This is a genomic window from Nonomuraea rubra (assembly GCF_014207985.1).
Taxonomy (GTDB): Bacteria; Actinomycetota; Actinomycetes; order Streptosporangiales; family Streptosporangiaceae; genus Nonomuraea; species Nonomuraea rubra.
In genome coordinates this window covers 1,823,995-1,939,337 of record NZ_JACHMI010000001.1, presented here as the reverse complement: position 1 = coordinate 1,939,337, position 115,343 = coordinate 1,823,995, and the positions used below count along the sequence as shown (strand labels likewise).

Sequence of the window (115,343 nt, the reverse complement as noted above, 5' to 3'; positions counted from 1 at the left end):
GCGCCACCAGCTGCCGAGTGGTCGCCTTGGACGCGCAGACCGTACGGGTGCTGACCCGACACCGCGAGCGGCAAGAGAAGCTGAGCGCGACGGCGGGCACCCGCTGGCAGAACTCGGGATACGTGTTCACCACCGCGACGGGTGCGCCGCTGCGGCCGGACTACCTCACCGGCCGATTCCGCCGGCTGGTGGCGGCCTCCGGGCAACCGCCGATCCGGCTGCACGACCTGCGGCATGGCGCCGCCACGCTGGCCCTGGCCGCGCACACCGACCTGAAGGTGGTGCAGGCAATGCTGGGGCATGCCAGCATCGTGCTGACCGCCGATACCTACGTCTCGGTGCTGCCGGAGGTGGCCCACCAGGCGGCCCGGGAAACGGCCCGGCTGGTGCTGGAAGCCGCGTTCGCGCTGGGGCGGCCGCTCGGCGGCTGACTCAGGTTTGCCTCACATTTGCCTGTGCGGTGCCAAAACTCGTCCATGGCATCTGGCCTGGCCTTCTATCCTCGTCACTCGTTTTTCTACGCCTGCTGTATTTGCTGATGGTCCGGTTGTTCGGCTGGTTGACGCTACTCGCGCGGGGCGACACCTCCAAGGACGTGGAGATCTTGGTGCTGCGTCATGAGGCCGCCGTCTTGCGTCGTCAGGTCGCCCGGCCGCGACCGGACTGGGCCGACCGGGCGCTGCTGGCCGCCCTGGCTCGACTGCTGCCCACGCGGCTTCGGCGCCATCGGATCGTGACGCCGGGCACCTTGTTGTCCTGGCACCGCCGACTGGTCAGCCAACGCTGGACCTACCCGAACGCGGCCGGACGTCCACCGATTGCGGATGAGCTGCGTAATTTGGTGATCCGGCTGGCCAGAGAGAACCCACGATGGGGGCACCGGCGGATCCAGGGGGAACTGCTCGGCCTCGGCCATCAGATCGGGGAGGGCACCATCCGCCGCATCCTCACCGCGGCCGGCCTCGGCCCAGCGCCACGCCAGACCTCTCCGACCTGGCGACAGTTCCTCACCTCGCAAGCCTCCGGCATCCTGGCGTGCGACTTCATGCACGTCGACACCGTATTCCTCAGACGCCTGTACGTCCTGTTCGTCATGGAGATCGAGACACGCCGCGTGCACCTGCTGGGCCTCACCTCCAACCCGACCGGCGCGTGGACCACCCAGCAAGCCCGGAACCTGCTGATCGATCTGGGCGAGCGCGCCGCCGCCTTCAGGTTTCTCATCCGGGACCGTGACGGCAAGTTCTCCCGCTCGTTCGATGAAATGTTCACCGCCGCTGGCGTGCGGGTCATCAAGACGCCCGTCCGGTCTCCACGGGCGAACGCGTTCGCCGAACGGTTCGTGGGAACGCTACGCCGTGAGTGCCTCGATCACCTGCTCATCCATGGCGAGCGGCACCTGCGTAAGGTCCTGACCGAGTACGAACGCCATTTCAACCATCATCGCCCGCATCTGGGCCGTTCACTCCGCCCGCCATTGCACGATCCCAGCGAGGTGATCGACATGACTTCCCGGATTCACCGTCGAGGGACCGTCACAGGACTGATCAACGAGTACCGCAGAGCAGCCTGATCACCCGGCAAACGCCGAGCTCAGCAGTAGTGTCCGCGTTTTGGCACCGCACAGGTGTCGGAACCTGACAGCGTGTGACGGGGCGTGCGAGCACGCACCGAGCACGGCGAAACCCTACTTGATCAGTACATCGCTGCTCGCAGAAACGAGTCTGTGCCTCAGACCACGCTGGTGCTACACGCGACAACGGCCGCAGTGGTCGGCGCGTGCTCCAAGCCTCCACGATCCTGCGGGTGCCCCCAGACAGGCCATCCTCCAGCCTGCTTGGAGGAGCGCCATCCTCACTGGCCCGAAGTTCACCGGCTCAGATGTCGCCCGCGCGGATGACCTCGCTCAGTCGTCGGCGGCGGCGTAGCGCCGACTCGACGGGCACCACGACGGCGACCGCCACCAGGAACACGACCGCCACCAGGCCGAGCCCCCACCACGGCAGCGCCAAGGCCGGGTCGGCGCCGGTGAGCAGGCGCAGGGCGAGCGAGCCGAACGTCAGGCGGGTGAGTAGCACCCCGAGCAGCGGACCGCCCACAGCGGCGACCAACGCCGGCGGCAGCAGTTCTCCCGCGGCGACCCAGCGAGCCTCCCGGGGCCGCAGCCCGAGGGTGCGCAGCCGGGTCAGGGTCTGCCACCGCTCGGGCGCGCCAACGGCCGCGCCGAGAGCAAGTCCCAGCAAGCCCAGAATCGGCAGGATCACAGCCGAGACCCACGCCAGCCGTAGCAGCCCTAAGGACAGCGGCCCATCCGCAGTCCCGTGGCCGACAGCGGCAGTAAGGGTGAGCGCGTACGAGGCCAAGGCCACGGAGGTCACGAGCACCATCAGCGGTAGCACCCGGGCCGAGGTGGCCGACGCCCTCGCGGCCCCGAACACCGCCAGCGGCCGGCGCGATCGCAGGAGCCGTTTGAGCACGAAGCGCGTCCCGAGAGGTAGCGCTCGCGCCAGCACGAGCGCACCCGCGAGCGCGCCAAGGGCGGGCGCGCTCGCGGGCAGCATCCCGCCACCGATTCCCCTCTGGTACAGAGCGACGATGGCGCCGGACGCGGCCACCAGCACCCCGGTCTCAAGAGCGGCCCGCCGCAGCCGTACGGTGTTACGCACCCACCGCCGCGCACTCCGGTTGGCCGGGACGCGGCGATCCCTGGTGGCGCGGGCGGCGGCGAGCGTGCCGAACGCCGGTCCGGCGGCAACGGCGGTGACCACCACGGGAACCATCCACTTCCAGGAGACCCCCGGCGCGAAGGCCCGCGCCAGGCCGAGCCCGGCCGCCGCGGCCAGCAGCGTCATCACGGCGGATTCGAGCAGCAACTCGCCACCGATCACCGGCAGCGACATCCCTCTCTGCCGGGCGGCGGCCAAGGCTGGGGCGCGGCGGTGTACCAGCAGGTCGGCGGCGAGCAGCAGGACCAGGACCGCGACGGCGAGCAGGGTGACGAGCAGGACGGACGCTTGCGCGGACGCGGCATCGACCTGGGCGCTCACGTCCCGCAACACCCCGTCGAGCCGGGTCTCCCACTTCAGCGAGCCGTCCCGGGCGCCGGAGGAGCCGGAGGCCGCCTTGAGCGCGACCACCTTCGCGACGATCGACGGGACCGCGTCCCAGATGAGCCTGGACGGTTCGGGCGTGAACCAGACGGTCCGCCGCAACTCGTCCTGGCCGAAGGCGAGCCGGGCATCGGGCAGCGAGTCGCGTGACAGCAGCCCGGCGAACCGGGTGGTTCCCATGCCGCCCGCGCCGGTGACGGGAGCCAGCAGCGAGGGGAGGAGCCGCCAGGCGGGATCGGCGCTGTCCCGAGGCCGGAAGATGCCGCTGACCTGGACCTTCTTAACATTTCCCTGATCGTCGGCCAGCGGGATGCGGGCGCCGGGACGGACCTGGAGAGCGGCGGCGTCCGCCTCCGACAGGCCCACCTGCACCGGCCACGGCGGCGCGCCGTAGGGAACCTCCGCCGTCTCAGAGGCGGTGGGCCGGGGCGGGTCGCCCGCGATCCAGGTCACGTCTGGCCCGCCGTCGCGGGACAGATAGGCGAGCTGGAACGTACGCAGCACGCTGCCGTCGGTGATCTTGAGGGTGGGGCTGGTGACGGTGGTGACGGGTGGGCGCAGGGCGGCGCGCAGGCCGGGGCCGAGTTCGTCCGTCGCCCTGGCTCGGAAGTCGTCGACGTCCTCGGCGAGGCGGGGATGGCGGATGCGGCTGCCGGCCGGCCCGTCGTCGGCCTCCATGCGGGCGTGGACCTGGAGGTCGGCGCCGGTCCTGCGTACCGCGTCCCGTACGGCGGCGTCGGCGGTCGCGGACAACATCGGCGGCACCGCGCCGGCGAGCAGCGTGACGACCACCACCACGACGGCGGCCAGGAGCAACGGCCCGGCGTCCGCGCGGGCGCGGCCGACGACGCTGGGCCAGTGCGGTGCCGGGATCCTCATGACGCCACCCGCAGATACGCGGCATCGGCACGCCGGGCCTGGACGGCGACCACCGCGCTCACCGCCAGCACGCACCCGGCCAGCAGCCCGGCGAGCAGGGCGACCTCGGCGGCCCACGGCCAGACGGGCAGAACCTCGGGAACGGGAGCCGCGCCGGTATCGGAGCGGACGAGCAGAGGCGCGACGACGCGGGTGGCCAGCGCGCCGACGACCGCGCCCGCCGCGAGCAACGGCAGCAGGATGCCGACGTGCTGGCCGAGCAGCACGGTACGGATCTCGCGCCGGGTCATCCCCAGACCCCGCAGTCGCGCCACCTCGACCGCGCGGGCCCGCAGATCGAACGTCACGTGCAGCACGATCCCGGCGATCAACAACAGCACCGCGGCCGGTACGAGCAGCCGGAGCACGGTCGGCAGCCCGGCCCGCAGCGGACCGCCGGTGAGCCGGGTGGTCTCGGACGCGCGCGTGGTGACGCTGCCGAGGCGGAGATCGGCCGCATCGCCTTTGGTGGGATGGCCGACCCACCACGCGTCCACGGGCACGTCGAAGTCGCCACTGACGGCGAGGGCGCGGGAGAGGGCGTCGAAGTCGGCCAGGACGGCCGCAGCGCCCGAGGCGGACGGCACGGCCGGCAGCACCTCGGCCACGCGGACCTGTACGGGGGTGAGGCCGACGGTGAGGTCGAGCCGGGAGCCGCGCCGGGAGCCCACCTCATCGGCGAAGCGGGCGGAGACGGCGACGGGCACCGGTCCCGGGGCCGGGAAAGCGGTGGCGACCAGGTTCCTGGCGGCGTCCGGCGGGCCCTTCAGCGCGACGTTCGTGGTCATCCTCAGCTCAGTGCCCGAGGAGGTGCCGGCCAGGGCGACGGCCGGATCGCCGAGTTGCCCGGGGGCCGGCCCGGCTGAGGTGGCGGTCCAGGGCGATGCCCCAGAGGCTGTTCCCGGCACGGTGAGCGTCACGGCCACGCGACTGTCCCCCGCCGGGGACTCCGCCAGGGCATCGGAGTGGCCGGTGCCCACGTTCCCCGTCGCGATCGCGAACGGAAGGGACACCGCGACCAACCGGAGCCCTTCGGCCGACGCGCAGTCCGGCAGCGGATGCGCTTTGCCGTCGAGCGGGATGGGCTGAAAGGTGCAAGGAGTACGCAGCCCTGTCGCATCCTGAAACAGCAGCCGGGGCATCACGGTGAGCGGCGTCGTACCAGTCGCGTTCCCGACCAGGGAGAGCGCGGCTCCAGCCAGGACGGGAACACCGGCGACGCGCGTCGGCGGCGCGAGAGCGGCGCCGACAGCGTTCCAGGTGCGACCATCGTTCAGCCGCCCGCGCAGCAGCGCCTCGGCACGAGTGGTGTCCACGGCGATCAGCCGCGGCGGGTCACCGGCGCCGCCGAGCCACTGCCCGACCGCGATGCCACGATCGGTGGCCGGGCTCGCTTCTCCCCCGGTGGCCGCCCCGACCACCGGGCCCTGCCCGGCGGCGGGCGGGGCGGTGAGGGTGAGCACGAGATCGGTCCCGACGGACAGATCTGCCTGGTCCTGCTGGGAGCGCTGCCACGTGGCGTCGAACCCGATCCCGTACGTGGCCGCCGCGCAACCCAGCGAGATCAGCAGCCCCGCCGCGACCGCCTGTGGCCTGCGGGCGGCTTCGAAGGCGGCCAGCGGAATCATCAACCCGCGAGCCCGGCGAGCCAGCCGTTCCACAACGCGCAACGCGGGCCACACCAGACGCAGCGCCACCGCGGATCCGGCGATGAGCAGCAGCGCGGGAGCGAGCACCCGTACGGCGTCGACTGGAGAGCCTGAACCGGCCGGCTGATCGCGCAACTGCCACCAGCCGACGGCGGCAAGCGCCACGAGCAGCAGGTCGGTGCCGGACCGGGCGAGCAGTTCCCGCCGCCCGCGCACACCTTCGGAGGAGGTCCGCAGCGAGGGCACGACGAGCACCACCGCCAGCGCCAGCGCGCCACCGGCGACGGACAGCACCTGTACGGCGTTCACGCCGGGAGGCACGGCGAGCCCCGCCCCGGCCAAAGGCGGCAGCCGGGTCAGCCCGGCGTGCAGGGCGGACGAAGCCGGGATCGCGACCGCGGTGGCGAGCACGGCGAGCGCGCCGGCCTCGACAAGCGCGGCGGTGGCGAGTTGGCTGCGGCCGATGCCCAGCGCGGACAGCAGGGCGGTCTCGTCGCCGCGCACACCGGCGCTGAGCCGACCGGCGAGGGCGAGGGCGGTCGCGGTCAGGACGAGGCCGATGGCGGCGACGGCGAGCACGGCGGCCGTGGTGACCCGCTGCTGATCGTGGGCGGCCAGCAGGGTCGAGGGCAATTGGGAGGCGACGCGCTGGATCCGTACCCGGTCGCCGAGCGTCTGCCCCAGCCGGCGGTCGGCGCCGAGCACGGCCTGGGTGACGGTGTTGAGGTCACGACCGGCGGGGGCGGACAGGTCGGGGTGGGCGGTGATCTCCAGCCGGTCGAGGGTGGAATCGCCGCCGAGCAGGTCGGCGAGATCGACGATGAACGGCCCGTACGCGTGAACCGGCTGTGCGGAGCGGCCGTCGTGGTAGGCCAGGTCGTATCCGGCGCCGGCGAGGGGGTCACGGTCCCAGCCGGTGCCCGGCAGCGGGCGTACGACGCCGACTACGCTCACCTCGACCCCTTGGTCGGGATCGTCGGCCAACTCCATGCCGAGGCGGACCCGGCTGCCGACAGTGAGGCCGAACTGCCGCGCGGTGCTTTCCAGGACCACGGCCTGTGCCGGCACGGCACCCGCCCGCGGCAGGCGTCCGGCGGCCAGTTGGGTGCGGACCGGCAGGTCCTCCACCCCTGACAGGTACGCCACAGCCGGGACACCGGCGCCGGGGAGCGATCGCATCACGGACGACGCACGCGCGACCGTCGTTGTCGCGAACGGAGCGAGGGCCGAGGTCAGCACGCCGCGGGTGTCGTCGGCGACGGATTTCGCGTGCTCGCCGCGCACGGTGACGGTGTAGGCGGTGACGTCGATCTGATCGGAGGTGGCGCGGGAGGCGGCGGTCTCCAGCGCCTGCTCGGCGGTACGGGTGAGCAGGAGGGCGCAGGCGCCCAGCAGCGTGGGGCCGACTACGGCGACGGCCAGGAGGACTCCCAGCAACGGCCATTGCGCGCGGGCTCGCCGGGCGACCAGCCTCAGCACGGACAGCTCTTACTGATCACGAATCGCCCCGACCGTTCGAGCGCCCGCCGAGCTGCCCATCAGGCCGCGTGCCCGGGTGCTCGTCGAGATGCCCATCGTTGATGCGGATCACCCGATCCGCCAGCGCGAGCATCGTCGGATCATGCGTGGAGACCAGTGCCGTCACTCCCTCGGACTCCACCACCCCGCGCAGCAGCGCCATCACCGACAGACCGGTCTCGGCGTCCAACTGCCCGGTCGGCTCGTCCGCGATCAGCAGCCGGGGCGAGGCGGCCAGCGCCCGGGCGATCGCCACCCGCTGCTGCTGCCCGCCGGACAGCTCACCGGGAAGCTGTTCAGCATGGGCGGCCAGTCCGACCAGCTCCAGCAGCAGCGCGACCCGCCGCTCACGCTCCGCCGACGGCATGCGGGCCAGCCGCAGCGGGGCGCCCACGTTCTCCGCGGCCGACAACACCGGGATCAGGCCGAAGGTCTGGAAGACGTAGGAGACCCTCTCCCGCCTCAGCAGGGACAGGCCGTCCTCGTCGAGGGCGGTGACGTCCGTTCCGTCGACGAGGACCGTACCGGAGTCCGGGCGGTCCAGGCCGCCGATGATGTTGAGCAGCGTGGTCTTGCCGGAGCCGGACCGCCCGACGAGGGCGGTCATGGTGCCGGCCGCGAGCTCGAACGTCACGTCCCGCAACGCGTGCACGGCGGTCGCCCCGCTGCCATAGCGACGATGAACGCCACGCACACTGACCAGCGGCCCGCCGTTCATCCGGCCCCGCCGCCGTCGGGACGGATCGCGACGTGATCGGCCTCCAGCACCAGCCGAACCCGTCGCGTCAACGCCAGCGCCTCCCGGTAGTCGCGCGGAACCTGAATCCGCCCCGCCCGGTCCATCACCGCGTATTCCTCGGCAATTACCTGCGGGTCACCGTCATCTCCGGTGGCGGTACGCCGCAACACCTCGCTGCTCGTGCGCCCGTCGCGAATCGCCACCGTTCGCTCCACCTGCCCGCTGACCGCGGGGTCGTGGGTCACGATGACGACGGTGACCCCCAGCCGCCGGTTGATCTCCCGCAACAGCCCGAACACCGCGGCCGACGTGGCGCTGTCCAGTTCCCCGGTCGGCTCATCGGCCAGCAGCACCCTGGGCTCGTTGGCCAGGGCCACCGCGATGGCCACCCGCATCTGCTGCCCGCCGGACAGCTGCGCGGGTCGCCGCTCGGCGCACTCGGCGACGCCGAGCAGGTCCAGCAACTCGGCGGCACGCCTGCGACGTATCCGGCCGGGAGTGCGGGCCGCCGTCATCGGCAGGTCGACCATCTGCCGCGCGGTCAGGTACGGGATAAGGTTGGCGGCCGCCTGCTGGCGTACGAGTCCCACGGTGTGCCGCCGGTACCGGACACGATCGGCCCGCGACATGTCCAGCAGATTCCACCGATCGACCCGCACCCGCCCAGCCGTGGGAGCATCGACCCCGGCCAGGATGGACAACAACGTCGACTTCCCCGACCCGGAAGCTCCGACGACGGCCACCATCTCCCCGCTGTCCACGACCAGGTCCAGCCCCTGCAGTGCCTGCACCTCGACCGACCCGGACTGGTAGATCCGCACCAGGCTCTCGCACACGATCAGCGCGTCCCGCCCGAACTCCGGCGCCTTCGCAGGAGGCTGCGGCAGCGACAAGGGCGTGATGGACATCCCCCTCCTCAACCCCGACACCGCTCTGAGCTGTGGCCAAACTCTATAGTCCCGGCAAACCGGACCCCAAGACCCTTTCACACCTCGGATCTCCCGTGCGCTCGCCCTCGTCGAGAACTCTTCGATGCCGAGGACCCGCAGCAGCTCCAGCCGTTCACGGGTATCGGTGTCCTCCGGGGTGAGCACCAGCAGTTGAAGAGGTCTCGCAGTCCATCGTCAGCCGGCCCACCTGCGGGTGCAGCAGGGTCTTGCGGTCGGCGCGCCGTACCGCCGCGTCATGCTCGCCCAGAGCCTGCGGATGCCGACGCTCGCGGCCCGCAGCCGCTCGACGGGCGCGGCGACCGCCAGAGCCCTGGACCGGCGGCCGGCGGACGCGCAGCTCGGCCACGAGCTGACGGGCGTGATGCTCCTGCTCCTCGGGCGGATGGACGGCTCCGGTGGCGGGCGGCGGCGCCCTGTCACCCTGCGATCTCCGGTACTCCACCGCGATCGGCAACAACAGCAGCAGCAGCAGCAAGACTCCGGCGACAAGCCAAAGGCCCGTCTGGTTGAGATCCCACCTTGTCAGTGACTACCGGAGTAGCGCGATGAGATCATCCGTACGGATGATCAGCAAGCCGAGCGCGACGACAGGCTACCCCGTGATCGCCGTCACCCTGATGGCGGCCGGGTTGGTCACGTCGATGTACTCGACCTGCAGCAGAGGGGTGCCCGGCCCGGCAGACGCCGGTGCCTCATGGCGTGTTCGCATGAAGCCGTTTGTTCAGGCGAGGGCGGCCACCGGTGCCTCAACCATCGCAGAGAACGGATACTCATCAGGCAGGCGGGAGCCAGAAGTTCAGGGCGTACTGGAGCTCCGTGCCACTCAGTGCTGGTCATAATGGCCTGCGGCGATGTCCTCCAGGAGCGTGGGCCCGTTGGGCTCCCACGCCAGCAACTCGCGGGTGATGGCGCTCGAAGCGGGAAGTCGGCGGTCATGAACCGGCCGACGAACGGCATCTCGTGGGCGATCTGCTCGGCGGCGACGGACTCGGCCGGGATGCCGAGCCGGGCGGCGAGTGCGTGAAACGTGTGGGTGCCGAATATCGTGTCTCCTCATGCGACCTGCGCGTATTCGTGTAGGAGGCCGCCGAGCCGGTCTCGTCGCGAGACTTCGATGTCGGCGTCGACCGACTCCGGTAGCGCCTGCAGTGGGCTGGCCTGCTTCAAGGATCGGTGCGGACGATGCCTATTGAAGTAGGTCTCGTACTCGGCGAGGACCTTGCGCAGGTGGCGTTCGTTCATGATGAGGATCCGGTCGAGTAACTCGCGGCGTACGCTGCCCACCCATCGCTCCGTGATCGCGTTCATTCGAGGAGCTTGTGGTGCGGTGAGCAGCACGCGGATGCCCTCGGTCGTGAACACCTCATCGAACAGAGCGGTGAACTTGCTGTCACGGTCTCTGATCAGGAATCGGAAGTCGCCGATCCGATCGCCCAGGTCGAGGATCAGGTTGCGGGCTTGCTGGGCGACCCAGCCAGCGGTCGGGTTCGCCGTGACCCCCAGCACATGGACCCGCCGGCTGGCGTGCTCGACCACAGCGAAGCAGTACAAACGTGTGAGCATGACCGTCTCCACGCTGAAGAAATCGCAGGCCAAGATCCCGGACGCCTGAGTCTTGAGGAACTGAGCCCAGGTCGGACCACCGCGCCGGGGAGCTGGATCGAAGCCGGCCCTTTTCAAGATCGCCCACACGGTGGCCGGGGACACCTTCCGGCCCAGGCCGGCGATCTGCCCGGCGATACGCCGATATCCCCAGTCCGGATTCTCGGCGGCCAAGCGCAGCACCAGGGCTCGGATGGTAGGCCGGATCGGTGGCCGTCCCGGCACGTGCTTAGGGTAGGTCCAACGTCGCTTCACCAGGTCGGCACGCCAGCGCAGGAGCGTCCGCGGTGTGACGAACAAGTGACATCGACGGCGTCGAGACAGGAGTCGCGCGAGCGCGGAAATGATGGCCCGGTCCGCCCACGACGGCCGGGGAACCGCCACCTGGCGCCGGAGCACAGCCACCTGATGCCGCAACACCAAGATCTCCGCATCCTTGGACGCCTGTGATCGCGTAAGCAGCGCGATCCAGCCAAATGCCCGTAAGACGATCAAGTACAGCAGCCTCAGAGCCACCCTGCGATCCTGCCGGAGCCGAACCATCGAACACAGCAAAACCCCAGATCAAACCCTGTGACGCAATTTTCGGCACCCACAAGAGCCGATGGCCTTGCGGTGGCGGCGGATGAGGCCGGCCACGTAGTTCAGCGTTGACCGCGACAAATCGACGGCAGCACGATAGAAAAGCATCCGAGCCCCTGGTGGTGACGGTGTTGATTGTGGTGATCCACCCGTCTACCAGGGGCTCTCTACGTCCTCAGGCGAACGCCGGACTCGCGATCATGCTGTGATCAGCATCCTCCCGACTGAGGATGAAAAGAGCTCAGTCTATAATTTCGCCCAGGGTGGCGTGATCGCCAAGGGGATTACCAGCGGCGCCAACGCGGTGAAGTACACGCCGAGCGCCGACAAGCCGTGCGTCCACACCTACACAGACATCGCGGGCGCTGTCCGTGCTTCCGGATACGAGATAAGAAAGCACTAGGCGAATGGACAGCAGCAGGACGGGAACGCGACGGGTGCTCGTGGCAGCGGCTCTGGTCCTGCTGCTCCTGTCCGCATGCACCAAGTACCGAGCACCCGATTCCATGGCAGCGATTCACCGCGTTGAAGCATCTCCCGGATCCAGGACGCTGGTAGTGACAGTCTTCGGCGATGCCACGCAGGATGGAAAGCTCTGCACCGCCGTGGCCTCCGCGAAAGCTGACGAGGCACCGAACCGGGTCGACGTGAAGATCGTACTGCGTGATGTGTGCCCCGTGACACTTCCCATCTGGGAGGCGAACCGTCGCGGCTTCGGTTCGACCGCTCTTCAAGAAGTAGAGGTCGTCCTCCAGCATCCCCTGGGAGGTCGTGAGGTGTTCGACGCTCAGGGGAGCAGAATCTTCAACGTCGTCCGCGGCAAGGGTGTGGGTGCCAAATATTGTGTCTCTTCATGCGACCTGGGCGTATTCGTGGAGGAGGCCGCCGAGTCGGTCTCGTCGGGTGACCTTGATGTCGGCGTTGACTGGATCGGGTGGCGCCCACTCACGTAATTGACCAGGTCCCGGTCTGATTTCTGTTCTATCCCGTGTTCGTCTTGCTGGGGGTCACGGCGCGCCCAGGACGTTGGTTCGGGCGGTAGCTTGGCCCGTTCATGAAGACCTGGTGGCTGTTGTTGATCAACCTGTCCAGGAGCGACTCGGCGACGACGGGCTTGAGAAACAGCAGATACCAGTCCATCGGCACGCTACCGCGGACACCAAGGATGAACGCCATCTGACCTGCGTGCTCTTGGACTATCTGATCCACTACAACGGGCACCGTCCACGCCGGCCCCCGAAACAACGTCCCCGGACATCGCAACGCGACATGCCTGCGACCTCAACGACCTACGGTCCATCCACCGAAAATCCGCCGCCACAGACATGATCAACAAATACCACAACTCCGCCTTCGACCATCAATGGGACGTTCCGTATACAACTTCACAAATACCCATATCGGGCACATGATGTGAATTGAGCCATACTCCCCACATCGACAAGCTAACATGCGCACGTGAGCCGCACCCCTGCCACCCCTTCGGAGAAGGGGCAGAACTCAACCAAGATCGCTTGGATCGGACTTGCGGGAGCCCTTTTGGCTGCCCTATTAACTGCTGCCGCGACAATATTGTCGTCACAGATTCAGGCGGGAGCGGCAAAGCCAAGCGAACCGGAAAACCAGTCACCCAACGCGACCGGCGCTCACAACTCCCCCCTCCAGAGTTCGCCATTACCAAACCCTTCACAACCGGATACTTCGGTCGACAAGTCACCAGAATCCAGCGATCCACGGTCTACGATGATCAAGGATCTAGTCCCCATCGAGCAGGACATATGGGACACCCCGTGGGAGATAGTAGAGGCGCAAATAGACGGAGAGGTCTACCCTGACACCCTATGGGCAACAAACTGCTCCATAATTCAAACTGGCCGACAAGTTTATGTCATCGGCAAGGATTACACGAGATTCAAGTCGATAGCCGGCGTCGGCGACTTTTCGAAAAGAGCTTCGCCGGTATATTTCAGCATCATTGGCGATGGAGAAACTATCTACAAACGTAAGGTCCGCCCCGGAACTCCAGCATCAATCAACATACCTGTTTCTGGCGTCATCCAGCTCACATTGAAAATCGAAATAGACGATTATAATTCAGACTGCGACAAGACGCTTGCGCTGTGGGCCAAGGCGCGCCTAGAGCGATGACCTGGCGGCGACCCACCAAGCGCGTCGAGCCACTGCCCCTGCCCGCTCCCACGGTCCCCGCGCTGAACGCCTGCCGGGTACGCACCATGAAGAACGTACTGGATCGGCTGGAGCCTTCCACCAACTCACCTGCCGACGTCACCGCAGTACCGGCCGGTAGCAGTGCCGCAACGCACCGCCACGCCCGGCTGCTGCGTGATCGCGCCATCGTACACACCGTGCTGGACACCAGGTTGCGCCGCGCCGAGATCGCCGTCCTGGACCTGGCCCGGCACATGGCCCCGGAACGTGTGCGTCGGCAGTCTGGGCGGACGGCGCTGGGCGAAACCCGGCCGAGCGGGCCGCCCAGCGCTGCCGGCCGGCCTGCTCGCTGAGCGCCTTCCGATCGATCGGTGCACGGGATCTGCCGTTCTGGTTTTCGGCAAGATTGCCCAGCTACAGGCCATGAGCACTGCAGTGTCCGGCGTGTTTGTCGGCGAATGCTGCGGTTGCGCCTCATGCTCGGCAAGAGATCGGACTGTGACTGTCTGGAGCAGATTGCTGGCTCGTCCGGGGCCGAACATGAGGGGAGCGTCTGATGGCCGAGCGGGGACGTGTGCGGTGGAAGCGCTTCGGTCTGATCCTCGCTCCGGTGGCGGCGATGACGTCGCTGCTGGTGGGGGCCACGACTCAGGGGGTCATCGGCGCCACGTTCGTGGTGTCCGGCAGCGCCTTCAAATTGTTCGCCGGTGAACTGCGTGGCCAGGGCTTCACTCTGGCCACGAACGTGGACGAGACGAAGAAGGGGCGGCTGATCCCGGTCATCGTGGCCGGCGTGCGGCGGGCCGCGGTCACCGGGCTGTGTTCGAGCGCGCTGGTGAAGACGCCCGTGGGCACGGTGACACTGCGGCTCACCGGCGGCCAGGGCGGCAACGAGGTGGACATCGACGACCTGGTGATCGATGTGGTGGCCGGGCAGACGGCCGCCTCTATCCGTGACCTCGAACTGGGCCGGGACGCCAGCACCCTGGACGAGGTTCCCGCAGGCAGGGGGCCGGCCGGCACCTTCGGCGGCCAGGCCCGAGTGGTGACGCTGCGCAACGTCAGGCTGGGCGCCCGGGCCGTCACGGCGGCGACGTTCAGCCTGCCCGACCTCGGTCTCAAGATCTCGCGGGGCGCGCACGAGTGCTGGTGAGGCGGGGACTTGCCCCGTCCGCTCCGATGGCGGGGCGGGCTCGGCGTGGAATGGAAGGGTGGACGATCATGAAGTCGTGGCGGCGTTCCCGGCCGTTCTGGGGTGGGTTGTTCATCGTGGTGGCCGGGCTGGAGCTGCTGTCCATTCCGCTCGCCCTTGATGCGCTGCCGGTGGCCGTGGTGTTCGGCGCTGTGGGAGCCAGCTATCTGATTGCGCTGGTGATGGTGATCGCGGGCGTGCTGGTCTGGTTGCAGCCCGGTCAGCGGGTGTTCCTCGGCCTGATCGCGGTGTTGCTGTCGCTGGCGTCGTTCGTCTACTCCAACCTGGGCGGTTTTCTGCTCGGCATGATCCTGGGCCTGCTGGGTGGCATGCTGGCGGTGGCCTGGACCCCTGACAGCCGAGCCGGTGACGGCTTCGACATCGTCAACGTCCGCGGCGCCGTCATCGATGCGCGAGCCTGCATGTCCCGCGTGAGCGGGCGGGGCTGGGCGGCGCTCGCGGCTCTGGCACATCGCTGCCGGCGGAGCAGCTCCAGGAGGAATCAGGGTCGCGCCGAGATCGGCCCCTCTTCGGTGGACACGGGACGCGTCGCCAAGCAGCGAGAGGCGGCAGGCTGACGGCCTCCCGGTTGTCGCCGGGACCTGGGCGGCATGCTCCCTCCTCCTGCCCATGGCGCATAGCCGGTTGCGTAGCCACGGTCAACTACTGGGCAGGAACAGCCGGTCGACGAGCAGGTGCAGGTGTGTGCGGAACTGACGGCGGGCACCGGCATCGCGTGGCTCTGTGAGCCGGCCGCCCGGCGTGGGCGTGCTGCCCAGGGCGAAGCCGCGGATGCACCAGATCAGGGTCCACAGCGCCCCGTCGAGATCGACGCCGGGGGCGAGAAGATCCTGTAGCTCGTCGGCCAGGCGGTCGAGCACGGGTTGGAGATAGCGGGCCTCCACTCCCGTGATGTCGGCGGCATCCCCAGCCAGCGGTGGATCCACAGTTCGGGCACCTCGGGATGGGTCATGCAGAAGTCCAGGTGGTGGTCAGCGAGCCGGCGCACACCCGCCTGGTCGTGGGTGAACGCGGCGAAGGCCGCATCCTGGCTGGCCTTCAGGGTCAGGTAGGCCTGCTCCATCACTTTGAGATAGAGGTCGCTCTTGTCGCCCACGAGCTCGGTGATGGTGTCGCCGTTGAGCCCGGTCGCGTCGGCGATCATGTGAGATGGAGTCGCGTCGTAGCCGAGGGACGCAAACAGCCGGGTGGCCGTCTCGATGATGCGCTTCTGCGTCTGCGGCGGAGAGGTGTGGGTGTGCCTGTTCTCTGACATGGTTCGCGCCCGACCGGGGTCCGTTTATGAGCCTGCCTGGGCGGCTTGTGCTGTGGCTCGTACGGCGGCCTCCTCCAGCGTGATGAGGTTCTCCTGCCGTATCTGGGCCAGGCGGTGGTGCACGGTGAGAGCTGTGCCGGTGCCGCGGGTGGGCGTTGGCGATGAGGTGCTCATGGACGATGTCTCCTTGCAGGGTGGTCAGGGTGTGACCGAAGCCCGGTGTGGGCTTCGGCAGGACGGTGGTCAGCCGTTGCAGGACGGTCGGGTGGCCGTGGTGGTCGAGCCTCGGGCGGAGGGCCGGTGTTCGCGGGTGCGGGTCTGGCCGGGCCTGCCGCAGGCTGATCAGTCGCGGGCGAGCATGGCCAGGCCTTCGAGGTCGTGGTCGACGTAGTGCTCTCCGCTGACGTTGACGGTCACCTTGTTGATGGTGCCGCCGGTGAACGGGAACGGTGCGCTGTAGTCGCTGCTGACCGGGTCGGCGGAGTCGCGTCCCACGCACAGACCCTCGCCCGCGAGGGCGAACTTGCCGGGCTGGGTACGCATCGGACCTTCCGCGACCACCTGGTCCCCGACGAACAGGCGCAGCCTGCCACGCGCCACCCCTTCCGGCTCTTCGCCTTCCTTGGCGAATTCCACGCCGAGGGAGAGAGCGCCCGCGGCAAGCGGCCGGTCGGAGACGAAGACCTGCTCCTCGGCGCCAAGAAAGTTGTAGCAATAGCGAAGTGCGCCGTCCTTGACGAACAAGGTGTGTCCGCCGAATCTGGACCCCTGCGCGAAGATCACGCCGTCAGGGGAGTGGGCGTCCAGCTTGGCGGTGATGGAGTAGGAGCGGTTGCGGATGTTGACGGCCACGCCTTCGGGCACGTCGGAGGTGCCCGGGTAGTAGACGTAGACGTCGCGCGGTTTGGCGGGCAGCGGTCGCGGCAGGGCGAGCTGTTCGCGCGAGGTGCGGTCGTCCAGCGGGAAGACGCCGTTGGCGCCGGCTTCGGCGAACCAGATGCCGACCAGCTGGCGCACCTTGTCCGGGTGTTCGGCCGCCAGGTCGCGGGTTTCGGCGCGGTCCTCGGCCACGTGGTAGAGCTCCCAGGAGTCGGCCATGAAGTCGCCCTTGCCGCTGAGCGCTCCGTGGCGGGCCACGACCTTCCACCCGTCGTGGTAGAGGGCGCGGGTGCCGAGCATCGCGTAGTACTGGGTGGTGCGCCGGCTCGGGGCGTGTGACGAGGTGAAGGTGTAGGCCATGGACGTGCCGTGCATCGGCGACTGGGTGTGCCCCTTGATCTGCCCGGGCGGCTCGACGCCCACGAGGTCGAGCACGGTGGGCACGATGTCGATCGCGTGGTGGTACTGGTCGCGTACCTGGCCGCCGACGTCCTTCATCCGGGCGGGCCAGCTGATGATCAGCGGGTCGGCGATGCCGCCTTCGAGGGTGTAGCGCTTGAACATCTTGTACGGCGTGTTGAACGCCCAGGCCCAGCCGGTCGGGTAGTGGTTGTAGGTGTCCGGCCCGCCGAGCTGGTCCAGCTTGGCCAGGTTTTCGGCGGGGTCCTCCGGCCAGCCGTTGAAGAACTTGTTCTCGTTGACCGAGCCGTCCGGCGAGCCTTCGCCGCTGGCGCCGTTGTCGGAGACGACGACCACGATGGTGTTGTCGAGCTGCCCGGACTCTTCCAGGTAGTCCAGGAGGCGGCCGATCTGGTGGTCGGTGTAGGCGCAGAAGCCGGCGAACACCTCGGCCATCCGGCAGAACAGGCGGCGCTCGTCCTCGGTGAGCGAGTCCCACGGCTTGACCTGGTCGCCGGGGGCGATGACGTCGGCCGGCCAGGGGTTGATCGGCGAGAGCCGGGTGCCGTCCGGTACGAGCCCCCGCTCTTTCATGCGGTCGAGCACGATCTCGCGGTAGCGCTCGTAGCCCATGTCGAAGGCGCCCTGGTACTGGTCGATCCATTCCTTGGGCGCGTGGTGCGGGGCGTGGTTGGCGCCGGGCGCGAAGTAGCAGAACCACGGCTTGTCCGGGTCTACCTGGCGGATGTCACGGATGAACTCGATCGCGCGGTCGGCCAGGTCCTTGGACAGGTGGTAGCCCTGCTGCGGGGTGTACGGCTGCTCGATGAAGTGCTGGTCGTAGGTGAGGTCGGGGAACCACTGGTTGGTCTCGCCGCCCAGGAAGCCGTAGTAGCGCTCGAAGCCGCGGCTGGTCGGCCAGGTCCTGCGCGAGCCGGCCATGCTGGACTCGGTCTCCGGGGTGAGATGCCACTTGCCGATGCACAGGGTGGAGTAGCCGTGTTCGAGGAGGATCTCGGCGAGGGTGCCGTTCTCCGGCGGGATGACCGCGCTGAGGCCGGGAAAGCCGTTGGCTCCCTCCACGATGCAGGCCATGCCGTTGCTGTGGGCGTTGCGGCCGGTCAGCAGGCTGGACCGGGTCGGTGAGCAGAGGGCGGTGGTGTGCCAGTTGGTGAAGCGCAGGCCGGAGTTGGCCAGCCGGGTCATGTTCGGCGTCTGCACCAGGCCGCCGAAGGTGTCCCAGGTCGCGATGCCGGTGTCGTCCCAGACAAGGTAGAGCACATTGGGTGAGCCTTCGGGCGCCCGTGGGGGCAGGAAAGGCTCCCAGTCCGGAACGGAGTCGCGAACGTCGAGATTGATCACACCGTTGAATGTCCGGGTCACGTGTTCCTCCGCATCGCCGCCTGATGGCTCGCCTTCCCGCGGGCCGTTCGAGCCGAACGCGGCGTCCGCTCAACGGATGGTCAAGGCAGGAGCGCCCGAACCGGAGTGCGGGTGCGGGCGAGCGCCCTACGCGCAGCACGTCAGCGTTGGCGAAGTTGACGTCGTCGATGCCGGCCCATTTGAGGTGCTGGAAGCGGTGGCCCTCGTTGAGGGCGGGCACGTACGTGTGCGTCGATGCGGTAGTCGGCGTTGGAGCGGCAGTTGGACGGAGACGGTCCGGGCTGAGGCGAGGTCGAGCGGGAGGCCGATGAGGATGAGCGGGGCGACGCCGGAGCTCATCTTCAGGGTCCGATGCAGAGGGTGCTTCAAGGCCGTAGAAGAGCTTGATGGAGTGCTGGACGGCATGGAAGCCCCATGGGCACCGATCTCGTGGCTGGCATTATCGGTCAGGGTGATGCGGAGATCGGCGATCAGGATGGCGGCCAGGACCTGCAGCGCGAAGGCCGTGCCGCAGCCACAGGTCGGTGACGGTGATGGTGGCCAGCAGCGGGATGGCGGTGCCGTTGACACCGAGCAGCATGTACGGCATGCAGCCAGGGCGGATCACTGGTGGGATCAGGAAGCGGTACATGCCATCCAGCGTCGCGGCGGTCGGACGCCGAGGGCGTGGACGGATCCTCAGGCATCACCCATGTCATTGACCGCCTTCCAAAGGCGCCGGCACAGGTCGGCAGCTGCGCGCCCCTGACGCCCGCGACAAGGGAACCTGGACGAGGACGACTCCTGGTGAACGTCGTCCCGGTCGGCTGGTTCAGCCTGGCGTGTCCATGCGCTGGGTGCCGATCACGGAGACCAGCCGTAGCGCCTCCTCGGCGGGAGAGCCCGGGTCGGCGGTGTAGATGACTACTTGCTGGTCGCGGTCGGCGATTTCGAGTGCGTGGCAGTTCAGGGGGATGGGGCCGACGAGCCGATGGTGCAGGGTCTTGCGCAGGCTCGGCCCTGGCGACACGTCGTGCGAGGCCCATAGGCGGGCGAACTGCGCGCTTCCCTCCTGGAGCTCGGACACCAGTTCCGCTACTTCCGGGGAGTCCGGGTAACGGGCGGCGGCGGCCCGCAGCCGCCGGGCCGCCTCGTGGGCGAACGCGGCCCGGTCCGCCTCGGCCAGGACGGGCGGCCGGGGCCCGTTCAGGAAGGCGTACCGGACCAGGTTGCGGTCGCGCGGGGCCAGCGCGGAGAAGTCGGTCATCAGGGCGGCCGCCAGGTCGTTCCAGGCGATCACCTCGTAGGTCGCCGACAGCACGGTCACGGCGGCCTGCGGCAGCCGGTCCAGCAGGTCGAGGACGTTGCGGTGCACCTCGCGGCACGGGCCGGGCGGCGGGCCCGGCGGCGCGCCTGCCAGGTGGTGCAGGTGGACGCGTTCGGCGTCCGACAGGCGCAGCGCCCTGGTCAGGGCGGCCAGCACCTCGCGCGACGGGCGCGGGGCACGGCCCTGTTCCAGGCGCGTGTAGTACTCCGTCGAGATGTACGCCAGCTGGGCCACCTCCTCGCGGCGCAGCCCGGGAGTGCGGCGCCGCCGTCCGGCCGGCAGGCCCACGTCGGCGCTGGAGATCCGCTCACGCCTGCTGCGCAGGAAGGCGGCCAGTTCCTGTCTGTCCACGCCTCCACTATGCGTGCCAGGCGCGGTGCTCAGCCAGGTACAGCCGATGCCTGGCTGAGCACCGCCGCCGCGGACCAGCCTGATTGCCATGACTGATGACACGAACACGGGCCTGCTGGCCGGCAAGGTCGCCTTCGTCACCGGCGCCGGGAGCGGCATCGGCGCCGCCGCGGCACGGCTGTTCGCCCGGGAGGGCGCCACGGTGCTGCTCGCCGCCCGGACCGAGAGCCGGCTCAAGGCCGTGACCGAGGAGATCCGCGCGGCGGGCGGCACCGCCGACCACGTCGTGTGCGACCTGGCCGACCCGGCCGGCGTCCGCGCCGCCGTGGCGCGGGCCGTGGACCTGTACGGCCGGCTCGACGTCGCCTTCAACAACGGCGCGACGGCGGTGCCCCCGGCCCCGATGGACCAGATGCCGGAGGCCGACTTCGACCTGATGTACACCGTGAACTTCAAGGGCCAGTGGGTCGCCATCTCCGCGGAGGTGGCCGCGATCAGGGCCACCGCCGGGACCGGGGCGATCGTCAACACCTCCACCGTCGGCAGCTGGGGGCCGAACCCGCTGCTGCCCGCCTACGGCGCGATGAAGCGGGCGCTCAACAGCCTCACCGAGTCGGCCGCCGCCACGTACGGACCGGAAGGCATCCGGGTCAACGGCATCGCCCCCGGCACCACGCTGACCGCGATGGTCGACGCCTGGGAGGCCGTCTCGCCCGGCATCGTCGAGCAGCTCACCGCGCGCGCCTCGCTGCGGCGCGCGGCCGCGCCGGAGGAGGTGGCCGAGGCCGCCGCCTGGCTGCTCAGCGACCGCGCCTCGTACGTGACCGGCGCGGTGCTGCGGGTGGACGGCGGCCTGAATTGAGCAGGTTTGAGATCGTTCGGGGGGAGTTGCTATGTTCTCGTGGCTAGGGCATCTCGCCTTCGTGCGCAGACGCGCCTTGCTGATCGCGGCCGCCTTGTTCGTGGTGCTCGCCGGCGTCTGGGGCAGCGGGGTCTTCGGCGCCTTGAGCACCGGCGGGCTGGAGTCCCCCAGCGCGGAGTCCTACCGGGCCACCGAGCTGCTGGAGAGCCACTTCGGGCACCGGCCGGCGCAGGCGGACGCGGTGGCGATCTACAGTGACCCCACCGGCAGGCTGTCGGCGGACGATCCCGCCTTCGAGCAGGCGGTGACGGCGGCGCTCCGCAGCCTGCCGCAGTCCGAGGTGGCCTCCTGGACCAGCTACTGGAGCCCCAGGCTGACCGAGGAGCAGCGCGCGGGCTACGTCTCCAAGGACGGGCGCGCCACGCTGGCGACGATCGTCCTGCGCGGCGCGGACGACCAGGAGCGCCTGGCCTCCTACGGCGAGATCGAGCAGCGCGTGCGCGCCGAGGGACTGCAGACCCACATCGCCGGCGGCTCCACCAGCGTGTTCCACCTCCAGCGGCTCGCCACCGAGAACCTGGCCACCGCCAACATGATCTCGCTGCCGATCCTGCTGATCCTGCTGCTGGTGATCTTCCGGGGCGTGGTGGCCGCCGCCATCCCGCTCGCCCTGGGCATCGTGGCCATCCTCGGCTCGCTGGTGATGCTGCGCGCCCTGACCTACGTCACCAACATCTCGATCTTCGCCATGGAGATCGCCATGCTGCTCGGTCTCGGCCTCGCGATCGACTACGGGCTCTTCATGGTCAGCCGGTTCCGCGAGGAGCTCACGCGTACCGCCGGTGACGTGCGGCAGTCGCTGGTGGCGACGATGAACACCGCCGGGCACACGGTCGCCTTCTCCGGGCTCACCGTCGTCATCGGGCTGTGCGGGCTGATGTTCTTCCCGCAGCCGATCTCCCGCGCGTTCGGCTTCGGCGGCATCGCGGTCGTCCTGTTCGACCTGCTCGCCGCGTTGGTCGTGCTGCCCGCCGTGCTGGCGGTGCTCGGCCCCCGGATCAACGCGCTGAGCCTGCCCTGGCCACGCCGCCGGCCCGGTGCCGCCACCCGGGAGGAGCGGACGTGGCGGTGGCTGGCCACGTCCGTCACCCGCCGGCCGCTGCCGTGGCTGACCGGTGGTCTGCTGGTGCTGCTGGTCGCCGCCGCCCCGCTGTTCTCGCTGCAGCAGGGCCTGACCAACCACCGCTACCTGCCCGCCGACAACGAGGGCCAGGTGGTCCCCGCGATGCTGCGGGAGGACTTCCCCCAGAACGGCCCGGCCGCCACGCGGATGGACATCGCCGTCGCCGGCTCCGTGGACCGAACCGCCCTCGACGGCTACCTGAGCTCCGTCCAGAACCTCCCGAGCGCCGGCACAGCCGGCGTGCATCTCACCGACCCCGAGCTGACCTGGGCCACCGTCACCTACCAGGGCGAGGCCGACGATCCGGCGAACCTGGACCTGGTCCGGCAGATCAGGGCGCTGGAGCCCCCGGCCGGCGCCACCGAGGTCCTCATCGGCGGCCCCGGCGGACCGGCGGTCAGCCTGGACAACAGCGACGCGACGACCGGGGCGCTGCCGTGGGCCCTGGCCTTCATCGGCCTGTCGACCCTGGTCCTGCTCTTCTTCGCGTTCCGATCCGTGCTTGTCCCCATCAAGGCCGTCGCCGTCGCCTTCCTCTCCTTGGCGGCCTCCTGCGGCATCATCGTCTGGGGGTTCCAGGAGGGCGGCCTGGCCGGGCTGATGGACTTCTCCGTGGTCGGCACCACCGACGTGTGGGCACTGGGACTCATCATCACGATCGCCTTCGGCCTGGTGACCGACTATGAGATGTTCCTGGTGAGCCGCATCAACGAGGAGTACCTGGCCACCGGTGACAACCGGCGCGCGATCATCACGGGCCTGCGCAGCACCGGCTCCCTCATCACCCGGGCCGGGCTGCTGATGGTCATCGTCCTGGCCACGATGGGCTTCACCGCCACCTCGCTGTTCCTGATCACCATCGGGGTCGGCCTCACCCTCTCTGTAGTGATCGACGCCACCCTGGTCCGCTCGATCGTCGTGCCCGCCGCGATGCAACTGCTCGGCGGCGCCAACTGGTGGCCCTCCCGGCCACGACGACCGAGCCACCGCCCCGACATCCCCGACCAGGCGCGGCCCGACCCGTGGACGGAGGTCACCAGCGGACCGGCCAGCCACGCCTGATCGACCGGGCCGTGGCAGCACGCCACGGCTCCCAACGCGCCGGGAACGGCGTGGCACGAGACGCCGCAGCAGAGCGGGCAGTAGCTGGCAGCTTGGCCCAGGGCGAACGCGGGCCACCGCTTCACAGGCGCTGACCTACCGCCTACACCAGCCCTCATCCGCATGCTGACGGATCTCTCGCACCTGGCCTCGTTCACGGGAGCCTCTCCCTACCGGCTCTGACCGGCATCATTTAGCGAAAGGCAGCTACATGCGCAAGCACGCGTTCCTCTCCACCGTCACGGGCGCTCTGGCGCTGAGCATCGCGGCGACGATCGGCCTCACCCCCTCGGCCTCCGCCGATGCGGCACCCGAGCGGCGAACCGCAGAGCAGACCCGTGCACTCCTGGCCGCGTTCGAACGCAAGGACCTGAAGGCCATCAGCGCAAGGATCGATGAGAAGGCCACGTTCACGATCCCGCTGTCGTTCTCCGGCGGACCAGAACCCGCAGACCATTTCGTGGGCAAGAAGCAGATTCTCGGCTACGTCACCAATGTGCTCACGAACTTCCAGAAGATCCGGTTCACCGATATGCGCATCAGCGTGACCGAGCACGGAAACACCTCTTTCGTGCAGGCCAACGGCGACTTCACCACGGCCGACAACCGTTCGTACCGCAACGTGTACGTCTACCGGTTCGACTGGAAGAACGGCCGCATGGTGCACACCGACGAGTACGCCAACCCCGTCACACTCTGCAACACCTTCACAAACCTGGCCTGCTGAGACAGCGTCCCCAAACGCCAACGGCGTCCCTGGGATGTCCTTGGCGATGTGCTTGAGGTCGGTCAACGGATGAGTGGTCGGCCACCAGCGGCCGAGGACGGTCAGGTCGCGTTGGTGTGGTCGGGCCAGGAGCCGAGACCGGGACCACCGTGCCGGCGGCTGCGTGCAAGGCCGACTGCAGGCATATTCCGTGGCCTGGGCGTGGCACGGCCACGTCGATGAAGGTGTGGGCCAGCGCTCTGGCCGGCGATCTTGCCCCGTGCTCGCGGGTGAACGCCGCAACCCGCGGGCGCGGGCGCTCCGATCACCCGGGCCATCGTCTTGGCAGAGGCCACGGTCACAACGCCTCCGATGAAGATCGCGTCATTCGGGGAACGTGGTGGATCTACACGGTCGCCTGGCAAGCGGTGGCTGTGTAACCCGGCCCTGGGACGGCCGCGAAATCACTGATTGAACGCGGACACCTCGGTGGTGGTTGCCCAGCCCTGGATGCGCCAGCGTGATCTCAACCAGGGAAACCGCGTGGCCGCTGAGGAGCGACGCCCAGGCCATACAGCCCCGGCGAAAGCGCCGACAGTGAGTCGGATGCGGCTCAGACGACGGTGATGTCGTAGCGACGGTCCCCGTACAGATCACTAGAACATGCCGGACGACGATCTGGTGGTTACCAGCACGAAGTACCTCCGGCAACGCCCGGCCCATCACCACCTCTCTACCGGGCATTCCCGAAGCCCTCCGCCCGCCGTCGCGGTCCTCATGGCCCGCCGGAGCAACCCCATGCGCTCACCACGATCAGCGCCACGATGCCAGCCGCAGACGCCGACGACGAAGAAGATCGTCCATGCCCATGACGTAGCACCTGGCCTCCGTGATCGGAAGGGGCAGGGCAGCCTGCCCGGGACGCTCGCAAGACCGGATAAGGCCCGGCGATGTGGCGTCGGGCGGCAACAAACGGCGAAGTCGATCGGCTGTCCCGACGGTCAGGCCGCGACCTCGCTGCCCCGCTAGCGGAACGCAGACGCACGGCGATTTCCGCCTTTTACCTGGAGAGCGATGTGATCGAGAACGACCCGAATGCCACGCTGACCCTGGCGGCGCCATGCTGGGGCCTATCCTGCGGCGCGGACGGGTCCAGTGCCTGCGCGAACCCCCAGGGAGAGGTCTGCGCCGTGGAGCGGGACGTTCTGCTCGGCGCGCTGCGCCTGGGGGTGCGGCGGTTTCCGCCGCTGCGCGTGCGGGCCGCCCTCCGGCCGTCCCAGACGCTCGACCCGGGCGATCATTATCACCTGCTCGTACCCCTACAGGGCAAGATCCGGCTCGTCTGGGACGGCCGACACACTCTCGCGGGGGTGGGCCAGGTCTTCGTCCACGACGTCACCCGCTTGCAGGAGGCGGATTTCGGCGCAGGAGACTCCACCTTCCGAACGGCCACCGTCGCCGTGCCCCGGTCGCTGCTGTCGGTTGACCCCGGCCAGGCGGAGCTGGCCCTCGGCCGCCGTCTGGCCGAGGACGGCGTCGGCGGGCTGCTGGCCGGGTTCGTCGCACACCTGACCGACAGTCTGGACGCGTGCGGGCCGTCCGATGCACCCCGGCTGGGTATGGCGCTACTGGAACTGGTGAACGCGGCATTCGCGCACCTGGGTGGGTCGGCCGCAAGGACGGCGCCCTCACCCAGGCACGCCCTGACCCTGCAGATCCAGGCGTTCATCCAGCGCCATCTCAGCGAAACCGGCCTGAACCCGCGCCAAGTGGCCGCCGCTCACCACATTTCGGTCAGCTACCTGCACCGGCTCTTCCACAAGCAGGGCTACACGGTCTCCGGCTGGATCAGAAGCCAGCGCCTCATACGCACCCGGTGCGACCTGGTCGATCCGGCGCTACGGGACGCGCCCGTCCACGTCATCGCCGCGCGTTGGGGATTCTCCGATCCCGCGGTGTTCAGCCGAGCCTTCCGCGCCGCCTACGGCATCGCGCCCAGCGCTTTCAGGAACGGCCCGCGTTGAGCCGTTTTCAGCCCCCTGCGGTGGGCTGCTGATCACAGCATGATCGCAAGGTCGGCATTCGCCTGATGGCATGGCGGTCGGGTCGCCCGGAGGAGTCTCACCTCCGGGCTCCCACAGATCCCGGTGTGGCGAGTCTCCCGTCACCGGGCTCTTCTCAACCTCACCGTCAGAACTCGGAAACCCACCGCCAGTGTGCGAAGAAGCGCGGGTATTGGCGTGGTGGTTCGGTCCCAGGCCGCGAGGGCCTTCTTGTGGGTCCTCAGCCGCTTGTATTTCTTCCTCATCCAGCGCACCAGGTAGGCGTTGATGCGCCGCCGCAGCGGATGAAGCTCCGACCGGTAGAACCGGCCGTAGTAGTTCATCCAGCCCGACACGATGGGGTTGATCCACCGTGCCAGGTCCCGCTCGGAGGCGGGATACGCGGACCTGCTGGAGTGGATGTGTTCCTTCGGCCGGTTGCATGCGGTGGGGAGGGTACCGACTCCTACAGTGCCGCCCTGGCTCGCCACCTGAGCAGCGCGGAGGTCAAGGTGGTCGAGGTCAATCGCCCGGACCAGCAGCAGCGCAGGGCCAAGGGCCAGTCTAATCCGCTGGACGCCTATCCGTGGCCGAGGCCGTGCTGGCAGACAGGGGCTCATGCTGTCCCGAAGAGCGGAACGGGGTGGGCTAGCCGATCCGGGTGTTGCATCTGGTCCTCACCGGCGCGGTGAAGGCGCGCACCGCCTGCCTCAACGAACTCTAGGCGCTGCTCGTCACTGCCTTGCCCGCGCTCCTCTAGCTGTATTGACCACGAGCGTTGTTAACAGAGGGACTTGATCAAAAGAGAAGCCTCCGATGTGGTGAAGGTGTCGAATCTGCACCGCACGGAGGCTTCATGTCCCACCGTAACGCCCGGCTGACCGTCCATGCCCGCCGACTGCTCGTCGATCGTGTTCAAGCGGGACGTCCAGTCGCGCATGTGGCCGCGGAGATGGGCGTCTCCCGGCCCACCGCCTACAAGTGGATCCGCCGCTGGCGTACCGAGGGCGAGGCCGGGCTGCTCGATCGCCCCAGCCGCCCGCACACCGTGCCGCACCGCACTCCCGCCGCAATCGAGGCCGAGGTCTGCCGGCTGCGCACCGGCCGCAAGCTTGGCCCGGCCCGCATCGGCCCGATTCTCGGCCTGCCCGCCTCCACCGTGCACCGCATCCTGACCCGCCACGGCCTGCACCGCCTGGCATGGCTGGATCGGCCCACCGGCCAGCCCATCCGCCGCTACGAACGCGCCCGGCCCGGCGAGCTGGTGCACGTCGACGTCAAGAAACTCGGCCGCATCCCCGACGGCGGCGGCTGGCGCATCCACGGCCGCGACCAGCGCAGCCACCACCCCAGCCGCACCATCGGCTTCGACTACATCCACTCGGCCGTCGACGACCACTCCCGGCTGGCCTACAGCGAAGTCCTGCCCGACGAAAAAGCCGCCACCTGCGCCGCCTTCCTCCGCCGCGCCGCCACCCACTTCGCCGGCCTGGGCATCACCCGCATCCACCGCGTACTCACCGACAACGCCCTGGCCTACCGCCGCGGCACCGCCTGGCACCAAGCCCTGGCCGACCTCGGCGCCACCGGCAAACACACCCGCCCCTACCGCCCCCAGACCAACGGCAAGGCCGAACGCTTCAACCGCACCCTGCTGGAGGAATGGGCCTACGCCCGGCCCTACGCCAGCAACAACGACCGCACCACCGCTCTGCCAGACTTCCTGCACACCTACAACCACCACCGATGCCACACCGCACTCGGCGGCCAGCCACCGATCACCCGTGTCAACAACCCAACGGGTCAATACATCTAGCAGCTGGCCGGCGTGAAGAAGGCGCTGATGTCTCACGCCTCTGCGCCAAGCAAGTTGAGCTGTCAGTTCAGGGATGGGGGCGCGTGGGGGTGGCAAGCCGCACCCTCATCCCATTCACCAGCGCCGCCAGTCAGATGCCCCAGCCTGGTATGACGATCCCCGGCGATCCGCACCAGCAGCCCGCCGACATCAAACAGCTCAATGCCTGGACCTTGGCTGACATCGAGCAGGTGCGGAACCACATCCTCGACAAGGACAACGACTTCCGGGACGACACGTTCTCCGTCCCTGTCGGCGCCAGGACCAAGCGCCGTCGCCCGAGGAGCCGCCGCCCGGCAAGCTGGTGAAACGTATCGCACCGGGCTGCCCCACTCTCAGTCTCAGCTGGCCTGGCCCATCCGCCGAGCTGTGACAGGTTCGCCTGGTGACGTCAGCCCTAGCACCGGGCCATGAATGGAGAACTTACGAGCGGGCCGTTCCGTGACACCGACACCGCTCCCGCTTGTGTCCGGAGTGAGGTCCGCCACAACCTCCGTCGAGCGCGTCACCATCCATGCCCTCCGGCCCTCTCAGGATGTGTCAAAGCCGAGCAGGAGCCGACCACCGTGGTACGGGCTTCCCTGCCCGGCATTCACTCCCTCAGGAGGTTCAGCCATGCGTGCATCGCTGGTTCGACGATCGGTGACATCGATGACCGCGGTACTGTCGCTGTCCGGAGTTCTGGTCGGCGCATCCCTGGCAGCGGCCTCTCCAGCCGCCGCCACCACCAACTGCTCGACCTGGGCCAAGAAGACCATCGCCCTACCGGGCAAGCCGGACCTTCTGGTCGAGGCCAGGACGTGCGTGCTCACGGACGGGAACTATCGAAAGGGCCGTGTCCAAGTTAAATGGTCACAGGACGGCCTTACCTACGGTAACCGGTTCGACAAGTTCGTGGTCCAGGCCCGGCTCGAACGCAGCATCGTCCATGCGACGACCAACTGCGACTACAGGCACGAGGTGAACAGCCAGGGCGGTGGTTCGGAGACCTGTGACACGCCCTTCAAGTACAGTTCCGTCGACGGCAGCTGGATCGGCGACGGAAAGATCGTCTACAACGTCAACAACGATGGCAAGGGCGACTACACGTGGGGGCTGAAGGGCTCCCCGTCGTTGCTGAGCGCTCCTGGCGAGGAGGACGACACCGTCGAGAACCCGGCTCCGGATCCCGCCGACACACCTGAGCCGACCACCTGATCTGCACCATGGCCTAGCGCGGCCATGACCCCCTCGGCGCCTCCGCCCTGCGGCATCAGGGCGCGGCAGGTGGTTGCGGCTCTCCTGGCTGCTGGGCCGGGTAGACCTCAGGATCGTCCAGGGTCACCTTCAGACAGGCGATCATCTGCCGTGGCCGGTGGTGGGCGGCGAGACTGAGCTCATCGCCGTCCGCGGCTTCAGCGGCGGCGATGGGCTCCAGCAGCCGGGGTAGCTCCGCCTGTGCGGAGTTCGGATCTTCAGGCCGGTAGCAAGCTGCGGACCCACAAGACGGCTCCCCGGAGATGAAGACCGGCCAGGTGACTGTCGGGGTCTTGTCCAAGCGGGAGGCCCGCCCACGCCACTCCTTGACACGTTTGACGCACCGCTCCACGGTGTTGCGCTCCTTGTGTGGACGGCGCGGGCTATGAGGTCGCTGTGGTAGGCGCCCCGGGTGTGCGCGGAGGCGCCGGCGGTGGCCAGATCGGCGCGGGATTCGTCGAGGTGCAAGACGAGTGGGTGGGCTGCGAAGGCATGGAATCCGGCGTTAACCACGTCTTGAAGACCGCGATGGCAGGGTAACCTTGACCTGCGGAAATCCCGTTACGCCGGATACCGTCCAAATCTCTCTGACCCCGGCCCGACGGGCGGGCCGTCGTCGTCGGATCCCCACCCGGCGGAGGCCGCCGGGTCGTAGGAGCTCAGTGGGTGCCGCCGATTTCCACGCCGTCGACCAGGACCAGGAACTCGATTCGTCCCGGGATGGGACGTCCATCATGCCTGCCACAATCAGTCGTTTCTGTGTCTAAGCGCGACGGGTACCATCCGTGATCTGCTGAAGTATGGATGTGTAGTTCTGGAAGGCGTCCCGCCCTTCGTCGGTCAAGGCCAGCCAGGTTCGGGGGCGCTTGCCGACGAAGCCCTTCGTGGCCCGCACGTAGCCTGCCTTCTCCAGCGTGTTGATGTGCTTGGACAGTAGCGAGTCGCTGACCTCGATCGTGTCCCTCAAGAAGCCGAACTCAACCGCTTCCGCGGCCGCGAGCATGGCCATGATGGACAGCCGCACCGGAGCGTGGATGATCTCGTCGAGCGCGTGCCGTGGATGGCTCACTGGTCCTCCGCGGAGCGAAAGATGCGCACCGCGCCATACAGCAGTGGGGCGCCTGCGATCAGTGCCACCAGTACATCGGCCATCACCCACAGCGGGCTCGGGTCCCGCGGGTGCAGGAACATGTTGTAGACCGCCCCGATCACGGTCGTCCCTACGAACGCGTAGGTGACGGAACGCGAGAGCCGGGACTGCAACCGGCCGTAGACCCGCTGGCGGGCCAGGTAGAGGGCGCCTGCCACGACGAGGGCGATGGGAACCCAGATGGCGTAGTCCCTGACCGCTTCTGGGCCGAGCAGCGTGATCAGCCAGTAGGCGGTGTTCCCGAGCCACATTCCCAGGAAGAACCACGCGCCCTGGCGGCTGGACTTCCGTACGGTGTCCCGCGCGCGGCCCACTTCACGAAGAGCGGCCTCTGCTGACAAGTCGTCATGTTCCGACATCTTTCCTCCTGGTCATATATTTTACTGCTAGTAGAGTACTCAACCATCGTTCAAGTGTCCAAGAGCAAATCAGTAACTCCAAGTGGGAGCCCGCCATCATCTGCAGCCCGGAGTTGAGAGCGCGGTGCGGCCGGAAGGATGCCGGAGGATCGAGCAGCTCCTCCAGCACCGGTGCCCGCATGCCGGGCGCTCGAGACAGCAGCCAGTGCAGCAGGGTGGTGCCATTGTGGGGGCAGACCGGCGACGAAGATCGGCTGGTGCGGCGGGCGGTGAGCGAGCGTCTCTGGCCAGCCAGTGACGTGCTCGGCGATTCGCAGGCGGATCGCCGGCCTGTGGACGATGTCGTGGCGCAGCGTCAGGCGGCCGATGGGTGCCAAGCCGGGTGCGGTGGAGAAGGCGCGCCACAGCACGGTCATGCCGTCCCGGAAGGCGGCATCGACGCACCGGCCGGTCTCCTCCAGAGGTCTGGCCTGTTCCGCCAGCTCGGCGATCGGCTCGGCGGGCCGGTCAGTCGGCGGTGGAACGCCAATGGCCTTGTTGACCAGCGGGACGCAGGCCGCTTGCCGGTTCGTGCACGCTCCCCTTCCGGGTTGCCCAAGGGGTGCTGTCGCGGTGGGGCCGCTCAGGCGAAGGTGATGGCGCCCACGGTGTAAATGCCGGCGACGGTCCCGAGACCGAGTGTGCAGGTGAGGATGTCGGTGGCCGGGCCGGTCTGGTTACTCACCACGCTGTCGCCGGCGAACAGGCCGGAGGAGACAACGCCGGTCACCACCGAGGTGTACACACCGGCGACGATCTGGGTGGTGAAGTTCAGGGTTAGCGTGCTGGTCTGGCCCGTGTTCCAGGTGATGTGCGAGGTGGAGGTGCCTGTTCCGGCCAGGGTCAGGCAACTGCGGTTCGGTACCGGGAAGGTGCCGGAGGTGGTGCCGGACGTTATGGCAGGCACGCTGGTGGAGGTGCACGGTCCGAACAGGTTGGTCGAGGTGACCGTCACGGTCTGTGGCATGGTGGTGAGTGGCGGGTCGAAGGTGACGGTTGAGCTGGTGGGCGGCAGGCACACCAGATCGCCGGGGGCGGCCTGCGCCGAGGAGGGCACTAGGACGAGACCGACGGCGACCGTCATCGCGGTCAGCAGGGTGATGGCGGAACGGATCACAACGGCTCCTTGTCCAGGTAGGGATCTTCTCGGCGGGGGAAGCGTCCTCCCGACGTCACCCCGAGCCGCGTCCGCGCATGACAGCGGATCATCGCCGAACCGTGATAGTGGTCATGTGCTCTGCGGTGGGCGGCGAAGCGGCCGGGTCCGGATGGTGCCCGGCGTCGTCCCGTGGCATGGGGAGGGTCCATTCGATGGTCCCGGTTCTCCGGTCTCCTGGTTCGGCTCCTCAGGGGTAAGCCACCTCGTTTCCGGTGTGGCGTCGGCACCGACATCACGGACCGGCCCGCCTGCTGTCAACCTGGTGGCGAAGGGATGCCAGACGACGATCGACCTTCAGCATCCGCTCGTGAAGCAGGGCTGTCACCCGTCACGCGATGTCCGCATCCGGCCAGTTCACTGCAGGCGCCGTAAGCTGCGGTGTGGTGACGCGTTCGATGCGAAGAGACGGCGTGAGGCCCCGAAAAGAGATGGTCATGAGCGGGTGAAAGTACCGGCTGCGGCCGGGCGGCAGCACTCACCACAGGGAAGGTCGCTTTCATGGCAGATCTTCCTTTTGGTGACCGGTCGGACTTCGAGGCCGCCGACCGTGGATTCGTGGCCGCGTTGAGCCCCGCGGTGGTCAGGGCCGACGGCCGTGTCGTGTGGGACAGCGACTCCTTTGGCTTCCTGGCGCAGGAGTGCCCTGACAGTGCGCATCCCAGCTTGTGGCGGCAGGGGCAGTTGTGCGTCAAGCAGGGGCTGTATGAGGTGAGCGACGGCATTTACCAGGTACGTGGCCTGGATCTGTCGAACATGACGCTGATCGAGGGCGAGCGCGGGGTCATTGTGGTCGATCCGCTGCTGTCGGTCGAGTGCGCGGCGGCGGGGCTGAAGTTGTATCGCGAGCAGCGTGGCGAGCGTCCAGTCACCGCGGTGATCTATACCCATTCGCACGCCGACCACTTCGGCGGGGTGCGTGGCGTTACCGATGGCAGCGTGCCGATCGTGGCCCCGGCCGGGTTTATGGAGCACGCGGTGTCGGAGAACGTCTACGCCGGTACCGCGATGAACCGTCGTGCCACTTACATGTACGGGCCGGCCCTGCCCCGTTCGCCGGAAGGGCAGATCGGGGCCGGGCTGGGCCTGACCACCTCGACCGGCACGATTTCCCTCATCCCGCCGAGCAAGGACATCACGCGCACCGGGCAGGAGGAGACGCTGGATGGGGTGCGGATCGTCTTCCAGCTCACCCCGGGCACCGAGGCGCCGGCGGAGATGAACTTCCTCATCCCCGGCCGCCGGGCGTTGTGTATGGCCGAGAACGCCACGCACAACCTGCACAACGTGCTCACCCTGCGCGGCGCGCTGGTCCGCGACACGCGCGTCTGGTCCCGCTATCTGACCGAGGCGATCGCTCTGTTCGCCGGCCAGGCCGACGTCGTGTTCGCCTCACACCACTGGCCCACCTGGGGCAACGAGAACATCGTCACCTTCCTGTCGCAGCAGCGCGACATGTACGCCTACCTGCACGATCAGACGCTGCGGATGCTGAACAAGGGCATGACCGGCACCGAGATCGCCGAGGCCATGCGGATGCCGCCCGCGCTGGAGCAGGCCTGGCACACCCACGGCTACTACGGCTCGGTCAGCCACAACGTCAAGGCGATCTACCAGCGCTATCTGGGCTGGTTCGACGGCAACCCGGCCCACCTGTGGGAGCATCCGCCGGTCGAGCAGGCGCGCCGCTACGTCGAGTGCATGGGCGGGCGCGAGGGCGTCCTGGCCTTCGCCCGCCGCTACCTCGACGACGGCGACCTGCGGTTCGCCGCCTCGCTGCTCAACCACGCCGTCTTCGCCGACGAGCACGACGAGCAGGCGCGCGCGATGCTCGCCGAGGTCTACACCCGGCTCGGCCACGGCGCCGAGAACGGCACCTGGCGTAACTTCTACCTGGTCGGCGCGCTGGAGCTGACGGGCGGCGTCGTGCCCGCCGACATCGACACCACCTCGCCGGAGATGATCGCGGCCCTGACCGTCGAGCAGGTCTTCGACTCCCTGGCCATCCGCGTCGACGGTCCCAAGGCGTGGAACGAGACTCTGGCCATCGACTGGCGGTTGACTGACCTGAACCAGCGCCATCGCACCACGCTGTCCAACGGCGTGCTCATCCACCAGCCCGATCCGCGGCCGCAGCCGGTGGACCTGACGCTCACGCTCACCCAGGGGCAGCTGATCGGCCTGCTCACCGGCCGATCAGCCGACGGCATCGAGCACGAGGGCGACATGGACGTCCTGCGCCGCCTGAGGGCCGTGCTGGAGGATCCGGATCCCGCGTTCGCGATCGTGACGCCGTAACCCCTCAGGCGAGCAGGCCGCGCAGGCCCTTGGCGAGGAACAGCAGGCCGAAGACCAGGATCAGCAGCAGGGTGAGGGCCCCGTTGTGCTGGATCAGCCAGCCGCGCATGCGGTGCAGTCGCTGATCGCCGCCCGCGCTGAGCGCGGTGGCGTAGGGGGCGAGCACCCCGATGCTGCCGATGATCACGAACACGGCGGCCAGGACGAGCTGCCTGCCGAACGGCAATGGCTCCTGACCGGCGGCGATGGCGCCGCCGGCCAGCGAGGCGAAGTTGACCGGGTTGGCCACGATGAGCAGCGCCGCCACGCCGATGATCTTGGGTGGGGTCATGGTGTCCATCGCGGCGATCCAGCGGGGCACCTCAGGAGTCTTACCCGCCGTGCGGCGGGCGGCCCTGCGGATGCCGGCCACGGCCATCAGCAGCAGGAGCACGCCGATGACCAGGGCCAGCCAGGAGACCCAGGCGGGCCTGGCATGGCCGGTGACGCCAAGGGCGCCCAGCAGGGCGATGAGCGCGATCAGTACCACCCAGCTCGTGACCAGCCAGGTGACCACGAACAGCAGAGCCTTGGCGCGGCCGTTGGCGCTGATCAGCAGGGCGATGACGGCCACGACCGGGAACGGTGAGACGATCAGCCCCAGGGTGTAGGGCAGCATGTCGGCGAACGCCTTACCCATGATCACTCTCCCGGTAGGCGGCGGCCGCGGCCTCGTTGGAGTCGTAGAAGGTCAGATCGGTCAGGCCGTAGTGCGCCAGCAGGTCGCGCAGGCCGGTGGTGGCTCGCGAGATGGCGAAGACGACGCCGCGTTCACGCAGCATGTCCGTGATTTCGCGCAGGGCTTGGGCGCCGGTGGTGTCGACGTCGCTGATCGCCTCGGCGTCCAGGACGATCCATTGAGCGCCCCGGTGGGCCAGGCTGGTGACCTCACGTTTGAACGTGTCGGCGTTGGCGAAGAACAGCTGGCTTTCGAATCGGTACACCACGAACGGGCTGTCGGCGGGGCCCTGGATGTAGCGGCCGTGCTCGCCCGGGCCCAGGGTGGCGGTGCTGGGCCGGGAGGCCCGCCGCACCACGTCCACGGCCGAGAGCAGGAACGCGATGACCACGGCGGTCAGGGAGCCGAACACGGGCACGCCGAGCAGGCACACCACGGCGATCCAGAACTCCGAGCGGCGCAGCCGCCACAGCTCGGCTAGCTTACGCACATCGATGAGCCGGATCACGGCGACGGCGACGATGCCGGCCAGGGCGGTATTGGGCAGATAGGCGAGCACGCCGGAGAAGAAGGCGACCAGAACGGCGACCACGATCGCGCAGATGAGGCTGGGGAGCTGGGAGCGGGAGCCGGCGGCGTCCATCGCGGCGGTACGCGAGGCGCTGGAGCCGACGGTCATCGACTGCGTGAACCCGGCGGCGACGTTGGCCAGCCCGAAGGCCCGCAGCTCGGTGTTGGCATCCAGCCGGTAGTGGTGCTGCTCGGCGTAACGGCGCGCGGTGAGCAGGCCATCGGCCAGCGTGACCGCGCAGATGGCGATCGCGCCGGGGACGAGCGCGGCCCACTGGCCGAGCGTGATGGCCGGCCAGTGCAGGACCGGCAGCCCGGACGGCACGTGGCCGAGGACGGAGACGCCGTGGGTGTCGAGCCCGGCCCAGGCCACCACCGCCGTGGCGATGACGAGCGCGATCAGCGGGCCGGGCAGCGCGGGGGCGAGCCGGCGCAGCGCGACGATCACCAGCATGGTCGCGACGCCGACGACGACGCTCCACCCATGGGCCTGCGGGATCTTGGTGATGATCTCCCACAGCTCGCCGAAGAACCGCTCGGCCGTGGTGTGGATGCCGAGGATCTTCTTCACCTGGCTGGTGAGGATCTCGACCGCCAGCCCGGCGATGAACCCGACCAGGACCGGCTCGGACAGGAAGTTCGCCAGGAACCCCAGCTTGAAGGCGTAGAAGAGCAGGAACACCACCGCGCAGACGAGCGCCTGGGCGTAGGCGAGCTCGACGTACTGCGGACTGCCCGGCCGGGCGACGATCGCGACCAGCAGCGAGGCGATGAGCGCGGCGATCGGCGCGTCCGGGCTGGCCACCAGCTGACGCGAAGAGCACACCAGCGCGAACACCAGCATCGGCACGATCGCCGCGTACAACCCGGCGATCGGCGGCAACCCGGCGATCTGCGCGTAGCCGATGTTGAGCGGGATGGCCAGCGCCGCCAGCGTGACCCCAGCACTGATCTCCCTGGGCCAGCGCAGCGGGCCGCGGATCCCCACAGCGAACCAGGTCACAGCGGCCCGCCGAGCGCCTTGCCGGTCAGCACCACGCCGGTGACCGCCGACGACGCGGGCATCACCGTTGTGGCCTGGATCGGGCTGATCACTGCACCCGGCGCGACAGGCGGTGGCCCGCCCAGATCCGCGTTCATCCTTCTCCTCCCGTCGCGGGCTGGCTTACCCCCTTTGAACAGGGATGATGCTTGGCGATCTGCCAGGCTTCGCCTTGCTGCGGCCGGGCTATGGCACCAGGCAGGAGAATCTCCGGTGAGGGAAGGGGGCTGGGTGGGCTGGTCCGCCGTTCCCGGGTGGGCGGCGCTGCGCGGCTACCGGCGCGCGTGGCTGCGCCCGGATCTGCTCGCGGCGCTGTCGCTGTGGGCGGTGCTGGTGCCGCAGGCGTTCGCCTACGCCCAACTGGCCGGGCTGCCCGCGGCAGCGGGCCTGTACACCGCGCTCGGCGCGATGATCGGCTACGCGTTCTTCGGCGGCAGCCGATTGCTGAACGTCGGCCCCGAGTCGTCGGTCGCGATCGTGGTCGCCAGCGCGCTCGCCGCCGCCCCGGGCCGGGACCAGCCGGCCGCAGCAGCCCAGCTCGCCCTGCTGGTCGCGATCTTCCTGCTGATCGGGTACATGGTCCGCGCGGGCGTGCTGATGCGGCTGCTGTCCACTCCCGTACTGACCGGCTACCTGGCGGGCTCCGGCGTGGTGATCATCGCCAGCCAGCTGGGCAAGGTGACCGGCATCAGCGCGAACGGCACACCCCTGGCCAAGACCGGCGCCGTGCTGAGCCACCTCGCGGACCTGAACCCATGGGCGCTCGGGTACGCGGTCGGGACCGCCGCGGCCGTGCTGCTGATCGGTCACTACGCCAAGCGCCTGCCTGGCCCGCTGATCGCCCTGGCCGTGGCGACCGCCGTCGTCGCGCTGGCCGGGCTCGGCGACCGGCTGGACGTCCTCGGCCCGGCCGAGGGCGGCCTGCCGATCCCGCGCCTGCCCTGGAACGGTCCACCGGCCGGCACGCCGGCCGACATGGTGCACCTGATCGGCCCTGCCCTGAGCATCGCCCTGCTGGTGTATGCGAGCAGCGTGCTCACCGCCCGCTCCCTGGCAGCCAAGCAGGGCAAGGACGCCGACGCGCAGCAGGAGTTCCTCGGACTGGCCGCCGCCAACGCCGGAGCGGCGCTGCTGGGCGGCTTCCCCGCCAACGGCAGCGACTCGCGCAGCGCCCTGCTGGCCGGATCGGGCGCACGCAGCCGGATGGCGGGGCTGGGCGCCGCCGTCGCCGTGGTGGTCACCCTGCTGGTGCTGATGCCGCTGATCCGGGACATGCCGCAGGCCGCGCTCGGCGCTGTGATCATTCTCACCGCCGCCCGGCTGGTCGATGTGCCAGCCTTCCGCAGGTTGTGGCGGATCCGCCGCGCCGACTTCGTGCTCGCGGCCCTTACCGCGCTCGGCGTGCTGACGTTCGGCGTGCTGCAGGGCATCGGAGTCGGCGTGCTCGTCTCGCTGCTGGAGGTTCTCCGCCGCGCGGTCATGCCCTACACCGCGGTCCTCGGCCGCACCGGAGAGACCCACGCCTACCGCGACATCGCCCACTACCGCGACGCCGAAACCCTACCCGGACTGGTCGTCTACCGCTTCGACGCGCCGCTGTTCTTCGCCAACGCCGACGTGCTGCGCACCGAACTACGCCGCCTGATGACCGGCGCGGACCCACCGGTACGCCAGATCGTCCTGGACACCGAGGCCATCTACGACATGGACACCACCGGCGCCGAGGTCCTGCACCGCGTCGCCGACGACTGCGACCAGGCAGGCGTGCGGCTGTCCCTAGCCCGCACCCGCACCCCCGTGCGCACCCTCATGCGCGACACCGGCCTGGACGAACGCATCCGCTTCTTCCACCACGTGGCCGACGCGGTCGCCGCCTACCGCGCCGAACACCCCGGCCTGGAGCCAGGGCAACGGCCGACGCATCCACACCGCCGAAGCCTCCTCGACCGGCTGCGCGCCCTGCTGAACCGGCCGCCATCAGGCGCCTCATGAACAGTGGACTTGATCCAGTTTGACGGACATCCGAGATCAGGGGTTCGTCCCCGGGAGGAATCTCAATGACTGTGTCAAGCCGTCTGGGCGAGTGGTGAGGCAGGGGTGTAGCACCGCTTGTCTCGCACGATCGCCCATAGCACGTCCACTCGGCACGTCACGATCGGGCTGCCCGACCTCCGTGACCATCACCGTCATCATTAGGCCGAACGTGTCCACGACCAGGTGACGCTTCCTACCCCCTACCTTCTTACCCGCATCGTACGAGCGTGAGCGTCCGGTCTCAGTGGCCGCGGCGCGCACCGATTGAGAATCGATAACGCCGGCGACCGGGTTGGGGCAGCGACCCGCACGCAGCCGGACAGCGCGACGGAGCTCGTCACGGATCCGGTTGAAGACCCCAGCCCTGGTCCAGCGACCAAGTGAACCCGAACACAGTGTGAAGGCGGGGGTATCCGTGGCAACGCCCTCCATTTCGTGGCGTTGTCCATGATGCACCTGATCGCGTCGCACACGTCACGGCGGTGATGCTTCTCCGGGCGACCATCCCTGGGCGTCCGACATGCGGGAACCGGCAACAAAGGCTCGATCAAGGCCCGCTCTGCGTCGGAAGCGGCGGAGGGATAAAACCGCGGCTCACGACCGTAAACGGGAGTATTGACACCCTTCACCTTAGATCCCGGGGGTCAGCACAGCTTCTTTTCGGGCCGATCTACTCAACGCGCGTTAGCACGACGACCGCCTCCGTCTGCGCGTCATTAGCCTTGGGGCCACCGCCCCTCCAACGCCCTTGGACAGGCGGTGGACCAAGACGTCGGGCTTCCACCGAACGAGGATCTGAATGTCCTCCGCGGCCGGATGGCCGAACTCGAGAGGCTCGTCCAAAGTCTGCGTGATCAGGTCTTTGGCCTCACTGACGACGTCCACGCCGCCAGCGTGACCAATCGAGAGCTAACGGTACGCCTCAATGATCGACTGTGAACTTGGCGATGAGTTTTCGATCTTGGATCGTGCAGGGCTGAATCGGCCATGCCGAACGGAGTACGGGATACATCTGGACGATCCATACGTCTACAGATATCAACTCATCAACTACCATGTATTGGACATATCGCCCTAGGTCCTCTTAGCGTTCGTCGGGTGACGGAGCGACGCGCGATCCTCAGCGGATCGGCCTTCGAGGAACAAATCGAGTACACCAGGGCCGTCGTCGACGGCGACCGTGTGCACGCACCGGGGACCGCCGGATTCGATCACTCGACCACGACGATCTCGGCCATAATCAGGGAACTCCATGCGAACGAGGAGTTCGAGCAGGTCGACGAATTGTTCCGGCGAATCTGGGGGTTTGAGCCAGGCAGCCGGCCGATCACCGCAGGGCTAATGCGGGCGCTGACACACGCGGGCAACTACGTCTCCGGCGCCTTCGACGGCGATCGGATGATCGGGGCGTCGGTGGGCTTCTTCGGGCAGGACTCGACCCTGCACTCGCAGAACACGGGCACGGCAGCGGGCCAGGGCATCGGCTTCGAGCTGAAGCTGCACCAGCGGCTGTGGGCGCTAGACCGCGGGATCTCCCGGATCACCTGGACCTACGACCCGCTGGTCCGCCGCAACGCGCACTTCAACCTGGCCAAGCTGGGCGCGCGGCCGGCAAAGTACCTGCCGAACTTCTACGGCGTGATGGCCGACGCCATCAACCACGGCGACGAGTCCGACCGGATCCTGGCCGTGTGGCCGCTGACAGATCCCAGGGTCGAGGCAGCGGCACGGCGGGAGCCGTGCCTGCCGTCGGTGCCTGAGGACGCCGTGGTGGGGCTGGCGGACGACGGCGACCGCCCGGTCGAGGGCCGTACCGACGGGCGCGTGGTGCTAGTCGCCGTCCCCGAAGACATCGAGCGGCTGCGCGGGGTGGACACCGGCGCCGCCAGGGCGTGGCGGCACGCCGTACGCGACGTGCTGGGCGCCCTCATGGAGGAGGGCGCCACGGTGACCGGCTTCCATCGCAAGACCTACTACGTGGTCGAGAGGAACATATGAAGATCACTGGGGTGGAGCTGCGGCGGATAGCGATGTCGTTAGTCGCGTTCCGGACGTCGTTCGACACCGTGACGACACATGACGTGCTGCTGGTACGCGTGGTCACCTCGACGCCAAGGGATGGGCTGAGTCCGCGTTGGAAGGCGAGATCACCGATCACCTCGGCTCATGACCAGCACGACGCGGCCGGGAAGAACAGCGGCAACAGCCGCACCGACTACCTGGTAACCGACGTGGGCCCGGCGGAGGTGCGAGCGCCGCGTAGGCCAGCGCGAGACGTTCCCGCGCTGTCTTCGGATTCGGGGAGCGGCTTTGCCAACGTTGGCGGCCTTGCGCGTCGCCCGGTTCGCCTTGAACGTTGATAGCCGCCACGACGCACGTGGCCATGGCCATACTGACGTGATAAATGCGACGACCTCGGCTCCCGTCAGCCCGGTCGTGGAGTGACGGCGAAGGTCGCCGCCCCGAGGACGGGGGACGTAACGGCCGCGACGAGGAGAACAAAGTACTGCCTGAGCCAGCCGTCCCCTTTCGGGGCCCACCCATCGGGTCATCGGCGGGCTCCGAATGCCTGTCGCCGAGTCCGTTCACCCATACGCGCCCGGCCGGAGTTCAGCTCGACTAACCACACCGGCTGCAGGGCACCTTTATCCCCACACCTTGGCGTCGTCGCATTCGGTTGTCCTGCGTTCGGCCTCATCGGTCGGCGGCTCCCCGGCCGCCACCGCGTTCCGCTGGCCGTTGGCCAGTGGAAGGTCGTCGGAGATCCCTGCCGGCCAGGTGGTCAGCGTCTCCGCCTCGCCGCCCTCCGGGGGTATCCGATACAGCTGGATGGCGCCTGGCGTGCCTGCAGCATCAGATGGCCCGGCAAGCAGGATCCAGCCGGTCGGCGGTCCATCTGAGCGAGTACGCCAGCCGGTGACGGACCCCTCTCGCCGGCCGGCCCGCCCCGTACGGCCGGCGCGGCGCCCCCGGCAGCGCCTCTTCCAAGGACTCCCGGTACCCCATCACGGTCTGATGAGCGAGCACTTGCATGGCATCCATATGACTCTCCTTAATCAATTAAGAGCTTAATCAATTAAGAACGGTGGTGCAAGGCTTTTCGATACGGTGGGGCCATGGCCAAGGTCACGCTCCAGACGATCGCCGACCGCCTCGGTGTGTCCCGGGCCACCGTGTCCTACGCCTTCTCCCGCCCCGACCAGCTCAGCGACGGGCTCCGGCAGCGAATCCTCCAGGTGGCCGACGAACTCGGCTACGCCGGCCCCAATCCCACCGCGCGTTCCCTTAGGCTCGGCCGGGCGGGCGCGCTCGGCCTGCTGTTCAGCGAGACGCTGGCGTACGCGTTCGCCGACCCGTACGCGATCGGCTTCTTTCAGGGGCTGGCCACCGCGGCAGAAGACGCGGGCGTGGGCCTGCTCATCCTGCCGCTGCCGCACGGCGACCGGCGCAGCGACACGGTCAGGGACGCGGTGGTCGATGCGTTCTGCGTGATGTCACTGCCCGACGGGCATCCGGCTCTGGCGGAGGTGCTGGCCAGAAAGCTGCCCGTCGTGGTGGTGGACGAGCCGTACGTGCCGGGGCATCCCTTCCTCGGCATCGACGAGCCGGCGGCAGGCGCGGCGGCGGCGCGGCACGTGCTGGAGCTCGGGCACCGGCGCCTGGGGGTCGCCATGGTCGGGCTGCACGAGGACGGCTACACCGGCTGGGCCGACCAGGAGCGGCAGCGGGGCGCGGCGTTCGAGGCCATGCGGGCGCGGCGCGGCGGCTACCAGACGGCCTGCGAGCAGGCCGGTCTCGACTGGGCCGGAGTGCCGTTCTACGAGGTGGCGCGCAACTCGCGCGAGGCGGGACGGCGGGCGGGGCACGCGCTGCTCGGCCGGGAGCCGCGGCCGACCGCGATCCTCACCAACACCGACGTACTGGCGCTCGGCATCCTGGACGCTGCCGCCGACCTGGGGCTGGAGGTGCCCGGACAGCTGTCGATAGTGGGGTTCTCCGACAGCGCCGCCGAGGAAGCCGGGCTCACCACGATCCGGCAGGCCAAGCAGGAGATCGGGGAGACGGCCGGTCGACTCCTGCTATCGGGGAGCGCGGCCACGCCCGAGCGGCGGCTGTTCCCGCACGAGCTGGTCGTCCGCTCCTCCACCGCCCCGCCAACCCGCTGACCAGGCCAGCGGCGATCGCGAGGGCAGTGGGCCTCATGGCGGCGACGAGAGGCATTCCACGGTCCGCGCGACGTGGACCTCGCCGGCGAGAGCGTGACCATCAGCGTCACGAACGCCTTCGCCGCGCTGCGGTTGCTCCCCATGAGTGATCGGGACAAGGACGTGGAGATTCTCGTCTTGCGTCATCAGACCACCGTCTTGAACGCCAACTCGGCGCTGACACCAGAGTAAGATTCGCGCCCGAGGACAGGCCCTTCTCGCCGCGCCCTTGACCTCACTGCCGCGCGAGGTCCTGCGCCAGCTGCGGCTCCTCGTCCGTCGGGACACCCTCCTACGCTGGTAACGCGACCCGACGAAACGTCGTCACGCCCATGCATGTCAGCCGAAGCGGCCCGGGCGCCCACCCACGGTCTGCCCCATCAGCGCCTTCATTGTGCGCCTGGTTCGGGAGAACCCCGGCTGGGGCTACCGGCGAATCCACGGCGAGCTCACCACACTCGGCATCAAGGTCTCGCCGTCCACCGTCTGCGAGATCCTCAAACAGGCAGGCCTCGGCCCGGCACCCGAGCGGCGTTCACCACCTGGGCCGACTTCCTGCGCTCGCAAGCCGACGCCCTGCTGGCCTGCGACTTCATCGAGACCGTCACTTCCAGCGGACAACGCCAGTACATCCTGACCATCATCGAACACGCCACCAGACGCATCCGCGTGCTCGGCACCACCGCTCACCCCACCGGGGATTGGGCCACCCAGGCGATCAAACCTGGTGATGGACCTGGACGATGAAGGCTGCCGAGCGCGCTTCCTGCTCCGAGACAGGGGACGGAAGTTCCCGGCCCTCATGGAGGAGGTCCTCGCCGAGACCGCATCACGACGGTGCTCACCGGCATTCGGAGGCCGCAGACGAACTCCATCATGGAGCGATGGGCGCAGACCTGCCGCCACGAACTTCTCATACGCCGACCAGACCGGCTCGGCGGCATCCTCCATGAATACTCACACGCCGCTTGACCAGCATGGATGGAATTGTCGGCAGGCTCACAGTCGGCGTGCTTGACGTCCGGTGCGTGCCCGTCAGCGGCCGCATCGGCCCTCTCGGCCCCCCTCTTCGGTGGAGCCCGCTGGGGTGCCCCAGGTTGAGTGGAGGTGGATTACCGATTCTTGTGCCGCTTGATGAGAGGAAAGTGGCATGGGACCACGGCGCTAACCGCCGGAGTTACGGCGCAAGGTGGGGCCGACCCAGGTCTGCCACTTGACCAACTGGGTATCGGAGTCCCACCACCAGTGCGACGGCCAGTGCTGCGCGCCGACTACGAACACGCGGAGCTGGCCGCGGTGCCTGAACGACGTCGGGCCCCCCGCACGGTCCCCACCCAGATTTCCGGCCGGATGCCAGGCCCCTTGGTCCACCACATGTGGTGCAGTCCGCCGTCGGTTCCCACGGCCCAGACATGCTGCTAGTCGCCGAAGACCACCACGACCGGGTGGCCGGCCAGGTCAGCTGCCGGCGGGGAATTCGTACTGGAGTCCCACCAGGTATGACGACCAGCCGTCTGGCGCGCGGACGAAGGCGTGTTGCTGGCCCGGCGTGATGATGGCCGCGGGCTCGTCGGCCACACTGTCAGCGGGCGGCCAGGTCTTCTGAATCAACCCGCCGCGGCCCTCGACGTAGCCTGCCGCGATGCCGCAGGGCGGGTTGCTGTGGATCTTGACATTGCGGTCGTTGGCGTGGGTGAGTCGATGCTCCAGTTCGGCGCGGTTGTGGCCGGTGGCTTGCGACAACTAGAAGGCGACGGTGTCGCGGGCGTCGTGCGGGCGCCGGACGCCGAATCTGAGGCCGGGGCGGACAACTGAGCCACGTCGAGCCGAGAATCACAAAGCGTTGGTCCACCTGCGCATGTCTCCCTTCCCTGTTCGCGGACGACCTCACCGTCCATGGGGTGCCCGATAGCGGCCGAGGCCAGTTTCGAGGTGACTATGCACCAATCGGACGCCGCTACGCGGACATGAGTGGCGCGGTACGCAGGACTTTCGGGGTCCACCGGCCTGTCTTGACCGCGGTCAGTGCCGACCTCCACGACAGTCGGTGGCTGCTGGAGAACGAGGTGATCGCCGTGTGCCGATGGTGATTTCTGAAGGAGGGACCACCGTCCTCCCCAGCACGCAAATGGGGCCCTAGGTCCCTCGCGATGATCCTCCCCGCGATCGAAGAACCAGATCATGACGAGCGGCACGCTGGGATGCATGGATCGACGAGCTGGAGGTGGCGAGAGATGACGTGGTTGGCGTGGCGGACGCTGCGATGGCATCCGGGGAGCCTGATCGGCACGCTGATCACGCTGGTCGTCGCGGCGACCGCGGTCGGCTCTCTGTGGTTCGTCGTCGACGCCACGGACCGGCAGGAGGTCCCCGTGGAGCGGTACGCGGGTGTCCCGCTGGTGGTCGGCACGACCGGAGGGGCGATCTCACCCGGTCTGGTGGCGGCCGTGAAGGCGCTCCCCGAGGTGGCGGCGACGGTGCCCGAGCACAGCTTCCCCGCCGGCCTGTCCGCTCGCGGGACTCCGGTGCGGGTGCCCGGGGACCAGAACCCATGGCCGTGGGGACATGGCTGGTCGAGCGCCAGGCTGACGCCGTTCCAGCTCCGCGACGGGCGGCCGCCGCGGGCCCGCGGCGAGGTGGTCGTCGACGCGCGCCTGGCCGCTGCCGCACAGATGGGGATCGGGGACCGGGTCGAGATCACTGTGGCGGGAACCATCCGTCCCCACAAAGTGGTCGGCGTGGCGGCGGCCGGCACGGCCTGGCGTTATCAGTCGGCGCTGTTCTTCGCCGACGGCCACGTCGCGGAGCTGATCGGAGGCCGGCGCGGCGCCGACGCGCTCGGGGTTCACCCCCGGCCGGGCGTCGGCACGGAAGCGCTGCGGGTGGCCGTGGCGAAGGCAGTGGAGCCGTACAACACGCCTGGCCTGCGGGTCATCAGCGTCGCCGTGGGCGCGGGCCGCGGCGAGCAGGAGAACAACATCCTGTCCCCTGAGGGTTTCAACACCATGTGGTTCTCGGTGTGGATCACGGCCCTGGTCTCGACGGGCATGATCGCCGCTGCCATGGGCATGTCGATCCGGCGCCGCGGCACGGAGATCGCCGTTTTGCGAGCCATCGGCGCCCGCCCCGGGCAGATCCGCCGCATGCTGCTCGCGGAGGGAATGCTGCTCTCCGTCGTGGCCTGTGCCGTAGCGATCCCGCTCGGCATGCTCCTCGCGCCGGTCGTCGCGGTCCGCTTCCGCGACTTCGGCGCCGTGAGCGTGGCGTTCGAGGTCGGGTACCGCCCGGCGCCCGGGTTGTGGACGCTCGCATTCACCCTCGCCATGGCTCTGACGGCGAACCTGATCTCGGTACGGCGCGCGCTGCGCATCCGGCCGGGCGACGCGCTGGGCGAGACCCCGGCGCAGGGCCGACGACTCGGCATGGGACGGCTGCTGACCGGCCTGGCGCTGCTGGCAGGGGCCGGGGCCTTGTCCGCAGCACTGCTGTGGGAGGTGATCCCGCCGGAGGCACCTAGCCTGACGCTCCTCCAGGTCGTCACGGTGTGCCTGGCTGTGGCGGCGGTCGGGCTGCTCGCGCCGTGGGTTGTGCTGGTCGCGGGCAAGCTGGTGCGGCCCGGGATCACCCACGCGTCACGGGTGGGTGGCTACCTCGCGGTCGCCAGCGTGGTCTTCAACCACCGCAGGTACGCCGGCGCTGTGGCGTCACTGACGCTCGGCGTGACACTGGTCGGCGTGGTCGCGGGCACACAGCTCTTCTACAACTGGAGAAGGGCCTCGGACGCCGTCAGGGACCTCCGCGCCGACCACGTGCTGCGACCCGCCGCCGGCGCCAGCGCGCTGTCGGAAGAACTGCGACGCCGCATCCTGGCACACGACGGCACGTCCGCCGCAGTCGGAATCGGCTCGATACCGGCGGCTGTGTCAGTGGAGGGCCGACCGCTCGCTCCGAACCCGCCGCCCTTCTCCGCCACCATGTTCACCGGCGACATCACCCAGGCCCTCGATTTGTCGATACGCGGCCGGCCGCCCCGCGACCTGGGCGAAGGCGAGATCGCCATCGACGACTCGCTGGCAGCTCGTTATGGGGCCGGGCTCGGGTCGCGCCTGCGGATCCGCTTCCCCGGAGTGGCCGAGGGCTCTTCCTACACGGTGACCACTATCTACACTTCTGCTCCCGAAGTGAAGTCGATGCTGTTGCCCGCCAAGGCCATCTCCGCCACCCATCTGACGTCGGAGCTGCACGAGCTGATCTACGTGCGGGGCGCCGACCCCAGCGAGATCGTGGACGCCCGTTCGGCCGTCGAGTCCTTCACCAAGCAGGAGTACATGTGGCGCAGGAGCCAGGAGCATGCCGCGCAGAACCGCTTCATGCCCTACGTCTCCGTGCTGGTCGCGCTGTTCTGCCTGGTGGCCGCGGTCAACAGTCTGTGCCTGACGCTCGTGGACCGCAGGCGGGAGTTCACCGGCATGCGCCACCTCGGCATGCGGCGGGGCCAGGTGATGAGGATGGTCTGCTGGGAGAGCGCGCTCACCGTCGTGCCCGTCCTTGTGCTGTCCCTGGCCACGACCGCTTGGATGGCGCTCGTGCACGCCGTGAGCGAGCCCGGCGGACTGGCCGGGACGTTGTCCTTCATCCCCTTTGACTGGCTTGCCGCGCTCGGCGGCGGCGCGCTCCTGGCCGCCCTGGCGGGGTCGCTGCTGGTCGTCCGCGTCGCCATGAGAAACGAGAGGCAGGGTTTGGCATGAACGGGACACATTCTGGCGTGAGCGGCCTGGAGCCCGCGGTGCGCTTGGACTGCGTCGGCAAGGTATATGGCGCGGGGCCTTCGGCGGTGACCGCTCTGCGCGAAGTCAGCCATGCCTTCGCGCGCGGCTCGTTCACGGCGGTGATGGGGCCGTCCGGCTCGGGCAAGACCACGTTGCTGCAGTGTGCCGCCGGGCTCACCCGGCCCACCTCGGGCTCGGTCCATGTGGGCGGCGCCGACCTCACGACGTTGACCGGGGCCGAGCTGTCCGAGCTGCACGGGCAGCGGATCGGGTTCGTCTTCCAGGCGTTCAATCTGCTGCCCGCGCTCACCGCGAGGGAGAATATCGAGCTTCCGCTGCGGCTGGCCAGGACGAAGGCGGCTCCCGGCTGGGTGGAGGAACTGGTGAACCGGACGGGTGTCGCCGATCATGCGCACCGGCGGCCACACGAACTGTCAGGCGGGCAGCAGCAACGGGTGGCCATCTGCCGCGCGCTCGTGGCGGGGCCTGAGGTGGTCTTCGCCGACGAGCCGACGGGCAATCTCGACACCAGATCAGGACGGGAGGTCCTGGACCTGCTGCGGCTCGTGGTCGACGTCCTGGGGCAGACGGTCATCATGGTCACCCATGACCCGGCCGTCGCCTCGCGCGCCGACAGGGTTCTCGTCCTAAGTGACGGGCGGCTGGTGGACGTCATGGAGGCACCGACGACCGAGGAGGTCGTCGCCGGCATCGCGAACCGGGGCTGACCGCGCCCGGCCGGGCCGGCGTGGGCTCAGCGTAGGTGATCGCCAGGAATCACGAGCCCGGCCTCATAGGCGACGATCACCGCCTGGGCCCGGTCCCGTAACTCCAGCTTGGCGAACACGTCGGTGACGCGGTTCTTCACCGTCGAGACCGCGAGCCCGGTCTCGGCGGCGATCTCATGGTTGGACAGCCCGCGGGCGATGAGCTCGAGCACCTGCCGCTCCCGGTCGCTGAGCCCGGCCAGCTCCGTGGGCACCGGGACCGCCCGCGTCCGGGTGGGCCGGACAAACGTACCGATCAGGCCTAGCAGCAGCCGGGGCGCCACCGTCGCCTCGCCCCGGTGGACGATCCTGATGCCGTCGATCAGCTCCTCCGGCGAGACGTCCTTGGGCAGGAACCCCGACGCGCCCGCCCGCAGTGCCGCCACCACGTGCTCCTCCAGGTCGAACGTGCTCAACGCCAGCACCTTCGTGCTCGGCAGCTCGGTGACGATGCGCCTCGTGGCCGCTACCCCGTCCATGCCCGGCAGGTGCAGGTCCATCAGCACCACGTCCGGCCGCAGGACATGGGACTGCCGCACCGCGTCCAGCCCGTCGGCAGCCTCCCCCACGGTCATCAGCCCGGGCCCGGTGTCGAGCAGCAGGCGCAGTCCAGCCCGGACCACGGCGTGGTCGTCCACGAGCAGTACTTTGATCACATCTTCTCCGTCAGCGGAAGGCGAGCATGTACCACGAATCCTCCCTCGGGCGCAGGCCCCGCACGCAGCTCTCCTCCGCACAACGACACCCGTTCGGCCATCCCTGCCAGCCCGAGCCCCAGACCGCCGCCGCCCGGACGCGGCCGCCCGTCGTCGGTGACCTCAACCTCCAAAAGGCCGGGCAGGTAGGCCAGCCGGACCGTGGAGCGGGCACCCGCCGCGTGCTTGCGGGTGTTCGTGAGCGCCTCTTGGACGAGGCGATAGACCGTGTGGTCCACGGCCGTCGGCAGCTCGACAGCGGCCCCTGAAATCTCCAGCACCGCGTCGCCGGACTCCTCGACCAACGCTGGCAGCCCGGGCGCCCCGGCACCCGCCTGGCTCTCGATCGGCTCGCCGTCGGTACGCAGCACGTCCAGCAGGTGGCGCAATTCCGTCATCGCCTGGCGGGCCGTGTCCTCGCCGGTGAGCAGAGCCTGCCGGGCCCGCTCCGGATCGGCGGGGATTGTCCTCCTGGCCACGCCCATGTACAGGTTCACCACGCTGACATGATGGGCGATCACGTCGTGCAGCTCGCGAGCGAGGCGGCGACGCTCGGCACGCACCGCGTTCTCCGCCGCCTGCTGCTCCCTGCGCTGGCCCAGCTCCTTGCGCAGGCGCACGACGTGCCCTGCCGCCACGGGCAGGGCGGGCGGCAGCGAGAGACCTAGCGTCATCGAGACGTCGTACTCCCAGCTCAACCTGTGGACGAGGGCACCAACGACGACGGCGGCCGTGGCTACAGCGGTCGAGGGCAGCACGGCGGTGTGCCGGCCCACGGAGTAGAGTGCGATGAGCATGGCGCTGACTGGCGCGTCGGGCACTGGCATCTGGTAGGCAATCACGTACAGGGCACCGACGAGCACCGCCACGACCACCGGATGGCGTCGTCGCAGCAGCATGAGGCCCGCCGCGGCGACCGTCGTCAGCACAGGTCCGGTGCCTGGCCACTGGATGAACGGGCCGAGCTCCGCCACCAGTACCACAACCGCCAGCCCGGCATCGCCAGCCCAAGCGCGGGTCATCCACCCACGCAAGATCGACAACTTCACGCCACCAGGGCACCACACCCGTGCCTACCACGCAAACGCCTGTTGCGCCGCCGGAGTGAAGGATGCAGACGACCCGCCATGACCATCGCCGAGCGCATGGCCGGATTCCTGCGCCGCAACGCAGTCGCGACGTCGAGGGTGACCGTGCCGACGAGACACACGCGGGCGGGGAACCTCGCTTGGGCGACCTTCCGAGGATGGCCGAACTCCACCAGAGGCACGCGCCGCCGACAACACGGTGATCGCTAGCCTCACGAAGCTGCAGTTGGGGCACATCACAGGGAAGGTGGCGACCAGTCCACCCAACGCGCGGTCTGACGGCGCCACAGTGAACGTGGCAGTAGCCGGGCTGCAGAAGTCATGGCCCAGAAGTTCGCCTGCGTCAGCTTGGCTTGACGTTGCGCCGCTTGGGCGATGGTCTGTGTGCGTGGACGTCGCTCCTGGTCGTACCGCTCTAACGCCGAATCGAGATCGTGTTCGGTCGCCAGCGCTGATGCGAGAACGACCGCATCTTCGATGGCTTGGCAGGCGCCTTGCCCTAGGTCGGGAGACTGAGCGTGGGCGGCATCGCCGAGCAGCACCACCCGCCCGCTTACATAGGTCTCCAGGGGTGCGAGAGTCGTGATGTCATGATGCAACACCGCGCTGGGTGCGGTGACGGCCAAAATACCGGGGATCGGGTCGTGCCAGTGGCCCACGCGGCGTCGGACCTCGCCCAACTCGTCGTCGTAACGGATCCCTTGCCTTTCGACCGCGGCCGTGAGGAACCAGTAGAGGCGGCCGTTGGGTAGTGGTAGCAAGCCGAATTGCTGATCCCGTGCCAACGTGATGGCTTCCTCGGCTGGTTCGAGAATGCCGTCGGTGACGGCACGCCAGGTCGAACGGCCATCGAAGCACGCCTTCGTGGTTTCGGGCCATAGCTGCTGTCGGACCGTGGAATGCACACCGTCGGCAGCCACGACCAGCTCGGCCTCCTTCTGCCGGATACCGTCGTGAGTCCGGTACATCACGTCGACGCCGCCTGTGGCTTGCTTGACTTCTGTGACGGTGGCGTTGGTGCGCACACAGTCGGCGGGCAGCGCGTCAAGCAGCGTTCGGTGCAGGTCGGCGCGGTGCACCATCAGTACAGGGATGTCATCGGGGTGCCGGTGCCGCAGCCACTGCCCGGACGGGCGACGCAGTCCACCGCGTGACACGGCGGAGACTCCGGCTGCTCGGACCGCCTCTCCGACGCCAAGCTCGTCCAACGCACGTAGCGCATTCGGCCACAGAGACAAGCCCGCACCGACCTCGCCGAGAGTGGTGGCCTTTTCAATAACGCTTACCGAACGACCAATCCGCCTGAGTCCTATGGCTGCGGTAAGGCCGCCGATCCCCGCCCCCACGATCAAGATTTCGGGCATTTGCTTCTCCGTTCCTTCTGAAGGGCTCATGACGATGCTGGGGGCATGTCAGACGCGGCGTGCGGTACACAACATGGTCACGTTTTACACGAACCGCTCAAGGCCGGCCAACCAAGATCACGCCCTGCAAGACCATGATGGGAATGGGGAAAGCGTGGCGGGTGACGAGCAGAAGGAGGCTGAACCCCGTGCTCGCACAAGTTCCCTTGCGTCACAGGTACGGTTTCTAGGTTGCCATTTGGAACACTAGCCGCCGACCAGCGAGTTTGCCAGCATATTGATCGGACAAGAACCCCGCTTTTTCAGCTCGGCGCATTGGCCTTAATTGAGGGACAATCGGCCCTACTTCCGGCTGTGCACCTTCTCCGACACCCCTCCGCATGCAGGATATGCCGCCCGCGACGCGCCCGTTCTGGCCCGGATGTGTACCGAGTTGCCGGAGCGGGACACGCGCTCGATACAGATGCCGGCCAGGTGAGGCAGGAAGACGTCCAGCAGCTCCGAGACGATCACCAAAATGATCAACAAGCCACGAGCCGGATCCGCGGAAGATCACGGAATATGTGCCAGAACCCATTTTCAGACGTCGTTGACACCCACCTGGTCGGGGCGGACGGGGTGCACAGCACCATCCTGTCAGCGATCGGCTTGTCCTTCCCCACCGAGTCGATTCTCGCATCGGCACTCCGCCCCTTGCGGGTTCTGCCCGCTTGGGATCCTCCCTCTCGCCGCCGGTCTACCAGGCCGACTCCGGCATCGGGGTGGTTCGCTCTCGATCGCTTCCTGCCCCACACCTGTCACGATCACAGCCGCGCGTTGTCCGCAGCGCTAACCACGACCGGCACGTAGCCGGCGCCGACTGCCGTGGATTGGAACCTTGCCCTGCAAGGGCGATCCCGGTGGTCCTACCTCCATCTCTCGCACAGCACTGCTTCCAAGGGTCTACATCGACGCCTACTTCAGCGTTCGTGGCGCACGACATGTGATTTCAGGCTGAGACGAGCCCAATGACGTCTCGTGGGTGCTGGGCCGTCAAGTCCGAGCATGCGCGGACGGTGCCGACAAGGCTCCAGGACGCGTGAATGCCTCGTGCTCCTGCTCGGCGGGCGCAGTGGAGGTCTACCTCTGCGTCGCCGACATAGACGGCAGCGGTCGCCTCTACTCCGAGTAAGCGGCAGGCGAGTTCCAGTCCCTCGGGCGAGGGTTTGGGGTGGCTAACTTCGTCGCCGCACACCACTACCGAAAACAGCCCTTTCAGGCCTGCGTTGGCGAGCATGAGTGTGGCGGCACGCCTGGTTGCGCTGGTGAAGACTCCGAGTGGATGTCCGGCCCGGCTCAGAGCACCGAGCAGGTCGACCACACCGGGGAAGGCATGGACGTTTGCGGCCGCAACATCCAGATGACGATAAAAGCACTCCAGGTCCTCAGCCGAAGCCGAGCGGCCGAGGAAATGGGCCAGTACCGCTGGCGTCGGGCCGAGGTTCCAGGCGGCCACTACATCCTGGGGTGAGATGACGGGGCCGTCGAGTGCGCCAATCGTGTCCGCGTATGCGGTGGGTACAGACATCATCGTGTCAACCAGAGTGCCGTCGAGATCGAACACGACGGCAGCCGCGCGCACGCGTGACGCCCCGCTCACCCGCGTTCTCCGATCCGGTTGCGCGGTCCCTTCTGTGCGCGCCGACCGCCGAGCACAGAAGGGGGACTGAAGGACAGAAACCGCAACTTCCCTGTGAAGACGCTGGTTCTCTGGTCCAGCGTGTTCGAGGCGGTCTCATTGCTGAAACTTGGGTTGCCGGCCGGGCCCAGGAAGGGGTTTATGGGCTTGTGCTGTGTCGGTTGGTGCATCGAATACTCTGCCTTCCAGGTACTGGCTGGTCAGTGGCGATGGCGGCCGAGATCATGCTCAGCCAGTGCGTGGCGACAGGCTGGGTCTGCTGGGCTGGAGTAGAGTCATGATTGTGTCGATCTTCATCTGCCGTCACAGCTGGTCGAGCAGGTAGACGCCGCCGTAGACGGCCGAGCCGACGAAGGTCAACTCCGCACCCGAGGCGAGGACGGTAGCGCGGTAGATCTAACCTTGGTACCCGGAGTTGTGCAGGACCTTCGTCTCACCAGTGAATTTCCGCCGTTTCTGCCAGGCCAGACTGTACTGACCTGCGGCTTCAGATCCGAATATGGCCTTCGATCACGAATTGACCGCTGAACGTGGGCACGAGCACATGCGCCCGCCTCCTTCTCTACGCCTTCTCGGGAATGCCATCGAACGCCTTAACCTACCCCGCAGCGTAGTTGTTCGCAACATATACGTCGAGGTAACAATTGCGGCCGAGTTCGATGTGGGCATTGCCGGGACGCTACCTGGGCGCTCGGCGCAGCCAGTATGGCTATACTCCGCGCCGTTGAGCCCACCAGGAAACCAGCCTTTGTTTTACGAATCATGACGCCATCCCTTCGATGCCCAATACCTCGTTACGCGACTGTCTCCGATTGGGTTTTTGATTTTTGTGGACACCCACTTCCCCGCAGACGCTCCGAATTCTAGTAAGCGGACCACGAGATGGCCAGGTCGAGAACCCCACGCTTTCGGACAAGCGCCTTCACCAGGGCGATTTCGGGGAACAAGGTCTGACCAAAAGCGAGGACTTCCATGCCTTGCATCCGATTTAATTCAAGTGCACGCTCAAGCTATATTGAGCAATCACTCGGCCCGAACTCACCTCGATTCTTCAGCGAGCTGTGCCGCCAGGCCAGGACGAATGCTTGGGCCCAGCGCCAGTTGCGTTCGATGCGCAACGAAGTGGCGGACGTGAGCGGGCATGACAGACACCAAGGCAACACCGAGCAGGTAGGCGGCTCGAACAGCCCATCGTTGCCGGACGCGCCGACTCCGGCACCGCCGCGCCACGTTGGGCGCGAACGAGCCCTGCCCGGTGACGGCCGTAGCGGAGATGAGTCTCGGGAGATGAGCAGCACCAGAGGAGCAATTCCGTGACCGGCGTCAGCCGACGGCACCGTAGCGGTCACCAGGCTCGCCAGTGCGACGCCCGACTTAGCGGACAGCACCAAGGACAGCGAAGCCGCACCCCCCGTCCTATCAGGTGGGGTCTTTGTCCAGTATCTGCCTGGTGCTAAGAAATTTCCTTCGGCAGGATCGCTGAGAGCTGATCAGGAAGAAGGGGGACAGCCCTCATGCGGATCTTCACTGTGGCGGGCTTCAGGCGCCTGTTGTGGACGGTGATGGCGCTCCTCATCACCACCGCTGCGCTGCCGGCGGCTCCCACGTCGGCAGCCTCCGCGGCCGCGACGTACAAGATCTGGCATTGGAACATGGCCGGGCATCATTCGCACCTGGGCTCGACTACGAACGGAATCATTCAGGCGATCGCCGGATCGATCAGCTACCGCAATCCGGACTTCGTGTCGATCAACGAGATCTGTCGCAACCAGTACGGCGCCGTAATCGACGCCTTGCAGGGCATGGGCTGGCCGCAGAATCTCACGAACTTCGCCCGCTATGAGCCGATGACGGCGGCGGGCGACCCCGGCTACTGCGCCGGGCACGGCATCGGCATCGCGATCTTCAGCCGTTTCGCGCTGGGCGGCACACTACGGCAGACTCTGCGTTACGACGGGTCGGGCAAGCAGCGCAAACTCCTCTGCGCGCCCGTCGCCGCGCAGCCCAGGATCAGGTTTTGCACCACCCATCTGACGACCGTCGCCGCCTACAAGTTCGCTCAGCTGGGCCAGGTGCACAGCGTCCTGGAGTCCTACCGCTCCAGGGGTGACATCCCGATCATCGCGGGCGACTTCAACGTGCAGCCGGACTCACCGCTGCTGAACACCTGGTACGACCCCTCGGTCAACAACGACGCCAACCATGGCAACATCGGCCGCTATCACGAGCTCGACGACCGCGAGGCCATGTGCCCCGGCTGGGGCGAGCAGACCACCGAGAGTAATAAGCTCGGAGCCTGCGGCCAGTCGGGCAAGGTCGATCTCCTCTTCGTTCCCGCCGAGCGGCTGACCAGCTACAGCGCCGACGCCCATCCGATCGGGCACGTCTGCGGCCGCAACCGCGACAAGCCCTGTTCCGACCACCGCATCGTCGACGCCACCGCCTCGGTCACGACCGGGGCGTGAGAGGCGACCTCGCTGAGCAACCTCAGGCACATCTCCTTGGTTCGTCATGCCCGAAATCCGTTGGGCACCACTGAAACAGAAAGGCAAGCAGTGAAACTCGCGAAGAAGGCCGCCATCGCCCTGCTGATCGTCGGAGCCTGTGTCGCTGGAACGTCCAGTGCCGCCTCCGCCACGCCCGAACCCGCCGAACTCCCAGGTGTTGTCTCGATCGAGACCGGCGACGCGCCGGTGGCCACTGCGGTGGCCGGCAGCCTCTGCGTCTATCAGGCCCAGGAGTACACGTCAGGACGCTTCTGCCTCAGCACCGGCGATGGTGATCTACGCAACAACCGCTACCACATCGGCACCGCGTCCGTTAATGACACTGTGAGTTCGTTCGTCAACCGGACCAACTATGCCGTCGAGTTCTGTAACGTGGTCGGCTTCGGAACGCCCTGTGTGCTTGTTCCCCCGATGAGCATGGCGCCGGACCTCGCTAACTGGGATAACAGGTTCTCCTCCATCCGGTTCCACCGGGTCTGACCCCGCAAGCTGTCCGGCCTGGACCGCTCACCTGCGGTCCAGGCCGGACAGCTGTGCCAGGCGGCGTACGGCTGGAGTCGGCCGGCGATCCCCGGCACCACGTTGCGCAGCGGGCGGAGAACCGCTCTCATAATCGCCCGTGCCGTGCGCCTGCGGGCGCCGACTATCGCGTCTCCTCGTGCGACCTGGGCGGACTCATGGAGGCGATCTCGTGGGGAGACCTCGATGGCGGCGTCGACCGGATGGGCAGCGGCCGCAACGGCTGGCCTGCTTCTGGGCTCGGTGCGGACGATGCGTAGTGAAGCAGGTGTGTGACCGATCCGACGTGGACCCCGCCAGGTGATGTGCTCTGCCACTGCGCAGCAGTACAGCCCCACAAGCATGACCGTCCCAAGCGCCAAGCGCCATTCCTCTCAGCGGCGGTCCACGTGCAGACCCTTCTCCAGAGCCGTCAGGGTCTTGTCCAGCAGGTCGCCCAGTGGCTCCACGTAGTTCGTGGCATGCCAGTGCCGAAGTGTCCCGATTATCCCGCCGTACAGCGCCCCGCACATGATCTGGACCTCGAGATCATGCGCGGGGCGGCCCATCTGCCCGGCGAGATACTCCGCGACCGCCGAAGTGTCGCTGAAGAAGCGACGAGCCACCGCCGCCTGGACGGACGGCACCTCCATCAGGTAACGCACCCGCCGCCGGTCGAGAGTGCCGCCGTCGCCCGATGTGGCGACGAACACCGCGATCGTACGGCGTAGCGCCTCGATCATCGGGTGTCCTTCGGCTGACAGCTCTCGCAGTTCCCTGATCAGCCCCTCGTCGGGGCGGGACAGGATGATCCCTTCCTTGGTACCGAAGTAGCGGTAGACCGAGCTTGGTGATACGTCGGCCGCCGCCGCGACCTGCTCGATCGTGACGGCGGCGAAGCCGTGCTCGTCGAACAGGTCCAGCGCCACCGCCTGGACATGGCGTATCGCTGCTCTACGCTTCCGCTCCCGCCGCCGGGGCTCCTCAGTCATGGCAACAGCCTAGCCGAGAATCTGGGAGTGACTTTCAGATAGTAGTTACATGCACTACAGTAAAAGTGAAAGCCACTGTCACGAGCTGGAGGTGTCATGAAGGATCTTGCAGGCCGGACCGTGTTCATCACCGGGGGTGCCCAAGGCATCGGGCTCGGCATGGCCCGCGCGTTCGCCAGGGCAGGCGCCCGTCTCGCGCTGGCCGACCTCGACGAGGAGCGACTGCAATCGGCGAAGCGGGAACTGGCGGCGCTCACGGGCGACGATTCAGCGGTGGCGGTCTTCCCGCTCAACGTCCGCGATCGCGAGGCCTTCGCCCGCGTCGTCGACGCCGCGGAGGACCGCCTCGGCCCGATCGCCGTGCTCTGCAACAACGCGGGACTCGGTTTCCTCACACCGATCACGGCTCTGCGATACGAGCAGTGGGACCATGTGCTCGACGTCAACCTCGGCGGCGTGATCAACGGCGTGCAGACCGTACTGCCGCGCATGCTCGATCGAGGCGGGCCGGGACACATCGTCAACACCGCGTCCGGGGCGGGGCTGATCGCGACTACCAACGTCACGTACGTGACGTCGAAATTCGCCGTGGTCGGGATGTCGGAGTCGCTGCGGATTCAGCCAGAGCTCATCGCGAACGGCATCGGGGTGACGGTCGTGTGCCCGGGTTTGGTGCGAACGAACGTCACCCTCAACAGCGCTCGAGCCGAGGAGCGGCAGGACCAGGCCGCCAGGGAGGGGCACGCCGTGCTCCAACGCTACGGGCTCGACCCTGACGTGGTCGGTGAGCAGGTGCTGGAGGCGGTTCTCGCGAACAGGCTGTACGTGCACACCGACCGTTATGTGGCTCCGCTGATCGAGGAGCGCATGCGGTCACTCCTGGAGGCGCTGCCGGCGGAAACCGAGCGAGACCGGGAACTGGCACCGCTGCTGCGCGCCCGGCTGGCCGCTCAGAGCGAGCGGGCCTAGGTACACGACGACAGATTGCACATGGTGTGAAGTTCGGGGGTGGGTGGTGAACGGTGTCATCGACGTGTCCGGCGTTGCCGGTGGTGAGCGGGGGGTGCTGTTCGTGGTGTATGACGGGGTTCAGTTGATGGATGTGGCCGGGCCGGCGGATGCGTTCGCCAGTGCCGCGCGGATGGCGGGTGGCGGGTATCGGGTATGGCTGGCCTCGGCCGGGGGGCGGGATGTGCGGACCTCGTGCGGGATGCGCATGGGGGTGGATGTGGATGTGGCGGATGTCGCGGGTCCGGTGGACACGCTCATGGTGGCCGGGGGGCTGAGCCGTCGGCAGGCGATGCTGGAGCGTGAGCTGGTCGGGCATGTCCGGCGTCTGTCGCATCGGGCCAGGCGGGTGGGGGCGATGTGCACCGGCGCGTTCGTGCTGGCCGAGGGCGGCCTGCTGGACGGCCATCACGTCACCACGCACTGGCGATTTCGCGAGGAGTTGGCCGCGGCCTACCCCGCCGTGACGGTCGAGGCCGATGCGATCTTCGTGCAGGATCCGCCGATCGTGACCGCGGCGGGCGTGAGCGCCGGGGTGGATCTGGCCTTGTCTCTCATCGAGCAGGACCACGGAGCGGAACTGGCGCGGCAGGTGGCCCGGTGGCTGGTGGTGTTCATGCAACGGCCGGGCGGCCAGTCCCAGTTCAGCGTCTGGCAGCAGACCCAGACGGTACGCAACCAGGCGCTACGCCGGCTGCTGTGCGACATCGCCGCCGACCCCGCCGCCGACCACACGGTGCCTGCCATGGCCGCCCGCCTGTCCACCAGCACCCGCAACTTCACCCGGATCTTCAGCCGCGAAGTCGGTCTCAGCCCCGGCAAGTACGTCGAACGCGCCCGCGTCGAAGCCGCCCGCCTGCTCCTGGAAACCACCACCGAAGGCCTGGAAGTCGTGGCCCGCCACAGCGGATTCGGCACCGCCGAAACCATGCGCCGCGCCTTCATGCGCCAACTCGGTATCCCACCCAGCACCCACCGCCAACGCTCCCGCCCGATTCCGGCGTGAGATGCGTTTCGCTGTAGATCCGGAGCTGGTCGGTGCATCCGCGTTGAAAGTCTCCGGTCCAGCGTTCGACGCTCGTGTTCGCACGTGGTGCGAATCGAAACCTTGATGATCCGGGATGCTGAGTGAGCCCTTTCATCCTGAGTAGCGACCCTCTTCGATGAGCTGCAGGACGAGAATGGCCTACACGAATGCGGTCGCTCGATGTGGGCAGCACGCAACTTGGCCAGCACCTTCCAGCCCTTCAAGGTCGCGACGGCACGTGCTCCGATGGCGCGGATGCGGGCGTGGGCGCGGTTGACGTCTTGCCCGCGAGACAGCCAAGGCCAATGGCGAGACCGCGTGAACAGTGTCCGAATCGTGCCGCCCGCACCTTGAAAGCCCTTCTCCGCGAAGGTCTTGACGTCGGCGTCGGCTAGGGCGTCGATCAGACCGACCGTCCGAGCTGCGGTCACGTCGTGCGCTGCGCCCGGCAGCGCCGGCAACGCCCACACCAGCCGACCCATCGGGTCGGCCAGCAGTGGAAGCCGAAGTACGCGTCGAGGTCGCCGTTCGCCTGCCCGGCGCGGAGCTTGAGGACTTACCGTTGTCGTCGTCATACAGGTTGCAGACGATAGTCAGGCGAGGCTCGGGGCGAATCGGATACGGACGCAGTGCCCGTTGTTGCCAGCGTTAATCAGGCCGAAGGTCGCGGTCCCCGCCATGCTCGCGGCTGGGTCGTGCTCGGTGCCGGCGCCCGCCACCAGCTCGACCTCATCCGCGCCTAGGCCATCCGCCACGGTTCGGCCATCAATATCGTCATCGATTTCGTTCACGTCATCGAAGAGCTAGGGGCCAGCGCGTGGTGCCTACACCGACCAGCCGATCCCGCGGCCGAGGACTGGGGGGCCACCCACATCCACGCCTAATCCCTGCTGGCCGGACACACACGCCAGGTCATCACCGATCTCGACACCCAGGCGGCGCACCTGCCCGCCGACCTGCGAGATGGCATCGACACCTGCATCCGCTACCTGACCGACCGCGCAGAGTTCCTCCGCTACGACCAGGTGATGGCCGCTGGATGGCCTATCGCGACCGGCGTCATCGAAGGCGCCTGCCGCCACCTCATCGGCGACCGCCTCGACATCCCGGCGTCCGCCGGGGCCTTGCCAGAGCCGAAGCCATCCGATCAGCCCGGACCTTACGGAGCCGTTGATCCACCGCAAGCTGATGCCGACAGCCGCGGAACGGGTGATCTGGGGAACCGGTGACGGCTCGACAATGCCTGTGCTGCCCCTCCGCACAACGGGGAGCGGCTCCACGGCGGGCGACGTGTACGGCGTCGGCTCGGCGATCTGCTGGGAGAACTACATGCCGCTGTTCCGCGCGGCGATGTATGCCAAGGGCGTGGACATCTGGTGCGCCCCCACGGTCGATGATCGTGACTCCTGGCTCGCGACGATGCGGCACATCGCCTTGGAAGGACGATGCTTCATGCTGAGCGCATGCCAGTACCTGGAACGCGACGGCTTGCCTCCGGACGTTCATCCGATTCAGGGCGACGCACCAGGGACCGTTCTTATCTCGGGCGGCAGCGTGATCGTGTCTCCGCTCGGCGAGGTCATCGCGGGTCCGCTGCGCGAGGGCGAAGGCATGCTGACAGCCCGGCTCGACCTTCGGGAGCTCGCGCAGGCCCGGATGGACCTCGACGTCATGGGACACTAGGCGCGATCGGACATCTTCCAGCTCGCCGTCGACGAGCGTCCCCAAGTCGTGGTAAGGCGGCTGACCCGTTGAACACCACCACGGCAATGCCCCTCGAACGCATCCGCGAAGCCGAATCGGCGGTGAGTGCCCGGCTGGCGGTCACCCCGCTCGTGGAGTTGCGCGGCCTTACCACACCTGAAGGCAGGACGATCCTGATCAAGGCCGAAGGCCTCCAGCCGACGGGTTCGTTCAAGGTGCGCGGGGCTCTCAACCGCATCGTGAGGCTCAGCGAGGCGGAGCGTGCTGCCGGCGTCGTCGCTTACTCCACAGGCAACCATGCGCAGGCCGTCGCATGGGCGGCGCGGGCGTTCGGGATCGCCGCGGCAGTGGTGATGTCGCCAGAGGTCCCGCACAACAAGGTGGAGGCGACGCGCCGACTGGGCGCGGACGTCGTGATGGCCGCTGCGACCTCCGACGCTCGAAGAGCAATGGCTGAACGGCTCGCCCACGAACGCGGGGCGGCGCTGGTGGCACCCTACGACGACCTGAACGTGATCGCTGGCCAGGCCACCGTCGCCACCGAGATCCTGCGCCAGACGCACCACGAGCCGCCAGCAGCCCCCTCTACGTGCCGATCGGTGGAGGCGGGCTGCTGGCCGGCATCGCTGCCGCTGTCAAGCACCTGCATCCAGCCGCACAGGTCATCGGTGTCGAGCCGGAACTGGAGGCGGACGCATGGCGCAGCTTCCGGACAGGAGTACTGTCCCGGCTCGACCGGCCAAGCGAGTCCATCGCGGACGCCATCAAGATCCAGGAGCTTGGACGCCTGACCTGGCCACTGATACACCGGCATGCCGACGATGTGGTGACGGTTTCCGAAGCACAGATCGCCCATGCCTGCCGCGTCACCGTCGACCTGGCAAACATCGTCATCGAGCCGGGCGGGGCCGTCGGGCTCGCCGCGGCCCTGCAGGACCACCGCCACCTCGACCGTGGTGGGCCGGTCGTGGCTGTGGCCGGAGGCGGAAATGTCGACCTCGCCGCTCTCGCAAAGATCACGGAGATCGGTGAGTCGGCACATGGCTGATCTGCCGGTCTTCACCCGGCAAGAGATCGACGCGGCGTTGCGTCTGTAGGATGTGTTCGAACCGGTCCGGACCGCGCTGATCGCCTACAGCGACGCAGCCACGCAAGCCATCCCGATCGGCCTGCTGGACCTGCCCGGGCGGGCAGAGGTCCATGTCAAGGCGGGTTACGTGCCAGGGCTACCGGTGTTCGCGGTCAAGGTGGCGACGATGTTCCCGGTGCTCAGAACCTCCGGCCTGAACGGTTCCAACGGCCTCGTGATCGCGTGCGACGTCGCCACCTGCGAGCCGCTTGCCGTACTGCACGACCGCAAGCTGCTCACCGATCTGTGCACCGCTGCCGTCGGTGGGCTGGCCACCGACGCTCTCGCCCGCACCGACGCGACCACGGTCTCGGTGTTCGGTACGGGGGACAGGCACGAGTGCAGGTCATCGCCGCATGTCACGTACGACCGATAACCCAGGTGAGGGTGTGGGGACGAAATCGCGAACGCGCGGATCTTCTGGCGTCCCGGCTGCGTGACGACCTGCCAGAAGTCGAGATCCTCGCTGAGGACGATCACCAGCGGTCAGCCCGCAACGCGGACATTCTGATCACGGCCACGGCCAGTCGCCAGCCATTTCTGCGGGGCTCATGGTTGAGCGAGGGCCAGCATGTGACCGCCATCGGAGCTGACGACGCCGACAAGCGAGAACTGGACTCCGGATGCTACGCGCGCGCCGACAGGGTCGTCATTGACAGCCGCGTACTCAACCAGCAGTGCGGTGATCTTCCCCCAGCGCTGAAGCAGCTGAAGATCCAGCCCGATGAACTGGGATAGGTGCTCGCCGGAACCGCAGCGGGGCGCCGGTCAGAACGCGAGATCACCATATCCAAGCACATCGGCATCGGAATCGAGGACGCCGCGGTGACAGCCGCGGCACTACAGGCACTCGGGCTGGGGAGTTGAGTTCCCGTCTGTCGGACCCACCTGCGGGCTTCTTCTGGAAGTGCCACGTCGCCCAGAAAAACGGGGCGCTGGGTCACCACCGCGATGCCGCGAGGCTCTCCCGGCCGGGAACCTGAGTTACGGTCAGTGCTCTGTCCAGCAGGTAAGGCCACAGATAACGCATTTGCGGACAAACTATCGCAGACTTCACACGCTGCTGCCACGCTTCGTCAGTGGACAAGCATCGGGTGACATGCACGTGGTGGGGCGGCGGGCTGGCACTGTGCGGGACGGCGCTGACGGCCTGGGCTTACTTCCTTTACCGCTCGGTGGCATCTCGCCCGGACCCGCCCGAGCTCATCGTAGGGTCTCTCATCGCGGCGGCGCTGCTGTTCGCCTTGCTGATCGTCGCGCAGGTCCAGGCGGCCTGCAGGACCGTGAAGTTTGTGCGGTCCGAAGCTTCGGAGGCGAGCCTGGCTTGGGAAGCGCTGAACGCGGCAAACCGTGCCGTACGTCACTGGGCATGGATGTGTGCGGCAGCGCTGGCGATACCAGTGCTCGAAGGGGGATGGCAGGCCTTCGAGGCGATCGACTCAGGATTTCCTGTGTTCGGGGACTTCGCCTTTGCCGTGAGCTCGGCGATCACGCTGATAGGGCTGGCGCTGCACGGGAGCGGCGATTCCGTTCCCGGCTCGGCCACCAGGAAGATCGTGGGAGCGGGGGCGGGCCTGGTCACAGCGGCGGCGGTGATGGCGGCGACCTTTGCCGTGGCCGCGACGCCCCTGTGGGCGGACGCCACGACGGCGACGGCGCCCGGGCGCCCCGCGGCGGCGGTCCCGGAGACGGTGGGGAAGATCGCGTGGCGGTGGAAATCGCCAAACAGCGTCCGCGAGCCCGATGTCGTCACCGCCAGCGGCGGGATAGTCGTGCAGGTCCGCGACGGTGTCGTAGCACTGGACAGCACGACCGGCCGCGAGCGGTGGCGCCATCGCCGGCCTGGAGCGGTGGCGTACGAGGTAAGGGCCTCTCCCGACGGCCGCACGGTAACCGTCGCATTCTGGCCAGGTGAGGGAGCGACGGACCAGGCCGACCGCCTCGCAGTACTGGACGCGGCGACCGGCGAAGTGCGGGCCGTACACGCGGACGCCTGGGGAGGCGTTGGCTACACAAGCGACAACGTAGCGGATGGTGTGCGGAGGTGGCAGAGTCTGTTCGCGCTGGGGCGGGACACCGCCGTCACCTGGTCCGAAGACGGGTCCGCCGTCACCGGATGGGACGTGGAAACGTCGCAGACGCGGTGGCGCCACACGCTGCCCGAGAACTGCACCATGGCGGCGCGCACGGATACTGAGGCCGCGCCTGTCATGCTACGTGACGTGGTCGCCGTGGCCGCGTTCTGCGGGCAGGACCTCGATGACGCGCTCCGCCACCGCCGTGACCCAATCGAGCTGCAGGTCGTCATGCTCGGACTGGACCCGCTCACCGGTTCGGAGGTCTGGCGGCACCAGAGCATGGCGAAGGTGGACCTGCGGCGGGTCACCGTACACGCGGCGGTGGATGCTCAGGCGGTGGCCGTGATCTGGCGCGGGAAGAACCTGCTGGAGGACTATCGATTGGTGCTGGCTCACGCGGACGGGCACGTTCTCAACAACGACCACGCCGCGCTCGACGGCTGGGACCTTCGGAGTGCACCGTTCACAGGTGAGGGATGGCTGCGCTACCCGCGCAGCGAGGCTTTATCGGACTACGGCTGGGAGCCGTTTCAGCGGGGTGAGCCGCAAACAGCCTCCGTATCGCTCGACGGCCTGCCGCGTAAATATTTCCATCCCAGAATGAACTTGCCACTGACACGAGCTCTGGTCACAACGAGGCCAGAGCTCTCCGGCTCGGGCGACGTGGCCCTCATCACGCCTTGGGGCACCAGGGACACCCAGCGCTTCCCCTTGGGCTTCGCGTCGCCGGGCGGTCAGGTGTCGCTGTTCCCCGCACCGGGAGCGGTCGTGGCTGTTTCGACGAGGGACACGATGGTCGTGGGTCTGAACTGATCAGGCCGCACCGGGCCCCGCCTGCGTGGCTGACGCCACTCGCGTCCGGCGAGTTTCGGCACCTGCCGCCCATTCGGTCCCGGTTTCGGCGACCCTCCGGGCTCGACGAACCGGGCTCCCGCCCGTCACCACGACGTGGGCACGGCCACCGAACGCGTGGAATCGCGCAGCGGTCAACGTCACCCTTCGATCGGGACGTCGGCCAATGATCGAGAACCTGGTCAGGTGGCTACGCCGACCAAGATCGGCCCGTCGGCACCCTTCACGACCGTTCACATATTGCTTGAGCTGCATGGATGGAGCTTCGTCGGCAGGAGCGGAGGACGCTGGCCAGCGCAGCGTCGTTCCGATGCTGGCCCAGCCGCTGACCGCGGCCAGGAACATTACCAAGCCGGGTTGGACAGTCCGGCCCCTGCAAGGGTGTGATGTGCAGCCGGAAGAACTCGCCGATGCGCCGTTCCACGTCCAGCACCGCCGCCGGGTCCGTGGTCATGAGCCGGTACCAGGCAACGGCGCCTCTCGGCGACATCGCGGCGATGTTGGAGTAGCTGCCATCGGCGCCGCGGGCCAGGCCGGTGGCCAGGAGGTGGCCGGGAACGAAGATCGACGGTCTTGGCACGGCGGCGGTCATCTCCACGTACCAGGCGTGGTCGCCGCCGGCCATCTTCACGCCGATCAGCTGCGGCACCTCGCGGAGGGCCCGGGCAAGAAGCCGGGGCGGCACCTGCGTCTTGGCGTGCGGCGGATTTTGCAGCACCAGTGGCACGCCCCTGGCGACCTCAGCGGCGCCGGTGAGGAAGCGGATCACCTCGTCGTCGTTGAGCGACGCCCAGTCCGGCAGGGATCATCTGGATCGTACCCGGCTCCAGCGCCGCGGCCCGGCGCACCCGGCCGAGCATCACGGCCACGGCCGGATGCAACCCGCCGATCTGGAACTGCAGGCCCGCGGCCTTGCAGCGTTCCGCTAGCAGCGTGTTGACCTGGTCGAACTCGTCCTCTTCGAGGGCATGGAACTCGCCTGCGGTCCCGTGCGCGTAGATCCGTCCACGCCGCTGGCGGCCAGCCCGTCGATCTGGGCGCCGAGCCGTCCCCAGTCGATCGCGCCGTCCCCGGCGAAGGGAAGCAGGAGCGTTCCCCACACCCCACGCACGTCCCAGCGGTTAGTGCCTTCATTTTTACCAGCCTCCTTCAGGTCGTCCGCCGGTCAGTCCTGGGAGCCGCCCACGGTGCAGTCGGTGTCGGAGGTGAATTGGGTGGCCTCGACGTACAGGAGGCCGCCGCCGTCCGCGTGGAGTGCGCCGCCGCCCATGGGCAGGTGGTTGGGGACGATGCCGTCCAGGCCGGAGTTGCCGAAACATGCGCCGGCGTATAGGTCGCCTCCCTCGAGCTTATCCTCGAGCCTGGGTCGAAGGTGTTCAGGGCAATCAGCGCCAAGGCGCCGCTGGTGACGATGAGCCACTGCTCGCCCGTGCAGGCGACGGTGTTGCCGACGCACTGGTTCTCCGGTCCTTCGAAGCGGCTGGCGCAGGGCAACCAAAGGGCGCCCCAGACGTCGAAGCGGTTGTGGTGGGATGACAGTTCTGGGGCCATTGACGCGGAAGGCGGCGGCGGTAAGGCGGGAGCCGGTGAGAGTCAGCCCTTCCGCAGCGGGTGCCGCGTTGAGCACGAACGACCCCACGCTCTCGCGTACTTCCAACCCGGAGATCGTGACGTTGAGGGCAGTGACGAAGACGGCTTCCTGGGCAGCGGCGTTGAGATGCGCCACAGAGCTGTCGGCGGTGGCGCCGAGGGTGGCGCCGACGTAGAAGTCGCGCACAGAGCAGGTGCGTACGTCGGCGTCGAAGAAGATCACGCGGCGGCGGGTGTTCCCGCCGCGGACGCCGCGGAGGTGGCTGTCGCCGACGAGCCTGGTGAAGATGACGAAGGAGCCAGCTCCTACCGTGTCGCCGAAGGTGATGTCGTGGAAGTTCACCCGTAGGCGTTGGAGACACGATGCCGTTGTAGCCGGCGACGGCGCAGTGCACCCTGCTGAAGCGGATGTCGGAGATATGGGCGCCGTACAGGTCGGCGGCGCTCTCGGTAGGCCGCCTGACGGCAGACTGCCGAGCACCACCATCACCGCCCAGGCGGTGCCTGGCCTCACCGGCAGATGTCACCCACGTGGCGTTTGGAGTACCGTGGTGACCCTGAGTGCCCATTCACTGCCATAGTGCAGCCCGTTGTCGTCCGTCCAGGCGATCACCGGGTTGCCCTGGCCGTCCAGAGTCATGGCCAGGCCGGCGCCGAGGCCGTAACGGATCCTGCCCACGGCGGCGCTGTCGCACCGACCGTCGGAACAGGCGGCCAGCATGATCTGGCGGGCGGCGGGGTCCTGGTAGGCCACCAGCACCCGCCCGACGGCGTCGGTCACCACGGCGGGAAGCGTGCTGGCGTGAGACGGGCCCGCCAGCGCGATCGGATCGATTTGGGCGCAGCCACGGTCGCGGCAGTCGAGCAGTTGGACCGAGCCGTCCCCGATGTCGCGGTGGACGATGATCGGGCGCCCGTCGGCACGCATGGCCATGGACACACCCCCGCGTTCACGGCTCTGGTACATGGGGTCCATGTCCCGGCCGTGCTGGGCCGTCGTCACGCGCGACCTCGTGCAGGCCGCATCAGCGCATGTGATCATGGACAGGGCACCGTTCTCGGAGTTGAGCCGCGCGGCCACCGGACGGTCATCCGCCCCGACCGCCACCGCCAAGCTGCGATAATTGCCGTTGTCGAAGACCGACTCGAGTTCGGCGGAGATCCTCCGCTCGGGTCGCGAACAAGCCGGATCGTCGCAGAATGTGAAGGAAACCGTCTCCGACTCGGGGTCGGGTTGGCCCGCCGGGCCCTCGTTTTTGCGCGTCTCCACGACGATCAGGCCGCCGTTCGGGCGTACGGCAAGGGCCACGGAGCTGCCAGATGGGTGAAAGGTGGGCTCGGACAGCGGTTTGCCCCCTGCCGGAACCAGGCACCCGTTACCGTCGCAGATCAGCAGGCCGAGCCGGACGGCGTTCCCCAGGCGGCTGTGCTGGACCTTGGGGTCCTCAAGCCACGTGGTCAGGACCAGGCGGCCGTCAGCCAGCTGGACGCTGGCATCAACGGGATCCGCCCGGGCGCGCTCCCGCCTTGCCCACACCAAAGAGGCATCCCGACAGGCGGCGTCCACGCAGACAAGTAGCCTGGGCGAGCTGTACACGCTGTCCATGACCATGAGCGGCTGGTCGGCGCCGGGGTATATGGCGCGCAGGTCGACGGCGGACAGCGAGGGTGCGTCGCCGCTGCCGTCCGAGCCCCGTGACTCGCGCGTCCATCCCTCGGTCACGTTCGTCTCGGAGATCTCCACCCAGCCGAGCGGGTTCGTCAGGGCGATGCCACCGTACAGCAGACCCGGCAGCGCCAGCGCCACGACCACCCGGACAGGCCTGGCGGGAACAGGACGGCCGTCGGGCAGCAGGCGCAAGACCTTCTCGGACAGCCTTTCCTGCTCGCGCTCGTATGGCAAGAACAGGAAGGTGCTAGCCAGCACGACCGCCTGGAAGACAGTGGCCAGCACGCCCGCCATGCCGTATCCCACACCCGTGACGGCCGCCACGATCGAGTCGGGCAACAGCGGCACGAGTTGGTCCAGTCCCTGCCAGGCCAGCACGGGCACCCCCAGCACGGGCACCCCCAGCACGCCCACGACCAGCGTGACCGTGGCGTACCCCAGTCGGTCGCCGGGCAGGCAATAACCGCGGCCGAGCGCCCGCCATCCCGAATACCCTTCCAATATCACGGCCGGTACAGCCAGGAGAAACGGCGCCCCGAGCGCCGCCAACCCCACCATGACGAGGATCGACAACCATAACTGAGCAGTCACCCACACCACGCCGAGCCCGGCGGCCACGATCGCTGCCGTTCCGAGCAGCATGATCGAACCGGCCGCGAGCGTGGCAGGCGCGCGCCTTAGCGCGGTCCGCAGCACGACGGACGGCGACAGGGAGCGGCCGAGCATCAGACTCGCCGCCATCAGTACCGTCGCGGGTAGCACCACGGCGTGCGTGAGCATCGAGATGAGCACCATCGCGACCGTCCAGCCCACCAACGGCACAGGAGGCGCGGACAGCAGTGCGAACTGCCCGTTGACCAAGCTGCCCGCATCCTCGACCAGGAGCATGGCCGCGAGGTACAGCACGATGGCCGCCGGTAACGACGCTAGGAGGGCGGGCGCCGCAAGGCGTATCAGGTGCCGTCCTGTCCATCGGATGCTCTGCAACAGGACACTGGTCCACCACCAACGACCAACGGTGTCAGATAGTGTCATCCTGAAGTTTCCTCTCAGCCGAAGTTCCATTCGCTCAATGCCCCGGCCCACGCAGAGCCGGAAAGAACGATGAACCCGCCGTAACGTTGAGGAGCCGACCGCGGCACACTTACCGAAATCACCAGCGGCTGCTGAGACTCGCGGTCGCCTGTGACCCTTGGCCAGCGCGGCAGCGGCGCCAGCACCTTAAATGAGAATCTTGCGACCTTCGCGTGCTGGGGGATCACGACGACTCGCCGCTTTGGTCATGGCGTGATCGTCGGCTGGCTGCCGGAAGCCCACCGCCTGATGTGAAGCGGGCCCTGCCCAAACAGGGGCAGAGCCCATCGGCGAACGTGGCGCCACGCCCGTCTCTGAGAACCCACTCTTCCGGTCGCAGGGCGGCAGATCAGCTGCAGTGACCCCACGGGATGCTGGCCCTGCGTGAGGCGCCCTTGTATTCGAGGGCCGCCCAAGCCCTCACGCACTGGCCTTTGCCTGACACGTAGACGGGTCCAGCGTATTTCGAGTACAACGACCCGGGACCACCGTCGGTGTCGATTCTCCCGGATTTGTTCTCTATTCCGACGATGCTGATCTTGTGACTGGGGCCGTAGGCCGATCCGAGATGGATGGCAACGGCACAATTCTTGCCACTGGTTCGGCTGTAGAGCAGATAGAGCCTTACGTATGTGCTAGCCGCCGAGTCGATCACACCATACCCGGAGCCGCAGATGCTCGCCGGACTCGGTGCCGCGGTAGCCGGCGTGGCCGACAGGACAGCACCGGTCATGCTGGCCACCGCAACGAGGACTGCCGCTCGCAGTTTCTTCACGAGATTTCCTTCCACTTTATGATGAGGCGGATGTTGCCCATGGTCTTCTACACGCCGACCAAAGGGTGGAAATATGACCCCCTCCCAGCAATTGGCCGAGAGGATACTCAGACGTCAAGTAATTTGGCGACCGGAATCAAGGCCAAACATCCCACGCATTAGGTCACATCTCGCAGGCCGCTATCCCTTTGAATGACATACCAGGACCCTCAATGTCGAGCGGCAGGCCATTCGACGCTAGTCAGGTCAGCTGCGCCAGCTGGCCGCTGGTTACTCCGGGGCTACGTCAGCTTTACCGGGAGCGTTGGCGGTGGGTGCTGGGTGGGATACCGAGTTGGCGCATGAAGGCGCGGCGCATGGTTTCGGCGGTGCCGAATCCGCTGTGGCGGGCCACGACTTCCAGGCCTTCGGTGGTGGTTTCCAGGAGCAGGCGGGCGGCTTCGACGCGGGCGCGTTCGACGTACTTGCCGGGGCTGAGACCGACTTCGCGGCTGAAGATCCGGGTGAAGTTGCGGGTGCTGGTGGACAGGCGGGCGGCCATGGCAGGCACCGTGTGGTCGGCGGCGGGGTCGGCGGCGATGTCGCACAGCAGCCGGCGTAGCGCCTGGTTGCGTACCGTCTGGGTCTGCTGCCAGACGCTGAACTGGGACTGGCCGCCCGGCCGTTGCATGAACACCACCAGCCACCGGGCCACCTGCCGCGCCAGTTCCGCTCCGTGGTCCTGCTCGATGAGAGACAAGGCCAGATCCACCCCGGCGCTCACGCCCGCCGCGGTCACGATCGGCGGATCCTGCACGAAGATCGCATCGGCCTCGACCGTCACGGCGGGGTAGGCCGCGGCCAACTCCTCGCGAAATCGCCAGTGCGTGGTGACGTGATGGCCGTCCAGCAGGCCGCCCTCGGCCAGCACGAACGCGCCGGTGCACATCGCCCCCACCCGCCTGGCCCGATGCGACAGACGCCGGACATGCCCGACCAGCTCACGCTCCAGCATCGCCTGCCGACGGCTCAGCCCCCCGGCCACCATGAGCGTGTCCACCGGACCCGCGACATCCGCCACATCCACATCCACCCCCATGCGCATCCCGCACGAGGTCCGCACATCCCGCCCCCCGGCCGAGGCCAGCCATACCCGATACCCGCCACCCGCCATCCGCGCGGCACTGGCGAACGCATCCGCCGGCCCGGCCACATCCATCAACTGAACCCCGTCATACACCACGAACAGCACCCCCCGCTCACCACCGGCAACGCCGGACACGTCGATGACACCGTTCACCACCCACCCCCGAACTTCACACCATGTGCAGTTAGTAAACTACACGCGATGAGTAATTCGCGAACAGAGGTGGCCATGGCGCCGGCGATCGAAGACCCGCACAATGCGCGCAGCCGACGCACGCGCGACGCCCTGCTCGCTGCGACCCGGGAGATCCTTGAGTGCGACGGCTTCGAGGCCCTGACCATGGCCGAGGTCGCCGCCCGAGCCGGCGTCTCGCGACGAGCGGTCTACTTGCACTTCCGCTCGCGCACCGACTTGGTCACAGCGCTGTTCGGATACGTGGCGGACCGCGAGGGCCTGGCCGAATCGCTGGCGAGAGTCTGGGAGGCCACCAACTCGGTGGAGGCTCTGCGGGAGTGGGTGCGCCACCTGGCTCGGTATCACCCGCGCCTGACCGTGATGAATCACGCGTTGGCGCGCGTCGATCCCTCTGATGCTGACGCCGCCAGACACAAACGCACGGTCGCCGCCGCCCAGCTGGACAACTGTCGGCGGATCGCTGGCCGACTGGCGGAGGAGGGCCGGCTCGCGGCGCCCTGGACCGCCGACACGGCGGCCGACATGCTTTGGAGCCTGATCTCGACGGACCTGTTCGACCGGATCATGACCGAACGCGACTGGCCCCAGGAGCAGGTCGAGGAGCATCTGCTGGCGCTCTACGAGTCGACCTTCGTGCACCCGGCTTCAGGCGAGGGCCACTGATCGACTGCAGTTTGCCGCATGAAATTGTCGGCCGACGCCAGCCCTTTGCAAATGCTGAGCCATAGGTTCGGCCTGTCAATGTGACAGCGAAATACCCCGTTCGCATGTGAGGGTTCGGCATATTCCTGGCGCCATCGACGGCCGTTCTGGGACTCGCTCTCTATTCCCGCGCCACTGATCCGTGGGCAGCCCCTCGGCGCCACGGTTTCCTCGTCATGTTCTCCTCATGTCTCGTGAGGGATGCTGGTATCAGACGGAGTAATTCACCGCCGGCCAGCGGCAACAGCTCGACACAATATTTCAAGCCTCCGACGACGACGCGATAGATATGCGGCCAGAGTCCCCTCGCTTTCGGCCATTCGAGCCAGCCTCTGCGATTTCCCCTTGTGCGAAACTGTCATGCTGTGTACTTTCCGAGCCGCATACGTCGTGAAGTTTTGTGGGGTGGATTCAGGATGGAGGGCATGCGGAATCGTTGGTTGCTCGTGGGTGCGAGCGGGGTGGCCGTGTTCATGGCACAGCTCGACGCTACGGCCATCAACGTCGCGCTTCCTACTATTCAGCGCGATCTCGGCATCGGTCCGGGCCTCGCGCAGTGGGCGGTGCTGGGGTACGCACTGCCCCTTATCGCGCTCACCGTGCCGAGCGGCCGCTGGCTTGATGGGGCGGCGGCCCGTACCGCTCTGGTGTTGTCCATCTCCGGCTTCGGATGCGCAAGCATTCTGGTCGGGCTCGCCCCTGACATCGCCTGGCTGATCGCTGCTCGTGCCGTACAGGGCACGTTCGGCGCTGTCCTGCTCACCCTGATCTCGCTGCTGGCCACAATCGCGGTACGCGACGAGGCCCGCGGCCGGGCGATGTCCCTGGTGCTCATCCTTGGCTCGCTGGGCGGGATGAGCGGGCCGGTGCTCGGCGGCCTGCTGATCGAAGCTCTGGGATGGCCCTGGATCTTCTATCTCAACGTGCCGGTGAGCGTTCTCGTGATCGCAATCGGCGTGGCACAGCTACCGCCGGGCGGCCGGCCGCGCCTGCCCGATCGCGCTTGGGCCCTTGAGGCCGGGCTGCTCGGCGCCGCCGCTGTGGCGGTGATGCTCGCCCTGTCACTCGCCGCGGGCGAAGGCGCGGGGTGGATCGTGCTGGCGGTGGTCGCCGTGCCGTTCATGCTGATGTGGCGTCGGCTGCCGGGCAGTCGCCCAGTCATCGACCTGCTGCGCGCTCAGCGCGTCGCCGCCCCGCACCTTGCACTGCTCGCGGAGATGACAGCGGTCATGGCCGCGCTGTTCGTGATCCCGTTCTACCTACAGGGTGTCGCGGCCGTCCTGCCCACCCAGACAGGCCTGGCGATGCTCGCCTTTCCCACAGCGATGATGCTGACCGGACTGGCCGCTGGGATTCTCGCCGACCGCTGGGACGCCCGGCGCGTGGCCCAGATCGGGACAGTGACGGTGACCATCGGTCTGGTGCTGATCATCCCGATGGGAACGGGCTGGGGTCCTGCCGACCTGGCCTGGAGGCTGGCCGTCGCTGGAGCGGGTGCCGGGTTGTTCGCCGGGCCCAACCAGGCCATGGCCATGACCAATACCCCGCGGCACCTGCTCGGCACCGCCGCCGCAACGACAAGCCTCGCCCGCCAGCTCGGCGTGGCCTTGGGCCCGGCGCTCGCGACATGCGTCTGGTCCTTCGGCGGCTACGGTCTCCAGGGAATGCGCATAGCCGTCGTGCTCGCCGCAGCGATGGCCGCCGCTAGCATGCTGGCCCTGACCTGGTACAGAAACCCTGCCGATCGTCCACCCGCCGCTTCCACGAAAGGAGGAAGACGATGCCCGAACCCGTGAGAACGTCCGCGGTGCTCTTGTTGGGCTCATCAACCCAGTGTCCTCGAGCTCTCGTCCCCGGCTGAAGGCGGGACTCACTCTCCCAGGCACAAGTCGGCGGTTGCGGCACCGTTCGCGTGATCAGGTGCAGATGACGGCCGGCGTTGCTGCGAGCCGTCGATAATGGACGCGTCGAACCAGGCGCGGACGGGACCACCCCACTTGACCAGGGCTGTCGATGCAGTTAAGCCCGTTGTCGCGCGGCAGCGGCGCATGCCGACCAGGCCCACGAGTCCAGACCGAGGAGCAATCGTGACCGACCAGAATTCTTTGTCCCTGCAGCAGGAGATCGCTCGAGATCTCCAGGTGAGCGCGTCCTTTGATGTGTGGCAGGAGATTGAGCGCCGTGTGGCCTTCCTCAGCGACCAGTTGCTCTCCACGAGGCGGCGCTCGCTGGTCCTGGGCATCAGCGGCGGTGTGGACTCCATGACCGCGGGCCGGCTGTGTCAACTTGCGGTCGAGCGGGTCCGTGATGCCGGGCGGGAAGCGACGTTCTTCGCGATGCGACTACCGTACGGAGCTCAGGCTGATGAGAAGGATGCGCAGCTGGCGCTCGAGTTCATCCAGCCCGACCGAGTGCTGACCGTGGATGTGCAGCCTGCCAGTGACGCCGCACTAAATGCGGTGCTAGCCAGCGGCATGGCATTCCGGGACGCACTCCAGCAGGACTTCCTGCACGGCAACATGAAGGCCCGACAACGCATGATCGCTCAATATGCGGTGGCGGGAGCGTACGACGGCCTGGTGGTGGGTACCGATCATGCTGCCGAGGCGGTCTCTGGCTTCTTCACCAAGTTCGGCGATGGCGCGGCCGACGTGGTCCCGCTCACCGGCCTCACCAAGCGCCGCGTACGGGCCATGTCGCAGGCACTCGGTGCGCCGCCCGCACTGATCCACAAGGCCCCGACTGCAGACCTGGAGACACTGAACCCGGGCAGGCCCGATGAGGAAGCCCTCGGCGTCACTTACGACGACATCGACGACCTTCTGGAAGGCAAGCCGGTTGGTGAGGCCGCTTTCGAGGTCATCGTCCACCGCTATGGGCTCACCGAGCACAAGCGACAGCTGCCGACCGCCCCAGACGTCCGGACGCTGTGAGCTCCTCCCCCGTCAACGCAGGGATCCGGCCCGTCTTTCGCGCGGGCCCGCGCTCCGGCCAAGAGTGTCGACGGCGAGTCTGCCCCCGCCCTTCACCGACCGCACGACTCGCCGGATCCTTCATCACCTGGTGTGGGAAGGGGCTGGCCTGAACACCGTGGTCCTGGAAAGTCGGGTTCAAGACAGTGGAGGGGCCCGCCGAGTGTCGCAGCGTGACTCCCTCGGCGTGGCGCATTGGTCGGGATGGTAGGACGGATCTTGCGGCGCATTGCGCGACGCCGAACCTGATTGTTGGCATGAGTCCTCGCATCGAGCTGGACGGCCACATTCAACACGTCCACGCCGCCAACCATCCAGCAGGGACACAATCCTTCATCAGGACTCGACATCCAGGAGCCGAGAGGCTCACCTGCTGGCGACCACGATCCACCAGGGAGTCCGCCGGATGGCGATACGCCCAGGACTGTTAGCACTTCTTCGGCCTCGCCAGTCACAGGTACGCCTCTATGAGACGTACCTGTGACACCTCGTCCGCGTCATGGCCGCCCTGGCGAGCTATGCAGTCAGCGCCACTGGCCATCCACAACGCGGCCTCAACTTCACGTTCCGCGTTGGTCAGGACGCCGGACCGATCAAACTCTTGTTGTCAGGCTCGTTCCGATTTCGGCGGGAAGCGTCTTACCGGCTTCGGCCGGCCCTGAGCGCCGCGGCGGTCTCGACGACGCGCTGCGCCTGGTAGCGGCCGCTCTCGAGCGTAAGCTCGCCCGGCTCGCCCTTGCCATCGAGATGGGTGGTGCCGTAGGGCGTGCCAACCTGGAATTGCACGAGGTCGGTGTATCCCGGCGGGACGATGATCCCACCCCAGTGGTAGAAGATCGTATGCAGGGACAGCAGTGTGCTCTCGTGACCGCCGTGCGCTGTGGCCGCCGAGCCGAAGGCGCCGTAGACCTTGTCGGCCAGCAGTCCCTGTTGCCATGCGGGTCCGGTCGTGTCGATGAACTGCTTGAGCTGGCTGGCCATGGTCCCGTACCTGGTGGGTGTGCCCAGCAGCACAGCGTCGGCCCACAACAGGTCGTCTATGCTCGCCTCGGCCATCTCGCGCGTGCTCTCTGCATGCTGGGCCCATTGTTGGTTGCTCGCGATGGCCTGTGGCGGCGCCAGTTCGGCGACCTTGCGCAGGCGTACGTCGGCGCCAGCCTTCCGCGCTCCTTCCGCCAGCGTGGTGGCGAGCGTGTGCACGTTACCGGTCGCGCTGTAGTAGATCACGGATAGCTTCACGGGTTCCAACTGAATCTCTCCTTAGTTGTTGAACGGTGAGCGGGCCCGGCCATCCCCCAGCCTGGGCTCACCACCCTGACGGCGACCAGCGTGGTGGCGAGCGCGACGGATAAACACCTTCCAGCGAAACCGCATTACCCGGGACGATCAGGATGCCGGAGGCCGATTCGTCGCCGCGAGGGGTCATGAATAGCGGCTTCTTTATGTTTTCCTGCTTACACTTCACCCGGAAGAGCGATGTCGCGTCGATACACTCACATGGCAGAGAACGATGATATTCCGCCATTTGCCGCCAATAATTCATCACAATACTCAGACACCGCCAAGTGTACGACCGCTTGCAAGGCCAACGATCCCTCACTTTCGGCCACCTTTTTCAGTTTCCGCCATCAAGCTTGGATGCAACAGGCTTGGCCGCTCGGGGTACGGTCCCGCCCCGCTGATTGACCCGCGAAATGCTCGGTACACTAGAACCATTTCACCAATTGGGGGCCAACGATTGGCGCGCATCCCTTTGTGTGCGGACATCAACGGCTATCCCGTCGGCAGGTAGATCTTCAGGCCAATACGCTGCACCGAACGAAGGTCCATCAGGAGTATTTATGCGCAAATAAAAAAGAGGCTGCGGTCGCGTTCGCGACTGTGACGGCGCTTGCCGGAACCATATCGCCATCGCCCGGCGATCCCAGCATCTCCTTTGTCGCCTGCTCCTCCGCCTATCGAGGCGTTTGACCGTACCCACTGGAGAGGCCCCGAGCATGGTCCACCCCTCCAGCGGGCATCTAATTAGCAGAAGATTGCGGGTCACGCGCGCTCGCGGAGTGCGCCCGCCCAGGTGGTCAGTGCGGCGCGGAGAGCGTTCGCGTCATCGTGCTTCTCTGTTGCCCAGCAGAAGTAGCCGTCGGGGCGGATGAGTGCGGTGGTACGGCGCTCGCCGGTCCAGTGTGCTTGCAGCACATGGTCGGGGACAGGCACGTCCGTGTTCTGGTCAGCGGGGGTGATCAGCACGAATCTCCCGCCGCGTTGCAGTTCGTTCAGGCGCCCCTCTGCCAGTTGGACGTCAGGGGCGCGCTTCCCAGTCAGTGTGTGGGCGCCATGTGGGGCTTGGTAGGAGATGCCGATGCCGGAGATCATGGCGGCCGCCTTGTCGGCCAGTGGGCGTACGTTGCTGAGGATGGTTCCTGCGGTGGCACGTAGCAGCCGGGCGGTGATCCCGTGGAGCAGTGCGGCGCGGACGAGGAGTCCGCTCATCCGCAGGACGATCTTGCCGACGGCGTGCCGTTCGGTTTGGTAGGTGTCCAGGAGGTGGTCGTCTGCTCCGTCGCGGAGTACGGCCACGAGTTTCCAGCTGAGGTTGGCGGCGTCCTGCAGGCCGGTGTTCATGCCCATGGCTCCTGCCGGCGAGTGCACGTGCGCGGCGTCACCGGCCAGGAAGACCCGGCCGACGCGGTACGCGGGCGCCTGTCGTTCGTCGCTGTGGAAGCGCGACTTCCAGCGAATGTCGGTGATGCCGTAGTCGGTGCCGAAATTGAGCTGCAGCAGTTCCCTGATCTCTTCGGCATCGAGTGGTGCGTCGTCGGGTAGCTGGTGGTGCCGATTCCAGCCGGTCAGCCGGTAGGTGTCATCGCCCATCTCGGTGAGCAGCGCGAATCCGTCCGGCACGGCGTTGACGGTGAACGGCCGATCCGGTTTCCGGTCGAGCTTGAGGTCGGCGAGGATCAATGAGCTGAGAACGGACTTCCCGGGGAATGGTAGTCCGAGCGCTGAGCGGACGGTGCTGTGCACCCCGTCAGTGCCGACCAGGTAAGAAGCGTGGAACTTGGCGGACGGCCCACCCGGATCGGCGTCCTTGCCGGCGACCACGTAGGCAGTGACACGGTTCCCGTCCTGGTCAATGCCTACGACCTTGGTGCTGTGGACGAAGGTGACTCCAGCTTCACGGGCCCGCCGTTCCAGCACGCGTTCCACTTCGTATTGCGGGAGAAACAGGACGAACGGGTATCGGCTGGGCAGCCGGGAGGGGTTGAGTTCACCCCGTTCGAACAGTGCCAGCCGATCGATGGGGTGTCCCAACTTGACCACCTCGTCCGCGATCCCACGGGCGTCGAACTGCTCCAGGACACGGGCGTGAACGACCAGAGCGCGGGACAGGTTGCTGATCTTGCGTGGACGGGCCTCGACAAGAATCACCGACAAGCCTGCTTCGGCGAGGTCTCCGGCGAGCAGCAGGCCGGTAGGGCCGGCGCCGACAACCAGGACGTCCGCGGAATGCGCGCCGTTAGAGTTTGAGATGTCGACCACGACAGCCTCCTCGAATGGAAGGCCAGCCCGTTGGTCGATTCCTGCCGGAACGAACGCTGCTCAACATATGCTGGCCATCTACTATTTGCTTAACGAAGGTGAAAGACCGGCACCCCGGCAATAATCCGGCAAGCTACTCCGGCACTCGTGGACGGCGACACCGCTCATCGGGGGAAGCAACCGAATAATCCTGCGGCTCCCTGACACAACGCCGACGCACTGCTGCGTGTCCTGGAGTGCCTCGAAGGCGAAGTGTCGTCGCGTCGCTTCAACGTCAGCACATTCAACAGCACGACGACCTCAACCTCTTCGGCATTGACGCCGACCAGGATCGTACGCATCTTCGCCAGCCGCCTTTGTCCCCTCCAACCTGTCAAAAGCCTTGCGCCAGGCGACTTAGTAGGCAAACCACCGCCGGACGAGCAGAAAATACATGATCTGACGCCATCCCTGAGATCTTTATCGATTCATCGATGCAATTCACCGTGCGGCACCTGACCATCGATATTTTCTAATATTAGGCGTTCCTTGAGGACGTGACCAGTGAGTTGAGGGCCAGAGATCCCACTGATTTGGCCAGCGTGATTTCCGCGATAATTCAACGGAGGTCGATGGAGCCGATTGCACCCGTCTCTTCGGCGTAGCGGAATGTCGGAACCGTCAATCGCAGAAGATAACCCGGCAAGCGAACCACTCGACCGTTCTCTCGGCCGGCCGCCGGGCCGGCCGCTGACGACTGCGATTGTCTCAGGTGTCGCGGAACTCTGAGGTCGCCGCTGCTGATCGCGCCGCAGAACGAACGCAGTGACCTGCGGTGTACCAGTGATCGCAGCGTAGTAGCCGTCGGCCGTCATTCTGCCCGCCGAGCCGGATGGCCAGCGATCCGGCCGCGGTCATTGCGCCCGTCGCCCGGTCCGGCTGACAACTAGGATCGTCATCAGGAAGAGGGCGGCTCCGACCCACAGCACACCGGTGACCGCGACGCCGTCCATGAGTCGTCCACCGATCAGCGCCCCAAGCGCGATGGCAAGGTTGAACAGTGACGTATTGAGCGCAGTGGCCGCCTCGGCGTGGTCGGGCGCCCCCTTCAGAATCCAGGTCTGTACGGCCACCGGCACGCCGCCGTAGGCAAGGCCCCACAAAATCAGCAGCGCGACGCCGGTGGCGGGAGCCGTACCCACCACCGGGAACGTCAGCAGAGTCACCGCGAGCACGACACTGAGCCCGAGCACGGTCCGCCGGACGTCACGGCCCGCGAGGGAACCGGTGACGAAGGTGCCGATCACCCCAGCCACGCCAAAGACCAGGAGCAGTGGCGAGATCAGCGACCCCGGCACGTTGGAGATGTCGCGGAGAACAGGACCGACGAAGGTGAAGGCCGCGAAATGACCGCTCACCAACAGAAACGTGGTGATCACCGCAGCTCGCACCACAGGATTGCGCAACTGACCAGCCAAGGTGGAGAGCCGAACCTGATCACTCACCGGCATTCTCGGCAGCAGCATGAACAGCCCGATCACAACGGCAAGGCCAAGCGCACCCACGGCACCGAAGGCGACCCGCCAATCGGTGAGCCCACCGAGCAGCGTTCCGGCAGGGACACCGATCACGTTGGCCGCGGTGGCACCGCCGAACGCCACCGACGTGGCCCTGGGCACGTACCGCTCGGGGACCATGCGAATCGCGATCCCAGCGGCCAGCGCCCAGAAGCCGCCGATGCCGACACCGACGAGGAAGCGGGAGACAAGCAGCACACCGAAGTTCGGTGCGAGTGTGGACAGCAGGTTGGCCAGCACCATCAGCGACAGCAGCACGAGAAGGACAGTCCGCCTGTCGGCCCCGCGGATGGCCGGTGGGAGCAGAGGGGCTGTCACCGAGGCGACCAGTCCGGGAAGGGTGACCATCAGGCCGACCAGCCCTTCGGAAACGCCGAGCGCGCCACCGATCGGAGTGAGCAGGCCGACGGGAAGCTGCTCAACGGTGACAACGCAGAATGTGCCCACGGCGACGGCGATCACGGCGAGCCAGCGCTTGAGCGGCACCCGCTCCTGCAGAACTGTGGCAGACATCGAACTCCTAAAGATTCAACGGCTAATCTCGATGGCCCTGGATCGGGCGACGGTAGCGAATGTCAGCTGAAACTCGCCATGACACAAGCGGACGGAGAACTCGCTCGTTCATCATCAAAGTCACGCCGCTGACGACCGATCGGAGAGCGCTCTGTTTCAATAACGTTCGTCAACAGTCATGCCGACACGAATCGACCGCTTCACCGATCGTGCTGCGTATTAGCGTCAGAGCGCAAGGTCGAGCATCCCACCGTTCCGGACAAGATCTCCGGCCGCACTTCGCTCGTCTTTCCGTGGCTGAAACACTGGGATTCGAGTCCCTCTAACGAGTGGCTAAAGTCGGTCAATACCAGCTTTTGCTCGGCGATCAAGAGGCTGTTTGCTGTGCGCCGCCGTCGGCGACCTTAGACCGTGACTCATTTGGGTGTTGATCGTTGGATCGAACGTGGATGTGTTTCTCCAGTGGTACCGCCGGCGCCGACTCGGCCGCAGGGCGGTGGACGGCACCGCGTGGAGGATCGAGTGATCCTGGCCGCCATCGTGTACGTGGCCACCACCGGGTGCGCCTGGCGGCAGTTGCCGCCGGTCTTCGGCGCCTCCTGACAGACGGTGCACCGCCGCTTCACCGAATGGAGCGCCGCGCGAGTGTGGGCCAAGCTGTACCGGATCTTGCTGGACGAGCTTGGCGCGCGGGTGGGCTGGACTGGTCGCGGTGCGGTTGACTCGGTCAGCGTGCGGGCGATGAAAGGGGGGAGCTGACAGGTCCGAATCCTGTCGATCGCGTCAAGAAGAGGTCGCAGATCCGCCTCATCACCGAACGGACCGGTCTACCGCTGGCTGTCGCGATCAGCGCTGCCAACGTCCATGACAGTCTGGCGCTGGAGCCGCTGGTTCGCAGCATCCCGCCGATCCGCTCCCGCCGCGGGCCTCGGCGACGGCGACCGGCGAAATTCCACGGCGACAAGGGCTATGGCCATCCCCATCTGCGGACCTTCTTGCGCGGCCGGGGCATCGTCCCGAGTATCGCCCGCCGGGGTGTGGAGTCCAGCCAGCCCCTGGGACGGCACCGCTGGGTGATCGAGCGAACCGGCCCTGCACACGCCAGCACGATCCTCGCCCGGACCGCGACCCGCGATGACTCCGCTGACATGCCGATCGGCTGAGCCCGCTGGCTCTCCGATAAGTGGATTTCCACTGCGGACGGTGCTGGATGCGCCACAACCAACACCATACGGACGTATCTACGAATTTCAGGCGGATGACATTCGCCGACCATCGCGGTGCGGACCGCGCTGCACTTCGCTCCCCACAGAGATCCGCGGGGCACGCGTTCAGGCAGCAGCAGGTCTGGAACGCCCTGGGCGACCGCGTTGAGGGCCGCCTCCCAGTCGTCGACGCTACGGCTCCACCGGGGTTTGTTCGCGACCCGTTCGGCCGTCTACCTGCATCTCCTGCAAACGGGAGGGCGAGAAGCACCCATGCCGATGCCGAGCGTGCTCAATCATCGTGATCCGCCCTTGCCGTCACCAGGGGATGTTGCGCCGAGATCATCTCACGGTCGCTGGTTCCGTCTGGGAGCAGGCTCCCAGACGGAATCCTTCAAGAGGCCGAAGAAATCTTGAGCACGGGAAACCAAGCTTGGAGGCATGATCGCAAAAGCCCTGGGACTCGTACTGACCGCGGCTCTGCTGCCCGGCACACCGACCCCTCCGACCGGCCTGCATAAGTGCGCGAACGCGAGCACCCCCTGTGACGGCACCATCGACGTCCCCCTCGACTGGGAGAATGCTTCCTCCAAACGGCTCTCCGTGGCCTTCACTTGGATCCCGGCCAAGGACGCCGACGGGACGGTAGTGGCCAATCGTGGCGGGCCGCTGGCGGCTCTGCCAACCGTGCCCGACCTACAAAAGACTCTCGGGCCCGTGCTCACGCGAAAGAATCTCCTGGTCATGGACCCGCGCGGGCTCGGGAAGTCCTCGCCGCCGCCGTGTGAGGGGGTCGATTTCTTCAAGCCCGAGACCGTCGCCGCCTGTGCCAGAAGCGTGGGATCGCAGGGCGCCTACTTCACCGCCGACCAGGCGTCACACGATCTCGACGCGATACGGCGAGCGCTCGGCCTGGGCAAGGTCAGCTTCTTCGGCAACTCCTACGGCACCCTGTACGCCCAGGCATACGCGGCCCGGTACCCCCACAGCCTGGACGCGGTGTTCCTGGACAGCACCACGGTCGTAGAGCCCAACGGGTACGCGAGCTGGCAGTATCGCTCCCAGCTCCACTATCTCGATCAACTCTGCGAGCAGTCGAAGGCGTGCGACGCCTTGCCGGGCAGCGCCTCCGGCACCTGGACACGGCTGGTGAACCGGCTGCGGGAAAGGCCGGACCCGGAGGTGACGCTGTATCGGACCTTCACGATGAGAATCCCGGAGGAGCCGGTGCTCGGCCGAGAGATCAACGCGGCCGCGGCCGCTTACCTGCGCGGCGACCCGGCTCCGCTGCGTCGCCTAGCCCGATTGGGGCCCAACACCTCTCCGCCGGGCATCCACCCGAATCCTGCCGGATACCTGGCCTATCGCTGCGGCGACGGCGCCTTCCCGTTCGACCGGCTGGCCTCGGCGTCCGAACGTGAGGAACAAGCCGAGCGGTACAACAAACAGGTACGTCCGCTGGCGCCGTATCAGATCGCGGACCTTGTCTCCACCGGCGTCAGCGGCCTGGAGTGGTGCATCAACTGGCCGACTCCACGCCACAGCCCGCCCCGCCCGCCTGGGCAGGCGCTGCCCAAGGTGCCCGTCTTGGTGATGGCGGGGGATTTCGACGTCAGCAACAGCCCCGCCGAAGTGGAGCGTTCGCTGCGGGCCTTCCCGAACGCCACTGTCGTCCGGGTCCCGTTCGGGTGGCATGCGATGTCCTTCCGTCCAGGACCGTTGGGCGATTGCGTACGGGGCACGCTGCGTACCTTCCTGACCACCAAGCAGGTCCGTGACCAGAAATGCACCGGCGAGAACTACCGCGCCATCGGCGCCTTCCCCCAGAAGATCGCAGACGTACCGCCACAACCGGCCCACAACCTCAGCACCGTCCAGCGGCAGATCCTCGCGGCCACCTTCGCTACCGCGGCGGACGCCACCGCCCGCCGCAACCCCAATGGCTACCTGTACGCAACGATGCAGCACGAGCCGGGACTGCGCGGCGGCCAGGTCGCCTTCGACCAGGACATCACCCTGGACAAGGCTCAATTCGTACGCGACCTGCGGGTCAGCGGCCCAATCAAGCTCGCCCCGGACGGTCGCGCCACCGCCACGCTCCGCGCCGAGAACGGCGGGCGCACTCACGAGGTGACGCTGATCTGGACGGCCTTCTCCACCCACCCGTCTCTGTCGGGCACCTTCGACGGCATCCCCTTCGGCTAGTTTTCCTGCCCGTGACTCTGCCGGCTTCAGGACAATCCCAAGCGGTGCTCGGCCAGGACACGCTTCAAGCGCCGGATGAGGTCGTCACAGGTGGTGAAGTGGGTGCGGTGCCCGGCCAGGCCGATGGCGATCATGGTCTTGCCGACGCTGGGCCGCCCGATGAAGACCACGTCGGTGGCGCCGTCCAGGAACGCAACGAAGCCAGCTCACGGACGACAGCCTCGTCCAGGCCGGGCTGAGCGGAGAAATGGCGGGTGCAGTCGCACGGCCACTGTTCCCAACGTCTGGCGGACGTGGCGGGCTGAGGCACGTCGCCGAGAGGGAGGGCACGTCCGAACTGGGCACAGCACGGTGTGGCGGGCGTCTGACGCTCTCATGCCCTCCCCGGAAGATTCCGGCGACTCCCTGACCCGGCGGCCTCCCGTGAGAGAACCAGACGGCGGCTTGACCTGACCGGTTGACCTGTCGGCACCCGCATGGTGTGCGCGAGCGGGCGGCCCGCTCAAGTTCAGAGACGCGAGATGTCGCGCATGCCGAAGCCCGTCTGGAACGCGCCGGCGAGCGTCGTCACGGCGATGGTGTGCCTGCCACCGGTCGGCTTCGAGGGGTCGAAAATGGTGACCGTGCCCTTCACGCTGTTGTAGCCGTAGGCAACAATCAGGTGACCGGTGTTGCCGGGGAATTCCTTGCCCTTGTTCCAGGGCAGCTTCTCCGGCCATACCGCGAGATCGGTTGCCCGGCGGAGGACACCAATGTCGTGGGACAAGCGGCTCATCAGGGTCAGCGGCCGCTTGGTGACATCCGTGGCCAGAGTGAACTTGTAGCCCCGGGGCTTGACGTACGCGTTGAGCGTGTTCATGGAACCTTCCCACGAGGTGCCCGAGGTGGTGGTCCCCATCTTCTTGGCCAGAGTAGCCTGGTCAACCTTGATGCCGAAGGTCGACAGGATCATCTGCGCCGCGGCTGGGGCGCAGTGGTTTCTTTTGATCATGTACTGCCCCTTGAACGGCAGCGTATGCGCCAGCGGGGGGATGGCAGCACTACCCGCCTGGGGCACAGCCACAAACCCGGCGGCGGCGTGCGCCAGGTTCTGAGGTGCGACCTGCGCGCCAGCCGTGAACGCCATCGATACGGCTAGGGCTGCGGTGCACTTCATGATCCACTGCTTCACTACCGAACTCCTCGAAGCCTCGGGCGGAATCGCTCGCCACCGTTGTTCCTCGCGCTCTTCACGCTGTTCCGCAAGACGTCATTAGACGGCGGAAAGAACACGGGAACAGCTTGAGGTCGGACGCTTTCCGGCGCAATGCCAGAAAGCCCACGGATTCGGCCACCGCCAGCGCGTAGGTCGGTGTCTGTCCAAGTCCGGGAGCGGGCGATCACTCTCTGAATTCAGAGGAAGGCTCGGAAGATTCAGAAAGATAGGCGTCGGGACTCGAACTCCGAACCTACGTTCAGAAGTAAGCATGAAGGCGTGCTGGCTGGAAGAGTGGGATTTCTGGCCTGTTTCTCGCTGGCTGGACCTCAGAGGCTTTGGCTAGCATTTCCAACCATTTCCTAGGCGATCAGATGTCGCCTCGCGATGCATGTCGACGAACGAAAATGATTCCCGGAAGTAACGTGGCAGGAGTTCCTCGATATGGCCTATCCGCCCGGACCGCAACATGCAGGGACGCCTCTGCTCCGTCCGGCTCGGTCCCCCCGGCCCATGCGCAGCCCAGCAAGAGTCGTTGCCGGCGTGCTCATCGGCGCGTTCGGCTGCCTGCCCGCGTTGGCTGGCGGCGCGATCACGTTGAAGGCCATGGCCAACAGTAAACAGGTGGTCCGCAACCATGAGTATTCAGCGAATCTGTGGCGGAATGTCCCGGTCGAGAGGTTGTTCCCGGACATGATGGGCATCCGGGAGGCGCACGCGAGGGAGCGGCGGCCGCAGGATGGGCGGGGCTGGCGCCGGATGGCGGTCTCTGAAGAGACGGCCTGCGGTAGAGCGCTGAGTGGACAACTCGGTGAGCTGGCCGCCGCACACGGTTGCCGGTCTGCGGTCCGCGCCACCTACCTCGACGTCAGCGGTGGAACGGCCGCGACCGTCGCCATTGTGACCTTCAAGGACACCGACGGCGTGAAGGAGCTCGAGCACATCCTGGAGGAGGCCCAGAGCAACGAGGCCGACTACGGCGTACGCGCGCTGCCAGCCCGCGGCACCCAATGGAAGGACGCCGCGCGCGCAGGAAGCGGAGGCACGTTCTGTCTCGACCGCCACACGCCCGTGTTCGTCGCAGTGACCGCGGGCCCCGCCGACGGCCGCAAAGCCGGCAAACTCCCCTTTCCGTGGGGGAAGAGGGACTGGGATCAGCGGGCGGACCGCTCCCCCTGGGGTTACTCCGCGGTGGGGCTGGCCCAAGAGGTTGCCGCCCAGCTTGTCCGCGAAAGCCGGGCGGCACAGGCGTGAGACGCGCCATGAGAAGCAGCGCGATGGCGTGCGCGGCCGCCCTCATCCTGGGCGTGACCGCCCCCGTGCAGGCCGAAAGTGCCCGCGGGTGGGAGGCCGATGTCATGGATGTACCCGAAGCGCACCGCAGTGCGCGGGGCAAGGGAGTAAAGGTCGCCGTTCTCGACACCGGAGTCGTCGATCGGCATCCGGCACTGCGGGGGCGCGTCATTCAAGGCCCGGACCTCATCGGCGGAGGCGCGAAGCCCGGCCAGTCGTACTGGGGCGGGCACGGCACCGCCATGGCGTACAACGTGCTGTCCGTCGCGCCCGAGGCGCGCGTCCTGTCCGTGCGAGCCCTCTGGGAGAACGAGGACCCGGCTCGGGAGCGGCAAATTGAAGCCATCCGCAAGTTCTACGAGACAGGCAAGGCGGACGCGCAGACCATGAGAGCCGTGACGGCCCTGCCCCGGGCCATCAGGTACGCCGCTGACCAGGGGGCCGACATCGTCTCCATGTCCATCGGCTCGGACGAGTGGGAAGGCCTGCGCGACTACGAACACGATGTGGCGGCCGCCGTCAACTACGCTCTGGGCAAGGGAGTAGTCCTCATCGCCGCGGCGGGCAACGGCGGCTCAACCGACCGCATGGACACCGACGCGAACAACACAGTGTCCTATCCAGCGGCCTACCCGGGAATCATCGCGGTGGCCGCCATGTCGCGTGAGGGCCGCAGAGCGCAGTTCTCCCAGGTACACGCCTACAACACGGTCGCCGCTCCCGGAACGGAGATCTACAGCGCCGACATCAAGGGCGGTCTGCGCCCCGTCCAAGGGACTTCGCCCGCTTGCGCGCTGACCGCCGGCGTCGTGGCGCTGATGTTGTCGCGTAATCCGGACCTGTCTCCCGGCCAGGTCCGTCAGATCCTCACGACCACAGCGCGCAAACCACCGAACGGATACACCATCTTCCTCGGCTTCGGACTGGTCAATGCGGCGGCCGCAGTACGGGCGGCCGGCTCGATGAAAGGCGCCGAAGCCGCAGCCGCGCCGTACAACGGGAAGGACTTCTTCGACGGAGGGCCGACCGATCAACCAGGCACCAATCCCCCGATTGACGGCCAATACCTGTTCTTCGGCGGCATCGGGCTCGGCGTGGCCTCACTGTGCTGGCTTGTCGCATTCCTGCTACTTCGCCGCCCACGGAGGACGAGACAGTCGTGACCGGCAAGTGTTGACATCAATGAGAAAGTGTACGGAGCCAGATCATGGAGTACTTGCTCGTCCGGCGGCGCTTCACCGGCTACGGCCTGTGGCGCAAGGCGTTCGGCAGCCTGGATGAGGCGAGGGCGGCCAGCGGCATGCCCCATCTCAGAACCCTTGAGGCGCCGGGCAGCCCGGCTCTCGCCCGCCCATGATGCAGCGCTTTGGGCCCGGCCCCTACCCGCTCATGCCACCCGCTCCCCAGAAGAAGAAGCGGAACAACACGGTAGTGATCGTCACCCTGGTCGTAGGCGTGGTCGTGCTGCTGTTAGGTGGCGGAGCGATCGGCGCATACGTCTACGTGAACGAGCAACGTCAAGCCCTGGCGCCCGCCTTCCCGAGCACCGCGCCGACCATGCAACCACCACCGTCCACCCCTCCCTCCGCTCTGGCGACGCTCTCCCCACCGAGTCCCGTGCCGTCTCCGACCACCCCTGGTCGGGGAGGCGCCAGCACTCCGCTCGTTCATGAGGAGTTCCAGGATTGGGACCATGCGCGAGACAGCGCGACGTTCAGCGCGCGCAAGGTCGCCGGGTGGACGTACGAATCGTGCGACCCCCTGGACGCCGAGGGCGTACTGGCCGACCACGATTGCGAGCGGGCGGTCCAGCTCGCCTACTCGGCTAAGAGCGGACACGTCAAGATCCTCCAGATCATGGCGTCGTTCCCCACCGAGCAGGACGCCAAGAGCACCGCCACACGCCTCCTGCAGGGCCGCCGCACCGACCGGGCGTTCACCTGGAAAACTTCCTACATCCATGGCTACTACGGAAGAGTGCTGCCAGTCTGGTCGAAGAGCTACCTCATCGTCACGGTCGTCAGCACAGACAAGACGGGCAAGCCCGACGCCATGAAGTTTCTGGCGTACCTGATGAGCGACCGCTTGCGCTACTTCGGGCAGCGCGACCGGATCGCATGAAGCTGACGGATACCGGGAAGCCTCGCCCGAGCAAGCGGCGACCGAGGGACCGTGACTTGACACACGGCCAGGCTGAAGAACTGGTCGTCATCACCGAAGGGCGGATGCTGGACCCTCGGCAATCGCTGCGGGCACATGCGGGGCCGGCGCGTCGAGTCGGGAGCATCGGCCGAGTCGGTCGGCGGGAACACGGGTGGTGGTCACCTCCATGCCCGGTGACCCGGCTGGGACCGATCGCTGGTTGGTGGTGCTGGACGCGCGCAAACTGGTGTGAGCCGAGCACAGCGAGCAGGGGCTTGTCCGGAGTTCGCGGTATCGGTGGTTGCGGTACGTCTTCCGAGTCGCCATCGATCCGGTTCGTAGGACGGACGATCGCTGACAGGGGAAGGCCTCCCCCGGATGGGCCTTCGATTCGTCGCGGGCCTCTGAAGTCGCCGCCCGCCGGGGCTGGGGTACCAATGCACGGTCGCCGGCGAAGCGGAAGCGTTCGAGGACCAGGCCTCGAACGATCTCAGCGCCGTGGTCGCGACCGCGTCCCGCGCTCTGGGGACATTACGGACACCGTCTCGGATCGGCTGCCCGTGCCCTTCATCGAAGACATCGATGAGGACCTGTACTTGCGGCTACTTACGGCTGCTCCGGCTCCTGGCGCGATCGCCATGGTCCACAGCCAGTGTCCGACGACCGTCGGACTGGTCTGACCGCTCACCTGTTGGTCGTGACGTCGTTCACAGAAGTGAAAGGAGAGCCACGATGCTCTCACCTGAGCCCCAGCCCTCCTCGGCCGGCCACCCCACGCCACGTGCGGCGAAGCCGGAGGAGCTACCCGTCGGCTGGGGGCGGACCATGGCGATCGCCGCCCCAACGGCGATCGCGGTGGCCTGTCTCCAGGTCCTGCTGAATCTGATGGTGTCGCATGAACATTCGTACAAGGACCTCCGCGGATATCTCATCCACGCGAGTGAGTATCCGTACTTCCTCATCATCACCCAGCAGGCATTTCCGCCGGGAGTTGCCGTCTCCGGGTCTGTGTGGGCGGCGCTGGGGCTTGCCGTAACCGTGGCCGGCGTGTTCACGCCGCTGGTGCTCGGCCTCCGTGCCATACGTTCCACGGGCGGCACCTTCGGGGTCGCACTGCTCGGCTGGGGCTGCACCGCGCTCGGCGTAGGCGCGGGGGTGCCCCTCTTCACGTTTCAGAACGCAATACCCAGCCGCTATCTGGAGGCCATGTTCCTGAACCTGGCAGAGTTCGGGCCGGTATGGATTCTCCTGTGGGCGTGGGTGGGTGCGCTCGTGGCAGCCGCGCTCTACCGCCTGACGGCGTTGCGCGAGGCTACGCCCGCTGCGGCGGACCGTCGCAAAACATGCAGGACGTACAAGACGGCCGCGATCGCCGCGGCTCCCCTCGTGCTGCTCATGCTGACGCTGACGCTGTTCGTGTTGGATCATCCCAAAGATCTGGCCTTCTTCCCCGATCCCCTCAGTTACTCGCGGATGACCGATCCGGGTAGGGGGACGTGGGTGTGGGGCGGTTGGGACCTTGTTGGGCTGTTCGTGCTTCAGGCGGCCTACGTTCTGCTGGTGGTGCTGACACTGGGATCGGCGCTGCGCGCCGTCCGGCCGCGTCGCGCCGGTGCGGGTGTCTTCGCCCTCGGCTGGAGCTGCGCGGTGCTCGCTTGTGGTGGCGTCGGGTTGCTACGCGAAGCGATCTTCAACGCCGTAGGAACAGATCCAGACGTTGAGCAGATCTCCTGGGGCTACTACCCGCCGCTCTTCGCCGAGGGGATCGGAGTCGGCATCTTCTTCGGGTGGCTCGTGGGGATCGCCGCGGTGCTCTCCCACAGAAACTTGGCACCGGTTGTGTCTGAACAGAACGAGGCCCGTACATGAGGAGGCCGGCGCCATCCCGGCCCCGCGTAGGTTTGTCGCCGATGACCTCCTGTGGAGCACGCCGGCCTCTGGCGACCGTACCGGCGAGGTGGAGACGGGGTGTCGCGCTCGGTCGCATCAGGCGATCGCGCGGCCTCGCGAACTGGTCAGCGGGTTCGTCGCTCTGGAAATCTGGCATGACACTGGTGGACGCCCAGGCACATGCCGACCGCGCGACCGTCCACTCCCCCGCCGTCGCCGCCGTTCGTGGTCCATGGTCGCCGGGGCGGTCGTTGCCGAGGCTGTCGGCGGGGGCGAGGATCGCGCAGATGTACACGGAGGCTTTTCCAACCTGATCGCGCTGGTCAGCGGGGGCGGCGCGAGGACGGGTTGGCATGAGAAGAGGCTCTCGGTAAGACAGCAGTCGACCAAGATCCGATGCCTCTACCGGAGAGCCTCGTTGCTGTCTTACCCTGCCGCGATTCCGCTGTCCAATCACACCCTGATCCGGCTGGCCGAACTGATCCGCGCCCGGCGTGCCGAGCGCCGCTGCCGGTGGCGGCGCCTGGACCCATCCCGGCAAGCCCTGCTCGTGCTCGCCCATCTGCGCAACGGCGACACCTACGCGCGTCTGGCCTCGGGCTTCGCCATCGGCACCAGCACCGCCTGGCGCTACGTCCGTGAGGCGACCGACCTGCTCGCCATGCTCGCCGACGATGTGCACGCCGCCGCCTTACGCGCCGGCCGGCTGGCCTACGCCATCCTGGACGGCACCCTGATCCCGATCGACCGGCTGGCCGACGAACGGCCGTACTACTCCGGCAAACACCGATGCCACGGCGTGAACGTGCAGGTCCTGGCCGATCCGGCCGGCCGCCTCGTCTGGGCCTCACCTGCGATGCCCGGCGCCACGCATGACTTGACCGCGGCACGCGCCACCGGCCTGATCGACGCGCTGACCACCACAGGCGTACAGACCTTCGCCGACAAGGGATACCAAGGCGCAGGCGGCAGCATCCGCACGCCGTTCAAAGGCCATCGACTGCGGCCACCGCTGTCACGCCATCAGCGCTCGGTCAACCGCGCACACGCCCGCATCCGCGCCTGCGGCGAACGCGCCGTCGCCACCTTGAAGACCTGGAAAGTCCTGACCCGCCTGCGCTGCTGCCCGCACCGCGCCACCACCATCGTGCAGGCCATCCTCGTCCTGCAACTCATCGAAGAGGGCCGCTACGCAGGATGAAAAGCGCTCACGCATAGCGGAAGGCGACGGTATGTCCATGGACCGCCAATGATCCGGCACGATACTCAGGCTCCGCCCAGTGCGCGAGCGAACGCGAGGCCAACGATTCCCTGCCTTCATTGAAGCCTTCCGGCCCTCGATATGTTCTTGCCCGGAAGTATCATGTAATGTCGCTGCCCGGCCCGGAATTGACAAGATTTGAGCGGGTATGAAAATTCTAGTTCTGGGTGGCACCCGTTTCGTGGGCCGCACCGTCGTCGAGGTCTTGTTGCGCGATCACGAGGTGTTCGTACTCAACCGGACTACTCAGCCGCTGTGGGACAGCAGGCTGATGCAGTTGTTCGCCGACCGGAATGACGCGGTACAGATGCGTCAAGCACTCGGTGCCGCCTCCTACGATGCCGTCGTGGATGTGTCGGGGACCGAACCTGTGCACATCTCAAATGTGATTCGCGCGCTCCCACAGCGGGAGAGCCTGCGCTATGTCTACATCAGCCCGGCTGCGGTCCACAATCAGCTGTCCGCCGATCCCCCTTTTCGGAGAAGGATAGGGCTGATGGCGATGCGATCTGGGACGGCTACGGGGAGGCGAAAGCCGCCTGCGAAGCGTTGCTGCGTGACCGCTTCCCCCTGGTGCCCTGACGATCCTGCGCCCCCCTTATGTCTACGGACCTCGCAACGCTGAGCAGCGGGAGCTGCTTCCCTGGGCACGCATGCTCTCCGGCCGACCAGTTTTCGTCCCAGGGGACGGCAGCACCCGCATCCAGTTCGTCGACGCCAGGATGCTGGCGCGCATTGTCGTCACCGCATGCGAGGGACGACTCGTACCGGATGTGTATAACGTGGGAGAGCACACCACCTACTCATTCCTCGAATACCTGCACATTTTGGGACATGTGGCGGAGGTTGCGCCTCGGCTGGCGATGGTCACGGATACTTCGGTCCGTCCACGTGACTACTTCCCATTCCGTGACGCGGAACTGACACTCAACGTGAACAAATTGGCAGCCGCGGGCGTCGAGGAAGATTCGGTCCTCACCAAGGGCCTGGCAGATACTCCTGCCTGGTTTCGGCGGCACGGCGACCTGACGTACATTCCCACATCTCAGGAGCGGGAGTGGTTGACATCGCGCCGCAGGTAGCCCTGATCAATGGCCGCTCCCACCTGCTGAAGCTCGGAGAGGACTTGGCGGCTGAACCTTCCTCCTCCAGGTTCCACCCATGAGGCTCGAAAACGTCGATCCACGCGATGGCCTGCGGCCCCTCGCGGTTGTGCAGATGCTGGCTGTCATCACTTGAGCGGGCAGTCACATAGGATGGGCGATCACTCAATCGAAACGTCGGGGATTCAGCGTTGCTGTGAATCTGCAGATCACATACACGACTGCTTATTCAGGCCCCACACCTCCAGCGATCGCGACGCCGGCCTCTGGTGGGAGCTGTCCATGCGGCAGATCGGACCCGCTCGCGTTGCTGACCTCGATGTGAACAGCTCCCCGATGTGCGCTACCCGAACGGTGAAAGTCTCATCGTTGCCGGAGCCGGAAGGCTTGAGTGGCGTTCGCGGCAAGTTCGGCGACTACGGTGACTGTTCGTCCACGGATGGGTGGCCAGGAAGTACCTCACGTAGCGGACTTCGGGCGGACGTGCACTGAATCGGCGCGCCAAGAACGCCTTCAGGTCGAGCACATCCAGGATGAACTCCGTCCGCGACCAGGGTGCCGGCTCGTCGAAGAGTCCTGGCCGGTTCTCTTTCGAGACCTACTCTGCCGAGGCCTGCCATCGATTCCCTGTCGGGCTCATTGGTGGCGCTGTCGGTTCGCTCGGGACCCGGAACACCAGGCAGCAGGCCCTCGATGACTGGAGGGGCGGGGCGATGTTCCTAATCGCCCCGCCCCTCGAAGGGGTCAAGCAGAGAGGGCAACTCACGTGAGACCCCACCGAAGCTCCTGCAAGCAATCCCGTGCGGACGCCACAACAATGGGACTCTATGTTGCGTCAGCCGCAGTTACCCCAATAGGAACGCCCGCCGCGCGCCGCTTTGGTCCCTCCGACGTTGTGGATCTCGCCGGAGTACATCACGCACTTGCCCGTGGCCAAGCGAGTGACCGTCACGTAGGACTTGGCGTTGCCGGACACGCTCTTGCCGCCCGATCCCTGGACGGTGAGGGTGGCCTTAACATAGGTGCTCACGCGAGTGTTGGCGCTCTTGATGACAGCAAGGCAGTTCTTGCCGGTCGAGTTGTTGTAAAGCAGGTAGGCACGGCCGTACACGGCACTGCCCGACTTGATCTCGCGAGTCCCGTCGCTCACCCGAGAGTACCCCGAGCCACAGGCCGCCTCGGGCGAGACGCTGGCAGCCGCCTGCGACGCGGAGGCGCTGCCCACGGTAAGGCCGGCAGCGGCGAGAAATCCCACGATGACGCTCATTGTGATGCTTCTAGACATGAATGTCCTTCTTGGTTGTGTCCGTGTGTATAAATACCTCTGACGCGTGGCGCAGTATCACTTCGTTTCGGCGAGAGAGTGGTGCGAGTCGAGTGATGGATCTGGTTGCGGTCGGCGGGCTGAAATCGTCTCCCTACTGATCGCGTTGCGCTGGACTCCGACGACAACTACGCCGATCCTGGCCTTGATGCGGGGAATTCACTGGAAGCCACCAACGCACGGAGCGGTTACTCAAACCCCTGCCAACGTCTGGGGCCTGACCTGACACAGCGCGGCATACGTTCCTGCGGGTCGCCCGCCCTGGGGCATGACTGGACTATCGCGCTGTGATGTGGCTTGCTTGGTCAGGTTCACGCACAGCGAGTGGTCATCCGGTGGACGCTTCGCAGCCAGCGACCTGCACCGCCGACCGTGCCATAAACGTGGATGCATTTGCCCGGAGCCTTGGTGTACACCTGACCAGCGTAGAACTCGCACCATCCGTGGTCCTCTACTGAAGTGCCACCGGAAGGCTTGATCGCCGCTGTCGTGCAGTTCTCCGCGTTGGCGAAACTGCCGTACCGTAAGGTAAGGCGCAGCTCTTTCGGAGCCGGAGTTAATAGTTGACCTCGATCATGCCATGCCCGGCGGCATCCCCGTTGATGGCCTAGACGCCGCCCCTGAAGTAGCCGATGCCGCGTGGGGTCTACCGCACTGGCTGATGGGACACCGACTTTCAGCCAGGTGGAGGCCAGAGCCACACCGGCCATGACTAATCCGACTGTTCTTCGGATACACAAGTGCTTCCTTTCGGTGATGGCTAGGGCGTCCTTGCGGAATCATCGGGATGTTGTGGACGCCGTTCAGAAACTCTAGAGTCCTACGCTTGCTCAGAGCTGGCATTTCGCATGGATGTCCTAGAAGGAGGGATCTATGGCCGAGCATCCAAGGCGTCGCCCAGGCCGTCGGCATAGTGGCGTTACAACGGTTAAATGCGCTGGGTTGGTGCCCTGCTTGCCGGGGTGTCGAGAGCGAGTCCGGTCTGAGCCAGGCAGGAATTGAGCAGGTGGGACTGGTATTTAGTGTTGATTCCTCGCCGTCAATGCTCGCCACTTACGATGCGTACTGGCTGCCTACGAGACCCACTTCAATGAGCACCGCCCACATCGCCCCTGGGCCAGACTGCTCTGCTGCGAGCCCTTCCCAACCCGGTCGAGGGCAATATCAAGGTCATCCGACATGACCGCCTCGGCGGGCTGATCCACGAATACCCCGCAAGTCGCCTAGGGCGGCCGAGTTCTTGGCAGCCACAGCCCCGAGTGGCGCCCTAGCCGACTCTGATCGCCTTCGGCGAGCGCGTGGCTCGCGTATGTGATGTACAGGGGGCATCCGTGGTGGTTGCACGAACGGGTCGAGGAAGTCTCCGCTGACGAGTTGGGTCTCCGGTTCGCCGAACCCGCCAGCCTGGAGGCCATGGCGCACGTCCAGCGCACCCTTCGGCAGGAGTTGGAGGGTGCCGGCACGGACAGTTGATCGAGATGGCCTGTGACGTCTCCGAGGGACGGTCGACCGCATTCCCCGCTGTGGCCGGCCCGTCACGGCTCAGCGGTGATTCTCCCGAACAGAGCCCGGCTCCCTTCCTAGCGAGCAGCTCCGGCTCATCGTCGCTTGGGCGGGCAAGCGGCGGGTTGGACCGACGCCGCGGCCTGGCGAATGATCTCGGCGAACGCGCGGACTCGGGCGGTCTCGCGGCTGGCCCGCCACAGCAGCCCGTACTCGATCGGTGGCGCGTCGTGGAAGGGGACCATCACGACGCCCGGATGTGAGAAGTACTGCGCCGCCCGGAGAGACGCGGGTGAGACGCCCTTGCCCGCACCGACCAGCGAGAGCGTCTCCTGCCAGTAAGTGGCGCCCGGGCCGTGCGGGATGGGGAGCCCGGACGGGGTCCGGCGGGGGTACATGGCGTCCAGCCAGTACTGCGGGATGTGCTCGCCGGTCATGGGGATCAGCGTGGTCTGGGTGAGGTCCTCCACCGACACTGAGAGGCGTTCTGCGAACGGATGTCGCGCCGGGACCATGAGCCCGCGCGGTTCGGTGAACACCACGGCTCCGACAGTGATGTCGGGCTCGCGAATGGGGAACTCGGTGAGCTGCAGATCGACCTCGTCGGCGCGCATCGGTCCCAATGGGTCGTTGAGCTGCACTTCCCTGATGTGCACCTCAGCGTCGGGATGGCGATCTTGGAAGAGGTCGGCGGCCTTGATGACGGCCTCGCCTGACCACGAGGCGGAGAAGCCGACCCGGATCGGGCCGGTAAAGCCACGTGCGGCGCTGCGTGCCTGGTCGACCACCCGCTGGATCTGCCGGTGTGCGGGGAGCAGGCCGTCGTGGAGCTGCTGCCCGATCGGGGTGAGCGCAACGCGGCGGCTGGTGCGGTCGAAGAGGGAGGCGCCGATCCGGCGTTCCAGCTTCTTGATGATCTGGCTGACGCGGCCTTGGGCCAGCCCGAGCCGTTCGGCGGTGCGCCGGAAGTGAAGTTCCTCGGCCAGCGTCAGGAACGTCTCGATCTCATGCCGTTCCATCGCGCCCGCCCCCATCGGTGAGCCAGGCTCACCGAACCTGGACGACCTCGGTCTTGATGCGGACATTCTCAACCATTGATTCTGGACACGTCCAATCCCGACACCACCCACGATGGGACGATCATGATGAAAATCTCCATGTTCCTGCTCGTCTTGAAATCTGCTGTGGAGGACTTCGGATTCACGATCCCGCGATGAGCGTCCCCGCTCATGTCGCTGTGCTCATGCGGCACTTCGCCGACTTGCGCGAGCGTACTCACGGCCACGCCCCCGCCCCGACCGTGCGCGACCGGCCGGGTAAGGACGTGCTCTTCTTGTGTACGGTGCCGCTACTGGACCCGTACGCCTGGCAGGCGCTGGAGGAGCTGAACGGCCCCCTGCTCCTGGGCACCGGACAGATCACCGCCTCCGGCGTGCGCCGCACCGCCGAGCGGGGATTGGAAGCGTTGTGGGAGTTGTCCTGGCCCGAGCAGCGACTGGCCGGCATCGCAGCCGTCCGCCTGCACGCCTTCTACGGTGCCGGATCCCATCATCCCCACCTGCAGGGCGGGACTGTCGGCCGATGGCCGCTGAACGTCTTCACCCCTGAGCAGGCCGCCGCCGAGTTGCCCACCCTGCGCGTGATCGCGACCGCTGACCTGCACAACGTGGCCGCCCAGCGCGATCACCGCATCATCCCTGCGATGAAGCAGTGATGGGTGGTGCCGGAACCGCCTGTTCAACCTGTTCTGACATACCTGCTGCGAGTGGTCCCTCCGCTCGCGGCGGCCTCTACCACTGGAGTGACCATGACCTTTTTCACCGTGCAACGCAACGGCCGGCCGGCGACCACCGCAGACCTGGCACCGCTGGCGTTCGCCGGCTACGCCCACTTCACCGCGACGCAGGTGCGCGAGGGCCGGATCCGGGGTCTCGACCTCCACCTGGAGCGCCTGCGCGGCGCTTCGATGGTGCTGTTCGGTCAGGCGCTGCCCGACGACCGGGTTCGTTCCCACCTGCGGGCCGCGATCGAGGCGGGCCCCGCTGATGTCTCGCTGACGGCGACGGTGTACTCACCGGCCGGCGAGTTCACCGCTGCCGGGGACGACCTCGGACTCGACGTGCTTATCCGTACCGGGCCTGCCTCGTCCGGCCCGGCGGGACCTCTGGCGCTGGCAGTGGTCGAGCACGAGCGGACGCTCGCGGCCCTCAAGCATGTCGGCGAAGTGGCGAAGACGTACTACCTGCGCCAGGCCGTCAGCCAGGGCTTCCACGACGCTGCCTTCGTTGACCGCGCCGGCCGGTTCAGTGAGGCCACGATCTGGAATCTGGCCTTCTGGGATGGCACCGCTGTGGTGTGGCCAGAGGCCGAGATGTTGGGCGGCACGATGATGGGCATCGTCAGGAGGCAACTGGACCGCCTCGGGGTCCCTCAGCTCGTCCGGAAGATCACGCCCACCGACCTGCCGGACCTGTCCGGCGGGGTGGTCATGAACTCGTGGACGCCGGGCATCGCGGTGCACCGGATTGGCACGGTGCCGCTGCCCGAAGCGCCGTCCTTCGTGGAACTGCTGCACAGCGCGTACCATGCCGAACCGCTCACCGTACCGTAACAAGAGCTTCGGGACACGGCGAAGGCCGGTAGTCCTGCCGGTAGTCTCCCGTCGGGAATCGGGGACGTGGATGGTGGTCGAGTGCGAGACCCCATTGCTCGTCGCCAGCCACCTGGCCGACGAGGTCATCCTGCTCAGCAGCCCTGTGGCTTTTCCCCGCACCGGCGACACGGCACGCGACCCGGTTGGCTCAAGGTCTGCGGCACACCCGAGCTGGTCGCCTCAACGCCGGTTCCCGAGCACGCCGCGACGACCTCGCCGAAATGACGGCGATCTACCATGCCTCCGGCGCCGCGACCAAGGGAATGCCGCACTTCACGCCGCGGTCCAACGACAATCCGCCTCTCTTCTCCAGTCGCTTCCGGCCGAGATGAGCCTGCCTAGCAGTGTCACGTGTCACCGTAGGCCGGACACCGTCTGGGAGAGCACGCTCCAGACCGGCACCACGGTGATGTCCTACTCGGGCGGGCTCATGGAGCGCGGGCACATCCGGCAAGTGAGGAACACGGCGGTGGCCGCGGATGCCCTCGATGGAGACGCCGGCGTTGATAGGTTCGGTGGCATGGGCGTGGCGCAGCTGATCGATGTCGATCTCGACGCCAGCCTGCGCGCGGTAGCCCTGCCAGCGGTGGTGGGCGGCGTCGTAGGACAGGGTCCTCCGCAGCCGTTGATGGAGGCGCGGAACAGCGGCCCAGCTGGGTAGCCGGCGCGGGCCAGGTAGAGCTTGAACAGGGTGACGTAGCCGCGGTCGTCCAGCAGGACGGTACGTACGCTGCGCCCTTGCCGTGGATGCAGACGTGTTCGTCGTCCAGGCGCAGGTCGGGGTCCTCCACGACAGGCTCACAGACTTCGGAGGCGCGGGCGCCACACACATAGGTCCTCTCGAATAGCAGCCGATCCTGCGGCAGGTCCTTTCGCGGCCGCCGTCAGCAGATCACCGCCAGCACCTGGCGACTCGGCGGCCGCAGCCAGGCGCGGCGGGCTCTTTGGGCACCTTGATGGGGTCGATCCGGTTCATCGGGTTGGACTGCAGGAGGTCGTGCCCACTTGGCGAAGGAAGCGACGGCGGCGCGTTTGCGCTTACGGCTGGCCGGTGACAGGTCGATGAGCTCGGCCAGGAACGCGCGAACCGGCGCGGCAGACGGGGGCACCGATGTCCTCGCCGTGGTCGGCGGCTAAGGCGATCAGGTCGCCGTGGTAGGCGCGCCGGGCATGGGTGGGGAGCCGGCGTAGGTCAAGTCGGTGAGGAGTCGTCGAAATGGCGGGCGAGTTGCTCGGCGATGACGGGATCCACCGTACCGACCTCCACTTCAACGGATTGGGGAGCCCGCTTGACCTGAGATTCGGCGCTAGGCAGATCCTTGTCACGGGTGCGACCGGGCGACGCGCGGACGCATGATGAGTGCGGCAACATGGTACGTGCAGGAGACCAGGCCGGGGTTGACGTAACCGTGTTCGGCGTCGGCGGCGAAGTAGGCCGAGTCTCCTTCGCTCAGTTCGACGGTCTGATCCGCAACGGCTAGCCGGAGCGTGCCGGACTCAACCACGACGTACTCGTGCGAGCCCTGAGCATAGGCCGGAAACCGGCCGACGTCGCAGCCCGGGGGCAGGGTGGTACGAATCCACTCAAAGTTCACGCCGGGCACTACGGGTGTGAGTATCGATCGGCGCCATCCGCCAGGCTCTTCGACGGTGTCCTGCTCAGCGGCACGGCGGACGATGACGCGGCGGTCCTCCGGCGCGGCGACCAGTTCGGCGAGGGCCACGCCGAGACCATCGGCGATGCGGGCGAGCACGACCACGGTCGGCGCCTTATGGCCGCGTTCGACCGAGGACAGCATGCTCACGCTGACGTCGGCCGCGCCGGCCATCTGCTGAAGGGTCATGCCGCGCTGATGCCTAAGTTTCTGCACACGCTGCCCCAGTGCGACCAGGTCGATCATTCCACTATAATGGCATAGATTTTCTCTATAGAGAAAGGATCTTCTCGTGGAAAGCCTGCCCACCATCCGCGCTGCGGCATCCGAGGATTTGAAGGTCGTGACCGAGATCAACGCCCACTACGTCACCAAAAGCGTGGCCACCTTCGACGAGACGGCTCGCACGTTCGATGACTGGCAGCGCTGGCTGGAAGAGCTCACCGAACGCGGTCTGCCGTTCCTCGTCGCCGACTTGTCTGGCGAAGTGGCCGGCTACGCGTACGCCGGTCCCTGGCGTCCCAAAGCCGCCTACCGGCACACCGTCGAGGACACGATCTACATCGCCCCCGGCCACCTCGGACGCGGGCTCGGCAAGGCATTGCTCGGCACTCTCCTGACGGAGTCTGCCAAAGCCGGAATGCGCCACATGATCGCCGTCATTGCAGACACAGGCGACGGCGCCTCCGCCGCACTGCACCGCCGCTTCGGCTTCGCTGAGGCAGGTCGGCTGACCGGCGTCGGCTACAAGCACGACCGCTGGATCGACACCCTGCTCATGCAGCGCCCACTGATGGGATGACCGAGCCTGCACGCCCGGCCGCAGCGCCCACCCGTCGTGGGGCGCGGCCGCGCCTTGTCTGCCTTATGCGTCACCGGGCTCATCAGCGATCACCAGCGCAGGAAGGCCGTCGGGCAGGACGGACGATCAGCCCCCCGAGTTCGCCGTCAGAACGATGATCGTCGGCCTGTACACCGATCCGCCCACCGACGCAGTCGAGGTGTGTACCGACGAGCCGGGGCCGATCCTTCCCCGCTCCTTCGCGCCCGGGCCAACCTGGTCGCCCGATGGCCGCCGGATCAAAGCGCCGCTGTACTATGCCCGAGGACCAGACAAGGCCTGGGTGTACGGCGCGCTGCGCATCGCCGACGGCACCGCGCTGATGATGGCCGCTCGTCCCGCAACAGCGCCATGGCGGTGGTACTGGAAGACAAGCGGCAGGTCATTGCTCGATATGAGCAGGCGTTGGAGTGGTTACGGGTCTGAGCCGACCTGAAGGTTCTGAACCGGACCTAATCTAGACGCAAGGCCGCTAAGTTAAGCCGCTGACGGGAGCCCATGCGTACTCCCGCGTGAATACACGAGTGCTCGTGACGTCGTCTCAGCGCAGGACGTCACCAGCGCCCGAACCCCACCCACATCTGCCCTTGAGCCAGTTCTTGAGCTGAAGCGGGTAATCGGTGGCGATCCGGGATTCACCCCTGTCCAATGCCTGCTTCCAGGCGCCTACGTTACGGCGCCATGACGGCGGCGGCTCTTCCCATTCGGTGACGTCGGGCCAGCTCGGACGCCCGGCCAGTACGGACTCCATCCCTGCTGCCGCCACCCGTCGCTTGAGTTCGGCGAGCAACTGCGGGTAGTGGGAGTAGAGGATCACCGTCTGTGAGCGATAGGTCTCTTTGACCGGATCCAGCACTTCCCGCCACGCGCGCTCACGAGTGACAGCTGACGGGTTGAGCAGAGACTGCCGGGCCTCCGGCTTGATCTCGACCAGGCCGATCATTCTGTTCGCGCGCATGGCGGCGAGCCACTCGCGGAAGGTGTAGACGGTTTCGCCCTTGAAGATACCGCGGGTGATCGTGCGCCCCTTGAGTCTGTTCGAACCCGCAGCCCACCACAGTTGGCTGACGTTCGCTTTTGGGCCGCTCAATCCCCAGGTCGAGGTGTTATGCCACATGACAGCCTTGGTGCCGTCCCTGGTCAACTGCAGGTCCGCCTCAACGCCTGAGGCCCCCCAACCCTTATATCTGCGTATCGCAGTGGGATTGTTGGGCTGGCGCACCTGGTCTCGGTTCCAGGTGTCGGCGCCCAGAGCGCCGCTCGGATAACCGCCATGCCCGAAGATCAGCGGGCACGGGCGTGACACAGATGCCTCCACCGGGGTCGCGACGACAAGGCTTGCGGCTAGCGTAACGGCCGGCATGAGAGCCGGTACTGTGCGCTGCACAGTCTTCCTCCTTGATCTTGCTGCGAGTGATACGGACAGAAATTGCCAAAGTCGGCTTGTCGTTCCACCAATTGGCCGAGAGAGAGAGGGGAAGCCGTCCGACGGTGAACGGATGCCACCCGTGGCACGTGCTCTTGAAACGGTGTCCGGGAATGCAGATTCAGATAACGTGTTTCCGGTCTTCCACCGGAACCCCTCGAACCTCACATCGACATTCAACGATCATGTGTACTGACCGGCATCAGCTCACCGCCCGTACAGTGACCCTCACGGAGTTCTAATGATCCTGACGCTCTTCAGCCGGGCAGCGAATGCCCTGCGCGGGCACGGTCAGGGAGATCAGGTAGCTGTCCATCGCGGTCGTGATGCACTGGGTCCTGCCGTAGATGCCGTGGCCCCAGCCCTCGTACGTCAGCAGCGTGGCCTTGGAGCCGAGCTGCTTGGCCACGTTGGCCGACCATTCGTACGGCGTGGAGGGGTCATGCAGTGAGGTGGCCACCAGCAGCGGGGCACTGCCCGTGTAGCGCAGCGGGTGCTGCGGGTTGGTGACCGGGTGACCCTGGCAGATCGGCATGTCGCCCATCGGCATCGGGTTGTACCGCATGTCCGGCGCCACCGAGTTGGCACCGCGCATCACGTCGATGTACTCGTCGTAGTCCCGCAGCGACAGGTCGAAGTCCTCGCACAGGATCGCGGTGGGGAGTTCGGCGGTCTCCCCGTGCACGGGCTTGATCCCGGGAGGGTCCGGCATGTCCTTCGGCACCGGCCCGCCGTCCAGGGCGTTGAGCACCTTGGCCTCCAACGGCCAGTCGGGCGTCTCGTTGAGCATCACGCCCAGCCAGAGGAGATTGTGAGCGCTCACGGGGCGGTCTTTGACACCCGGCCAGAACAGCTCCTCGCTCTCCGCCTTCTCCAGCAGTCCCTTCCACAGCGCCCGGACGTCGCGCCCGTGCAGGACGCACTCGGTGTCCCGTTCGCACCAGGCGACGAACTCGTCGAAGCTGTCCTGAACTGCGGACGCCTCGCTCACCTGGAACATCCCGGCGTCCAGGCTGTGGTCCATGTTGCCGTCCAGCACCATGGCCCGGATCCGGTCCGGGAACAGCTCGGCGTACATCTGCTGGGCGAGTGTGCCGTAGGAGACGCCGTAGGAGGTCAGCTTGTCATCGCCGAGCGCCGCGCGGATGGCGTCCATGTCACGCGCCACGTTGAGCGAGTCGAGGTGGTCGTACAGGGGGCCGGTGCGCTTGCGGCAGTCCGCATGCAGTTCCTTGTTGAAGGCGATCCACTTGTCGTAGTCGTCCCGGGCGGTCATGACCGGGGACGGCATCTGGTTGTACACCGCAGCCGAGCAGGTCACCGAGCCACTGCGGGCGACGCCCCGGGGGTCGTAGCCGACGATGTCGAACCGCCGTTGGACTTCCTCGCTGAAGCTCGGGGCACGAAGGATGTCGTTCACGCCGGAGTTGCCGGGACCCCCCGGGTTGGTCAGCAGGGATCCGATCCGCGCGGCGGGGTCGGTGGCCTTGCGCCGGGCCAGGGCCAGATCGACGGTGGGTCCGTCCGGCTTGGACCAGTCGATCGGCACCCTCACCATGCCGCACTCGACGGCGGGCTCATCCTCACACGGCCCCCAGGCGATGCCGCGCTCTCCGGCAGCGCTCGGAGCTCCCTTTCCGGTGCCGGCAGCACCCGGGCCCCCCTCTCCGCTTGCCGTCTTGATGGCTCCGCAGGACGTCGTGGCGGCCAGCAACGTCGCCATCGCCGCCAGGACGAGGGCGCGCGGAGACGTTCTTCTCGGCATCTTGTTCCTTATCGTTCTCGATCGGCGGGCCGGACTGCTCACGCGGGACTCAACCGGTCTGACCTTGCAGCGCCGATCGGCAGCGAGAGCCAGGTCAGAGTCGGTTGAGGGATATCGCTCATGTCACTGGTACGCCTAATCAGTTTCGTTTGATGGTTCGGTCCCGGCACCGCGGCTGGCCTCCGACTTCCTGCCTGATGCCGAATGCCGGCGCAAGGACAATGCAACCATCACGAGGCATTGCTATGGGGGCAGCCATGGAGGCTTGTCCTGAATGGAGGGCTATGTGTCACTCAAGTGGCTTTTTGCGTTGACCGATCCGTAGTTTCCGGAGGCCATTTGCGCTGGGACAGGTGCAGCCAGTTCCCGCTGCCATGGGCCGGCTCTTCGTGGAACAGGGGCTCTGCGACCCGAAATCTATCCCGCTCAGGGCGTGGCGGCAGCCTTGGCCACCGTGCCCTCGACACCTTTCACACCGGGTGAACGCTGACGATCTCCTACGAGTCGCACGAGGCGCCGACCGCCAAGATCAACAGCAATGGTCTGACGTCAGCTCTGCATCCACCGTCCTTTTGGAGGCGGTCATACTGGAAGAGACTCACATCGAATCTCGGGCCTCAATCCATCCTTGTCCGCCGGAATGAGTGACAGGACGAGAAAGGCGGCAACGCCCGCTAAGCCACGAGCGCATCTGGTTCGGCAGCGTCAGTAGCGGATTGGGTCTGACGAGATTTGGATGGCGCGATATGCAAGCACCGCGGTGATTCCCACGAGCCATCCCACGAACATGCCGAACCCAGTACCACGCCGGCGCCCTTCGCGTGCCATCGGACAAACCTGGATCGCCATTGCGGCCTCTGCGTCGACTGGGGCGAGGCGTATCAGCCGCTGCCGGAAAGCGCCCGCGCGCACATGGCAACCGCTCTGGACTCCCTGCTCGTCCACCCTCCCACCCAAGGTCGCAAGGTCATCGACGACTTCATGGCCCACGTGACCGAGCCGCTGTTTTCGACCAGCCCGGCCTATCTTCTGGCAACCTTCTTCGCTCGGGTCCGGCCCACCGCCCGACGTAAGATTGTTGACCTGGCAGCCAAGCACGCCTTGGCCGAACTTCCCGGCCCGCCCGAGATCTCCCCCATTCTGCTGGCCGATCGCACGGCGGAATGCCTGCACGCCTTCACCACCGGTGACTCAGCCATGGTGGCGGCCTCGCTGAACATGTCCCTGGACCGGCTAGGCAAGGTCGATGGGCAGCAGCAACTACGCGCCGCTGCGCGCTTGGCCGAGCTGGATGCCTTCTGGGACCTGCTGGATGCGCCGCTCACCGCCCGGCTCGACGAGCTGATCGCCGGCTTGGCTCCTTCCCCTCAATGGGAGCTGTTGGCACCGGACAATGCCGAGGCGCTGTCGATGGTGGGTGTGTCCCAGGCGCGTGCTGCACTGCCTCGGCTGGAGTCCACCTTTGGCGCCTTGTCCGCAGTGAACCGTGCTCAGGTGATGGCCCGTCACATGGCCCCCTACTTCGTTTCCTACGAAGCGCGCGGGTTCACGGATTCCTCATCCTGTAGTCAGGGAAACCCGCGCGTGGTGGAGGCTCCGGGTATCTGACGCGGGCGAGTTCGTGACGGTCCGGCGGGCAAGGAACGGTGTCTGCATCGGCTGGTATGCAACTCCTGAAGACCGGAGGGCGCGAGCATCGTCTCGAAGCGGACGCCGAGCGTGAGCCTGGTTGCACCCTCACCATGAGCAGGGGTGATGAGCCGAGGTCATCCCATGGTCGCTGACAGCTCTGGGAGCAAGACCCCGGGGTGGAATCCTCCGACAGACCGACGAAATCCGGAGCACGGATAACAAAGCTTGGGGGCATGATCGTAAAAGCTTTAGGGTTCGCACTGGCCGCCGCCCTGTTGCCCGGCACCCCAACTCCTTCGACCCCCCTGCATGACTGCGCGAACGCGACCACACGTTGCGACGGCAGCATCGATGTCCCCCTCGACTGGGAGAACCCCTCCTCCGAACGCATTTCCGTGGCCTTCGCCTGGATTCCGGCCAAGGACGCCGGCGGGACCGTGGTAGCCAATCTCGGGGGGCCAGCGCAGACGCTGCCGACCATACCCGAGATACAGCGAGTTCTCGGACCTGTGCTCGAACACAAGAACCTGCTGGTCATGGATCCGCGCGGGATGGGGAAGTCCTCGCCGCTGCTCTGCCAAGGAGCCGGCATCGACAAGCCTGAGACCATCGCGGCTTGCGCTAAGAGCGTGGGGCCGCGGGGCGCGTACTTCACCGCCGACCAGGCCTCGCACGATCTCGACGCGATCCGACGGGCGCTTGGTGTCGGCAAGGTGAGTTACTACGGCAATTCCTACGGCACCTTGTACGCCCAGGCGTACGCCGCTCGGTATCCAGGCCGCCTGGACGCGATATTCCTGGACAGCTCTGTGATCGTGGACCGCGACGGGTACGCGAGCTGGGAGAACTACTGGTCCTGGCGCCGCCAGTTTGATCTCGTCTGCGAACGGTCGGCGGCGTGCGACGCGCTACCGGGCAGCGCCTCCGGCACCTGGACTCGTCTGGTGGACAGGCTGCGGGAGCAGCCCGATTCGGAAGTGTCGGTGTTCCAGACCTCAGCGCTCAAGAGGATGTCTGAGCCGGTGTTCGGTCGGGAGGCCACTGCGGCCGCGAACGCCTACCTGCGCGGCGACCCGGCTCCATTGCACCGCCTGGCACGGCTGATTCCCCCAACGCTTCCACCGGCCAACGATCCGTATGTTGCCGGCTATCTGGGCTTTCGCTGCGGCGACGGTACCTTCCCCTTCGACCGGCTGGCCTCGGCGACCGAACGCCAGGCTCAGGCCAAGCGCTACTACGAGCGGGTACGCCCACTGGCGCCCTATCAGATCAGCGACATCTTCCCCGGGATCGGCACTGTGGAGCCATGCATCAACTGGCCGACTCCGCGCCACAGCCCGCCGCGCCCGCCTGAACAGGCGCTGCCTGCCGTGCCCGTCCTGGTGATGGCGGGGGAGCTTGACATGAACAGCCCCGCCGAAGTGGCCCGATCGCTGCGAGCTTTTCCGAACGCAACCGTCGTGCGAGTCCCGTTCGGGCCGCATGCACTGACGTCTCCCGCCTCGCTGATGGGTGATTGCGTGCGCGGCATGCTGCGCACGTTCCTGACCACCAGGCAGGTGACCGACCAGAAGTGCACCGGCGAGAACTACCGCGCCCTCGACACCTTCCCACAGGACGTAGGAGACGTGCCGCCGCACCCGGCCCGCAAGCTCAGCACCGCCCAGCAGCGGGTGCTCGCGGCCACCTTCGCCACCGCCTCGGACGCCACCGCCCGCCGCAACCCCAACAGCACCGTCTATACGAGGGTGCAGAACGAGCCAGGGCTGCGCGGTGGCCAGGTCACCTTCGGCCAGGACGTCACACTCGACGAGGTGCGGTTCGTGCGCGACCTGCGGGTCAGCGGACCGATCAAGCTCACGCTGGACGGTCACGCCACCGCCACACTCCGCGCCGAGACTGGCGGACGCACCCACGAGGTGACGCTGACCTGGAAGGCGTTCTCCACCCGCCCGTCCCTGTCAGGCACCTTCGACGGCATCCCCTTCGACTAGCCCCGTTTCCCGCACATGCCGCATCGTCACAGGTCAGCCGCTAAGCACCTACCGTAATCGGTGCAGTTCAGGGCTGGTGACGTGCGGAAAACGAGGCTAGCTCATGACGCCCTGTAGCCATCGTTGTGCCCAACGCCGGAGCTCGACGATGGCTACATCCGCCAGCATCGGTGCCGGAACCAGCACACGGGCCAGGCCGGGATACCCACACCCACAGCCGGCGTAAGAGTATGCGCGAAAGGGTTCGCGAGTTTCGTGTGAGGCCGCCCAAATGTTGATCAAACCACGACATCACGGCTCTCACCTGCGCGGTCAAAGGACGTGACAGAACAACAATGGCACCGTTCTGACCCTCTCGCCCGAACGGAACGCCCATGTTCGCTCGCCGCGCCGTCGTGGCCGCCACCCTCACCATCATGCTGACGCCTGCACCCTCCGCCTCTGCCCAGCCCGTGAGCGACTGGCGCGACGATGCCGGGTGGGGCTCGGTCACCGTGTCGGCCGACCGCAAGAGCATCACGGTGTGCGACTTGAGCGATGACGGTCGCGCTGTCCGGGTGGAGTACGCCACCACCTACCTGCAACAGTGGACCGTCGTCGACTCCAACGGCGCACGCTGGGGCTGCGGTTCCGACTCCGCGTTCTTCAGCCGCATCACCGTCTTCAAACTGTGTGAAGGCGCGAAATACGGCCCCTGCCGCCCGTCCGTCTGGGTCTCCCGCGCCGGCTACCTGGGATGACCCGTCGAGGTCACGTCATAAAGGGCGCCACCTGGCAGAGGTCCCGTCGATCAATGATCCCAGGCGGCGTTGAAGTTCGGCGCGGATGTCGGGCCGGTCACCGGAGCGCATGTAGGCGGCCAGGGATCGGATCTCGCGAGCGGCTCTCAGGATGTGTGCGGCGGGGTGATTCTCAATGTCGGGGTCGATGCCGTAGGCCCAGCAGAACGAGGTCCACGAGGTGCGGGGGCGGCCGAAGCGGCGATGCCCCATCATCGTGGGGACGAGGTCCTGCAGGCGGGGGCCGTAGGCGATGGAGTCCCAGTCTCCCAACAGCCAGGAGGTTCGGTCAGCGAACAGGTTGCCGGTGTGGGCGTCACCGTGGATCAGCCCATACCCCAGCGGCGGATCAAGCTCGCTATATGCAGCCTCGACAGAGGAGCAGCGGTCTAGCAACCAAGCCCGTTGCACTGCGGTGAGCACGCTATCGGCCTGGCCATGGTGGCCGTGGGCGGCGAGGTCAGCGCGGAGGGTGCCAAGGAGCTGGATGGTGGGCGCGATCATCGGCGCGTTCATGCGATGTAGGTGGCGCAGGATCTGGGCCAAGTGATGCGGGCGGGACCGGGTTTCGTTGGTGCTGGTGACATAGTGCCAGGCGGTGGATATCCAGCCGTCGACGCTGATGGGCTGGTTGAGGGCGGCCGGCTTGGTGGTGGGGAAGCCGTGCTCGCTGAGCCAGGCGGTGATCCGTATGGCGGCGCGAGCCCGTTCAAGGACGGCCGCGTTACCAGGGGCGTGGCGCAGCCGCACCACGAGGTTGGGGCGGGGCAGGTGGTAGACCGCGTTGGCCCGCAGGTGAAGGAGCCGTGCGTCGCGCGCGTCCAGGCCGAAGAGGGTGCAGGCGTGGGCGAGCGGAGGGGAAGACATGGCAAATGGCCTTCGGCTAGGTGCCAAGTTCGCGGCGCAGGTAGTCAGTGAACTCCCGCGCCTCGGCATTGTGGGGGTGACGTTGGGTCAGCCGGGTGGCGAAATCACGTACCTGCGCCACGGCGCGGGCGGAGGTGAGTTCCTTGGCCGCACCAACGGCCGGGCGGGCGTGGGCCAGGGCGCCATCGAGGTCGCCCAGGTCGAGTCGGGCTTGGGCGGCGTGAACCCGATTGAACTGGATCGAGCGTATAAACCCCGAGGCGAAGCTGGCTAGGGCTTGCTCGGCGTGCTCGACGCCGCACTGGTGCTCGCCGATGCGCTGCCAGCAATAGCCCGCCTCAGCGGTCAGTTCAGCGGGGCCGAAGGCCGCGATCCAGGCAGGGTCGTTATCACCGGTGGTGGGCGTGTAAGTGTCTTCGGCTTCGGCGATCAAGTTGCTCACCTGGCGGCGAGTGTACGGGTCGGGTTGCTCGGTACCAGCGGCTACGGCGAAGGCGCGGGCCTGGCGAAGGTGCAGCGACGACATCACCTTGGGCGAAGCGTGGCCGCGCTGGCCCGCCTCGGCGGCGGCACCGGCCAGGCGGATGGCCCAGCGGCCGTGCTCCAGGTCGCAGGCCTGCTGGGCGAGGGCGGCCAGGATCCATGCGCAGGTCAGGTCGTCGTCGGCCTGTTTGGCGAGCTTGAGTGCTTGGCCGAGGTGCTGCTGGGCCTGACCGTGAGCGCCGAGGTCGAAGGCCATCCAGCCGGCGGTCCGTGACAGGCGTGCGGCGGCGCTCATCAGCGCGCGGCCGACGTCGTCGCTGTAGCGGCTGCGCAGCAGCGGGGCGAGCGTGGTGTTCATGAAGTCGGTCACGGCCGGGCGGACGAGACCGGCACCGAACTGGTGGTCCATCTGGACGAATGCCCGGTGTGCCTCATGCACGCGCTGGACGTCGGACCAGCCCACCCGGGCACCGTCTGGAGTTGCCATCCTGCCGAGCGCCACGCCGGGAGTGGCGTCGTAGCGCCAGGCCAGCAACCACTCCCCCAGCAGCCCGGACACGAACGGCAGCGTCGCGAGCAGGTGACGCCGCGAGGCATCCATCTCCCACCTCCATAGTCGATCCGTGGCGTCGGTCCTGTCGAAGACCGCCAGATCAACGTCATCGATGCGTTCCTCGTCGGGGACGTCGTGCGCTGGTGGTGTGGCCTCCAGCCAGCGCTCCACCTCGGCCGCTGCAACCTGCCATGCCTGGGCCAGGCGGGCGCGGTAGACGGGGCGCATGCGTTGCTCGCCGCGCTCCCACCGCGACCACGTCGTCGTGGCCACCCCGATCAGCTCGGCGGCCTGCTCCTGGGTGAGGTCTTGCCGGATGCGGGCGCGCACCAGTTCCGGACGACCGTCCTGGCGGTGCCGTTGGGGCTGGTTCACCGCGTGCCACGCTCCCTCGGTGTCTAGGGGACCACACAGTGTGTATCGCCACCACCCATGACTCCAGTCCCCTGCCGAAACGACCAGGAAACGACCAGCCAGCACGCGCCGCAGGCATGTCGGCACGGCAAACGCTCAGGTCACGACGTTCACAACCGTCCCGCCTGGCCGATTGCATGGATGTCGTCACAGCGCGTAACCCTCACGGGTTGCCACACCCCGCGCTGTGATCAACGGGGAATCCTCGCCCGGCCGTTCCTGCCGCATCCTGCGGCCGGGCGAGTTCTCCTGCCCCTTGATGAGATTCCGGAGCTGGCGGCACAGGTGCTCGGACGGGACACGGCATGGAAGGAGCACCGGATGCCGCCCATGGCTGGCCAGGGAGGAGGGAGGCAGCGGCATGACCTTCCCGGCCACTGCCCTCCCCCACGCCACGGACGGACACCGCTCTGCGCGGTCACGCATCTGCGCGTCTGCCCGCCCTGGCCAGCCTTTTCACGATGGCCGCTTCCAGTCCAGAGCTCGGCACCGAATCGCCATAGCCGAACGCTCGGGCGCGGGCCCCTCCTCAGCAACGCCCACGGTCGAGGCGGAACCCAGTGATCCGGTGGGAGCCCTATCGAAGCTCCACGGGCAAACCCCCTCGGATCAGGGACATCAGCTGCTGTGACGCCTTCCAGTTCGCCTGCCAGGCTGGGCAGTATCTGATCCTGCGCCGCAACGGCGTCGGCGAGCTTGAGGAGGCCGCCCGTGGCCGTTATCCCCGGGCACGCGCGCTCTGGGACCACCTGCTTCTCGAGCATGCCGCCACATGCCAGGAAGGCAATGCGCTCAAAGACATCTGGCGATGCAGGTCATAGCCATGAAGGAGTGGGCCCTGCGAGGCTCCTGGCGGGCCCACTCCTTCCGTGACGGGCAGGACCGGGTCAGCCCATGGGATGCAGCCTCTCCTCCTCCGTTCCCTCTTCGCGGTCGTGGCCGTGTGACTCGCCGTTGTGATGGTCGGCATAACCCAGCAGGGCCCGCAGCCCGCGTTGCGGAACTGCGTACCGGCCGCCGATCCGGATCACCAGGCATGGGAAGGTGCCGGTCTTGGCCAGCCGGTAAGCCGTAGTCCGGCCAATACCGAGCAGCCGGGCGGCTTCCATCAACCCCAAGACGAGCTTCCGTTCAGGCACGCCGACTGCCTCGCGCGGGATCGGCCGTGACGCGGTCCCGAGGCCGGCCTCGGGCGTGCGTGTCAGATCGGTCATTGACCATCTCCCGCAGCGAGCGGTGCCTGCGAGGACGGGACGGATCGGCTTCGTGCTTGCACCGGCCGGTTGTGCGCTTGTCCAGTGACGCTGACCGTCTGAGAGCGGCGAAACACCAGCAGGTCCTCATGGGCTACGGCGTGAATCGGCGTGCCTCGCGCCCACGCCTTGCGCGCCTCGTGGAGCTGGAAGAACGACGCCCGGTTCAGGAGCCGACCATCGCCGAGCCCGCACAGCAGGCAGACGATCCGATCCACGAACACCAGGCCGGCCTTCTCCGCCAGGCGGTGAACATGACCAGGTAGGTCGATCAGCTCGCCACGTACCCGGTACGGGCGCACGGTGATCGCCGTGACGCCGCCCGGCCGCAGCAGCTCCACGCAGCCGGCCAGGATGCGGCCGAACCCGTCGAGCAGTTCCGGAAGCTGCTGGTGGGCGAGGTTGGCGCGGTCGGTGGAGTAGCGCTGGTTCCATTTGCGTACGCCTGGCTCGCCGGTGTCGCGGGTGGAGCGGATGTGCCCGTGCGTGGCCGCGCCGTACGGGGGTGAGGTGAGCACCAGCGCCGCCCGCCCGACCAGATCCGGCAGCAGCCGGGCGATGTGCCGGGAGTCGCCGACCATCACCCGTCCGAACCCGGGCGCCCCGTTCTTCTTGGCGTGGGCGAGGTTGGCGACGGTCAGGCGCGCCCATTTGTCTTCGTACTCCACGCCCGCGGCGTGCCTGCCGAGGTGAGTGGCTTCGACGAGAGTGGTGCCGATCCCGCACATCGGATCGACCACCAGCTCGCCCGGCTCGGTGTAGGTCTCGATCACTCGGGCGGCAATCGAGGGCAGCATCTTGCCCGGATGCCGCATCGACTCCGGCACGTACCGGCCCTTGCGCTGTACCCGGGACGGCTGCTGCCCGGTCGCCCACACCGACGTCGTCACCTCGGCCATCAGCCTTCACCCCGCTCCCGCTCGACGGAGTCGGCACTGGTCGAGATGCTGGGGTCGTCGCTGGATGGCATAGCCGGGTCGCCAGGCGGTGAGGACCTGCGCCTAGCGAAGATGAGCACGTCACTGTGCACGCGGGCACTCACCGGCAACCCGGCGCACTCCGACAGTTCACCGGTCGCGGCCACGGCACGGCGGGAAAGACCCGTGTCGACCCTCTCGCCGCGCACGGGATGCCGCAGGGCGATGATGTGCTGCAGATACACCAGCCCGGCGTCGCGAGCCCGGGCGATGATCTCCGATACCGGGTCGGCCACACCGCCTTCAAGGTGCAGGCCAGTGACGACCACCAGATGCCCGTCCTGCTTGACCAGCCCCGCCGCACTGGCAAGGTCGAATACCTCGGCTTCGACGTCAGGATGGCCGATGAAGTCGCGGTGGCAAGTCTGCTCGGCCACGACCAGCCCCGCGCTGCCTTCGAGGTCGGCCAGCAGCGAGGAGTCCTCGCCAGGATCGGTGATGCGCAGCTCGGTGACCTCCAGGTCGTCGTTGGAGTGGATGCGGGCCAGGCAGGTCCAGGACACGCCCGCCCTAGTGGCGTCGGTGAAGACGGCCACCGGCAGGCAGCCCGCCGTCAGCGCGGCCGAAACGAGCTGATGATCGCTCGCGCCGAGGTGGACCACGGTCTCGCCCAGCCGCGTGCACGCCGCGACCAGGTGGCGGGCCAGCGGGCCGCTGATCGGATGGCAGCACCCTGCCGGACAGGTAGCGGGTGATTCGGTGTCAGCTGCTGCTGGCCATACCGACAGCGGCAGATGTCCCCCGTCCGTGTCCTGGGCCTGGCGACCCAGCCGGAGGGAAGGGCTGCGGAAGCGGGTGTCCGGTTCGGCCGCGGTGGACGAGGTGCAAGTGCTGGTGGATGCGAGTGCGGAAGCGGTTGAGGTAGGCGTCGTGGGTTCGGTCATGTGGGTGTGGCCCGAAGTGCCGGACCACCGGCCCCTGTCACTGTTCCAAATACCTGCCGTACGACCCGAGTTTGGACAAGCCGTCTAGCAAAGCTTCGGCAAGATCACCGGCCACATGCCCGCCGGGCTTCGTCGCTTGGCGGCCCCCGGCTTCTCGTCCACAGCCTGTGGGCAGACTGCGCTGAGGTCGGCGCTCATCTGGGTCAACACCTTCCGCGCCATCCCGTCATTCATCATTCGCCTTCGGACGGCATGCCGACGATGCTCCCGACCTGCGCTCCCTCGGCCCCAAGGTCACCACACCCACGAAAGATGTTTCTGCAGGTCACAGCGTTTTCGTACACGTCTCGGACAAGATCCGTCACTGACTCCCGCACGAGTGACACCATCTCCGTTGACCGGTGCGACCTACCCTGTAAAGAACACACCCCGAGTGTGAGCGAGGCGATCTGCATGCCGAGCCAGAGGGATGAACTGGCCGAACGCCGCTTCGCCAAGCTCGTCGATCAGGTCATGGCAATGATGTCCGCCAGCCTCAAGCCGGAGTACCGAGGCTTCCAAGGCCAGCTCATCCTCACCGAGGCAACGGTCGCAGAACTGGGCGAGCCCGCTGACGTTCGTCGAGCCGCGCGGGCGGCGGGACGCCGCCTCGGCTGGCGGGTCCGAACCCACGCCCCCGACGACGGCACGCTCTTCATCATCGATGACCGCGACCCGCCCCAGGAGGTCCGCGAGCTGGCGGCCCGCCGTTCTGCTGACGCCGTCTCAGCTGTGATCGCCAGCGTTCGAGCTAAGGCCCGCATGCGCCGCACCATTGCAGCAGGCAGGCTTCCCAGCGGTCCGCACGGCCCGGGCGAGCGCCTCTGAACGACTGCTCCGCGGCCTGACAGGCGAGCCCAGTACTGCAGGAGCGGTCCCAACCGCCAGGGGTCCAGGCTCCGGTCCATCGCTTTGGCGCAAGCTTGACCCGCGACTTTCGGTCGCGCCTCATTACCGCAGGCCAGAAGGGCTTTTCAGCAGGGAGCCGCTGCTCCCGCCTTCGTATCTTCTGCCGGGCACATTCCGCACTTCTCGACGTTTCCGCAGGTCATCCATGGTTCCGGAGCGTTATCCGGACGTGGCGTGATCATTGCCGTGTCCGAAGACTGATCATTTAATGCCCGGTTCCTGGCCGCGCTCTCTGGCGACATGGCGACGTCCGAACCGACCACGCCTTTCGGAGCGTCGCCATGTCTCACTCTTCGGTCCAGCTGTCCACGAACGCCACCACCAACTCGATCACCACAAGCCAACCCGCCAACCGCACCGCCCGGGGCGGCTCGCCCGTGACCCGCCTGGCCTCCACCGAGACGGTGTCCACCGCGGATCTCGACGCGGAGAACGCCCCCACCGGCAAGGGGCTCGGCGACTGCAGGGGATCGGGAGGGTCACTGCCGCTGGATGTGGCCGAGCGCGCCTTCGATCTGCTCATGCGCGGCCCCGAGCCGCTGTCGGTGGACGGCGCACGGCTCGGGCACGGGCTGCCGGCCAGGCCGATCCCGCTCAGCGAGCTGCGCGAGATGCTGCTGCACCCCTCCTGCTCACGCGCCACCCGTGACC

Annotated in this window: 99 protein-coding genes and 5 pseudogenes (2 of these 104 only partly in view); 54 read left to right on the top strand and 50 right to left on the bottom strand. The window is 67.3% G+C overall.

The features are described 5' to 3' along the window. Together HD593_RS09030 and HD593_RS09025 are read left to right on the top strand one after the other, a co-directional pair. On the top strand, nt 1–431 hold the end of the coding sequence (locus HD593_RS09030; protein WP_185101736.1) for a tyrosine-type recombinase/integrase. 736 nt of this gene lie to the left of the window's left edge; the window shows 431 of its 1,167 coding nt (coding positions 737–1,167); its start codon lies beyond the left edge, outside the window; it ends in the stop codon at nt 429–431. 107 nt (nt 432–538) lie between these two features. Beyond that, nucleotides 539–1,573 (top strand): integrase core domain-containing protein, encoded by a 1,035-nt coding sequence (locus HD593_RS09025; RefSeq protein WP_185101735.1) that lies wholly within the window; start codon nt 539–541, stop codon nt 1,571–1,573. A gap of 304 nt (nt 1,574–1,877) precedes the next feature. On the opposite strand, the gene HD593_RS09020 is transcribed toward HD593_RS09025, so the two are convergent. From HD593_RS09020 to HD593_RS65045, 5 genes are all read right to left on the bottom strand, one after another. Further along, nucleotides 1,878–3,989, bottom strand: coding sequence for an FtsX-like permease family protein (locus HD593_RS09020; protein ID WP_185101734.1), 2,112 nt, complete (start codon nt 3,987–3,989; stop codon nt 1,878–1,880). Then, nucleotides 3,986–7,156, bottom strand: a complete 3,171-nt coding sequence (locus tag HD593_RS09015; RefSeq protein ID WP_185101733.1) for an FtsX-like permease family protein — start codon at nt 7,154–7,156, stop codon at nt 3,986–3,988. The genes HD593_RS09020 and HD593_RS09015 overlap by 4 nt, the downstream gene beginning before the upstream one ends. Nucleotides 7,157–7,172: 16 nt before the next feature. Beyond that, nucleotides 7,173–7,847, bottom strand: a complete 675-nt coding sequence (locus tag HD593_RS09010) for an ABC transporter ATP-binding protein (RefSeq protein ID WP_312903405.1) — start codon at nt 7,845–7,847, stop codon at nt 7,173–7,175. Nucleotides 7,848–7,909: 62 nt separating this feature from the next. Beyond that, entirely contained in the window at nt 7,910–8,842 is a 933-nt protein-coding gene (locus tag HD593_RS09005; RefSeq protein ID WP_185101731.1) for an ABC transporter ATP-binding protein, read from the bottom strand. A gap of 154 nt (nt 8,843–8,996) precedes the next feature. After that, nucleotides 8,997–9,230, bottom strand: a complete 234-nt coding sequence (locus tag HD593_RS65045) for an MmyB family transcriptional regulator (protein WP_350669323.1) — start codon at nt 9,228–9,230, stop codon at nt 8,997–8,999. On the opposite strand from HD593_RS65045, the gene HD593_RS61195 reads away from it, so the two are divergent. Beyond that, a complete protein-coding gene (locus HD593_RS61195) occupies nt 9,120–9,413 on the top strand; it encodes a hypothetical protein (RefSeq protein ID WP_246546408.1) in 294 nt (97 codons plus the stop codon). The genes HD593_RS65045 and HD593_RS61195 overlap by 111 nt on opposite strands. 524 nt (nt 9,414–9,937) lie before the next feature. Here the strand turns inward: HD593_RS61195 and HD593_RS08995 are convergent. After that, nucleotides 9,938–11,029 carry an integrase core domain-containing protein gene (locus HD593_RS08995; protein WP_185101729.1) on the bottom strand — a complete coding sequence of 364 codons (1,092 nt, stop codon included), beginning with the start codon at nt 11,027–11,029 and terminating at the stop codon, nt 9,938–9,940. A 244-nt stretch (nt 11,030–11,273) separates the two neighbouring features. Here HD593_RS08995 and HD593_RS08990 point away from each other — a divergent pair, with 244 nt between their 5' ends. Continuing rightward, the gene (locus tag HD593_RS08990; protein WP_185101728.1) at nt 11,274–11,471 is read left to right on the top strand and encodes a hypothetical protein; all 198 of its coding nucleotides are present in this window, start codon (nt 11,274–11,276) and stop codon (nt 11,469–11,471) included. 103 nt (nt 11,472–11,574) lie between these two features. Then, on the top strand, nt 11,575–12,021 hold the full coding sequence (locus HD593_RS08985; protein WP_185101727.1) for a hypothetical protein: 447 nt from the start codon (nt 11,575–11,577) through the stop codon (nt 12,019–12,021). Nucleotides 12,022–12,049: 28 nt separating this feature from the next. Here HD593_RS08985 and HD593_RS08980 read toward each other — a convergent pair whose 3' ends face one another. Continuing rightward, on the bottom strand, nt 12,050–12,244 hold the full coding sequence (locus HD593_RS08980; protein WP_221524668.1) for a hypothetical protein: 195 nt from the start codon (nt 12,242–12,244) through the stop codon (nt 12,050–12,052). Nucleotides 12,245–12,526: 282 nt separating this feature from the next. On the opposite strand from HD593_RS08980, the gene HD593_RS64255 reads away from it, so the two are divergent. The 4 genes from HD593_RS64255 to HD593_RS08960 all read left to right on the top strand — a co-directional run bounded on the left by HD593_RS64255 (nt 12,527) and on the right by HD593_RS08960 (nt 15,007). Then, entirely contained in the window at nt 12,527–13,216 is a 690-nt protein-coding gene (locus tag HD593_RS64255) for an NPCBM/NEW2 domain-containing protein (protein WP_185101726.1), read from the top strand. Further along, nucleotides 13,213–13,590: a site-specific integrase gene (locus HD593_RS08970; protein WP_185101725.1), complete on the top strand. Its 378-nt coding sequence runs from the start codon at nt 13,213–13,215 to the stop codon at nt 13,588–13,590. The genes HD593_RS64255 and HD593_RS08970 overlap by 4 nt, the downstream gene beginning before the upstream one ends. Nucleotides 13,591–13,793: 203 nt before the next feature. Further along, nucleotides 13,794–14,390, top strand: coding sequence for a DUF6230 family protein (locus HD593_RS08965; protein WP_185101724.1), 597 nt, complete (start codon nt 13,794–13,796; stop codon nt 14,388–14,390). 68 nt (nt 14,391–14,458) lie between these two features. Beyond that, nucleotides 14,459–15,007 carry a DUF6114 domain-containing protein gene (locus tag HD593_RS08960; RefSeq protein ID WP_185101723.1) on the top strand — a complete coding sequence of 183 codons (549 nt, stop codon included), beginning with the start codon at nt 14,459–14,461 and terminating at the stop codon, nt 15,005–15,007. A 224-nt stretch (nt 15,008–15,231) separates the two neighbouring features. Here the strand turns inward: HD593_RS08960 and HD593_RS08955 are convergent, their stop codons facing one another. The 4 genes from HD593_RS08955 to HD593_RS08940 all read right to left on the bottom strand — a co-directional run bounded on the left by HD593_RS08955 (nt 15,232) and on the right by HD593_RS08940 (nt 20,023). Next, on the bottom strand, nt 15,232–15,594 hold the full coding sequence (locus HD593_RS08955) for a TetR/AcrR family transcriptional regulator (protein ID WP_246546406.1): 363 nt from the start codon (nt 15,592–15,594) through the stop codon (nt 15,232–15,234). Between the two features lie 135 nt (nt 15,595–15,729). Next, nucleotides 15,730–15,879, bottom strand: a complete 150-nt coding sequence (locus HD593_RS08950) for a hypothetical protein (protein WP_185101721.1) — start codon at nt 15,877–15,879, stop codon at nt 15,730–15,732. A 168-nt stretch (nt 15,880–16,047) separates the two neighbouring features. Continuing rightward, entirely contained in the window at nt 16,048–18,264 is a 2,217-nt protein-coding gene (locus tag HD593_RS08945; protein ID WP_312903404.1) for an arylsulfatase, read from the bottom strand. Nucleotides 18,265–19,177: 913 nt separating this feature from the next. Continuing rightward, entirely contained in the window at nt 19,178–20,023 is an 846-nt protein-coding gene (locus HD593_RS08940; protein ID WP_185101719.1) for a helix-turn-helix transcriptional regulator, read from the bottom strand. Between the two features lie 88 nt (nt 20,024–20,111). Here HD593_RS08940 and HD593_RS08935 point away from each other — a divergent pair, with 88 nt between their 5' ends. From HD593_RS08935 to HD593_RS08920, 4 genes are all read left to right on the top strand, one after another. After that, nucleotides 20,112–20,885 carry an SDR family NAD(P)-dependent oxidoreductase gene (locus HD593_RS08935; RefSeq protein WP_185101718.1) on the top strand — a complete coding sequence of 258 codons (774 nt, stop codon included), beginning with the start codon at nt 20,112–20,114 and terminating at the stop codon, nt 20,883–20,885. A 31-nt stretch (nt 20,886–20,916) separates the two neighbouring features. Continuing rightward, nucleotides 20,917–23,130 (top strand): MMPL family transporter, encoded by a 2,214-nt coding sequence (locus HD593_RS08930; protein ID WP_185101717.1) that lies wholly within the window; start codon nt 20,917–20,919, stop codon nt 23,128–23,130. Between the two features lie 250 nt (nt 23,131–23,380). Continuing rightward, entirely contained in the window at nt 23,381–23,896 is a 516-nt protein-coding gene (locus HD593_RS08925) for a nuclear transport factor 2 family protein (RefSeq protein WP_185101716.1), read from the top strand. 1,055 nt (nt 23,897–24,951) lie between these two features. Then, a complete protein-coding gene (locus HD593_RS08920; protein ID WP_185101715.1) occupies nt 24,952–25,899 on the top strand; it encodes a helix-turn-helix domain-containing protein in 948 nt (315 codons plus the stop codon). A 140-nt stretch (nt 25,900–26,039) separates the two neighbouring features. Here HD593_RS08920 and HD593_RS08915 read toward each other — a convergent pair whose 3' ends face one another. Continuing rightward, nucleotides 26,040–26,537 carry a group II intron maturase-specific domain-containing protein gene (locus HD593_RS08915; protein WP_246546401.1) on the bottom strand — a complete coding sequence of 166 codons (498 nt, stop codon included), beginning with the start codon at nt 26,535–26,537 and terminating at the stop codon, nt 26,040–26,042. Between the two features lie 236 nt (nt 26,538–26,773). Here HD593_RS08915 and HD593_RS08910 point away from each other — a divergent pair, with 236 nt between their 5' ends. From HD593_RS08910 to HD593_RS08900, 3 genes are all read left to right on the top strand, one after another. Then, nucleotides 26,774–27,733 (top strand): IS481 family transposase, encoded by a 960-nt coding sequence (locus tag HD593_RS08910; protein WP_185101714.1) that lies wholly within the window; start codon nt 26,774–26,776, stop codon nt 27,731–27,733. Between the two features lie 149 nt (nt 27,734–27,882). Further along, a complete protein-coding gene (locus HD593_RS08905) occupies nt 27,883–28,080 on the top strand; it encodes a hypothetical protein (protein WP_185101713.1) in 198 nt (65 codons plus the stop codon). Between the two features lie 307 nt (nt 28,081–28,387). Further along, complete coding sequence (locus tag HD593_RS08900; RefSeq protein WP_185101712.1) at nt 28,388–28,969, top strand: hypothetical protein; 582 nt, start codon at nt 28,388–28,390, stop codon at nt 28,967–28,969. 55 nt (nt 28,970–29,024) lie between these two features. On the opposite strand, the gene HD593_RS65040 is transcribed toward HD593_RS08900, so the two are convergent. The 4 genes from HD593_RS65040 to HD593_RS08885 form a co-directional block, all read right to left on the bottom strand. Further along, nucleotides 29,025–29,360 carry a DUF6027 family protein gene (locus tag HD593_RS65040; protein ID WP_379478727.1) on the bottom strand — a complete coding sequence of 112 codons (336 nt, stop codon included), beginning with the start codon at nt 29,358–29,360 and terminating at the stop codon, nt 29,025–29,027. A gap of 411 nt (nt 29,361–29,771) precedes the next feature. Next, nucleotides 29,772–30,077 (bottom strand): winged helix-turn-helix domain-containing protein, encoded by a 306-nt coding sequence (locus tag HD593_RS08895; RefSeq protein WP_185101711.1) that lies wholly within the window; start codon nt 30,075–30,077, stop codon nt 29,772–29,774. After that, nucleotides 30,074–30,517, bottom strand: a complete 444-nt coding sequence (locus HD593_RS08890; protein WP_185101710.1) for a hypothetical protein — start codon at nt 30,515–30,517, stop codon at nt 30,074–30,076. The genes HD593_RS08895 and HD593_RS08890 overlap by 4 nt, the downstream gene beginning before the upstream one ends. 622 nt (nt 30,518–31,139) lie before the next feature. Next, a complete protein-coding gene (locus HD593_RS08885) occupies nt 31,140–31,673 on the bottom strand; it encodes a hypothetical protein (protein ID WP_185101709.1) in 534 nt (177 codons plus the stop codon). 540 nt (nt 31,674–32,213) lie between these two features. Between HD593_RS08885 and HD593_RS08880 the strand changes: the two genes are divergently transcribed. Beyond that, nucleotides 32,214–34,010 (top strand): alkyl/aryl-sulfatase, encoded by a 1,797-nt coding sequence (locus tag HD593_RS08880; protein ID WP_185101708.1) that lies wholly within the window; start codon nt 32,214–32,216, stop codon nt 34,008–34,010. A 4-nt stretch (nt 34,011–34,014) separates the two neighbouring features. On the opposite strand, the gene HD593_RS08875 is transcribed toward HD593_RS08880, so the two are convergent. Genes HD593_RS08875 through HD593_RS08865 form a run of 3 tightly spaced genes read right to left on the bottom strand, consistent with a single transcriptional unit; the run spans nt 34,015 to nt 36,438 of the window. Continuing rightward, nucleotides 34,015–34,689, bottom strand: a complete 675-nt coding sequence (locus HD593_RS08875) for a GAP family protein (protein WP_185101707.1) — start codon at nt 34,687–34,689, stop codon at nt 34,015–34,017. Further along, nucleotides 34,682–36,301, bottom strand: coding sequence for a SulP family inorganic anion transporter (locus HD593_RS08870; RefSeq protein WP_185101706.1), 1,620 nt, complete (start codon nt 36,299–36,301; stop codon nt 34,682–34,684). Before HD593_RS08870 ends, HD593_RS08875 begins: the two co-directional genes overlap by 8 nt. Further along, nucleotides 36,298–36,438: a hypothetical protein gene (locus HD593_RS08865; protein WP_185101705.1), complete on the bottom strand. Its 141-nt coding sequence runs from the start codon at nt 36,436–36,438 to the stop codon at nt 36,298–36,300. Before HD593_RS08865 ends, HD593_RS08870 begins: the two co-directional genes overlap by 4 nt. A 115-nt stretch (nt 36,439–36,553) precedes the next feature. Between HD593_RS08865 and HD593_RS08860 the strand changes: the two genes are divergently transcribed. Continuing rightward, complete coding sequence (locus HD593_RS08860; RefSeq protein WP_185101704.1) at nt 36,554–38,332, top strand: SulP family inorganic anion transporter; 1,779 nt, start codon at nt 36,554–36,556, stop codon at nt 38,330–38,332. 36 nt (nt 38,333–38,368) lie between these two features. Here the strand turns inward: HD593_RS08860 and HD593_RS65035 are convergent, their stop codons facing one another. Next, a complete protein-coding gene (locus HD593_RS65035) occupies nt 38,369–38,650 on the bottom strand; it encodes a transposase (protein ID WP_350669273.1) in 282 nt (93 codons plus the stop codon). Then, complete coding sequence (locus tag HD593_RS65030) at nt 38,575–39,003, bottom strand: transposase (RefSeq protein ID WP_185101702.1); 429 nt, start codon at nt 39,001–39,003, stop codon at nt 38,575–38,577. Before HD593_RS65030 ends, HD593_RS65035 begins: the two co-directional genes overlap by 76 nt. 469 nt (nt 39,004–39,472) lie before the next feature. On the opposite strand from HD593_RS65030, the gene HD593_RS08845 reads away from it, so the two are divergent. After that, nucleotides 39,473–40,372, top strand: a complete 900-nt coding sequence (locus tag HD593_RS08845) for a GNAT family N-acetyltransferase (protein ID WP_312903403.1) — start codon at nt 39,473–39,475, stop codon at nt 40,370–40,372. 855 nt (nt 40,373–41,227) lie between these two features. On the opposite strand, the gene HD593_RS08840 is transcribed toward HD593_RS08845, so the two are convergent. Then, on the bottom strand, nt 41,228–41,416 hold the full coding sequence (locus HD593_RS08840; RefSeq protein ID WP_185101701.1) for a hypothetical protein: 189 nt from the start codon (nt 41,414–41,416) through the stop codon (nt 41,228–41,230). A 74-nt stretch (nt 41,417–41,490) separates the two neighbouring features. Here HD593_RS08840 and HD593_RS08835 point away from each other — a divergent pair, with 74 nt between their 5' ends. After that, nucleotides 41,491–42,540: a LacI family DNA-binding transcriptional regulator gene (locus HD593_RS08835; protein ID WP_185101700.1), complete on the top strand. Its 1,050-nt coding sequence runs from the start codon at nt 41,491–41,493 to the stop codon at nt 42,538–42,540. A 72-nt stretch (nt 42,541–42,612) separates the two neighbouring features. Next, nucleotides 42,613–42,771, top strand: a complete 159-nt coding sequence (locus tag HD593_RS60200; RefSeq protein ID WP_221524664.1) for a hypothetical protein — start codon at nt 42,613–42,615, stop codon at nt 42,769–42,771. A gap of 1,079 nt (nt 42,772–43,850) precedes the next feature. On the opposite strand, the pseudogene HD593_RS65025 reads toward HD593_RS60200, so the two are convergent. Both HD593_RS65025 and HD593_RS08820 read right to left on the bottom strand, forming a co-directional pair. Then, a pseudogene (locus HD593_RS65025) lies at nt 43,851–43,985 on the bottom strand (hypothetical protein); the annotation flags it as partial. A gap of 52 nt (nt 43,986–44,037) precedes the next feature. Further along, entirely contained in the window at nt 44,038–44,322 is a 285-nt protein-coding gene (locus tag HD593_RS08820) for a hypothetical protein (RefSeq protein ID WP_185101698.1), read from the bottom strand. A 491-nt stretch (nt 44,323–44,813) separates the two neighbouring features. Here HD593_RS08820 and HD593_RS08815 point away from each other — a divergent pair, with 491 nt between their 5' ends. Both HD593_RS08815 and HD593_RS08810 read left to right on the top strand, forming a co-directional pair. Next, nucleotides 44,814–47,327 carry an ABC transporter permease gene (locus tag HD593_RS08815; protein WP_185101697.1) on the top strand — a complete coding sequence of 838 codons (2,514 nt, stop codon included), beginning with the start codon at nt 44,814–44,816 and terminating at the stop codon, nt 47,325–47,327. Between the two features lie 86 nt (nt 47,328–47,413). After that, nucleotides 47,414–48,076: an ABC transporter ATP-binding protein gene (locus HD593_RS08810; protein WP_312903402.1), complete on the top strand. Its 663-nt coding sequence runs from the start codon at nt 47,414–47,416 to the stop codon at nt 48,074–48,076. 26 nt (nt 48,077–48,102) lie between these two features. Here HD593_RS08810 and HD593_RS08805 read toward each other — a convergent pair whose 3' ends face one another. From HD593_RS08805 to HD593_RS08790, 4 genes are all read right to left on the bottom strand, one after another. Beyond that, a complete protein-coding gene (locus HD593_RS08805) occupies nt 48,103–48,771 on the bottom strand; it encodes a response regulator (RefSeq protein ID WP_185101695.1) in 669 nt (222 codons plus the stop codon). Next, a complete protein-coding gene (locus HD593_RS08800) occupies nt 48,768–49,859 on the bottom strand; it encodes a sensor histidine kinase (RefSeq protein WP_185101694.1) in 1,092 nt (363 codons plus the stop codon). The genes HD593_RS08805 and HD593_RS08800 overlap by 4 nt, the downstream gene beginning before the upstream one ends. 275 nt (nt 49,860–50,134) lie before the next feature. Continuing rightward, complete coding sequence (locus tag HD593_RS08795; RefSeq protein WP_185101693.1) at nt 50,135–51,262, bottom strand: FAD-dependent monooxygenase; 1,128 nt, start codon at nt 51,260–51,262, stop codon at nt 50,135–50,137. Nucleotides 51,263–52,250: 988 nt separating this feature from the next. Then, nucleotides 52,251–52,865: an HAD family hydrolase gene (locus HD593_RS08790; protein ID WP_185101692.1), complete on the bottom strand. Its 615-nt coding sequence runs from the start codon at nt 52,863–52,865 to the stop codon at nt 52,251–52,253. Nucleotides 52,866–54,502: 1,637 nt separating this feature from the next. Between HD593_RS08790 and HD593_RS08785 the strand changes: the two genes are divergently transcribed. Both HD593_RS08785 and HD593_RS08780 read left to right on the top strand, forming a co-directional pair. Next, entirely contained in the window at nt 54,503–55,405 is a 903-nt protein-coding gene (locus tag HD593_RS08785; protein WP_185101691.1) for an endonuclease/exonuclease/phosphatase family protein, read from the top strand. 90 nt (nt 55,406–55,495) lie between these two features. Beyond that, nucleotides 55,496–55,927, top strand: coding sequence for a peptidase inhibitor family I36 protein (locus HD593_RS08780; protein WP_185101690.1), 432 nt, complete (start codon nt 55,496–55,498; stop codon nt 55,925–55,927). 413 nt (nt 55,928–56,340) lie between these two features. Here the strand turns inward: HD593_RS08780 and HD593_RS08775 are convergent, their stop codons facing one another. Further along, the gene (locus tag HD593_RS08775; protein ID WP_185101689.1) at nt 56,341–56,937 is read right to left on the bottom strand and encodes a TetR/AcrR family transcriptional regulator; all 597 of its coding nucleotides are present in this window, start codon (nt 56,935–56,937) and stop codon (nt 56,341–56,343) included. 120 nt (nt 56,938–57,057) lie between these two features. On the opposite strand from HD593_RS08775, the gene HD593_RS08770 reads away from it, so the two are divergent. Together HD593_RS08770 and HD593_RS08765 are read left to right on the top strand one after the other, a co-directional pair. After that, entirely contained in the window at nt 57,058–57,906 is an 849-nt protein-coding gene (locus tag HD593_RS08770) for an SDR family oxidoreductase (protein ID WP_312903401.1), read from the top strand. 46 nt (nt 57,907–57,952) lie between these two features. Further along, the gene (locus HD593_RS08765; RefSeq protein WP_312903400.1) at nt 57,953–58,951 is read left to right on the top strand and encodes a GlxA family transcriptional regulator; all 999 of its coding nucleotides are present in this window, start codon (nt 57,953–57,955) and stop codon (nt 58,949–58,951) included. A gap of 180 nt (nt 58,952–59,131) precedes the next feature. Here HD593_RS08765 and HD593_RS08760 read toward each other — a convergent pair. Then, nucleotides 59,132–59,472: pseudogene (locus tag HD593_RS08760) on the bottom strand (transposase family protein); the annotation flags it as partial. Between the two features lie 93 nt (nt 59,473–59,565). Then, entirely contained in the window at nt 59,566–59,763 is a 198-nt protein-coding gene (locus HD593_RS08755; RefSeq protein WP_185101687.1) for a hypothetical protein, read from the bottom strand. 379 nt (nt 59,764–60,142) lie between these two features. Here HD593_RS08755 and HD593_RS08750 point away from each other — a divergent pair, with 379 nt between their 5' ends. From HD593_RS08750 to HD593_RS08725, 5 genes and pseudogenes are all read left to right on the top strand, one after another. Next, the gene (locus tag HD593_RS08750; protein ID WP_221524663.1) at nt 60,143–60,655 is read left to right on the top strand and encodes a nitrilase-related carbon-nitrogen hydrolase; all 513 of its coding nucleotides are present in this window, start codon (nt 60,143–60,145) and stop codon (nt 60,653–60,655) included. Between the two features lie 86 nt (nt 60,656–60,741). Further along, a pseudogene (locus tag HD593_RS63280) lies at nt 60,742–61,236 on the top strand (pyridoxal-phosphate dependent enzyme); the annotation flags it as partial. Between the two features lie 29 nt (nt 61,237–61,265). Then, a complete protein-coding gene (locus HD593_RS63275; protein ID WP_312903399.1) occupies nt 61,266–61,724 on the top strand; it encodes a pyridoxal-phosphate dependent enzyme in 459 nt (152 codons plus the stop codon). Nucleotides 61,725–61,932: 208 nt separating this feature from the next. Next, a pseudogene (locus HD593_RS08730) lies at nt 61,933–62,543 on the top strand (ornithine cyclodeaminase family protein). A gap of 341 nt (nt 62,544–62,884) precedes the next feature. After that, nucleotides 62,885–64,696 (top strand): outer membrane protein assembly factor BamB family protein, encoded by a 1,812-nt coding sequence (locus tag HD593_RS08725; RefSeq protein ID WP_185101683.1) that lies wholly within the window; start codon nt 62,885–62,887, stop codon nt 64,694–64,696. A gap of 262 nt (nt 64,697–64,958) precedes the next feature. On the opposite strand, the gene HD593_RS08720 is transcribed toward HD593_RS08725, so the two are convergent. The 4 genes from HD593_RS08720 to HD593_RS08705 form a co-directional block, all read right to left on the bottom strand. Further along, nucleotides 64,959–65,504, bottom strand: a complete 546-nt coding sequence (locus HD593_RS08720) for a dihydrodipicolinate synthase family protein (protein ID WP_185101682.1) — start codon at nt 65,502–65,504, stop codon at nt 64,959–64,961. A gap of 396 nt (nt 65,505–65,900) precedes the next feature. Further along, nucleotides 65,901–66,668, bottom strand: a complete 768-nt coding sequence (locus HD593_RS08715; protein ID WP_185101681.1) for a hypothetical protein — start codon at nt 66,666–66,668, stop codon at nt 65,901–65,903. Nucleotides 66,669–66,848: 180 nt separating this feature from the next. Beyond that, nucleotides 66,849–68,900, bottom strand: coding sequence for a hypothetical protein (locus HD593_RS08710; protein WP_185101680.1), 2,052 nt, complete (start codon nt 68,898–68,900; stop codon nt 66,849–66,851). A 1,235-nt stretch (nt 68,901–70,135) separates the two neighbouring features. Further along, nucleotides 70,136–71,122 (bottom strand): GlxA family transcriptional regulator, encoded by a 987-nt coding sequence (locus tag HD593_RS08705; RefSeq protein WP_312903398.1) that lies wholly within the window; start codon nt 71,120–71,122, stop codon nt 70,136–70,138. Between the two features lie 48 nt (nt 71,123–71,170). Here HD593_RS08705 and HD593_RS08700 point away from each other — a divergent pair, with 48 nt between their 5' ends. The 3 genes from HD593_RS08700 to nadE all read left to right on the top strand — a co-directional run bounded on the left by HD593_RS08700 (nt 71,171) and on the right by nadE (nt 74,799). Continuing rightward, nucleotides 71,171–71,827: a TetR/AcrR family transcriptional regulator gene (locus HD593_RS08700; RefSeq protein WP_185101679.1), complete on the top strand. Its 657-nt coding sequence runs from the start codon at nt 71,171–71,173 to the stop codon at nt 71,825–71,827. Between the two features lie 512 nt (nt 71,828–72,339). Continuing rightward, nucleotides 72,340–73,662, top strand: a complete 1,323-nt coding sequence (locus tag HD593_RS08695; RefSeq protein WP_185101678.1) for an MFS transporter — start codon at nt 72,340–72,342, stop codon at nt 73,660–73,662. A gap of 291 nt (nt 73,663–73,953) precedes the next feature. Then, nucleotides 73,954–74,799 carry an ammonia-dependent NAD(+) synthetase gene (nadE, locus tag HD593_RS08690; protein WP_312903397.1) on the top strand — a complete coding sequence of 282 codons (846 nt, stop codon included), beginning with the start codon at nt 73,954–73,956 and terminating at the stop codon, nt 74,797–74,799. A 678-nt stretch (nt 74,800–75,477) separates the two neighbouring features. Here the strand turns inward: nadE and wrbA are convergent. The 3 genes from wrbA to HD593_RS08675 form a co-directional block, all read right to left on the bottom strand. Beyond that, on the bottom strand, nt 75,478–76,065 hold the full coding sequence (wrbA, locus tag HD593_RS08685; protein WP_312903396.1) for an NAD(P)H:quinone oxidoreductase: 588 nt from the start codon (nt 76,063–76,065) through the stop codon (nt 75,478–75,480). Between the two features lie 816 nt (nt 76,066–76,881). After that, on the bottom strand, nt 76,882–78,378 hold the full coding sequence (locus HD593_RS08680) for an FAD-dependent monooxygenase (protein WP_185101676.1): 1,497 nt from the start codon (nt 78,376–78,378) through the stop codon (nt 76,882–76,884). 893 nt (nt 78,379–79,271) lie between these two features. Then, the gene (locus tag HD593_RS08675) at nt 79,272–80,447 is read right to left on the bottom strand and encodes an MFS transporter (protein ID WP_185101675.1); all 1,176 of its coding nucleotides are present in this window, start codon (nt 80,445–80,447) and stop codon (nt 79,272–79,274) included. Nucleotides 80,448–80,858: 411 nt separating this feature from the next. Between HD593_RS08675 and HD593_RS61180 the strand changes: the two are divergent. Then, nucleotides 80,859–81,535 (top strand): annotated as a pseudogene (locus tag HD593_RS61180) (IS5 family transposase); the annotation flags it as partial. Nucleotides 81,536–82,093: 558 nt separating this feature from the next. Beyond that, nucleotides 82,094–83,857, top strand: coding sequence for an alpha/beta fold hydrolase (locus HD593_RS08665; protein ID WP_185101674.1), 1,764 nt, complete (start codon nt 82,094–82,096; stop codon nt 83,855–83,857). A gap of 26 nt (nt 83,858–83,883) precedes the next feature. On the opposite strand, the gene HD593_RS08660 is transcribed toward HD593_RS08665, so the two are convergent. After that, nucleotides 83,884–84,045, bottom strand: coding sequence for an ATP-binding protein (locus HD593_RS08660; RefSeq protein WP_246547741.1), 162 nt, complete (start codon nt 84,043–84,045; stop codon nt 83,884–83,886). A 320-nt stretch (nt 84,046–84,365) separates the two neighbouring features. Beyond that, a complete protein-coding gene (locus tag HD593_RS08655; protein ID WP_185101672.1) occupies nt 84,366–85,028 on the bottom strand; it encodes a C39 family peptidase in 663 nt (220 codons plus the stop codon). A gap of 567 nt (nt 85,029–85,595) precedes the next feature. Here HD593_RS08655 and HD593_RS08650 point away from each other — a divergent pair. The 8 genes from HD593_RS08650 to HD593_RS08620 all read left to right on the top strand — a co-directional run bounded on the left by HD593_RS08650 (nt 85,596) and on the right by HD593_RS08620 (nt 92,720). Beyond that, nucleotides 85,596–86,306, top strand: a complete 711-nt coding sequence (locus tag HD593_RS08650) for a hypothetical protein (protein WP_185101671.1) — start codon at nt 85,596–85,598, stop codon at nt 86,304–86,306. Nucleotides 86,307–86,314: 8 nt separating this feature from the next. Further along, nucleotides 86,315–87,508: a S8 family serine peptidase gene (locus HD593_RS08645; RefSeq protein WP_185101670.1), complete on the top strand. Its 1,194-nt coding sequence runs from the start codon at nt 86,315–86,317 to the stop codon at nt 87,506–87,508. A 44-nt stretch (nt 87,509–87,552) separates the two neighbouring features. Next, the gene (locus tag HD593_RS08640; RefSeq protein ID WP_185101669.1) at nt 87,553–87,702 is read left to right on the top strand and encodes a hypothetical protein; all 150 of its coding nucleotides are present in this window, start codon (nt 87,553–87,555) and stop codon (nt 87,700–87,702) included. Next, a complete protein-coding gene (locus HD593_RS08635; RefSeq protein ID WP_185101668.1) occupies nt 87,699–88,466 on the top strand; it encodes a hypothetical protein in 768 nt (255 codons plus the stop codon). Before HD593_RS08640 ends, HD593_RS08635 begins: the two co-directional genes overlap by 4 nt. Nucleotides 88,467–89,312: 846 nt before the next feature. Further along, nucleotides 89,313–90,356, top strand: coding sequence for a hypothetical protein (locus tag HD593_RS08630; RefSeq protein WP_185101667.1), 1,044 nt, complete (start codon nt 89,313–89,315; stop codon nt 90,354–90,356). A gap of 439 nt (nt 90,357–90,795) precedes the next feature. After that, nucleotides 90,796–91,578, top strand: a complete 783-nt coding sequence (locus tag HD593_RS08625; protein ID WP_185101767.1) for a transposase family protein — start codon at nt 90,796–90,798, stop codon at nt 91,576–91,578. Between the two features lie 208 nt (nt 91,579–91,786). Beyond that, nucleotides 91,787–92,263 carry an NAD-dependent epimerase/dehydratase family protein gene (locus tag HD593_RS65020; protein ID WP_350668420.1) on the top strand — a complete coding sequence of 159 codons (477 nt, stop codon included), beginning with the start codon at nt 91,787–91,789 and terminating at the stop codon, nt 92,261–92,263. Further along, nucleotides 92,217–92,720 carry an NAD-dependent epimerase/dehydratase family protein gene (locus HD593_RS08620; protein ID WP_185111730.1) on the top strand — a complete coding sequence of 168 codons (504 nt, stop codon included), beginning with the start codon at nt 92,217–92,219 and terminating at the stop codon, nt 92,718–92,720. Before HD593_RS65020 ends, HD593_RS08620 begins: the two co-directional genes overlap by 47 nt. An 856-nt stretch (nt 92,721–93,576) precedes the next feature. Here the strand turns inward: HD593_RS08620 and HD593_RS08615 are convergent. Together HD593_RS08615 and HD593_RS08610 are read right to left on the bottom strand one after the other, a co-directional pair. Further along, nucleotides 93,577–94,008, bottom strand: coding sequence for a hypothetical protein (locus HD593_RS08615; protein WP_185101666.1), 432 nt, complete (start codon nt 94,006–94,008; stop codon nt 93,577–93,579). A 1,655-nt stretch (nt 94,009–95,663) separates the two neighbouring features. Continuing rightward, nucleotides 95,664–96,587, bottom strand: coding sequence for a LysR family transcriptional regulator (locus tag HD593_RS08610; RefSeq protein ID WP_185101665.1), 924 nt, complete (start codon nt 96,585–96,587; stop codon nt 95,664–95,666). 194 nt (nt 96,588–96,781) lie between these two features. Here HD593_RS08610 and HD593_RS08605 point away from each other — a divergent pair, with 194 nt between their 5' ends. Beyond that, a complete protein-coding gene (locus HD593_RS08605; RefSeq protein WP_185101664.1) occupies nt 96,782–97,282 on the top strand; it encodes a hypothetical protein in 501 nt (166 codons plus the stop codon). 93 nt (nt 97,283–97,375) lie between these two features. Then, nucleotides 97,376–98,179, top strand: a complete 804-nt coding sequence (locus HD593_RS08600; protein WP_185101663.1) for an aminotransferase class IV family protein — start codon at nt 97,376–97,378, stop codon at nt 98,177–98,179. 1,364 nt (nt 98,180–99,543) lie between these two features. Here HD593_RS08600 and HD593_RS08595 read toward each other — a convergent pair. Continuing rightward, entirely contained in the window at nt 99,544–100,122 is a 579-nt protein-coding gene (locus tag HD593_RS08595; protein ID WP_185101662.1) for a helix-turn-helix domain-containing protein, read from the bottom strand. A gap of 46 nt (nt 100,123–100,168) precedes the next feature. On the opposite strand from HD593_RS08595, the gene HD593_RS08590 reads away from it, so the two are divergent. Both HD593_RS08590 and HD593_RS08585 read left to right on the top strand, forming a co-directional pair. After that, nucleotides 100,169–100,678 carry a GNAT family N-acetyltransferase gene (locus HD593_RS08590; protein WP_185101661.1) on the top strand — a complete coding sequence of 170 codons (510 nt, stop codon included), beginning with the start codon at nt 100,169–100,171 and terminating at the stop codon, nt 100,676–100,678. 154 nt (nt 100,679–100,832) lie between these two features. Continuing rightward, nucleotides 100,833–101,153, top strand: coding sequence for a hypothetical protein (locus HD593_RS08585; RefSeq protein WP_185101660.1), 321 nt, complete (start codon nt 100,833–100,835; stop codon nt 101,151–101,153). Nucleotides 101,154–101,258: 105 nt separating this feature from the next. Here HD593_RS08585 and HD593_RS08580 read toward each other — a convergent pair whose 3' ends face one another. Together HD593_RS08580 and HD593_RS08575 are read right to left on the bottom strand one after the other, a co-directional pair. After that, complete coding sequence (locus HD593_RS08580; RefSeq protein ID WP_185101659.1) at nt 101,259–102,104, bottom strand: glycerophosphodiester phosphodiesterase; 846 nt, start codon at nt 102,102–102,104, stop codon at nt 101,259–101,261. 277 nt (nt 102,105–102,381) lie between these two features. Next, a complete protein-coding gene (locus HD593_RS08575) occupies nt 102,382–103,701 on the bottom strand; it encodes an alpha/beta fold hydrolase (protein WP_185101658.1) in 1,320 nt (439 codons plus the stop codon). A gap of 1,119 nt (nt 103,702–104,820) precedes the next feature. On the opposite strand from HD593_RS08575, the gene HD593_RS08570 reads away from it, so the two are divergent. The 3 genes from HD593_RS08570 to HD593_RS08560 all read left to right on the top strand — a co-directional run bounded on the left by HD593_RS08570 (nt 104,821) and on the right by HD593_RS08560 (nt 108,274). Next, nucleotides 104,821–105,516 carry a hypothetical protein gene (locus tag HD593_RS08570; protein WP_185101657.1) on the top strand — a complete coding sequence of 232 codons (696 nt, stop codon included), beginning with the start codon at nt 104,821–104,823 and terminating at the stop codon, nt 105,514–105,516. A gap of 257 nt (nt 105,517–105,773) precedes the next feature. After that, complete coding sequence (locus HD593_RS08565) at nt 105,774–107,534, top strand: alpha/beta fold hydrolase (RefSeq protein ID WP_185101656.1); 1,761 nt, start codon at nt 105,774–105,776, stop codon at nt 107,532–107,534. Nucleotides 107,535–107,908: 374 nt separating this feature from the next. After that, nucleotides 107,909–108,274 (top strand): hypothetical protein, encoded by a 366-nt coding sequence (locus HD593_RS08560; protein ID WP_185101655.1) that lies wholly within the window; start codon nt 107,909–107,911, stop codon nt 108,272–108,274. A 15-nt stretch (nt 108,275–108,289) separates the two neighbouring features. On the opposite strand, the gene HD593_RS08555 is transcribed toward HD593_RS08560, so the two are convergent. The 5 genes from HD593_RS08555 to HD593_RS08535 all read right to left on the bottom strand — a co-directional run bounded on the left by HD593_RS08555 (nt 108,290) and on the right by HD593_RS08535 (nt 113,744). Next, nucleotides 108,290–109,180, bottom strand: a complete 891-nt coding sequence (locus HD593_RS08555; RefSeq protein WP_185101654.1) for an aminoglycoside phosphotransferase family protein — start codon at nt 109,178–109,180, stop codon at nt 108,290–108,292. 16 nt (nt 109,181–109,196) lie between these two features. Next, on the bottom strand, nt 109,197–110,591 hold the full coding sequence (locus tag HD593_RS08550; protein ID WP_185101653.1) for a helix-turn-helix transcriptional regulator: 1,395 nt from the start codon (nt 110,589–110,591) through the stop codon (nt 109,197–109,199). Between the two features lie 926 nt (nt 110,592–111,517). Next, nucleotides 111,518–111,844: a helix-turn-helix domain-containing protein gene (locus HD593_RS08545; RefSeq protein ID WP_185101652.1), complete on the bottom strand. Its 327-nt coding sequence runs from the start codon at nt 111,842–111,844 to the stop codon at nt 111,518–111,520. Then, nucleotides 111,841–112,782, bottom strand: coding sequence for a TRM11 family SAM-dependent methyltransferase (locus HD593_RS08540; protein ID WP_185101651.1), 942 nt, complete (start codon nt 112,780–112,782; stop codon nt 111,841–111,843). Before HD593_RS08540 ends, HD593_RS08545 begins: the two co-directional genes overlap by 4 nt. Next, nucleotides 112,782–113,744, bottom strand: coding sequence for a hypothetical protein (locus HD593_RS08535; protein ID WP_185101650.1), 963 nt, complete (start codon nt 113,742–113,744; stop codon nt 112,782–112,784). Before HD593_RS08535 ends, HD593_RS08540 begins: the two co-directional genes overlap by 1 nt. A gap of 435 nt (nt 113,745–114,179) precedes the next feature. Here HD593_RS08535 and HD593_RS08530 point away from each other — a divergent pair, with 435 nt between their 5' ends. Both HD593_RS08530 and HD593_RS08525 read left to right on the top strand, forming a co-directional pair. Beyond that, entirely contained in the window at nt 114,180–114,611 is a 432-nt protein-coding gene (locus HD593_RS08530) for a hypothetical protein (protein WP_185101649.1), read from the top strand. Nucleotides 114,612–115,069: 458 nt separating this feature from the next. After that, nucleotides 115,070–115,343 carry the beginning of a hypothetical protein gene (locus HD593_RS08525; RefSeq protein ID WP_185101648.1) on the top strand. It continues 554 nt past the right edge of the window, so 274 of the gene's 828 nt are visible here — the first part of the coding sequence; the start codon lies at nt 115,070–115,072; its stop codon lies beyond the right edge, outside the window.

Excerpts from the sequence above, each read along its gene's own strand:
- HD593_RS08630 (WP_185101667.1), top strand. The coding sequence starts at position 89,313 with ATGGCGATCGCCGCCCCAACGGCGATCGCGGTGGCCTGTCTCCAGGTC.
- HD593_RS08540 (WP_185101651.1), bottom strand. The coding sequence starts at position 112,782 with ATGGCCGAGGTGACGACGTCGGTGTGGGCGACCGGGCAGCAGCCGTCC.
- HD593_RS08585 (WP_185101660.1), top strand. The coding sequence starts at position 100,833 with ATGATCGTCGGCCTGTACACCGATCCGCCCACCGACGCAGTCGAGGTG.
- HD593_RS08960 (WP_185101723.1), top strand. The coding sequence starts at position 14,459 with ATGAAGTCGTGGCGGCGTTCCCGGCCGTTCTGGGGTGGGTTGTTCATC.
- HD593_RS65020 (WP_350668420.1), top strand. The coding sequence starts at position 91,787 with ATGAAAATTCTAGTTCTGGGTGGCACCCGTTTCGTGGGCCGCACCGTC.
- HD593_RS08795 (WP_185101693.1), bottom strand. The coding sequence starts at position 51,262 with ATGCCCGAAATCTTGATCGTGGGGGCGGGGATCGGCGGCCTTACCGCA.
- HD593_RS08640 (WP_185101669.1), top strand. The coding sequence starts at position 87,553 with ATGGAGTACTTGCTCGTCCGGCGGCGCTTCACCGGCTACGGCCTGTGG.
- HD593_RS08865 (WP_185101705.1), bottom strand. The coding sequence starts at position 36,438 with ATGAACGCGGATCTGGGCGGGCCACCGCCTGTCGCGCCGGGTGCAGTG.
- HD593_RS08700 (WP_185101679.1), top strand. The coding sequence starts at position 71,171 with ATGAGTAATTCGCGAACAGAGGTGGCCATGGCGCCGGCGATCGAAGAC.
- HD593_RS08615 (WP_185101666.1), bottom strand. The coding sequence starts at position 94,008 with ATGAGCGTCATCGTGGGATTTCTCGCCGCTGCCGGCCTTACCGTGGGC.
- HD593_RS08635 (WP_185101668.1), top strand. The coding sequence starts at position 87,699 with ATGATGCAGCGCTTTGGGCCCGGCCCCTACCCGCTCATGCCACCCGCT.
- HD593_RS08930 (WP_185101717.1), top strand. The coding sequence starts at position 20,917 with ATGTTCTCGTGGCTAGGGCATCTCGCCTTCGTGCGCAGACGCGCCTTG.
- HD593_RS08575 (WP_185101658.1), bottom strand. The coding sequence starts at position 103,701 with ATGGTGAGGGTGCCGATCGACTGGTCCAAGCCGGACGGACCCACCGTC.
- HD593_RS08600 (WP_185101663.1), top strand. The coding sequence starts at position 97,376 with ATGACCTTTTTCACCGTGCAACGCAACGGCCGGCCGGCGACCACCGCA.
- HD593_RS08775 (WP_185101689.1), bottom strand. The coding sequence starts at position 56,937 with ATGACTGAGGAGCCCCGGCGGCGGGAGCGGAAGCGTAGAGCAGCGATA.
- HD593_RS08900 (WP_185101712.1), top strand. The coding sequence starts at position 28,388 with ATGCGTGCATCGCTGGTTCGACGATCGGTGACATCGATGACCGCGGTA.
- HD593_RS61195 (WP_246546408.1), top strand. The coding sequence starts at position 9,120 with ATGCTCGCCCAGAGCCTGCGGATGCCGACGCTCGCGGCCCGCAGCCGC.
- HD593_RS08880 (WP_185101708.1), top strand. The coding sequence starts at position 32,214 with ATGGCAGATCTTCCTTTTGGTGACCGGTCGGACTTCGAGGCCGCCGAC.
- HD593_RS08605 (WP_185101664.1), top strand. The coding sequence starts at position 96,782 with ATGAGCGTCCCCGCTCATGTCGCTGTGCTCATGCGGCACTTCGCCGAC.
- HD593_RS08665 (WP_185101674.1), top strand. The coding sequence starts at position 82,094 with ATGATCGCAAAAGCCCTGGGACTCGTACTGACCGCGGCTCTGCTGCCC.
- HD593_RS08535 (WP_185101650.1), bottom strand. The coding sequence starts at position 113,744 with ATGACCGAACCCACGACGCCTACCTCAACCGCTTCCGCACTCGCATCC.
- HD593_RS08645 (WP_185101670.1), top strand. The coding sequence starts at position 86,315 with ATGAGAAGCAGCGCGATGGCGTGCGCGGCCGCCCTCATCCTGGGCGTG.
- HD593_RS08905 (WP_185101713.1), top strand. The coding sequence starts at position 27,883 with ATGACGATCCCCGGCGATCCGCACCAGCAGCCCGCCGACATCAAACAG.
- HD593_RS08890 (WP_185101710.1), bottom strand. The coding sequence starts at position 30,517 with ATGTCGGAACATGACGACTTGTCAGCAGAGGCCGCTCTTCGTGAAGTG.
- HD593_RS08915 (WP_246546401.1), bottom strand. The coding sequence starts at position 26,537 with ATGAGCCCCTGTCTGCCAGCACGGCCTCGGCCACGGATAGGCGTCCAG.
- HD593_RS08675 (WP_185101675.1), bottom strand. The coding sequence starts at position 80,447 with ATGTCTGCCACAGTTCTGCAGGAGCGGGTGCCGCTCAAGCGCTGGCTC.
- HD593_RS08595 (WP_185101662.1), bottom strand. The coding sequence starts at position 100,122 with ATGATCGACCTGGTCGCACTGGGGCAGCGTGTGCAGAAACTTAGGCAT.
- HD593_RS08910 (WP_185101714.1), top strand. The coding sequence starts at position 26,774 with ATGTCCCACCGTAACGCCCGGCTGACCGTCCATGCCCGCCGACTGCTC.
- HD593_RS09025 (WP_185101735.1), top strand. The coding sequence starts at position 539 with ATGGTCCGGTTGTTCGGCTGGTTGACGCTACTCGCGCGGGGCGACACC.
- HD593_RS08985 (WP_185101727.1), top strand. The coding sequence starts at position 11,575 with ATGGCAGCGATTCACCGCGTTGAAGCATCTCCCGGATCCAGGACGCTG.
- HD593_RS08545 (WP_185101652.1), bottom strand. The coding sequence starts at position 111,844 with ATGACCGATCTGACACGCACGCCCGAGGCCGGCCTCGGGACCGCGTCA.
- HD593_RS08955 (WP_246546406.1), bottom strand. The coding sequence starts at position 15,594 with ATGATCGCCGACGCGACCGGGCTCAACGGCGACACCATCACCGAGCTC.
- HD593_RS08980 (WP_221524668.1), bottom strand. The coding sequence starts at position 12,244 with ATGGCGTTCATCCTTGGTGTCCGCGGTAGCGTGCCGATGGACTGGTAT.
- HD593_RS08560 (WP_185101655.1), top strand. The coding sequence starts at position 107,909 with ATGTTCGCTCGCCGCGCCGTCGTGGCCGCCACCCTCACCATCATGCTG.
- HD593_RS08565 (WP_185101656.1), top strand. The coding sequence starts at position 105,774 with ATGATCGTAAAAGCTTTAGGGTTCGCACTGGCCGCCGCCCTGTTGCCC.
- HD593_RS08570 (WP_185101657.1), top strand. The coding sequence starts at position 104,821 with ATGGCAACCGCTCTGGACTCCCTGCTCGTCCACCCTCCCACCCAAGGT.
- HD593_RS08950 (WP_185101721.1), bottom strand. The coding sequence starts at position 15,879 with ATGAGCACCTCATCGCCAACGCCCACCCGCGGCACCGGCACAGCTCTC.
- HD593_RS08875 (WP_185101707.1), bottom strand. The coding sequence starts at position 34,689 with ATGGGTAAGGCGTTCGCCGACATGCTGCCCTACACCCTGGGGCTGATC.
- HD593_RS08815 (WP_185101697.1), top strand. The coding sequence starts at position 44,814 with ATGACGTGGTTGGCGTGGCGGACGCTGCGATGGCATCCGGGGAGCCTG.
- HD593_RS08935 (WP_185101718.1), top strand. The coding sequence starts at position 20,112 with ATGACTGATGACACGAACACGGGCCTGCTGGCCGGCAAGGTCGCCTTC.
- HD593_RS08995 (WP_185101729.1), bottom strand. The coding sequence starts at position 11,029 with ATGGTTCGGCTCCGGCAGGATCGCAGGGTGGCTCTGAGGCTGCTGTAC.
- HD593_RS08840 (WP_185101701.1), bottom strand. The coding sequence starts at position 41,416 with ATGGATGCCATGCAAGTGCTCGCTCATCAGACCGTGATGGGGTACCGG.
- HD593_RS08610 (WP_185101665.1), bottom strand. The coding sequence starts at position 96,587 with ATGGAACGGCATGAGATCGAGACGTTCCTGACGCTGGCCGAGGAACTT.
- HD593_RS08970 (WP_185101725.1), top strand. The coding sequence starts at position 13,213 with ATGACCTGGCGGCGACCCACCAAGCGCGTCGAGCCACTGCCCCTGCCC.
- HD593_RS09005 (WP_185101731.1), bottom strand. The coding sequence starts at position 8,842 with ATGTCCATCACGCCCTTGTCGCTGCCGCAGCCTCCTGCGAAGGCGCCG.
- HD593_RS08835 (WP_185101700.1), top strand. The coding sequence starts at position 41,491 with ATGGCCAAGGTCACGCTCCAGACGATCGCCGACCGCCTCGGTGTGTCC.
- HD593_RS08785 (WP_185101691.1), top strand. The coding sequence starts at position 54,503 with ATGGCGCTCCTCATCACCACCGCTGCGCTGCCGGCGGCTCCCACGTCG.
- HD593_RS08695 (WP_185101678.1), top strand. The coding sequence starts at position 72,340 with ATGGCACAGCTCGACGCTACGGCCATCAACGTCGCGCTTCCTACTATT.
- HD593_RS08965 (WP_185101724.1), top strand. The coding sequence starts at position 13,794 with ATGGCCGAGCGGGGACGTGTGCGGTGGAAGCGCTTCGGTCTGATCCTC.
- HD593_RS09020 (WP_185101734.1), bottom strand. The coding sequence starts at position 3,989 with ATGAGGATCCCGGCACCGCACTGGCCCAGCGTCGTCGGCCGCGCCCGC.
- HD593_RS08925 (WP_185101716.1), top strand. The coding sequence starts at position 23,381 with ATGCGCAAGCACGCGTTCCTCTCCACCGTCACGGGCGCTCTGGCGCTG.
- HD593_RS08555 (WP_185101654.1), bottom strand. The coding sequence starts at position 109,180 with ATGTCTTCCCCTCCGCTCGCCCACGCCTGCACCCTCTTCGGCCTGGAC.